58 protein-coding genes are annotated in these 81,801 nt (G+C 33.0%); 19 read left to right on the forward strand and 39 right to left on the reverse strand.

Going from position 1 to position 81,801, the window contains the following annotated elements; all coding sequences use genetic code 11:
* Positions 1-1,352: 1,352 nt before the first annotated feature.
* From NH26_RS09880 to ahpC (NH26_RS09900), 5 genes are all read right to left on the reverse strand, one after another.
* Positions 1,353-2,924 (reverse strand): 7TM diverse intracellular signaling domain-containing protein, encoded by a 1,572-nt coding sequence (locus NH26_RS09880; RefSeq protein WP_044227897.1) that lies wholly within the window; start codon positions 2,922-2,924, stop codon positions 1,353-1,355.
* A 138-nt stretch (positions 2,925-3,062) separates the two neighbouring features.
* On the reverse strand, positions 3,063-4,703 hold the full coding sequence (locus NH26_RS09885) for a hypothetical protein (protein ID WP_044227900.1): 1,641 nt from the start codon (positions 4,701-4,703) through the stop codon (positions 3,063-3,065).
* Between the two features lie 304 nt (positions 4,704-5,007).
* Positions 5,008-5,724: a hypothetical protein gene (locus NH26_RS09890; RefSeq protein WP_044227903.1), complete on the reverse strand. Its 717-nt coding sequence runs from the start codon at positions 5,722-5,724 to the stop codon at positions 5,008-5,010.
* 137 nt (positions 5,725-5,861) lie between these two features.
* Positions 5,862-7,436 carry an alkyl hydroperoxide reductase subunit F gene (gene ahpF, locus NH26_RS09895; protein ID WP_044228012.1) on the reverse strand — a complete coding sequence of 525 codons (1,575 nt, stop codon included), beginning with the start codon at positions 7,434-7,436 and terminating at the stop codon, positions 5,862-5,864.
* Positions 7,437-7,647: 211 nt separating this feature from the next.
* The gene (ahpC, locus tag NH26_RS09900; RefSeq protein WP_044228015.1) at positions 7,648-8,211 is read right to left on the reverse strand and encodes an alkyl hydroperoxide reductase subunit C; all 564 of its coding nucleotides are present in this window, start codon (positions 8,209-8,211) and stop codon (positions 7,648-7,650) included.
* A 300-nt stretch (positions 8,212-8,511) separates the two neighbouring features.
* Between ahpC (NH26_RS09900) and NH26_RS09905 the strand changes: the two genes are divergently transcribed.
* Positions 8,512-12,063 carry a glycoside hydrolase family 38 N-terminal domain-containing protein gene (locus NH26_RS09905; RefSeq protein ID WP_052432258.1) on the forward strand — a complete coding sequence of 1,184 codons (3,552 nt, stop codon included), beginning with the start codon at positions 8,512-8,514 and terminating at the stop codon, positions 12,061-12,063.
* A 108-nt stretch (positions 12,064-12,171) separates the two neighbouring features.
* On the opposite strand, the gene NH26_RS09910 is transcribed toward NH26_RS09905, so the two are convergent.
* The 10 genes from NH26_RS09910 to NH26_RS09950 all read right to left on the reverse strand — a co-directional run bounded on the left by NH26_RS09910 (position 12,172) and on the right by NH26_RS09950 (position 22,375).
* Positions 12,172-13,575, reverse strand: coding sequence for a CotH kinase family protein (locus NH26_RS09910; RefSeq protein ID WP_044227906.1), 1,404 nt, complete (start codon positions 13,573-13,575; stop codon positions 12,172-12,174).
* A 220-nt stretch (positions 13,576-13,795) separates the two neighbouring features.
* Positions 13,796-14,359 (reverse strand): alkyl hydroperoxide reductase subunit C, encoded by a 564-nt coding sequence (gene ahpC / locus NH26_RS09915; protein ID WP_044227909.1) that lies wholly within the window; start codon positions 14,357-14,359, stop codon positions 13,796-13,798.
* 148 nt (positions 14,360-14,507) lie between these two features.
* Complete coding sequence (locus NH26_RS25790) at positions 14,508-14,633, reverse strand: hypothetical protein (protein ID WP_262494269.1); 126 nt, start codon at positions 14,631-14,633, stop codon at positions 14,508-14,510.
* Between the two features lie 82 nt (positions 14,634-14,715).
* Positions 14,716-15,543 (reverse strand): helix-turn-helix domain-containing protein, encoded by an 828-nt coding sequence (locus NH26_RS09920; RefSeq protein ID WP_199880235.1) that lies wholly within the window; start codon positions 15,541-15,543, stop codon positions 14,716-14,718.
* Positions 15,544-15,565: 22 nt separating this feature from the next.
* Positions 15,566-16,225 (reverse strand): haloacid dehalogenase type II, encoded by a 660-nt coding sequence (locus tag NH26_RS09925; protein WP_044228021.1) that lies wholly within the window; start codon positions 16,223-16,225, stop codon positions 15,566-15,568.
* 58 nt (positions 16,226-16,283) lie between these two features.
* Positions 16,284-16,832: a carboxymuconolactone decarboxylase family protein gene (locus tag NH26_RS09930; RefSeq protein ID WP_044227914.1), complete on the reverse strand. Its 549-nt coding sequence runs from the start codon at positions 16,830-16,832 to the stop codon at positions 16,284-16,286.
* 87 nt (positions 16,833-16,919) lie between these two features.
* Complete coding sequence (locus tag NH26_RS09935; RefSeq protein ID WP_139262972.1) at positions 16,920-17,342, reverse strand: hypothetical protein; 423 nt, start codon at positions 17,340-17,342, stop codon at positions 16,920-16,922.
* Between the two features lie 179 nt (positions 17,343-17,521).
* Positions 17,522-18,298, reverse strand: a complete 777-nt coding sequence (locus NH26_RS09940; protein ID WP_044227920.1) for a hypothetical protein — start codon at positions 18,296-18,298, stop codon at positions 17,522-17,524.
* Positions 18,276-19,889, reverse strand: a complete 1,614-nt coding sequence (locus tag NH26_RS09945) for a glutamate synthase-related protein (protein WP_044227922.1) — start codon at positions 19,887-19,889, stop codon at positions 18,276-18,278. The genes NH26_RS09940 and NH26_RS09945 overlap by 23 nt, the downstream gene beginning before the upstream one ends.
* Positions 19,890-20,179: 290 nt before the next feature.
* The gene (locus tag NH26_RS09950; RefSeq protein WP_139262974.1) at positions 20,180-22,375 is read right to left on the reverse strand and encodes a T9SS type A sorting domain-containing protein; all 2,196 of its coding nucleotides are present in this window, start codon (positions 22,373-22,375) and stop codon (positions 20,180-20,182) included.
* A 304-nt stretch (positions 22,376-22,679) separates the two neighbouring features.
* Between NH26_RS09950 and NH26_RS09955 the strand changes: the two genes are divergently transcribed.
* Positions 22,680-24,389, forward strand: a complete 1,710-nt coding sequence (locus tag NH26_RS09955; protein ID WP_044228024.1) for a PNGase F N-terminal domain-containing protein — start codon at positions 22,680-22,682, stop codon at positions 24,387-24,389.
* 111 nt (positions 24,390-24,500) lie between these two features.
* Here NH26_RS09955 and NH26_RS09960 read toward each other — a convergent pair whose 3' ends face one another.
* The 8 genes from NH26_RS09960 to NH26_RS09995 all read right to left on the reverse strand — a co-directional run bounded on the left by NH26_RS09960 (position 24,501) and on the right by NH26_RS09995 (position 34,612).
* Positions 24,501-24,782, reverse strand: coding sequence for a hypothetical protein (locus NH26_RS09960; protein ID WP_044227928.1), 282 nt, complete (start codon positions 24,780-24,782; stop codon positions 24,501-24,503).
* Positions 24,783-24,805: 23 nt separating this feature from the next.
* A complete protein-coding gene (locus NH26_RS09965) occupies positions 24,806-25,063 on the reverse strand; it encodes a hypothetical protein (protein ID WP_044227931.1) in 258 nt (85 codons plus the stop codon).
* Between the two features lie 331 nt (positions 25,064-25,394).
* On the reverse strand, positions 25,395-25,733 hold the full coding sequence (locus NH26_RS09970) for a DUF2149 domain-containing protein (RefSeq protein ID WP_044227935.1): 339 nt from the start codon (positions 25,731-25,733) through the stop codon (positions 25,395-25,397).
* Complete coding sequence (locus tag NH26_RS09975) at positions 25,702-26,307, reverse strand: MotA/TolQ/ExbB proton channel family protein (protein WP_044227937.1); 606 nt, start codon at positions 26,305-26,307, stop codon at positions 25,702-25,704. The genes NH26_RS09970 and NH26_RS09975 overlap by 32 nt, the downstream gene beginning before the upstream one ends.
* A complete protein-coding gene (locus NH26_RS09980; RefSeq protein ID WP_139262976.1) occupies positions 26,291-26,926 on the reverse strand; it encodes a hypothetical protein in 636 nt (211 codons plus the stop codon). The genes NH26_RS09975 and NH26_RS09980 overlap by 17 nt, the downstream gene beginning before the upstream one ends.
* Before the next feature lie 32 nt (positions 26,927-26,958).
* Entirely contained in the window at positions 26,959-31,167 is a 4,209-nt protein-coding gene (locus NH26_RS09985; RefSeq protein WP_044227943.1) for a cobaltochelatase subunit CobN, read from the reverse strand.
* A gap of 83 nt (positions 31,168-31,250) precedes the next feature.
* Positions 31,251-32,333, reverse strand: coding sequence for an HmuY family protein (locus NH26_RS09990; RefSeq protein ID WP_044227946.1), 1,083 nt, complete (start codon positions 32,331-32,333; stop codon positions 31,251-31,253).
* 11 nt (positions 32,334-32,344) lie between these two features.
* The gene (locus tag NH26_RS09995) at positions 32,345-34,612 is read right to left on the reverse strand and encodes a TonB-dependent receptor (RefSeq protein ID WP_052432260.1); all 2,268 of its coding nucleotides are present in this window, start codon (positions 34,610-34,612) and stop codon (positions 32,345-32,347) included.
* Between the two features lie 285 nt (positions 34,613-34,897).
* On the opposite strand from NH26_RS09995, the gene NH26_RS10000 reads away from it, so the two are divergent.
* From NH26_RS10000 to NH26_RS10020, 5 genes are all read left to right on the forward strand, one after another.
* Positions 34,898-35,890 (forward strand): zinc-binding dehydrogenase, encoded by a 993-nt coding sequence (locus NH26_RS10000; RefSeq protein WP_044227948.1) that lies wholly within the window; start codon positions 34,898-34,900, stop codon positions 35,888-35,890.
* Between the two features lie 269 nt (positions 35,891-36,159).
* Entirely contained in the window at positions 36,160-38,502 is a 2,343-nt protein-coding gene (locus NH26_RS10005; protein WP_044228030.1) for a TonB-dependent receptor, read from the forward strand.
* Between the two features lie 204 nt (positions 38,503-38,706).
* The gene (locus NH26_RS10010) at positions 38,707-40,011 is read left to right on the forward strand and encodes an ATP-binding protein (RefSeq protein ID WP_044227951.1); all 1,305 of its coding nucleotides are present in this window, start codon (positions 38,707-38,709) and stop codon (positions 40,009-40,011) included.
* A complete protein-coding gene (locus NH26_RS10015) occupies positions 40,011-41,261 on the forward strand; it encodes a tetratricopeptide repeat protein (RefSeq protein WP_044227953.1) in 1,251 nt (416 codons plus the stop codon). The genes NH26_RS10010 and NH26_RS10015 overlap by 1 nt, the downstream gene beginning before the upstream one ends.
* Before the next feature lie 181 nt (positions 41,262-41,442).
* Entirely contained in the window at positions 41,443-41,748 is a 306-nt protein-coding gene (locus NH26_RS10020; protein WP_044227958.1) for a hypothetical protein, read from the forward strand.
* Positions 41,749-41,787: 39 nt separating this feature from the next.
* On the opposite strand, the gene NH26_RS10025 is transcribed toward NH26_RS10020, so the two are convergent.
* Positions 41,788-43,182, reverse strand: coding sequence for a hypothetical protein (locus NH26_RS10025; RefSeq protein WP_044227961.1), 1,395 nt, complete (start codon positions 43,180-43,182; stop codon positions 41,788-41,790).
* Positions 43,183-43,301: 119 nt separating this feature from the next.
* Between NH26_RS10025 and NH26_RS10030 the strand changes: the two genes are divergently transcribed.
* Entirely contained in the window at positions 43,302-43,724 is a 423-nt protein-coding gene (locus NH26_RS10030) for a hypothetical protein (RefSeq protein WP_044227964.1), read from the forward strand.
* 606 nt (positions 43,725-44,330) lie between these two features.
* Positions 44,331-45,035 (forward strand): FadR/GntR family transcriptional regulator, encoded by a 705-nt coding sequence (locus NH26_RS10035; protein ID WP_158021919.1) that lies wholly within the window; start codon positions 44,331-44,333, stop codon positions 45,033-45,035.
* A 230-nt stretch (positions 45,036-45,265) separates the two neighbouring features.
* On the opposite strand, the gene NH26_RS25830 is transcribed toward NH26_RS10035, so the two are convergent.
* The 11 genes from NH26_RS25830 to NH26_RS10090 all read right to left on the reverse strand — a co-directional run bounded on the left by NH26_RS25830 (position 45,266) and on the right by NH26_RS10090 (position 63,903).
* Positions 45,266-49,114, reverse strand: a complete 3,849-nt coding sequence (locus NH26_RS25830; protein ID WP_139262978.1) for a fibronectin type III domain-containing protein — start codon at positions 49,112-49,114, stop codon at positions 45,266-45,268.
* A gap of 20 nt (positions 49,115-49,134) precedes the next feature.
* Positions 49,135-50,406, reverse strand: coding sequence for a polysaccharide lyase family 7 protein (locus tag NH26_RS10045; protein ID WP_044227973.1), 1,272 nt, complete (start codon positions 50,404-50,406; stop codon positions 49,135-49,137).
* 120 nt (positions 50,407-50,526) lie between these two features.
* A complete protein-coding gene (locus NH26_RS10050; protein WP_044227977.1) occupies positions 50,527-51,894 on the reverse strand; it encodes a RagB/SusD family nutrient uptake outer membrane protein in 1,368 nt (455 codons plus the stop codon).
* 14 nt (positions 51,895-51,908) lie between these two features.
* Positions 51,909-55,052 carry a SusC/RagA family TonB-linked outer membrane protein gene (locus NH26_RS10055; protein WP_044228035.1) on the reverse strand — a complete coding sequence of 1,048 codons (3,144 nt, stop codon included), beginning with the start codon at positions 55,050-55,052 and terminating at the stop codon, positions 51,909-51,911.
* A gap of 427 nt (positions 55,053-55,479) precedes the next feature.
* The gene (locus NH26_RS10060) at positions 55,480-56,151 is read right to left on the reverse strand and encodes a bifunctional 4-hydroxy-2-oxoglutarate aldolase/2-dehydro-3-deoxy-phosphogluconate aldolase (protein ID WP_044227979.1); all 672 of its coding nucleotides are present in this window, start codon (positions 56,149-56,151) and stop codon (positions 55,480-55,482) included.
* A 63-nt stretch (positions 56,152-56,214) separates the two neighbouring features.
* A complete protein-coding gene (locus tag NH26_RS10065; RefSeq protein WP_044227981.1) occupies positions 56,215-57,213 on the reverse strand; it encodes a sugar kinase in 999 nt (332 codons plus the stop codon).
* A complete protein-coding gene (locus NH26_RS10070) occupies positions 57,214-58,815 on the reverse strand; it encodes a polysaccharide lyase family 7 protein (protein ID WP_158021920.1) in 1,602 nt (533 codons plus the stop codon).
* A gap of 84 nt (positions 58,816-58,899) precedes the next feature.
* On the reverse strand, positions 58,900-59,664 hold the full coding sequence (locus NH26_RS10075) for an SDR family NAD(P)-dependent oxidoreductase (protein WP_044227986.1): 765 nt from the start codon (positions 59,662-59,664) through the stop codon (positions 58,900-58,902).
* A 120-nt stretch (positions 59,665-59,784) separates the two neighbouring features.
* A complete protein-coding gene (locus tag NH26_RS10080) occupies positions 59,785-61,110 on the reverse strand; it encodes an MFS transporter (protein ID WP_044227988.1) in 1,326 nt (441 codons plus the stop codon).
* Positions 61,111-61,136: 26 nt separating this feature from the next.
* Complete coding sequence (locus tag NH26_RS10085) at positions 61,137-61,517, reverse strand: cupin domain-containing protein (protein WP_044227990.1); 381 nt, start codon at positions 61,515-61,517, stop codon at positions 61,137-61,139.
* A 103-nt stretch (positions 61,518-61,620) separates the two neighbouring features.
* The gene (locus tag NH26_RS10090) at positions 61,621-63,903 is read right to left on the reverse strand and encodes a polysaccharide lyase 6 family protein (RefSeq protein WP_044227992.1); all 2,283 of its coding nucleotides are present in this window, start codon (positions 63,901-63,903) and stop codon (positions 61,621-61,623) included.
* 778 nt (positions 63,904-64,681) lie between these two features.
* Here NH26_RS10090 and NH26_RS10095 point away from each other — a divergent pair.
* The 5 genes from NH26_RS10095 to NH26_RS10115 all read left to right on the forward strand — a co-directional run bounded on the left by NH26_RS10095 (position 64,682) and on the right by NH26_RS10115 (position 69,961).
* Positions 64,682-66,916 (forward strand): heparinase II/III domain-containing protein, encoded by a 2,235-nt coding sequence (locus NH26_RS10095; protein WP_044228038.1) that lies wholly within the window; start codon positions 64,682-64,684, stop codon positions 66,914-66,916.
* Positions 66,917-67,066: 150 nt separating this feature from the next.
* Positions 67,067-67,639 (forward strand): Crp/Fnr family transcriptional regulator, encoded by a 573-nt coding sequence (locus NH26_RS10100; RefSeq protein WP_044227993.1) that lies wholly within the window; start codon positions 67,067-67,069, stop codon positions 67,637-67,639.
* Positions 67,640-67,743: 104 nt separating this feature from the next.
* The gene (locus tag NH26_RS10105; protein ID WP_044227996.1) at positions 67,744-68,844 is read left to right on the forward strand and encodes an alkene reductase; all 1,101 of its coding nucleotides are present in this window, start codon (positions 67,744-67,746) and stop codon (positions 68,842-68,844) included.
* A 222-nt stretch (positions 68,845-69,066) separates the two neighbouring features.
* A complete protein-coding gene (locus NH26_RS10110) occupies positions 69,067-69,528 on the forward strand; it encodes a MarR family winged helix-turn-helix transcriptional regulator (RefSeq protein ID WP_044227998.1) in 462 nt (153 codons plus the stop codon).
* Between the two features lie 67 nt (positions 69,529-69,595).
* The gene (locus NH26_RS10115) at positions 69,596-69,961 is read left to right on the forward strand and encodes a DoxX family protein (RefSeq protein WP_044228001.1); all 366 of its coding nucleotides are present in this window, start codon (positions 69,596-69,598) and stop codon (positions 69,959-69,961) included.
* A gap of 72 nt (positions 69,962-70,033) precedes the next feature.
* Here the strand turns inward: NH26_RS10115 and NH26_RS10120 are convergent, their stop codons facing one another.
* From NH26_RS10120 to NH26_RS25405, 3 genes are all read right to left on the reverse strand, one after another.
* Positions 70,034-70,486 (reverse strand): cold-shock protein, encoded by a 453-nt coding sequence (locus NH26_RS10120; protein ID WP_044228004.1) that lies wholly within the window; start codon positions 70,484-70,486, stop codon positions 70,034-70,036.
* A gap of 397 nt (positions 70,487-70,883) precedes the next feature.
* Entirely contained in the window at positions 70,884-73,079 is a 2,196-nt protein-coding gene (locus NH26_RS10125) for a T9SS type A sorting domain-containing protein (protein WP_084812131.1), read from the reverse strand.
* A 749-nt stretch (positions 73,080-73,828) separates the two neighbouring features.
* Positions 73,829-73,999: a hypothetical protein gene (locus NH26_RS25405; protein ID WP_158021921.1), complete on the reverse strand. Its 171-nt coding sequence runs from the start codon at positions 73,997-73,999 to the stop codon at positions 73,829-73,831.
* Between the two features lie 88 nt (positions 74,000-74,087).
* Between NH26_RS25405 and NH26_RS10130 the strand changes: the two genes are divergently transcribed.
* From NH26_RS10130 to NH26_RS10140, 3 genes are all read left to right on the forward strand, one after another.
* Positions 74,088-76,592 carry a CHAT domain-containing protein gene (locus tag NH26_RS10130; RefSeq protein ID WP_044228010.1) on the forward strand — a complete coding sequence of 835 codons (2,505 nt, stop codon included), beginning with the start codon at positions 74,088-74,090 and terminating at the stop codon, positions 76,590-76,592.
* 16 nt (positions 76,593-76,608) lie between these two features.
* On the forward strand, positions 76,609-77,253 hold the full coding sequence (locus NH26_RS10135) for an RNA polymerase sigma factor (RefSeq protein WP_071397139.1): 645 nt from the start codon (positions 76,609-76,611) through the stop codon (positions 77,251-77,253).
* Positions 77,254-77,317: 64 nt separating this feature from the next.
* Entirely contained in the window at positions 77,318-77,809 is a 492-nt protein-coding gene (locus NH26_RS10140) for a hypothetical protein (RefSeq protein WP_044228051.1), read from the forward strand.
* Positions 77,810-78,276: 467 nt separating this feature from the next.
* Here the strand turns inward: NH26_RS10140 and NH26_RS10145 are convergent, their stop codons facing one another.
* Positions 78,277-79,248 carry a helix-turn-helix transcriptional regulator gene (locus NH26_RS10145; RefSeq protein WP_044228054.1) on the reverse strand — a complete coding sequence of 324 codons (972 nt, stop codon included), beginning with the start codon at positions 79,246-79,248 and terminating at the stop codon, positions 78,277-78,279.
* A gap of 186 nt (positions 79,249-79,434) precedes the next feature.
* Between NH26_RS10145 and NH26_RS10150 the strand changes: the two genes are divergently transcribed.
* Together NH26_RS10150 and NH26_RS10155 are read left to right on the forward strand one after the other, a co-directional pair.
* Positions 79,435-79,869: a cupin domain-containing protein gene (locus NH26_RS10150; protein ID WP_044228057.1), complete on the forward strand. Its 435-nt coding sequence runs from the start codon at positions 79,435-79,437 to the stop codon at positions 79,867-79,869.
* A gap of 277 nt (positions 79,870-80,146) precedes the next feature.
* Positions 80,147-81,385: a C45 family autoproteolytic acyltransferase/hydolase gene (locus NH26_RS10155; RefSeq protein WP_071397140.1), complete on the forward strand. Its 1,239-nt coding sequence runs from the start codon at positions 80,147-80,149 to the stop codon at positions 81,383-81,385.
* Positions 81,386-81,801 lie beyond the last annotated feature (416 nt).

Genomic DNA, 81,801 nt, shown 5'->3' on the forward strand with positions numbered 1-81,801 from the left:
CACCAACTAGCTAATGGGACGCATATCCATCTCGTACCGATAAATCTTTAATCATTAAACAATGCTGTCTTATGATACCATGGAGCATTAATCCGAATTTCTTCGGGCTATTCTCCAGTACGAGGCAAGTTATATACGCGTTACGCACCCGTGCGCCGGTCGTCATCAATTTGCAAGCAAATCATGTTACCCCTCGACTTGCATGTATTAGGCCTGCCGCTAGCGTTCATCCTGAGCCAGGATCAAACTCTCCGTTGTAAAAATCTTTAGATCTACAATCAGATCAATGTTGTTAAATACCTGTCTCTACGAATAAAAGAAATTTTCTTTTTTGGGATCCGCTTTCGCTGATCTTGTAATTACTTTTCAATACATCAAAAGAACGTCTGAGATTTTACTCTCAATGAACTATGTTTCAAGTTTTTAAAACTCCCATTCAGAGTTTTTGTGTACCTCTGTTTTCCAGAAGCGAGTGCAAAGGTAAGAACTTTTAGTTTAAACTTCCAAATGTTTTTGAGAAAAAAATTTGAAGTTTTTTTGAAGCGTTTTAAAATCAATTAGTTAACTCTAAAACTGTATTTTTAAGCATCTTTTGACCACTTTAAAATAACATCTATCTCCTTTATTCAGCACTTTTCAAAAGCCCTTCCGTTGAAAGGCGAGTGCAAAAGTAAGAACACTTTTTAATAATACAATATATTCTTACAATAATTACATTAAATAAAAGTCAACACTATGATAATCAATACTCTTTAATATTATTTTTTATACTAACCATTCTATTGTCTAATAGAGACAATAATAATTACTCCTCATTGAAGCATTAAGTCTAAGACCAAAATGGAACATCATCATAAATTAAAGCTTATATTCCACTCTAGATAAAGTTGAATTTAAATAATTAGCTATCGCTAATGATACTTCCATAATATAAGAACACGAATAGACTCTCTCTATATATAGTACAGAAAGGAGTGTTCTTCTTTTTGTATATACAATTACTAAAAAGTGAACATGAAAAAAGGGAGACAAAGTCCCCCTCCTTTTTTTTCAAATAAAAGTCATTTACTGACTTCCATTTCACGACATATTATTTTTGATTATTTAAAAACTACAAAATAGAATTAAATAGTATATTACTTTCTGTGTATTGTATTATAATTTTTAAATTGTGTGGTAAAGAAAACAACAATTATATTTTTAAATATTCTCCTTACAAGAGAATATGTTTGTAACTTTTATATCAACTAGAAGGTTCCCCCTAATTATTGATGATACAAACCTAATTATTGCTTTAAAAAAGATCTAAAATTAAGGGTTACAATAGGTTACAATCCCTTTTCATGAAGTTACTACACTGACATAACATACTCATTTAGAGACACTTCTGATCCTATCTTCTTCTTAATCCTAGATTTATTTGTTTTTACAGCTCCTTCAGATGTTTGTCTATAAGAAGCGATCTCCTTAGTACTATAATTTAACTTCAGTAGAGAACACACTTCCAATTCTGTTGATGTCAACTGTGGATGCATATGTTTTAAGCGTTTTAAAAACTGTACATCTACTTCTTCTATATTCTCTTGAAAATGTAATTGCTTATCATCAGAAATTTTTTGATGTGATAATTCTAGAATCAAAGACTTTATTCCCTTCTCTATCTCTCCAGATTTATTAATCACTTTTAGTTGATCAATAATCTTCTCTTGCACATTTTGTCTTCTTCGATTATCCAAAAGAACTACATCTAAGTTTTCTTGTTTGTTCGCGATCTTATCTTTTAATGTTCGTTGATTCTTCTGGATTTTTTTATAGCGATCTGCTAAAGCAAAAGACATTAATAACACCTCTGAAATAATTGCAATTATGTAAAAATTCTTATTTAAATAAGTGGGTGATATCACTCCATATAAAACAAAAGCCTGACTGATGATCCCTATGAAGTATACCGTCCACCCCATTAGATAGAATTTAGCTACTTCGTTTCCTCGTCGGTATGAAATCAAACCAGTCAACATTGCAAATACACAATAAATGGTCGTTACCGTTGTCAGAGCATAATAGGTAATTTGATAGCCTAACTTTTGCATGATGAATAATCCAACAAATGACGCTAGGTCGAGTACCATCATTGATATCATGATAACATGAAAAGCAGGGTTTGTTTTTCGGAGGTTTAAAAACTTGATACAGAACCAACAGGATATCACACTAGCTAAACAAACGTTTATTGTGATAATAAAGTAGATGTAATCACTAGAGATATTTAAGTATTTCTGGCTAAAAAAGCCTTCTAAAGAGAGAAGTGATAACATAATAATTAACCCATGTAATGCATAGTAGGCATAAATAGAGTCTTTCAAGTTCACTCCCAAAAATAGATTATAAAGTACAATGACTATAAATAGTCCTAATAACAATCCATGTTTTAAGTTTTGTCTGTAGTCAAATTTTTCTATTAATTGACGATCGACTAAAGAAAGCTCGTAGAGATGACTAAAGTTGCTGACTACCCGGATGTAAAAAGTGTTATGTCCTTTATTAAGTTGTACAGGTAAATAATATCCAGAAGGATATGTATTCGAATTCTCTACTTTGATTCCGACCAATTGTTCTTTCCAAAACCCAGCTTCTTGGGAATAAAAAGTAAGACTATCGGTTAGCGTCTTATCGATCCGAAAAAAGAATTCATTAGTTGATTTAGATACATCTACCTCTGCTTTTATCCAAATAGCATCCGTATGATAACCTAAATTGAGATATTCTTGATGAATCTCCTGAAATGGGATTTCTGTCCTTTTATCAAATTGATATTCATGATTAATATCGATAGCATAAGATATACCTATTTTATGTATATCATCAGCTTGTAAGTTAAAAGTTAGAAATGTAGTAACAATAATAAATAATAAGCAAATTTTCATAGAAGTTATACCCTTTGACTTAAATACAGCTTTTTTAGTTTTTTGAAAAGTAGATGAGTGCTGTATTTAAATACATATGTCGATTTGTAAGTAAGTAAGCAACTGCATAACAATTTCTTTACCAACCAAATCGAAATCTTAGTATAATACAATATGTTGACGAAAATTTGATAATTTACTTTTAATGATAATAATATACTGCCCACTTGGGATATCACTTGGAAACAAGATTTTTTCTAATTTATTCTTTTGTTGATTCCAGTTAGTTTGATAGATCATTTTACCATCAGTAGTTAATAGAAAAAGATAATTATGACCAATTGACCGTACTTTTAATGTATTTGCTTTAGAAAGCATCGTTGGAAAAATATTTACTGCAGTGTCTTTTGATTTTATAAATATGGATGGGAAAATTTCAAATGAACCATCATAATCATATTGTATTAACCTGTAATAAGTTGTGGCATCTTCTCTTTTTACGTGATGTTGATAATCCAGACGATGATTTGAATTACCGTTGGAAGAGTGAATCTTTATGACTTCTTCCCATTTTAATTGATCTTGTGATTTCTCTATCAAGAAATATGCATTATTGAATTCAGAGGCTGTTGCCCATTTTAATAGTACTTTATTACCTTGAATGTATCCATCAAAAAATAACAAGGACACAGGCAAATCTCCAAGATCACTATCTATATTTATATCTTCTATGGTATTTACCCCCATCAATCTACTACTAGATGATGAGTAGGTAGTTGTTGTATCCGTTATTTTATCAACAAAAGATAATTTAACTACTCTATTTTTTTGTAGATAACCTTTCATGTCTTCTCTTTCAGAAGTATTAATATGATCCGTCTTTCCATCTTTATTATGATGATAAGTGACCAATTTCTGATTGACAGTATTATCCAATACACGCCACTTAATGCGTCGGATGAGAGTTTGAAGTTCTGAAATACTTGAAATAGGGTTTCCTGTTTGATCGGGAACAACCACTTCATTTTGAGAAAAATCTGTGCAAGATACTTTCAAGTATTTATTCCCCCATCCGTCGGCAGTGTTGATCACAAGATTAACTAGTGGAGTACTTGATATTTGATCATTGTCTAAATCAGAAGTATCAACGGCAACATTTTCCCACAAGTCAATCACAATATCAGAAGATGCAAAATCAATTGCTGCCGTACCAAAAGGAAACTCATTCGTATTTACCATACTAAAATCCCCTGCAGCTCCAGTAACTGACATGTTTCCACCAATAAAAATATTTTGAGGATAAGTACCTCCATCATAATTGGAATAATCAAAACTTGCATTTCCACCTATGGCAAACATACCATCTTCTCCCACGTTTAAATCAAGATCTCCTGCATCTCCTGCTCCTCTACCGTCATTCGTCCAATTGCCAGTAACTATAAAAGTTCCATTGATTACTAAATCAGTATCTTCTCCTACATCCACATTTCCGATAATTTTTAAAGTGGAACCAACATCAACTCTAATTTCTACCGCATTTAGATTAGCGGTATTTTCCTCTGTTCCTCTTAAGTTTAAAGTATATCCTCCAATATCCAATATGACTGTTGCCCCATTGGAAACTCTTAATGTTTGAGAGGTTGCAGCGGTATAAGTAATATCACTTACCGCAGTAGATGAGGTATAATCTAATGTGATATTATCAGCTGTAAAGTCGTTAATATTTTGATGGTAAGTATGTATTTGACCTCTAACTTGTAAAGTCAAAACTATTGATAGTATGAATAAAAAAGGCTTCATCAGTAGGTATGGTAAAGGTGTTTACTGATATACGAAAGGTTTAATTTATGGATATAAGGATAGTAGAATTAAAAGTACTATTGTTTTTTGAATCCATCATTTTTGGTTAATCATCAAAAAATAAAAGAGAACATTACATCTCATTTTATTAGTTTTTGACTATAAAAGGCAACAATTGCCTGTTATTCATTCTCTAATATCAAAATACTTACATATCAAATAAATTGAATGAAGTAACATTTGTGCATAAAAAAACGGGAGGTAAAATCAACCTCCCGTTTTCTTAGTAAGAAATAAATCTTCTTTAAAATATATCTTCTGAAGCTAGGTATTGACCAAAACGCTCCATCTTTTTTATCATATTATTTACCCAATACACCGACTTCACCTCTTCTAATGATGTTCCTACATCAAAGTAGCCTGTAAGTAAGACCATTGCATAAGTAAATTCATCAGTGCTTATTTTTTGTTTTACCCATAAAACAACAAGAGCAACAGATGTCATTTCAAAATGTTCTAATAACATATCCACAGCCATGGTTTCTTTAAGGTTAAAACCATTTAAGAGGTCTTGAGTTTTTTTGATGATATGTTCAGGAAGTTTATCTTCTTCCTTCATTTCTTCTACACTTTCTGCAGAATTTAGAGGTAAGACAACATAATCTTCTCCAAAAAATTCTCTCAAACTCTTGATAGCTTCGTATTCTTCACCTCCATCAGCTTGAAGTCTAAAAGCTCTATCCCATTGCATTACCTCGGTAACATCTAATTCATAAGCCTCTTCATCTTCTAACTTAAGTGCTGTAAGTGAACTTAAATTACAATAAATATAACTGCGTTGAGGAATAAAATTTTCATCCTCATCAAACATATCTCCTCTCTTGAAATCATTAAGTAACATCTTGGCTACTTCTTCTGGAACGGGTAAGATGGGGTCTCCAGAATGATTCAGTAATGGTACATTTTCGTCTGTTGAAACCAAAATAGCATGGTCTCCATCAATTCTTTGCAGTTTATACATAATTATATATGATTCTATTTTTCACAAAGAAACGTAATTATTATTGGGATGATGAAAAAAGAAAGTAAAAAAAACTAAAGCCAACAGTAAAACTGCTGGCTTTATATCTTGAATTAAACCTTCTGTTAAAATAATATCTATGCTAAAGACGCCTCAGTTGACATCAATTTATTTTTAATCTTATCTTCAAAAGCTGATAATGCTGCTTTTGAGCCTTCACCCATAGCAATTACAATTTGCTTGTAAGGTACAATAGAAACATCACCGGCTGCGTAAATACCTGGCTGAGATGTTCTGTTATGAGCATCAATTTCGATTTCACCCATTCTATTGGTTTCTACTAAATCTTTGAAAGCATCACTATTTGCTTTTAATCCTATTTGAACAAAAACTCCATCTGTTGTGATAGACTTAATTTCTTCTGTTTCTCTATTTTGGTATTGTAAAGCAGTTACTTGTTTACCATCACCGATTACTTCTTTAGTAGCAGCGTTAGTAATCACGCTTACATTTGGTAATTCGTTGATTTTGTCTTGAAGTACTTGATCTCCTTTTAAAGTATCCATAAATTCAAGAACCGTAACTTCTGAAGCGATTCCCGATAAATCTATTGCTGCTTCTAAACCAGAGTTACCTCCACCGACTACAACAACTTTTTTACCTTTAAAGTATGGAGCATCACAGTGTGTACAAAAAGCAACACCAGAACCGATGTATTCTGTTTCTCCTGCTACTCCCAATTTTCTCCAACTTGCTCCAGTCGCTACCACTAAAGCAGGGGCTGAAATTACTTCATTCATAGAAGTCTTGACTTTCTTATATCCATCAACCACTTCTACATTTTCTACCCATCTGTTTTCTAAGATATCAATTGGGTAGTCTTTTAAGTGACTATATAAATTAGCTGTCAACTCTGCACCAGTAGTTTTTGTAATCGAAATCATATTTTCAATACCTACTGTTTCTTTCACCTGACCACCAATTGTACCTGCAACAACGGCTACTTTAAAACCTTTTCTTGCAGAATATACTGCTGATGCTACACCTGCAGGTCCGCCACCAACAACAACAACATCATATTCTTTCTCTATTGATTCGATGTTTTCTGAAGATGTTTCTACCAACTCCTCTAACTTACCCAATAATTCACCTAATGATGATCTACCTACGTGAAATTGCTCTCCATTGACTAAAACAGTGGGTACAGCTTGAATACCTAATTGTTCTACTTCCTCTTGATTAATACCACCATCTATAATTTGATGTTTAATTTTCGGGTTATTCATCGACATTACATTCAATGCTTGAACTACTTCTGGGCAATTTGTACAAGACAAAGAAATGTAACTTCTAATTTCTACTTCCTCATTAATACTTTTGATTTTATTAATGATAGCTTGATCTGGTAAATTTTTACCGATACCTTCCATGTTAAGCACAGCCAACAATAATGTTGTAAACTCATGTCCTGTAGGAACTGCTCTAAAAGTAATATTTGATGGCACTCCGTCTTTCACAATATTCATTGATAATCCTTCTCCCTCTTGTACATTAAGAGAAACTTTATCTGAACAGCTTACTACATCTTCCATCAAAGCAATCATATCTTTTTTGCTTGGGTGATTTTCTGATACAGTTACTTCGAATGTATATTGACTTTTAAGGTGACCAAAAAAGGTTGTTACTTGAGTTTTTAATGCTTGTTCTAACATGATGATATGGTATTTATATTTTGATAAGGGGTTAATTCCTTTTTTAATTTCTTGATGATACAAACTTACAACGTTTATATATATAAGTCAAAGTGATATTATTTATATAGTTATAAGGTTTGACTATACATGAATAAGAAAGTAAAATGATATATAAAAAAAGCACTTCTAATTAGAAGTGCTTTGTATAAAGTATGGGTGTGGTGTTTGTTTAGATCAAACCAACCAAATCAATGCTTGGTTTTAAAGTTTCGTTACCTTCTTTCCATTTTGCAGGACAAACTTCTGCAGGGTTAGCGGCAACAAATTGTAATGCTTTTAATTTTCTTAGTAACTCTTCTGCGTTTCTACCAACGTTTCCAGCTACTACTTCGTAAGATACGATTTCACCTTCTGGGTTAACGATAAATGTACCTCTTTCTGCCATACCGTCTTCTTCGATCATTACTTCAAAACCTCTTGAGATTACTCCTGTTGGATCGGCCAACATTGGGTAATTAATTTTCTTGATTGTATCTGAAGTATCGTGCCATGCTTTATGAACAAAGTGCGTATCTGTAGATACTGAGAAGATTTCAGTACCAGTTGCTTTAAACTCTTCGTATAGGTTTGCTAAATCTTCCAATTCTGTTGGACAAACAAAAGTAAAATCAGCAGGGTAGAAGAAAAAGATTGACCATTTGCCTAATACGTCCTCTTTAGTTACTGTTTGAAATTCGTTGTTGTTGTAAGATTGTACTTTGAAGTCAACGATTTGTTTTCCGATTTGTGACATAGTTATATTTCTTTTATGATTGATAATTTTTAATTCCTTTTTGAATTTTTGATGATACAAACTTACGGTGATAATCGATATAAGTCAAAGTGATAATATTTATATCATTATAAGAAATAACTATAACAAATAAATCATGCACCACTTTTCCTTTTCAATAACAATGCATTTGAGATTTAAGGATTAGTTATGATAACAATTGTCAAATGATAATATCAGTCATACAGAATAGTAACAGTGTCCACTACATTTATGTACAAATAACACTTAACTACATACTAAATAAATTAACCTTAATTTATGAAAACTACATTATTAACGATTTTCATCTATTTATGGAGCATCAACTTGTATGCTCAAGTAGAGAAACCAACTGTTACATTTGATAAATTAGCCATTGAAACCGGTCAGATGAACAACGGCTATTCAAAGGCCCTTTCAGGAAATGATTTCACTTATCACTCATTAATTGGAGTAAATACCAATTGTTTGATCGCTCGTGCCAACGATAAAATGGAATGGGTGGCAAAATCTGACCAAAAAAACGGAGATTTTTACGAGTTCATTTGGTTAGCAGGTCTAGATGTGAATCATAAAGCACCTTCTTTTACATTAAGTATAAATGATGCTCCCTTATTTACTTTTAAACAAGCAAATGGTGAAAGTTGGAGTATTACTAATAAAGACGGGTCTCAGATTTCGTTCTATGTAAAGAAACTTGATATGCATGAAGATGCTCATGGGTATATGTATTTAAAAGTACCTGTACAAATGATCACTTCTGATGAAACGAAATTTACTGTTGAAGGCGATCATTCTGGAAGTCATAGTTGGTTCATGACATTTAAGGAAACGGATATCAATAAAAATATTTATGATAAGGCTAAAAACGAGATGTCTGGTCGATGGGAATTAAGTACTGTAGATAATCAAAAAGTGGAAGCATCACTTTCATTATCAAAAAGTTACACCTCTACTCAAGCTCAGTTAGTAATTGATAATCAAAAGTTTTCAATTCGCTCTGATAAAACTCCTTTCTTGGGAAAAGTTTCACTTCCTTATTCATTACAAAAACTATCGGGGAAAAGCTATCAATTATTTTCTACTGATGGGCATTTAATTGCTGAAGGAAAAATAGAAAACAATGCCTTCCTAACTGTCCGCCCCGAGGACAATACTTTTGTTTCTTACAAGAACACTTTAAATAAGGATACTTATCATTCTGAGTTTATCATCAAGCATGAGCCAAAAATGGTACAAAACGTAGTACTATTATCTAAAGAAAATATGGTTGATGGTAAAGTTGCTTTGATGAATAGTTCTCATCAGGATATTGCTTGGATGGATACTCCTGAAAAATGTATTGTTGAACGTGACACTATGTTGATCACTCCTATTTTAAGAGATGCGAAAGTAACTGATGATTATAGCTTTGATATTGAAGATGCTTTAATGATTAAAGAATACATTGAAAGACACCCAGAAAGTAAAGAGGAATTTGTTCAACTTTTGAATGAAGAAAAAATTTCTGTAGGTGCTTCATTTACCCAACCATATGAGGAAATGTATTCTGGAGAATCTTTATCAAGACAGTTTTATCATGGTAAAAAATGGTTAGCCGAAATACTAGACGGATACGATGCGGATACATATTGGAATATGGATGTGCCTGGTAGAACACTACAAATGCCTCAAATTATGGCTAAATCAGGTGTCAATAAATTAGTTATCAGCCGTCAGGCAAAAGGTATTTTTAATTGGGAGGCACCGAATGGCGATCAGATTATTACCTTCTCTTTAGATCATTATTCTTTAGATTTTCTTGGGTTAAACCAAACGCTAGAAATAGGAGTGAATCATATTGCTGAAAAAAGCTTAGAGTGGACGAAAGAATACAATACTAAAGATAAATCAAAGGCTATTATTCCTATTCTATCGGATTGGGATATGAGCCCTGCAAAAGATTATTCTGATTTGATTGCTCTTTGGAATTCTATCAAATATATAGAATCGAGCAATGGTGATGTGGCAGAATGTGTGCTTCCTAAAATTGATTTAATGACGACAGATCGTTTTATTGATTTGATTTATCAGAATTCAGAAAACCTAAATACAATCAAAGGAGAACGTCCTAACCTTTGGGTATATATTCATGGTCCTTCGCATCAAAAAGCTTTATTATTAAGTAGAAAAGCCGATAGAAAGTTAGTGAGTGCTGAGAAATTATCTTCTTTCCAACAGTTGATAGCTCCAAATGCGAGTCTATATCCACAAGAAGAATTGTACGAGGCTTGGGAAAAGAAAATCTATCCTGATCATGGTTGGGGTGGTAAAAATGGAGATATTACTGATGCTGAATTTAAGGAAAAGTACAATGATGCTTTACATGTAGCCAATGCAATTAATGACAAGCAAGCTGAAGCGATTGCTGGTAATATCAAATTTAAAAAATCGGGTATTCCTCTAGTTGTATTTAATCATTTAAACTGGGCGAACGAAGATATTATCGAAAAAGAACTTCAGTTTAATGATGGAGAAATAAAGCACATCGGTTTAATTGATGACCAAGGAAAAGAAGTGGTTTCTCAAGTTACCTCTTCAGAAACGTATAAAAGTGGTTATGTAAAATCTGCAACACTTTATTTTAAAGGTAATGTCCCTGCTCTTGGGTATTCAACTTATTATGTTGTTGAAGGAAAAAATACCCTAATGGCTAATACGACTAAAGAAAATGTAAAAGAAGTAGAGACAAAATTCTTTAAAATCAAATTAGGGAATGGTGGTATTGAAAGTTTAATTGATAAAGGTGCTAATAAAGAATTAATTGATACCTCTAATTTCCTAGGTGGAGAGGTGTTTTACATGACTTCTAGAGGAAATGGAGCTGGTGAATTTGTGAAAGTTCAACATCCTACGTTCGAAGATTTTGAACAATTGAAAGATCAAAATATTGAGTGGTCGATCAATAATAAAGGACCTCTATTTACCGATTACTCTTATAGAAGCCCTCTTGGGGATGCTGTAGTTGAAGGTACAATTCGTATCTACACTTCTTTAGAAAAGATTGATTTCCTTGTTGATATTAAAAACTGGGAAGGCACCATGTATAGAGAATATCGAATGGCTTTCCCTGTAAACAAGGAAATGAAAACAGTAGAATATCAAGTACCTTACGGTGTTGTAGAAGTTGGGACTGATGAAGTTGAAGGAGCTGCAGGTGGTAGCGCGCAAGGTAGTTATACCACTCCAAACAAAGATATTCATCCGAGAGGTATTGAAAATTGGATTAGTGCAAAATCAGAAAACACTTCTTTAGTAGTAACATCTTCTGTGGCTGCTGCAGATTATTATGATGTGAAAGATAAAAGTAAAATAATGTTACAACCTATTTTGTTTGCATCAAGACACAGCTGTCATTGGGAAGGCAATCCATATCCTCAGACAGGTAATCATCAATTTGAATTCACTTTATCAAAAGGTAATGCCAATAGAATTATTGATAATCAAAAAGGTATTCAAAATGCAGAACAAATGGAAGTGGTATTTAGACCACAAAGGTTATACAAGCCTAGTTTGAAAACTACAGCAACATTTGTTACTTCTGACAACGAGAATATTGTTATTACAGCTATCAAAAAAGCGGAAGATAGTGATGATTTAGTGATCCGTTTTTATAATGTAAACAGTACAGAAGAAAAAGTGAACTTCAGTTTTAATCAAACTATTAAAGAGGCTGCTTTGACTTCTATCATCGAAGAAGAAATTTCTTCATTACCCGTACAAGGTAATACAGTAAGTGTTACGACTGAAGGGTACGGAATCACCACAATAAAAGTAAGTGTAATCAAATAATTTACGCACTACCTTTTTTAGGTTTTTATACAAAAATACAAAAGGAGATGACTTCAGTGTTATCTCCTTTTGTTATTTAAAAAAATGCCTCTAATAGAATACTACTAATTATTTTAGATAATTTTCTGCAGCCGTATTTCTACTTTCCACATGGCTTTTCAATTCTTCAATCCCATTTAAGAAATCTGAGCTTGAGTTTAAAAATGTATAACCTGGGTTTTCTACAGTAGCATAAGGAGTTAATAAAGTAGCATAATTATTATAAATAACATGCATTGTATTGGCATTAAACACACCATCATTCACTTCCTTTAAATACATATCATATTGTTCTTTGTAGGTATCATCAGCATATAAATATCCAATAAGAGGCCATTCACTGGTATTTAAATCAGAAAAATCTAATGCTAATGCTCCACTTTGCTTTCCATCCTGTAATGCTTCATTATTATCCCAAGGAATCCATGTGAGTTTATCATTTTCAGGATTATTATAAATAAGATAATTATGTGTCATTCTACCATATGTATCCCAATTTTGAATAAGCGTGTTCACCGCTAAATATTTTAGAAAAACAGGCACATCAAATATTTCTTCCAAGTCCGATCTCCATGCTTCAGCATCACTTATACGTCTATCATCATGAAGAATAGTATATAAATTCTGTACATCATTCCAATCAAGATCATCTTCATTTGTTTTCTTTATTAACTCCGTTTCATCATAAGAACCTAAAGCAAAACTTGCTGCATCTCCATCTGGTTTGTATAAATTACCTCCATCATCAGAAAATTGAGTATCAATAACTGTATCGTCTACTTCTTCCACTAAAGTATAAAGACCAAAATACACCGGACCATCACCATAATCTACATAAAGTGTATAAAATGCAGTATGTGACCCTGCCAATCCTGCTTTTCTAAAGAGATCTCCAGCCACCTTTTCTCTCACAAATGATTGATCGTCATAATTATTTTTAAGGCTTAATTTTTTAAAACCATAAAACCGTTGATTATCGATTTGAGGATAATCATCTTCGTACTCATCAAAATCTAATTTAAAAGAGAGTTTTAGATTTCCATTTTGCCAAGTAGTCATTAAACTAGAATTCCCCTTAAACCTTATGCCTACTTTATACCATTCTTTATCCTCAAAAAAGACTTCAGCAGGCACAAAAATTGGGTCTTCATCAGAAAAACCACCTCCAGGACGTTGGTTACCTACACCAAATGTCCCATATAATTCTGTCATGTTATCTAACATACTTTGCCACCTAGAAGGGGTTACTACAAAATCTAACCTTTTTACAGTGTTCTCCTCGAAAACTACATCGAAGTTAGGGTCTGCTGATTTACTATGGGTAGCATCTGTCCAATCAGTTGGAATAAAAGTCGAGTCTTCCTCTACCAAATTACTATCATTCACTATTGAGTCCACATCAGTTGAAGTACAACCAAATACAAGAAATAAGCTTAGTACTAAAGATAGAGAAGTTTGAATTTTTAGATTCATAGAAGGTTTTTAATAAAATTAGAAATATCAATATTCGTTTTAATACAGTAAGTATTTATTCAGTAAATGGTGTATTCAATGTTTTGTACTTAGTATTATCAGAAAAAGTGAATAAATTTTATTACTACTATAGTTTTGCTTCCTCAAAAAATTAAATAAAAAAAAGCACTCCTGTTATAGGAGTGCTTTGTATCCAAGACTTTTGGGTGTAAATTTTGATTTAGATCAAACCAACTAAATCGATGCTTGGTTTTAAAGTCTCGTTACCTTCTTTCCACTTTGCAGGGCATACTTCTGCAGGGTTAGCGGCAACAAATTGTAATGCTTTTAATTTTCTTAGTAACTCTTCTGCATTTCTACCTACGTTTCCAGCTACTACTTCGTATGATACGATTTCACCTTCTGGGTTAACGATAAATGTACCTCTTTCAGCCATACCGTCTTCCTCGATCATTACGTCGAAACCTCTTGAAAGAACTCCTGTTGGATCTGCCAACATTGGGTAGTTGATTTTCTTGATTGTTTCTGAAGTATCATGCCACGCTTTGTGAACAAAATGAGTATCTGTAGATACTGAGAAAATTTCTGTGCCAGTCGCTTTGAACTCCTCGTAAAGGTTCGCCAAATCTTCTAACTCTGTAGGACAAACGAAAGTAAAGTCAGCTGGGTAGAAGAAGAAAATAGACCATTTGCCTAATACGTCTTCTTTTGATACTGCTTGAAATTCGTTGTTGTTAAATGATTGAACTTTAAAGTCTACGATTTGTTTTCCGATTTGTGACATAGTTATATATTCGATTATGATTGATATGTTTTTCTATTTTGATGTCACAAACTTACGGCGACTCTAATTATAAATCAAATTGATAATTTTTATACCCTAATAGTAAAAATTTATATATCGACAATCATTTGATGTAAACTTCTATATATCAATCCATTTCAAGATCTATTTCAATTTCTAAATCATCATCGTCTTCCTTTTTGTCTTCTCCAGGAGCAAACTTAGGTTTAAAATCGTCCTGCCAAGCGGATGCTTTTTCATCAAAATCTACCATCGAAAGAAGTTTTTAATTTGTAACATATTAGTTTTTGATTCGAATTGTCAGTTTTTATTTCTTTCAAGGATATAAAAATAATTTAAACTCTAAACTGTGATGGAGAAACCCCTTCCTTCTTTTTAAATATCCTCGTAAAATATAAAGGATCATTGTACCCTATTTCATAGGCAATTTCATTAATAGGCAAATCGGTTTTGCTCAACATTTCTTTTGCTTTTAGAATTCTCTGTGTTGTAAAATATTTTGATGGTGTTTCATCAAATACTTTTTGGAACTCTCTTTTAAATGAGGATAAGCTTAAATGACAAAGTTTGGCTAACTCCTCCAATGTAAGATTAGAAAATGTATGCAATTCAATCACATTTTTTAATTGAACAGTTCGAGGAGAGTATAAATCATGAATCAATTCTAAAACGGAGGTAACATTATTCGTTTGTATCAATAATAAAATCAATTCCTTGATTTTTAATTCTAATAAATCCTCATTCACAAGTGATGGATTGGTAAAGTAAAAATCTAATGAATCGATAAACCTTGAAATAATAGTTTCATCTTCTATCAACTTTGTTGGAGGATTAGAAACTGTTTTTTCTATAATTTTGGGTAATTCATTTATATATAACTTTTTGAGTAATTCTGGATATAAATGAACAGCAATCACTTCTACTGTTCCTTGATTTTGTTCCCCTAAAAACTCTAAGAAATAAGTATCACACTTTAATAGTACAGCTTCTTTTTTCTTCACCTCCAAATTGTCTTGAGGAGAATGTAATTTAATAGAAGCATCTTTCATATATATGAAACAACCTTCGTTTTGAAACACTCTTTCTTTAGTAAAAGGAACTTTGATGATCGCTTTCTCAATCAAAGTTCTTCCATTGTATTCAAACTTTATTGTACCGTCCATTTTCATAAAGGGAATATACCCATCATTTTGTAAAAGTTAAACCTGATAAGGTTGAAATAATCCTATTCGGTTGATATTCCCACGGATCTAGAATACTTTCTTTAGAACGTTGTACCCAAATAGATTGCAAACCAAAAGCTTTTGCTCCCAATACATCAAATGGATTACTCGATATCAAATAGGTGGTTTCTTTTATAGAAGAAGTTACATCTAACACATGTTGATAAACAATGGGTGATGGTTTAAAGACTTGTTGTTCTTCCACACTTATCATTCCATCAAAATGATCTACTAATCCGGCGTTTATCAATAACCCCTTAATCGCTTCTTTACTTCCATTAGAAAACGCATAGAGCTGATGTCCTTCAGATCTTAATCTTTCCAAATTCTTTTTTACATCATCAAAAGCAGGTAAAACTTTATACTCTTCCATCAAAGAAGCTTTTTGATGTTCTTCCAAATCTACTTTATAAAATAAGCAAGCATACTCTAAAGCTTGTTTTGTACATACTGAGAAATCAACATAATCGTTCATTGCTGCTCTTCGGAAAGAGTATTCCAACTGTTTCGTTCTCCAAAGCTGATTAAACCCCTCAACCTTTTCACCTATCAGTTTTTTAATAGAATCAAAAACTCCGGATGTGTTAATTAAAGTACCGTAAATGTCGAATGCCAATGTCATAATTAATGGATTAAAAAAGGGATGATAAATAAATACCATCCCAATAAAACAAAAACAATTATTTCTCCCACTTAAATGGTTCGAAAACTTTGTCTAATGGTGTTTTAGCCACATGATTTGTATAGTTACTAATTGTTTTTTGTGCCATTCCTAAGATTACATCTAATACACTTCTCTGTGTGTAACCCGCATTATAAAAAGCCTCTAAAGTAGCATCACTTACAAATCCTCTTTCTCTAGTCATTGCTACAGTAAATGCGCGTAATGCTTCTAATTTATCAGTTGGTAGAGGCGTTTGATTTCTTAATGCTTCAGTAATTGCTGGATCCACTTTCATTGAATGTGCTATTGCTGTATGGGCAGGTACACAATAATGACAATCATTTTCAACATTAAGCGTTTGCCAAACCACCGTTAATTCATCCTTATCGAATGATGATTGTGTAAATAAATTGTGTAACTCATTATAAGCATGTAACAATTGAGGTGACTCGGCTAAAGTAGCTGTTAAATTAGGTAAGTAGCCATATGCTTTTTTCTTTGCTTCTAATTCTGATTTACTTTTTTGAGGAGCTGTTTCGATGGTGTGAATTGTGAAATTTTTCATGATCTTTTTTTATTTTGAATGTATGATTTAGGGTCTCCAAAATTTTCAAAATGGAGTCCGGTTAATTTATTACTAATTGATATTGATTTATGCTTTTACTTCATTTCTGTTATGCACCTTAAGATTGATAGATGCAGATAATATTAGTAACAGTGCTAATATTGGAGGTCTAAATTCAAAAGGTAAAACTTCTGTTGGCACTTCTGGTACTGCATGAACATATAAGGCCACTAACATAATTGGAAAGACCATAATATTGACGAAGTAAAATAATCTTTGTCGAATTTCAGGCTTCAATTTATTGTAAAAGAATAATAATATGATGGCTAGAAATCCTACCACTAACTCACTCGTTTGTCCTACCACAAATGATAACTTAGGGAACGGCAATTGAGCCATCTTAATTTGAGTAGCAAAATTATAAGAGAATTTATCTGTGAATTTTTCTAACCCTGGAAGGAATAAAAATAATGCTATAAATGCTGTTGTAATTTTTTCTATCGTTTTCATCATCAAATTATTTTTGTTTTATTTTGATGATACAAATATGGAGGTTGAAAAAAGAAAGTAAATGGACAAAAAGTTCAAGGATATGGACTTTTGATCATTCATCAAAAAATGATCTTTTTTTACCCTTAAAAACAAAAAAAGGCATCCTTTCGAATGCCTTTTAATAAAATGATGTTATACTAAATATACTGTTCCGTCACCTCCTTTATAAACTGATGCAACGTATTCCTCGTCGTATGATCAATACCAATCACTGCCCCTTTCCAATGTTCTTGAATTATCCACTCGCCCATACTCAATGATGATAACTGGGTGTAATCAATGCTATGCCCATTCAATCCATAGGCAGAATAATAGAAATAAGATGCTTCGAGAATACTGTCTTTCATGGCTAGGCCAAAACCTAAACCTACATTGGGTGTTGCTTCAACATAAATTCCGGTATCAAAATGATGCGGCCAAATGCGTACCTCTCCTTCTACCTGTACATGGTTCAATACATCAAAACATATTTCTGAGGCCAAAGCACGATAGGTCATCCATAAATACATATCATTCTGATTGAACTTTGTATAAGGAGTTGATAGAAAATCGTACACTGGTATTTCATAATGCAATGGAGCAATAAATTCTGAAAAACTGAGATTCCATTCTTTCAATGTGGCTTCCCAAGCATTTTCGATCTCTTCTTGTGTCTTACCAATCGTTTCTAACGAAAATAAAGAGCTCCAATTCTCAGAATACAAATGGAACGTCTGAGAAGGAACATGGAAACCCATGATTACTTTTCTCTTTTCTGTTGTTACCCAGCGACCAACGACTCGTTCCCCAACAATATCAAATTGAAGGTTGGTATGGCTATCGTCTGCCTTTTTGGGGACAAAAGCTCGATTAAACTTTGCGATAACCTGACAAAGTTGATGGATGTGTTGATCAAGAATGTTGTATGCCTGCATATCTGATTCCGGTTAATTGGTACATGTCGTATGATATAGTCGATAAATCTGAAAAATTGAATTCCTGAAAAGAAGCATGTCCGCAACTTCTAGCAACTACCTTCATCAAGTCGGTACTTGCTTGGAAGAATGTTGCCAATTGTTTGGCTGATTTATCAATTAATAATCTACTTCTGAGATTTTCTTTTTGAGTGGCAATTCCAACAGGACAATTATTTGTACCACAGGCTCTCATTCCTAAACATCCGATAGCTTGTAAAGCTGAGTTCGAAACTGCAATAGCATCTGCTCCTAGCATCATCGCTTTTGCAAAATCTTCGGGTACTCTTAATCCTCCTGTTATGATCAATGTAACATCTGTTCTCCCTACTTTTTCCAAAAATCGCTTTGCTCTGACCAATGCGGGAATGGTCGGCACATTAATGTTATCTCTCAAAATAGATGGAGCTGAACCTGTTCCTCCGCCTCTACCATCCAAAATGATATAATCTACTCCAACCTTTAAAGCAAATTCAATATCTTCTTCAATACGACTCGCTGCAATCTTAAAACCGATAGGTATTCCACCTGTTTTTTCTCTAACCTCATCAGCAAACTTTTTAAAGTCTTCCGCTGAAACTAAATCTGGAAATGCCGCTGGAGAAATAGCAGTTTCTCCCTCATTCAATCCGCGAACTTCTGCAATTTCTTTTGTGACTTTATTCCCTGGAAGGTGTCCCCCTGTTCCTGTTTTTGCACCTTGTCCCCCTTTAAAATGAAACGCTTGTGCTTTCTTCACTTTCTCCCAAGAGAAGCCGAATTTCCCTGAGGCCAACTCATAAAAATATTTCGAATTGTTTGCTTGCTCATCAGGTAACATTCCTCCCTCACCAGAACAGATACCCGTCCCTGCCATTTCTGCACCTTTGGATAAGGCTACTTTAGCTTCATAAGAAAGTGCACCGAAACTCATATCAGAAACAAACATTGGGCGATCCAACTTTAATGGCTTTTTCGCATTTTTTCCGATGATAACTTCAGTCGATACTTCTTCGTGATCTAATAATGGACGCTTGGATAACTGTGCCGGAAGAAATTGAATATCCTCCCATTTAGGAAGCTTATTTCTATCCACCCCCATACTCGTTGATGGACCATGGTGACCATAATTTTTCAATCCATTTTTTGATAACTCCTTGATGTAAGAAGTATATGGCTCGGTTTCTTCAGGATGTGTATCCATATACAAACCTTGGTAATCTTCTCGATTAAACGGTTGAGGATGTTCTTTTAAATAGGCACTCACCTCATCTTCCTCTACACAGACAAATCCATCTATTATTTCCGATGTAAACTTCTGTAATGCTTCTTCATTATTGTATTCAGACACTCCTGTATCAATACGATAATCCCAATTATGTACCCCACAAATCAAGTTATTACCTTGAACAAATCCATCAGACATTAATGCACCTCTGTGTAAGCATCTCCCATAAAAAACCGAAATATCATCGTCGTATTTTACTACAACTAAGTCTAATCCGTTCAAAATCGCATAATGAGGTTCTCGATCAGACAATTGATCGTAAGGTATGAGTTGTTTTTGGGCCATACTTAGGTTATAATTAATAGTAATGATTATGTAATTAAGATAATCAAAAAATGATTAAGTACATCACTATCAATCATATGACCTTTAAAAACAAAAAGTTTTCATTTTATAATTCAAGGTAATTGATTCTATTTATACTCATATTTGATAGTTACGAGATTTAAAATATTTTCAACTACAACGAAATACAAATCAAGGTTTGATAAAAAATAATCCCAAGTAGAAATTCAAATGAAAGAACTTCTACTTGGGATTCATTGTAGTGAGAAAATTATGAGTCTATTTGAAATTTATTTTTTCACAAAACGACTTGTATAGACTCCTTTTACAGAAGTTACTCTCAGTAAATACGTTCCCGATGATAAATCATTTACTTTAATATCGGATAGTGTTTTTCCATCTTGAATAGAAATCAATTTTAATGTTTGTCCATTAATATTTAACACCTCAAGCTTTTGTATATCATTGATTTCTTCTTCAAATACTATTTTTAAAGTTCCCTCAACAGGGTTAGGGTATACTTTTAGTACTTTATTCTTTTTTTTGATATCATCTAAACCTGTAATATCCTCAGTCACGGTAATATTGCTAATTTCATCCGTCAGCTTATCAAAACTTCCATTTTCCGGCGTAAACTCAATAGCAATTTTATAGTCATCAGACGGAGAAATATCAGTATCTGCATTTATCTTTATTGATCTCGTTAATGTTCTTTCACCAAGACGTTCAGTACGAACTTCATCGGCTATTACATTATTCTCCTTATCTAATAATTGAATTTTTAAGGTACCATTCTCATATGTTCCATAAGAAAACTCAATTTCAATCTCTTTAGCATCCCCAGCTATTACTGTTGGTACATTCAATAATTTTATAGCCGGTTCAATAGGATCTTCAACATTAAAATAAATTACTGGTTCAATGGCTACCGCTTCTGGATCTTTCCAATCGTACCCTTGTCGGTGCATATACACTTTATAGAAGTAGTTTGATCCTGCTGGTGTTGCAGAAGGCATAGAAATATTAATAGAAGCCACTCCATTTCCAGCATCTACATTTTTATTTCCACTACCAAACCAACTACCATCCGGCTTTCTGATTTCTATATTGATCTTACAAGGTACATCCGCCTCATATTTTACATTTACAGAATAATTTGTTTTTCCTGGTTCCAAAGATGTTGGAATGCCTTCGTCCCATAGCTTCTTCTCTAATGGCTTCTCTACAACATCAAAAGTAGTAGAAGTTGTTTTAAGAATAGAATCTCCATTTTTAATTTCATATACTACCTTATAGCCAGAATCAATTGCTAACTCTGCATCTAAATCAAATTCTGTAAACAAAGATTTAACGCCTTGAGTTACATCATATGTTTTTTCTCCTAAAACTTTATTAGAAGGATCGTATAAAGTAACCGTTACTGTTCTTGCAGCAGAAGCAGAATAAATTAAAGTGGTAGAAAACTGATAAGAAGGGTATGCTGTTATATTGTCTTCGTACCCTTTAATGTTATCTTTATTTTCATTGAAATCATTTTGATCAATATCTACTAATTTCCATACTCTCACCCAATCGTACATTACAGCTCGTTGTGTTTTTGTACGGAAATCATCTTCAAACATCCACTCTTCTGGTTTAGGGTTAGTGGCATTCATTTCATCATTATCGCCCCAATTATACGTCTCCATTACGATAATTACTGGCATTGGCATGAAGTAATCTCTAGTGGGAGTAATTGTACCAAAATATTTATCATCGTTGTAGAACATTGCTGTATTCGCATCTTTCCACCACATACCAACAGTATTCCAACCTAGTGGAGCTGCTAAATTAGGTGCTTTTACATCACTGTCTGTTGTTTCGTAAGGTAAACGTTGACAAGATCCATTGGCATCACTAAAAGGTTTTGAATGTGAATTAACATGTTGGATATTATTGAATGAACCATCTCCATGTTCGTTGAAAGGCCCTGTATAACCCATGTTTTCGATGATATCTAATTCAGTGGCATACTTCGTATTACAATCATCAGTTGTTGTGCCTCTAGAATTCATAAACACACCTGAACCCATTGGGAAATCAGATGGCTTTACACGTACTTCGAAATAACCATAGGTTTGTAATACTTTTGTATCCATACCTCCTCCTGCAAAATGATAATCTTTACCATTACCACGTGGAAAACGTTCGTCTTCGTAATACCACATCGGGTTCATACTCATGTAATAATTATCTGAATCAGGGTCTTTAACTGGCTCTAATATTCTTTTATCAAATGATGCCGTTCTTCCCCAAGAATCTGCTTTATCAAATAATCTCCATTTATCAGTATTGGGACTTTGAGCGTCGAATTCATCACTCATTTCATGATTTAAAACCCAAACTTTTCCTGCTGGAGCATCCGGAGGGTCAGCCATCAACAGTGTCGTATTAAAACCCATTAATAGAAGGAGTAATGTTATTTTTTTAAAAGTAGTTGTTTGCATTGTTTCAAGTATTTGATTTGCATTATTTGTAATATTAACCAACTTTATTAACCTTCTAGAAAAATTTTGACTGAAGCATCCAAGATTAAAATTTTATTCCCCTTTATCGTTCATTTTTTTTCCTTGATTACTCTTGACTAGAATAAACAATCCATTATTCCTTTTCATTTTTAATGGTATTCAATCACATTTCGTTCTTAATTAATATTGTTATCAAACTTTATTTTCGGTTAACGGAATTGATGAATAAATTAAAGTTCTAAATAACGATCATATAAATAAACAGTAAATCTATTCAATGAAAATGAGATCAATTTTTACATTATTCTTTTTATCTATTCTTACTATAGGATATGCTCAAAAAAAGAAGAAAGAGGTAAGTGCCGTTGTGGAATATCATTCTTTATACAACGGAAAACCTAATACGGAAAGAGGGAGTACCGTAGTTACCTATCATGATAATTTAGCCAAAGTAGAACAAGTATATCCTTATGAGTTATCAGAAATGATGAAAAGGGTCACTCAGTATTCTGTTATGGACTTTACACAATTAAAAACGTATTCAATTGCAGATATTCAAGGGAAGCGTTATCATTCTGTATCTGATTATAAACCTAATGATGAGGTAGAATTAACGGAAAATGATACGACTATTCTAGGTTTTAAATGCGATAAAATAAAATTCATTAGCTTCTCTAATACTATTGAAGTATGGTATACTAAAGAGGCTGGTATTAAAGGTTCTCCTAGTTATTTTATTAAAGATGCTTTGGTTTTAAAAACCGTTCGAAATGGGTCTTCTGTACAACAAGCCACTTCTTTTAGAAAACTAAAATCGAAAGAAACCAAAGATATGGATTTAATGCCTAAAGAATTGGGAGAGGAATTAGATCCGACCAACTTAAGGTATAAGGCACAACAAGGTGTTGTAACTACTATTGATCTTTTTAAAGATGAAAAAATCTCTTGGGGGAATGATATTAAAAATCCTGAGGGAGAACAAGAACAAGTTACTTACCTCTATGGAGGAGGTACTGTGATCTTGAAAAAAGTTACTTTACCTAAACATGATGTGCCTTGTGATGTATTCTTGGAATTAGAACAAATGTCAAATGGCGATGCTTACGATAGAACAGGATCTGTTTTCATGATCAGAAATACAGATAAACCTTCGATGTTGGACGCTATGAAAAATGGTATCAAAACCGTTCCTGCTTTTACTGATAAAGATGGAAAAGAGTACCATGGTATGACTACTCAAGGTGACTTCGAACCTGCCATCGAATTAATGAGATTCTTTACTCCTTTTGGTGTGAATAAATTCAACGATAAAAGAGTGTTAGATGGCTTAACTTGGGCCAATAATACGTATTATAAGCAAAGTATTTCTTACTTGGAACCTATCTTAGAAGGTGAGGTTTGGATTGGTGTTTTTATTGGTAACTACGATAAAGGTGGCCATAAAGTAAGTCTAAAAATGAAATACTATCCGAAGGAAAATAAACCTTCTACTGATAGAAAAAATTATTGGGTAAAACCCATCTTCAATACTTGTAATATTCTAGAAATGGCAAGCCAAAATTACCCAACTATGTTTGGAGCTGGTGGCCTAAAAGTAGATGTTACTATTCCTGAAAATGTTTCTGATATTCATATGCACTATATCACTACAGGCCATGGTGGCTGGGGTGGTGGTGATGAATTCAACCCTAAAGAAAATAAAATTTCAGTAGATGGTAAATTAGTGTATTCTTACACTCCTTGGAGATGTGATTGTGGTACTTACCGTGAGTTGAACCCTGCCTCTGGTAACTTCTGGAACGGAGAGTCTTCTTCTGATCTTGATCGTTCAGGATGGTGCCCTGGGACTGTGACTAACCCTGTGCAAACTCCATTAAATATTTCTACGGGTAAACATCAGTTTGAAGTACAAATTCCACAAGGAGAACCTGCAGGTGGTTATAGTATTAGCTCTTGGTGTGTATCTGGGGTGTTGATTGGGGAAGTGAAGTAGGGATATAACCAATCCCTCATATAATCTTAATAAGAAGTCTCTTAGCTTACGCTTTAAGTTGTAGCTAAGAGACTTTTTTATATACAGTTTTTTTATTGGTATACTTCGTTTTTATATGAGATCAAGAAACTCAATCCCTCCTATTCTCCCATCTTTAAGTATATCTAAAACGATTGTTCCTTGTTCATTATCCTCCAAAACAATATTTTCATCAAATTGCCATTCTGAACCAGGTTCATTTGCTTTATCATCAGACACTATTTGAATATACGGTTGAAGTTCCCACTTTCTAGTTGTCAATTTTTCAAGATGAAAAACTAAGTCTAACCTTTGGGGTTCTTGCTCTTTGAGGAGTTTTACTAAAATATCTTTATGAAATTCGGGAGTGTCCATTGAGATTGATGAGTGAATTTATATTACAATTTAATAAACTCTTTTTCCTCATTCAAAATATCGACATCAGTTGCTACACCATAATGTATTTTTGTTGTGCTACCGTCTGAATATATTCGTCCAACAATTTCGTCATCGACTTGTAAACGATCATATGTAATTGTGGTACTATCATACAATTCAATACAGTAGTACCTATGGGCTGATAGGTCAAGCTTATATCCTAAATTTGATAGGGTATCGTAAGATTCATTTGCATAATAATTGAAATCATCAATCACCTCAATTATTCCCGAATTCTCGTCTTTATCTAATGAATCAAATTCTTGTTGATTAATAGAGAAATTAAGTTTGCTTGCTTTAATCTTGAATATGAAGATATATCAAAAAACAGCCTAAATTATATTTTACTTTAATTTAGGCTGTTTTTTGATATATACCCATGTCATAAACTGGCCAAATATCTACTTTAGTTTAATTTCATCACTTTTTATTAAAATGATAAAAACGTTGAAAAATAGAAAAGAAGGTCCACAAATGTTCGTAGATAAAACGACAAGAATAAAGAAAGCTTTATCGATTAATTTGTACCTACTTACTACCTGTTTTAAATCAATCTTCAATATAAATTACTTCTCCGCTTTCCAACTGATACGCCGTACCAATTTTCTTTCCTTTATCTCCCGACTCCGTTTTATCTTGACTCTCCGAGGGTTTGTATTTAGTGATTTCCTTTCCTTTTTTAGTAATAATTTCCATCTGTTCCTTTCCCGGATTTTTCACAATAGTAAAGTCTTCCTCTGTAAAGAATTCTTGCATATTGAAACGGGTCACTAAAGCGATCATAAGTGCCACCGCAAAGACCATGGCTACATCAAAAAGGTTGGCCACTGATGCTACCGAATCGATATCATCGTCGTTAGTTAAGAACGGGTTGTTTCTTCTTCTCATTTTCTTCTTGCATTAAATCAACAATAAAAACTAAAGTGGCGTAGTCTTCTGCAAACCATCTTTGCTGAAAGTTTTGGAGAATAAATCCTATTCCTCCAATAATTAACCCTACTACTGTTGTAGCAAAAGCCATTTGCATATTATTCGCCATAGAAGCGATATCACCAGAAGATAAACCAACTAACGCTGGCCCCATAGGAATTAAAGTTCCCATTAGCCCCACCACAGGACCCATCTTAGCTAAGTTTTTTAAGATGCTTAACGATTTTCGTCCTTTTGCTTCAAACTCTGCTATCACTCTTTCCCTTCTCACTAGAGAATCTTGAAAAGTAAATAACTCCATTATACTAGACATTAACAGAGAAGATGATTCAAATTCGGGCTGAACTAAAGTTTGTTTTAATTGATCGATATAAGGTTTAATTACTTTCTTTTGTTTCACTCTTTGAATGAATGCCTGATAGTTCTCTCCTAATTTTACTAAGGAAATGATAAACATAACGATCAAGGCCACGACCGTTGGAAACATCAAACCTGATGAAATCCAAAACAATATTTTATTTACGTAATCCATAATTTTTTCTCAGTGATATGAAAAACCCAACCAAAGCAAATCCTAAAAAAGTCAATAGGACAAACAAAGAGGATTGAGGGTCAAATGATGTGTTTTCGTTATTCTCTAATTTTTGAGGTTGAAATAAAGTAGAGATCAATAACAACTGTAATAGACTGAAAACCGTCACGACTACCGATTTCAGCTTGTTCAATGATTCGTTATTTCTGAATATAAAATAAGTACCTACACCTAATATTATTATACTGATTGCATAAGCGATACTTACCCATTTAAAGCTCCATCCATGTACCTGATCAAAAACTAAAATTTCTATTAGTAAGATGGAAAAAATAGAAGTTGGTCTTGGAACAAAGGCCAGTATTTGATTGATTTTTTGAAGATTATTATTGGCAGAAAATACAGAAAAAAGAATCCCTAATAGTAATTCTACTACTAGAAAAATGAAGTACAAAAGCACCCATTGTTCGCTCATCATTTCTTGAAACCAATAACTTTTACTCTGACTAATAATTGTATTAAATGATAGTAATGCAATACTACTAATCATAAAATATCTAATGACCAATGGCAGCGGTCGAAACTGCCATCGGTCGATAATCATTAGAACTAAACTCATGGAAAGTATTAAAAAGAAAACGCCTTCCATAATTATTTTTGTTTGTAGTAAATACCAATTAAGAGAAGTATTACGAGAAGAACTCCAAGTGTAACTCCTATTTCTGTGGTAGTTAAACCTTCTTCCATTTTTAAAGAATTATCCACATTTTCTTCTTGAATCACTTCTTTTTCGAGTTGGATACTCTTCTTTTCTTTCACATTAGTAGGTTGAGGTGTTGATAACTCCCTAACTTTTGCTATTTGCTGTTGATAACTTTCTTTTAACTGTTGATTCGTTGAGTTATTAACAATAAAATCTTTCAATTTCATGTTATCACACACAAACTCGCTACAACCGGCATTGTGTTTCTCAATCATTTCTTGATGCACCTCGACCAACTTCTCTATTTGTTCTTTGCTTGCTTTCCAATAGCCTTTACGAATCGTTTCCAACATCACAGCTGTCACTTCTTCTAAAGCATATGGATTTTCTCTTTCAAAGAACTCCTGTGTATTTAAGTTGTATTTATCTTCAACCAATACATCCATCAAATCATCCCAAAGGTGATTATCAATTTCTTTGGGTTTCATCACGTTCCAACCATAGGTATTGCGTATGGTTTCTGCTACATTTTCTGCACTTGTTGCTCCTTCTTTCATCATCCCTTTTAGGTATTTTGGATTCAATAAAGTGGAACGAGCTTCAACCATCAAGGCTTCTTTTACCCCTTGAATTTTTACGTTATTGGCATTTCTATAATCATTAAAATAGGCATCAGGATCTTTACCGGTTGTATGACGAACAGCCATGCTTAATCCACCCATAAACTCATATACGTGATCTAAACTTAAACCACCCCAAGTATTACTTTGTCTTGGTTGCACTACAACATCTGTATTTTGAAGAGCTGCTTCAAAAATACCTTCGGCAAATTCTCCCCAATCTTCTTCTCCATAAACTGCCCCCATGTTATTGATATAGGTAGTCGCTATCTGATCTTCCGATTCCCAACGATCTCCCTTTTCTACCAATCCCATAATATTTGTTCCGTAGTTACCATTAACTCCACCAAAGACTCTGTCTGCCGCAAATCGCTGTGCTTTCTGTGGCGACATTCCCTTTTCCTTTAAGTATCGTTCTGCATCGGCAACTCCGGTTTTTACAAAGTTTTCTACAAGCTCATCTGCATTGGCTGCTAATTTCACTGCCTTATTAATCAAGAACATTCTCGAAGCTGCTAAATCTCTAAACTGACCTGCAGTTTGAACGACAACATCTACTCTTGGACGGTTCAATTCTTCAGATGGAATCAACTGTACATCCATCACTTTTCCATAAGGACCTCGAACGGGTTCAACACCTAATAGGTAAAGAATTTCGGCAAAAGTAGCTCCTTCTGTTTCTATAAAACTACTTGCCCATAAGGTAAAGCTGACTTTCTTTGGATAAACTCCATTTTTAGCAAAATGCTGCTCTAATAACTTTTTACCTAAAGATTTCCCTAACTCCCAAGACTCTTTAGATGGAGTTGCTTCTGCATCTATAGAATATAAATTTCTACCTGTTGGAACAGCGAATGCATTAGCAATAGGATCTCCTCCTGAGGTGGGTAATATATGTCCTCCTCTTAGTCCGTTCACCAAAGATAATTGCTCTTGTCGAGTACTAATCTTTAGATTTCCTTTCGATTTCATCAGGTTTTCTAACCCAGTAAAAACGTTCTGGACATTCTGAGTATATAACATTTTGGTTCTTGCTTTTGCACTTTTCTTTTGTGCTGCAGCCCTTTGTTTTAATAACTCCTCTTTAGGTATATCTAATTTCTTTTTTATTTGTGATGCCCCACTTTTACCATCTACTTTTTTCTTTTGATGCTTTTTCGCATGTGCCTTAGCTATCGATTCTTGTTCTTTCCAAGCCTCAATTTTATCTAATCTCTCCTTTTTGATCATTTGATGTTGTGCCTGCTGTAAAGTGACTTTATTCGAGAGTAACTTTTTCAATAGCTCTTTTGAGGGTTGACGATAATATTTATCGAAGTATCGTGCATCTTCTGCTTGTTTTTTATCAATAATACCATCAGCTACATCTAATTGAGCTAAACTGTAGGCTATTGGATCTAAAGACATCAGTAAGGCCGTTTCATTCAATTGTTTTTCAGAATATAGTCTACCTAAACTATACAAGCCATTGGCTACTTTAGAATTGCCAATTTCCTCCACATATTGCGATATAACAAATAAAGAAGAGTCGCTTACCTCTCCAGAAAAATCCAGTTGTAAGTCTTCATCAATATTCATTTGCTTTGCCAATTCGACTACCGATTTTTTATATTTCGATTTCAAGTTAGGGTTCTCTACACTGTAGAATTTGTCTAACTTTTCTTCTAATATTTTTAATTCATTATGCACATCACCTTCAGTAAAAGGAGCAGTTAAATGTGTTACCGTTGTGGCATAACTTCTACGTTTTGCAATTATTCCTTCTCCAATATTACTGATGGTATACACATAAAAATGGGGTATATTGCCGATTAATGCATCACTCCAATCATTGGACGATAAACCTACTTGTTTTCCCGGTGTAAACTCTAAACTACCATGAGTACCAAAATGGATAATTGCATCTGCTTTGAACGCATTTTTTGTCCATAAATAAGAAGCTATGTACGGATGAGGAGGAGCCGCTTTTGCTCCGTGTACTAACTTGAAACTATCATCCCCTAAACCGGGCATAGGTTGAGGCAACAAGACTACATTTCCAAAATCCAACCTTGAAACAGCAATGTATGCATTGTCCTTTTCTTTTACAGAAAGATAATCTCCCGGAGCATCACCAAATTTCTTGACTACCTCACCATAAGCACTTTTTGTCAAATCTTTAGACGTCCATTGATTATAACTCATGGTATCGACTAAAACAGGATCTGCTGTTTTCACAAAATCATCAAATTTCCCTTTTGCATAAGGCCCTAATACCAATCCATTTTTCTGAATTAGCTGATGGAAAGCCTTCTGATCTTTAGGCATATTGTCTACTTTAAAACCTTGGGCTTTCAACATTTTTAAAGTGTTGTAAAGCGATTGTTCCACTTCTAAATTCGAAGCAACCATAGCATTCATCCCTGGTCCTTTAAAATAGTAAATAGCTATTTTTTGTTCTGCTTTCGGTTTCTTTTTAATAGTGATATAGTTTTTACATCTATCGGCTAATCGATTGATTCTTTCTGGCATACCTTTAAATTTCAGGAAGCCAGATTCATCTTTCATTTCTACAGCAAAAGCATAAGGTGCAACTGCTCCATCCAATTCTGGCAGTACAACATTCATACTTAACATACCGCCAGACATTCCTTTCTGAGAGTTTTCCCAATCTTCTTTCTTCTGAAAAATACTCAAAGGAGACAAAACAGGAATATTACTTTCTTCTAACCATTTACCCACATCTTCTCTAGAGTGCCCTGCCAAACGACCGTGTGGCAAATACACAATAAGATCCGGTGAAGTTTCTTTCATCATCTTCACTCTATTTCTATGAGAGGTAATTGTAATTACATTTAAACCTCTTTCGAATAGTGCTTTTTGAAGATCAAATATATGATCTGGATTGGCATTAAAAGGTCCCGGAACACTCGTTAAAAGTGCCACTGTGGGTTGTCCTTCTACATAGGTTTTATTCTTTTTCTGATCAGCAATTACTTTATTCAATTCTGTAAATGCTTTTGTGGTACCCATACTTAAATAGGCATCTTCAGGAATAATTTCCGGTGATTTTACTTGTGGAAGAAACCACGTTTTTTTATCAACATTTACTCTTGAAAAATTTAATAATTGATGATAATTTTCTTCCCCACCATTATCCATATAGGTTTCAATGGCTATTTCAGATACAGAATCGATATTACTTAGTCTATTGTAATCATCATTATTTGATGCATACACATACACTTTCGTACCACGATGACCTGCTTTCATCAAAGATCGTTGTTCATCTGCTGAAAGTGATAACCCTCGACCAAATAGGTAAATCACGTCATAGCTAGATGCTTGATCTATATCTTTTTTTGAAAGGGAATTGATTTCTATCCAATCGTTATCGTTTACTTTGTTGATTTTTGATAACTGGAATTCAGAGAAATCAATAAAGGCAATTTGTGTTACGCTTACTTGAGTTGCATAATACAAATACACCAAAAGTGTCGCTAAAAATACGCCACCAAATGATAGTATTTTCTTTTTATTCTCTTTGATGAATTTCATTCTAATGAGTTTGTTTGACGCTTAGTAATCAAAGAACGACGAAAGAATATCCCCGCCGTTCTTATTTCTCTTTCTATTACATTCTAATTGTTTTGAATCAATTGATATTCAAATGTTGGATAGCCATTTTGACCATCTTTTGAATAAGTAAGGAATCTTAATTTATAGTTGTTTCCTTCCTCATCGTTTACGACAAAAGTGATATGACTATATACTTTATAAACACCGTCTCTGTGTGGAGTTTGAATGTGAAACCATTCTTTACCGATTATATTTCCTTGGGTAGTTTTCTCAATGTCATTTACATTTGATGCAGTGATTTCATCAAAATTACTATCCTCAATAGTCAGTTTGTTGATTTCATGTTCAGGGTCATCATTCGCTTCCAAATCTGGGAAGTTTGATGATTTAGCTCCTTTAACTAAACCATTTTGATTGATAATTACTGAAGCATTCAATCTCATGATATCACAGTTGATACCTGGCATTGCTCCTGGACCTAAAGCTGAACATGGTGCACCAGTTCTTACGGTTACAGGCTTCAAAACGATATCCCATTTTGATGGCTCTACCTCGTTTACCTTATTTTCTACTGCAGAGAAATATACAAAACCAGCACTTTTTTCGATAGTTGTCGTTGCTTCATTCTCTCCATTCAGATCCGCAAATTTAATTACAACTTGAGAAGAAGAATTCTCTGAAATGATAAACTTTTTGAATCCTATCACTTTACCTAAACCGTTAATACCTAGGTCTAAAATGTAAGGAGTGTTTAGCTCAAAATTATTTTTATTCCATGCCGTTAAGGTTAAATCGGCCGTTTCATCATCATAAAATAATTGTAAGCCTTGCACACTTTCTTCGTTGATTTCATCAAAATCCGTTTCAAGAGGCATAGCTAAAGCTACTTTCTTACCTGAATTTGAAATGATCGTCCCGTTTTGATCAAAAGCAATCTCCCAAGTATTTACTTCTACTGTAGATGTTTCACCTGTGTTTAAATCAACATAAACTTGATTTGACAATTGACCTGTTAACTCTGCGGTGATAATTTTACTATCGACGTTATCATCAGGAGGAATTGTATTAGAATCATCTGCCTCATTACAAGAGAATAAAGACAAAAGTAAAAGGCTGCTGAAAATTGTTGTATTAAATAACTTCATTATGGATAATATTAAAATTGATAACCTAATTTTATAAATAGTTGCGTCCCGTAATCGATAGGTCTTTCACCAGTACCGATACGCGATAAAATTCCTTTTGAACCGTCTCCATAGATATTCACCTTCGTGACATTCAATAAGTTTTTAGCTCCAGCTGTAACCAAGAGTTTTCTATTAAAAAATGGTTTGGTAGCCGTTAAATCCAATAAACTATAAGAGTCTAAAGTTTGTGTACCCACAGTGCCATCAGCTTCTTTTGCAAATTCTGCATACGGACTGTTGAACTTGTAGAATAGATTAATTTTAGTATCAAGTTTTTTAAGCAGATAGCTTGTTCTTAATGTAATTTCATAGCTATTAAAGAATTGTTCTGAAGCTTCTGAACCCGATCGGGCTAAAAAACTAAAACCTGGATCTATGGTTAATCTTGATTTATATTCTGTTGCTAAATTGATGGAGAAACCTGTCGATACAAACTCTTCGATATTATCATATGTTCTTACTACGGGTGTATTTTCAGGAACATCAGGAGGTAATAACGAACGGTCCATTTCCATCATTTCAATCTTATTTTTGATGTTGTTATAGAAAAGAGAAGTATTGATTGAATACCTCCAATCTCCCTTATTTATAGCGTAAGTTGTTTGAAAATTAAAGTTGTCACCTACCTCTGGCGTCAGATTAGGATTACCTACGATATAGTGATTTTGATCTTGCATATGGTAGAACATTTCTCTCATCGATGGTACCCTATAACCTTTACCATAACTTAGTCTGTATTGCCAATTTTCTGATGGCTTGTACAAAAGATTAAATGAGGGAACCAAAGGTAAATCTGCTCCTAAAAATTGTACTGCTCCATTATGAAAATAAGTATTGTAGGTATATCTAAATGCCGATTGAAAAGCCACTTTAGGAGAAATTTGCCACTTGTAAGCAGTATAAGCAGAGTATTCATCATATCCATCGGCCGAACCAGATTCCACTCGTCCGCCCGCAGCTCTATTGACGTTGGCTTCATAACCAACTACCCAAGTAGAATTATTAGCACCAATTTCTGACAAGATATAACTCCCTCTAAATGTGGCTGTCAAAAAAGAAGTGGTATCATGATCTGATGCTGTATTGCTTAACCACTCCATGTTATAATCTAAATCTCTTACAAACTTCTGAGTTTGTTGCTCATAATAAGAGATTCCGTTCATAAATTGAAGTTGACTTCTATGGTTCAGTTTCGCATCAATATTTATCCCCCCATTAATTCTATGCGTTGTAAACTCGTTATCTCTAGCCATTTGACTCACCTTATTTATTTGAGAGTTCAAACCCAACTGCGATTCTCCTAAACCTTGTGCCTGTTCATAGAATTGTTGATAGAAACCAGAAATAGCTACATTTTTGATTTGCTGTTTTACTCTCATATTACCATAATATTGAGTATTAGGTCGCCAAAACTTTCCTCTTTTATTGGGGTCTAAATCATACCCTAAAAACTGGTTGCGTCCACCACTTAATGATAAAGAAGTATTTTTCCATCCTTTCCTTAAACTTGCATCAACATTAAACTTACCAACAGTTTCTGCATAAGTATTCACTCCACCTCTCCATGGATCGTCTAAAGAGGGCTTTTTAGTAATCAAATTGACTGTTCCGGCAAGAGCATTACTACCATATTGTACGGATAAAGGTCCTTCAACAACTTCAATTCTTTCAATATCATTTAGGTTCAATTGATTCAAATCAACATCATCTCCACTACCACTTACTAATGGCAAACCATCCATCAGCATTTTTACATTCACACCTGATAACCCATTAAGGATAATTCTACTCCCTAAAACATTATCATGGATTACTTTAATGTTTTGTTGTTGCTCTAAGAGGTCGCTCATATTTACAGCTCCTCTTGCTTCTACTTCATCCACCCCAATTCTTTTGACTTTGTATAGAGATGCATTGGCTTTTGTGGGAACAAAACCACCCGTCACTACAACTTCGTCTAATTCATCAATTTTTTCATGCAAATGAAAAGAATAGTCTTTATTGGGTTTAATAGTAACAATAAGGTCTTCATAACCTAAAGCATGAAGCATTACTACGGCTTCATTTTGAAAAGTATTAATCAACTCACCTTTTTTTGATGTAGTTCCTAATAATACATTGTCCTTCACCGAAAAAACAGATACAGATTGTAAAGGTTGATTTCCTTCATCTGTAACTATTATTAGTCTTTCTGATTGTGCATAACCATTAAAATTAAACACAAGAATTACCAGCATTGTAATGTAAAGGATATTACAATTAATAGATATATATCTAGCAAGCATTAAATAAATGATTTAACAACGCGACAGTGTCGCATTTAAAATGTAAAATTTTTTAATTCGTTTGTGTAGTTTTTATATCATGCTTTTAAGAAAGTGTTTGTTGAAATGAATAACTAATAGAATAATATTTCTCAAAGATAGTAAAGTATAAATCATTTTTGCAACATTGTCGCAAATAAATGATGTTTATGAATTTTAATGAATTTACTATCTTAGTAATAAACAAATAACCCTGAAATGAAAGCTATAACCTATCAATTCGAAACAGATCAATTTCAAATAGAAGAGATCGCTATTCCTGATATCGGAAAAAATGAAATCCTTGTAAAAGTAAAAGCTTGTGGAATTAATCCTGTAGATGCTAAAATTAAATTTTGGAAAGAAGCTCTCCCTACCCCTATTTCAACTCCATTTGTTGTGGGTTTAGATGTTGTAGGCGAAGTGGTAAAAATGGGCAAAAAGGTAAAAGGGTTCGCTAAAGGTGATGAAGTATTTTACCATGGTAATATGTTTCAACCTAATGGTGGTTTAGCTGAATACGCTGTGCATGATTTCAGAACTGTTTTTCATAAACCATTTAATATAAAAAATAAAGAGGCGGAGGCAGCACCTTGTGCAGGATGGACAGCATGGAGAGCTTTGGTAGAGAAATTAAAGGTAAATGAAAATGATAAAGTACTTATTATTGGTGGTGCAGGAGGTGTAGGTTCTTATGCCGTACAAATTGCTAAACATGTATGTAAAGCTAAAAAAGTAATTGCAGTGGCTTCTTCACAAAAACATGATTATGTAAAGAGCTTGGGAGCTGATGAGGTCATCGACTATAAAAATACAGATGTGGTTAGTAGAGTAAAAGAACTGACTAAAAATAGAGGTGTTACAAAATCGTTTGATACTGTTGGAGATGATAATGATATTATTGCAGCCAATACTCTTGCCTTTAATGGTGAAATGTTGGAGCTCGTTGGTGTAGTTCGGCCAGAAAAATATGAGAACGTATTCTCGAAAAACATTACTTTTCATCAATTGGCTTTAGGTGCTGCACATGGTTTTGATAAACATAGTTTACAAACCATTATTGATGCTGCCAACGGTTTAACCAATGCCATGTTGAAAGGTAAAGTCAAAACTCCTCAATTAATAACCGTAGATTTTGATGGAGCTATAGCTACTTTAAATTCTATTCTTGATCGTAAAATTACGGGTAAAGTGGTCTTAAAAGTGAGATAATCTTATTTCTTTAAAAAAACAGCCAAAATTACACTTTACTTTAATTTTGGCTGTTTTTTTATATACACCCATCTACTAAAACACCCAAATATCTACTTTAGTTTAATTTATAGGTAAATACTCCTTTCTAATTATCAATCCATTTTTCTCTTCATTTCGTCACTAATCAGAATTAAAATAAAAATTATTTCAAAAAAGAATAGGGGTCTTCTTTAACTTCCGTGTCATCATCATGAAAACAAAAATTACTCTCTCAAAATTAAAACATGATGAAAAAAACTATTCTCTCATTTCTATTGAGTCTACTCACTATCTATGCTTTTGGACAAGATCTTACTCAAGTAGTCCGTGGACAAGTTATCGATGCTACTTCAAAAACTCCTCTTCCTTTTGCTACAATCATGGTCACATCTACAGAAACTCCCATTGGGGTAGTTTCAAACGAGAATGGAATATTTAGAATAGAAGGCGTTCCTGTTGGACGACACCATCTAAAAATTTCGTTGATAGGATTTGAAACTTCAGTAGAAAACAACTTAATGGTGACTTCTGCTAAAGAATTGGTGTTAACCATTCCACTAAAAGAAAGTGTAACCGAAATGGAAGAAGTCGTTATAAAAGCGACCAATGGAAACGGAAAACCATTAAACGATATGGTAAGTGTTAGTGGGCATTCTTTTACTGTAGAACAAACCGAACGATTAGCTGTATTTGACGACCCTGCCCGTTTAGTTGCTTCTTATGCTGGAGTAACAACAGGTAGTTTAGACGAGAATGGAGTTGTTATTCGTGGTAATGCTCCCAAAGGAGTTTTGTGGCGACTTGAAGGTGTAGAAATTCCCAATCCCAATCATTTTGGAGGTCTAAGTTCTTTTGGCGGAGGTGCTATTTCAGCACTCAGTGGTTTAATGTTGGGTGATTCTGATTTTCTCACAGGAGCATTCTCTGCTGAATATGGTAATGCTATGTCCGGTGTATTTGATATGCAATTTAGAAATGGTAATAATGAGACGCACGAACATGCCGTTCAGCTTGGTGTAATGGGATTGGATATTTCTTCTGAAGGTCCTTTTTCGAAAAAGAACAATGCTTCTTATTTATTCAATTACCGCTATTCTACACTAGCATTACTCAAACCCATTTTACCTGTAGATAATAGTGTTCCTACTTATCAGGATTTGAGTTTTAAAATTAATGTTCCTACCAAAAAAGCAGGAGTTTTCTCTCTTTGGGGATTAGGACTTGTGGATAATATCGACGCACAAGCCTTTCAGGATACAACAAAATGGGAATCAAAATATGATCGTTTTTCTGAACTTGGTACTTTCCGAACAGGTGTAATTGGTTTAACTCATAACTACTCTTTTAGTCATAAGACTTTTTTGAAAACATCAGTAGTAGCCTCTCAAGAATATAAAAGATATGAAGCAGAAGAATATGATTTTAATATGCATCCGCACCCCTCTTCAGATATGTATCTAGAGAACAATAAATGGACGGTTTCTTCCGTTCTTCAACATAAATTTAATGCCTCTCATTTTAATAGAACGGGTGTTATTTTTAATCAATTGGATTATCATTCTAATCTTCGTTTTGCTCCTGAATTTAAAGAACCACTTTTTGATTATGTCAATGAGTCGAGTGAAATTAATACTGTTCAATTTTTCACTCAATCACAATTCAATATCACATCACAACTTAAACTGACGGTAGGTATTCATTCCCAATATGTCAATTTTAATGAGGAGCTCACATTTGAACCAAGAGGTAGTCTTACTTATCAACTAAATCCTATTCATTCTTTGGGAGTAGCTTATGGCAAACATTCTAAGGTCGAGCCGCTACCTTTGTATTTTAGTCAAGTAGAAGAAAATGGAGTAATTACCCAGCCTAATACCACGCTTCCTTTATCAAAAGCACATCATTTTGTATTTTCTTACGGATGGCAATTGAATGATAAAATCCGATTGGATATAGAACCTTATGCCCAATTACTATATGACATTCCTGTTACTCCAGATAGTTCCTATTCGGCCATCAATATTGATGCACAATGGCTATATGAAGACCGTTTAGAAGGTACAGGCACAGGAAAAAATGTTGGAGTAGACATCACGCTTTCTAGATCATTAGCTGAAGGTTTTTATTATATGTTTACCGGTTCATTATTCGATTCAAAATATAAAGGTGGAGATGGAATAGAAAGAAATACACGGTACAATAGAGGATTCGTTTTCAATGCTATTTATGGTAAAGAATGGGTAGTGGGAAAAAACAATAATAAGATTATTGGATTAAGCGGTCGATTCAATTTCATTGGAGGAAAATACACTACCCCTGTAAAGGTTGAAGAGAGTTTAGAAGACAAAGAAGTGGTCTATGATGATTCAAATATCTATTCGGTAAAAGAAGATCCTAACTATAGAGTGGATGTTTCATTTTATTGGAAAATCAATAAGAAAAAATATTCAGGAACATGGAAGTTTCAACTATTAAATGCTTTAGGAAGTAAAGATCAGTATGGATATTTATATAATTATCAAACACAACAAATTGAGAAAGATCAGGCACAAGTGATTATTCCTTCTATTGCTTATAAGATTGAATTTTAGACCTCAAATTACATTTTTATCATTTTCATAAAAAAACAGCCAAAATTATACTTTACTTTAATTTTGGCTGTTTTTTAGTATATACCCATCCACCAAAATAAGCGAATATCTACTTTAGTTTAATTTTATATTATTCTTAAGGGAATACTTTTTTATCTTTTTCATTTTTATGATTAACTTTCAAAAGAGAATAAAACTAAGTTTATGAGCAACGATATTATTAAGGGATTAGAAGATGCCTTAGCCAACAGCCCGTCTAACATTCAACTAAGAAAATTATTAGCAGACACCTTGGTGGATCATCAGAAATATGAAGAAGCAAGCGTTCACTATCAAATGATGGTTCCCTATGCCGATCAATTTCCTGATTTGTTATACAAATTTTCTCTCGCTTACTTTCATATCAATAAATTAGATATGGCAGTAGTTATGCTAGAAGAACATATCGATAAAAACAAAGAAGATATTTCTGCTTTAGTATTACTTACAAAGTGTTACATCAAAGAAGATTCTTTGTCCCAAGCCATCGATTTGTATTCTAAAGTACAAGCTATTGATCCTAACTTTAGTGATGAAGAATTGGATCAACAATTAAAAGTAAGCGACAATGCATTAGATGAAATCAATTCTATATTAGAAGAAAATATACCTACTTCTTCCGTTACTTTTAGTGATGTTGGAGGAATGCAAAAAGTAAAAAAAGAGATCGATCTTAAAATCATCAAACCTTTACAAAATGCAGACCTTTACAAAGCCTATGGTAAGAAAGTTGGTGGAGGTATTCTGTTATATGGACCTCCCGGTTGCGGTAAAACTTTTATTGCTAAAGCTACCGCTGGAGAGGTAAATGCAAAATTCATTCATGTAAGTCTTAATGATATTTTAGACATGTGGATGGGCAATAGCGAAAAGAACCTTCATCAAGTTTTTGAAAATGCTAGACAGAATACACCTTGTGTTCTATTTTTTGATGAAATCGATGCTTTAGGAGCTAATCGATCAAACTTTAAAAATACTTCCGGTAGAAACATTATTAATCAGTTTTTACAAGAATTAGATGGAGCAGAGAATAACAATGATGGGTTACTTATTTTAGGAGCAACCAATACACCTTGGCATCTAGATCCTGCTTTTAGACGACCAGGTAGGTTTGATAGAATTCTGTTTATTCCACCACCAGATCTAGAAGCGAGAGAAGAAATATTGAAACTAAAATTAGACGGTAAACCTATCAGTAATATCGATTATTCTAAAGTGGCTAAGAAAACTGAGGAATATTCTGGTGCTGATATGGAAGCAATTATTGATATCGCTATTGAGAAAAAATTAGAAGCTTCTTTTGAAGATGGTATTCCAAAACCAATTGAAACGAAAGATTTGCTTCAAAGTACAAAATCACATGCTCCTACCACTAAAGAGTGGTTTACATCAGCAAGAAACTATGCTCTTTTTTCTAATGCCGCAGGTATATATGATGATGTTTTGGACTACTTAAAAATCAAAAAATAATGGAACAAGAACTAACTTACCAAAGGGCAAAAACGCTATTTGATCATGGGAAATATACAGAAGCAGAAAAGGAGCTTCAAATACAATTAGGACAACAACCCAATGATCTCTACCTCATTTTTCTATATGCAGAGACGCTTATACATTTGGATAAATTCGAGAATGCTGAACAGATTTTACATCATGGGTTAAGCATAGCAAGTGATGAAGATGTCTTGTTATTTAGTCTCTCTAAATGCCACCTTATTCAAGGTAAAACTAAAGAAGCACTAAAAGAGATTAAGTCTGCAATTGAATATAACCCTGTTGATGCAGACTACTTTGCTGTTTTAGCAAAGATTCATTTGGTCGATAAAGATTATCAAGAAAGCTATGATAACGCTCACAAAGCGTTATCGCTGGATGCAGAAAATGCTTTGGCATTGAACGTTAAATCTACCGCTTCGATAAAATTGGGATTAAAAGAAGAAATGACGCAAACTATAGCAGATAATCTTCACCAAAATCCTAATGATAGTTATACTCATGTTGTTACGGCAATGAATTTATTAGAAGCAAAAGAGTATAAAAAAGCATTGCATCATGCCGAAGAAGCTATGATGCTTGAACCAGACAATACCTTGGCCCATGCTGTGGTATTAGAAGCTTTAAGATGTAAATATGCTGTCTATAAACTATTTTTTAGTTTCCAAACATGGATGAGTAATCTAAAAGGAGCACAGCAATGGATGTTTATTATAGGTTTCTACATGGGTGCTAAATTTCTTGGAAGGTTTAATGATACTCACCCAGAATACTCTACTTTCCTTACTCCTGTAATATATCTTTTAGCTTTATTTGCTTTTTCTACATGGATTATTGGGCCTTTAATCAACGTGTTATTATTGGTCAATCGTTATGGTAAATTTCTACTATCCGATGAAGAAAAGAAAACGGCAAAAGTCAGTTTATTTCTAATTAGTACAGGTTTAATCAGTTTAGGTATCAGCTTATTTGTTGATGCACAAATTTGGCTAAGTATTGGTATATTTTCATTAGTAATGATGATTCCTACTAGTACGTTTTACAGTGTAATCAAAGGAAAATGGTATATGTATTTAGGACTTGCTGTTATTATTGGGCTCGGTGGAATGAGTCTATTAGTCGCAGCCGTAGCTAATGTAGGTTTCTCAAAATATACTGTTTATCTTATTTATTCTATTGTTGGATTTCAGTTTTTATCCAACTTTTTCTCTACGAAAAAAGACTAAAAAATTGGAGTTCTCTTAAAACCTCCATACCATATATAACTGTAAGAAGGTTGTCTCAATTAATCATGAGGCAACCTTTTTTTATATCTCATTACTCCTCGTAACAGTAAGTTACTTATATCTGACCCTTCCAAACTTCATCTTTGTATCGTTATCAATTTAAAAAACAAAATAAACGAATATGAAAAACTTTAAATATTTCTCTCACAATTTATCCATCATTGTACTTTTACTAATGAACTTAAGTATGTCTTGTAATAATGATCATGATGAGTATGATTTACCTCCACGCCCGACAGCTCAATTGCCTAATGGTTGCTATTGGAAATGGGATCGAGACGATCATGAATGGGAAAGGGAATGTGATGACAGAGGATATAGAGGTGGTTACAATAATAGAAATAATCCACCCACAGAAAAATTACCAATAGGTTGTCATTGGGAATGGGAAGACGACGAACAACGCTGGGAAAGAGATTGTGATTAGTATTTAGAATTGCATCACCTTTTGTTGCTTTACAGCAAATTAAAAGGTGGTGCTTTTATATTTTTCTAATAGAATTTGACAGCTATCCTCATTGACCCAATTTAAAATCACTTTTTGTAATTTATCAAGATCACCATCTATTAAATCGAGTAATACTTCGTTCGATTTTTTTCTTTTCATATCATTATTACTTCCTATAGAAAGTAAGAAAATAGACACGCTAAATGGTTGTTCATCTAATGCTTTTTCTTCCTCCTCAGAAAGACTTTTCCCTTCTACAATACTTAAAGCTGCTTTTGATAAAAATAAAGAATTAGGAATAGGATATTCTAGTTGGTTCATTTTATCAAATGCTTCATTAAAACGTGTTTTTTCACCAAAATAAGCATGAAAAAACAGTTCCTGACAATACGCTTCATAATGTTTAGGCAATGCCATAAAGTCTAAATATAATTGATAAGCAGACGTTTCTTTTCTTTGATAAATTTCACTCCATATCCTTTCAGATAGCATATTTGGTGTACTTTCTTTGGTTAGATATTGATTGGCTTTTGCTATCGGATGATCATAAATATTTAGTCCGTAATGAAAATCTAAGTGATATAACTTTATCAATAAACCAATAAGAAAAGGATGCGCTTTTTCTTGTATGGATTCTTCTAATTTTTGAATGCCTGCAGATAGAATTTCGTAACGATGATTTTCTAAAATTTCTTTATCAAATTGAAAAATATACTCCAATTTTGATGCTTTAAACCCTTTCCAATTTTGTTGCATAAAGAAAGGACTATAATACCCATCAATATATAATTGAATAGTTGTTGCCACTTCTTCTTCATGAGTACAGGTACATTCAAATACTTTGACTAGGGTTTGATTTTTATCAAATAGAAATAATTGAAGAATATCGTTTTCCCATAATGTTTTTAATTGGAAGTCCGCTTTTTGTCGATCTAAGGTGACTTTAAAAAATTGATTGATGTAAAAACGATGGTATAATTTAAGTGATATACTTTTCAATAGTTGTTCTCCACTAGCCGTTCCTTTTATTGTTGGATAAAAATAAATTGACGGAAATTCTAAAGTAGAAACATTAGATTTTGAAGGTTGTTCTATCGTGTTTACTCTTGGTTGATACTTCCCTTTCGGAATCTCTATAATCACATCACTCGGGACACTATCATTTAGATAATACTTTGATAATAAAGCTCTTAAACGACCCATTTGTACACGAACGATCGGATCAATAGATGGATCAAAATCTTCCTCTCTATCAAAAACCTCTAAAGCAATAACGTAAGAAGAAAAGTCTTCTTCTTTCCCCTCTTCCATATGTTCTAATAAATATTTCAAAAGCTTTTTTGCTCTAAAAGAAGTAATGAATGTAGGGCTGTTTATAATTCTATTTTGAGTCTGCTTTAAAGATTGTTCCATTGTTTAGGGATGTAAAACGTTACGTTACTATTAGTTACCTAGAGTTACTTATCTGAGAAAGATTAACCAAAGATATTTGTGATATAATAATAATTAAAGTAATCAAAATAATTATCACAATGAAAAAGTTAGTCCTTATTATAAGCCTTATTTCAATACTTTTTGCTTCATGTAATAATGAAAGATCAAAAGATGAAGAACCTCAACCTAAAACCCCTCAACCAGAATTACCAAAGTTTGAGTTTAATCCAGAAGTGAATGCATGGTATAAAACATCTGATGATATTATTTATCAGGTACTTTCTATAGATGGAGAAACTTTAGAAATTAGAATTTATGATAGTATTAAAGAACAACCCATATGTATTGCAACAAGAAGTAGTTCTAAAAATCTGATCTATGATTTAGAGGCATTTGGCTCGGTATATAAATGTGAAGTTGCTCCTGCTTCTTCTCCTGTTTTTCAATTAGAATTACTAGGAGAAAAAATTGATTTTGAAGAACCTTGTGATATTACCAATGAGGTAGCAAAACTGAAATAATGAGACAACAGCAGTAAGTTATTAAATGACTTACTGCTTTTCATAAAAAATAAACCTAGTGAGATATCCAAAAATTAAACTCTACTTTAAAAAAGTAAAGTCAATTAGTTAAAAAGAATAATAATAGCATGAAACATATATTTTAATTTAATTTTAGTATCAGACTTCAACTAAACCCCTTAAACAAAATAGAACTCTTAATTGGTCTACCACGATGAAATTTATTCATAAAAAATTCTTTAAAATAAATCATAAAATGTAGCATTAACATTTAATTTAAATTTTAGAATTAAATTATTATAATTCACTAGTTTATACTTCATCTATTGATATTATTTTGTATTTTTGTAATAACATAAATCAATTTATAGATTATACTATTGTATTGCTATTTTGGTCTGATCTTTTAAGATCCCTAAAAACAGTAAATCAATATTATACACCTTTCACAAAACAACTTCTAGTTATAGTTTAAGAAGCTACAAACTACAATCTCTTTATTCTTATAACTGTTTGTGTAAAAAAATAAAGTGAAAGTATTACAAAAAAATCTCTTATCGTTTACTACCATAAACGGCGATAAAAAGCAATAATATGGATTTAGAAATGGAAAAAATACTTGTTGAAAAACCTTCAAGTATAATCATAAGAAAACTAAAAGAAATGATTGAGGTTGGTATCTTAAAACCAAATGATACTCTACCTCCTGAAAGAAAACTTAGCGAACAATTTGGAGTGGGTCGTAGTCATGTACGCGAAGCATTAAAGAAAATGGAATTCTTTGGTTTGTTAAAAACACAACCTCAGAGTGGTACTGTTGTAGTAGGTTTAGGTCAGAAAGCATTAGAAGGACTCATTACCAATATTTTAGAAATTGATAATAATGATTTCTTTTCTTTAATTGAAACACGTATTCTATTAGAGGTTAAAATTGCTGGTTTAGCTGCTCAAAGAAGAACAGACAAAGATCTTCAATTTGCTGAAAATGCAATGGAAGAATACGAAAGAGCTGTTTTGAATAACACAGAAGATATTTCTGAAAAGGATTTCATGTTTCACCTTTCATTAAGTAACTGTTCTAAAAATTCTACTTTAAAGAGTTTATTAATGACCATTACTCCGGAAATCTTAAATCACTTTGAAAGAGAAAGAGTATGTTCTAAAGAAAGTAGATTTGAGGCAGTAAATGAACATCGAGCATTATTTAATGCGATTAAAGACGGCAATGAAAACAAGGCTCAAAAAATAATGGAAGCACATTTGAATCCTATTCTTGAGTCTGCCAAAAAGAAATATAATTCTATATTCTAGAAAATATCCTTACTCATTATAATAAATTAGTAAGCAATAAAGAGGATCTGATAATATATCAGACCCTCTTTTTTTATGGTTTATGCTATTGTTCAGTATTTCAAAAAAATGTCAGATTGAATAATTAAAGCTGAGCTTAATTATTCTTTTAAAAAGTAAAACCTGTCAAAAATTAAATATTCGGAACAGGTTTTACTTTTGTCGGTCTGTCTTATTTATCTCTATTTAAATTAGAAGCAAAGTAACTTTGCTGATTCTCTATTGCCATTTCTATCAATCGCAACAAGAATATAAGTCCCTTTCGGTAAATCTACTTTTACTTTTTGAGCAGTTCCAGAAACTAAGGTCTGACCTGTTAAATTGTAAATTAGATAAGATACTTCAGAAGTAAATTCAATATTAATATCACTTACCGAAGGGTTAGGATAAACTTTCTCAATCAATGAAACTTTTAAGTTATCGTTGGCTGATAATGGTTCATCATTTGTTTTTTGAGTATGAATTTCTGATTCTTCAGATAAGTGTCCCTCACCGTCTTCTGCTCTTACCATCATTTCATATGTAACACCCATATCCAATCCTTCAATACCGAAAGAAAATGTTTCTCCATTCAAATGAGCAATCATTCTGAATTCTTCATTCGACCCTTGTTCTCTAAGGAATACGTAGTAAGCCGTAATTCCATTTAAAGAGTTAGAAGGTCTCCATGATAATGTAAATGATTCATGTGTCACCAATGTCGTTGCTAAATCTTCTACTTCACTTGGACGATCCGTTAATTCATCATCTTTATCTCTAGTGGTTAAAGTTAAAGCATCTGATTTAGCAGATACATTACCAGCGGCATCATAAGCATCTACTTCAAAAGTATATTCTGTAGAAGTACTCAAACCATTTACTTTAAACGATGTAGCTGTAGTTGTTTGAATCTTGATACCATCTTGATAAATGTTATATCCTAATACACCTACATTATCGGTAGACGCTGTCCAGCTTAATGCTACGTTTGTTCCTTGTACATCTACAGCGGTTAGATCTGTTGGTTGAGAAGGTGCATCAAAATCTGGTTGACTATCTTCTGTAACACCAGCAAGTCTTGTTGGTAAAGAGTAAGAAAGTTGAGATTTTGTACTACCTGTTCTAAATAGATGTCCTATTTGTACTGTTACCGTTTTTCCACCATTCAATTGGCTATAAGGAATCTTGATAAAATTGTCTTTAATCTCAACTTCAGATTGTCCTTCTACTCTTACTTTGTACGTATAATCAGGAGTGTTATACCCTTCTCCGAAAAGATTTAATTCGTGATCATAAAGTAAATATTGAAGTTTTGGTGCATCCCAAGATACCGTTACATTTGCCCCATCATTTTCTTGAATAAAGACTCTCGCATTATTGATAATTGGTACATACTCTTGAGTTCTTGTGAACATCAATTTAGCGATTTTAATATCTGGGTATCCTTTAAATATCTCAACGGTATTTAACTGACCATCTTTAGCAATTGACTGTACATTGTATCCCACCTGTATCCATTGCCACTTTCCTTCAGCTTCTTCAGATACTCGAGATCCAAAATCGATTCCGTATTCTCCTTCTTTTCTTGCTGCAGCACAAATACCATTTAAGTCCGCATATAAAGTACCTGAGTTCTTCTGACCTTGATTTACCAATGCCCAGATGTATCTACTTGATGACGCATCAACACCTGCTAAATTATATATCAAGCTAGGAGAATCAGCTCTATTTGCTGTTTCTTTATTTGCATTTGTAGTGGTATCCGTATTAGAAAGGTACATAAATCTACCTACTTCAGGATCTGAGCCTACCAACCATTGTTCTCCTTCAAATGCTCCAGAACCTGCTTTGTTCAATTCAAAATCTGTGGCATCCCAAGTATAAATTTTATCTTCATCTGCTTGAATAATAATACCTGTACCTGGAGTTTCACCAGCTTCAGAAGTAGTTATTGTTTCAGTATCTGAAGCTTCAGATTCATTTCCTGCAGCATCGTATGCACGTACTGTAAAAGTATATTCTGTAGAAGCAGCTAAACCTGTTACATTCATTTCATTTGTTGATGATGTAGTAGATAAATCAGTACCATTTTGAGTTACTTTATATCCAACTACTGCCACATTATCTGTCGAAGCCGTCCACGTTAATTTCACAGATGAAGACGTCACCTCAGATGATGCTAAGTTGGTAGGCTTTGTTGGAGCCTCTGTATCTTCATCTCCTCCTGGCTGAGAATTCTTATCCACTGTAATTTCAGCTTCTAATGAATAAGTCATGTGTGTTGAAGAAGAGTTTTTCTTAAATTCATGCCCTACTTCTACAGTAACCAATTGTGGAGTTTCTAAATCAGTTACAGGAATATTAATATTTCTTGCAGTGATGTTATCACCAATTACAGCATCTCCTAATTTCACTCTATATACATATGATTTTGTAGCGTAAATATTATCACTATTATCATATAAATCTCCTGTTAAAGTAGGCTCATCCCATCCGATAGTTACATTTGTTCCATCATTGGCAGTTACTCTTGCTTCAGGTGTATCAATAATTAAGTTGATATCTTGTTGAGGTGTAAATGCTATTTTAGCTATTTTGATGTTAGGTCTAGCTTTGAAAAATTCGATGATATTATCATCAGCCTTTACAACATCACTATTGGCTTGGTTATTAATTAAAATCCATTGCCATTCTCCTGCCATATCAGCTGATATTCTAGAACGAGCTGCAGAACCATATTCACCTGGCTTTCTTTTATCTAAATCAAGATCATTCATGTTCGCCCAAAGACGACCACCATCTTTAGATCCTTCATTTATTAATGCCCAAACAAAACCAGTTTGTGCTTCAGGCATATTGATTTTATAAACCAAAGATGGAGAAATAGCTCTTTCTGCAGAAGTTTCATTTCTATTATCTGATGATGTATTTTCTAAGTACATGTAGTTGCCATGAACAGCGTCATTACCTACCATCCAAGTTTCTCCATCAAATGCACCAGTTCCTGCTTTGCTCTCTAAATATTGAGTAGCTTGGAACATATATACACCATTTTTGTCTGCTGTATGTGCTTCATCTTGTTGCTCATCTCCAGGAGTTTCTCCTCCTCCATTGTCTCCATCCGGTGGAGTGGATTCATCAAAAGTAAATTCTACAATGGATGATTTACCTAAAATATCACTACTACTAGATCTTCTAGTAAATTGAGCCAATTGTATCGATAAGGTATTATTCCCTGCTTGTAATTCACTCTTATTAATGGTAATAAAGTGATCAGTATGTTTTGTAGGTGCATCTTCAGTTGGCTCTTCAGTAATTAAAGATCCGTTTAAAGAAACTAAATAAGAGGGTAGAAAAGTTCTTTCAGTATTGTTATCTTGTTCCATAACAAAGCCTGTTTTAGAAGGCTCAGACCAAGTTATAGTAATAGTAGAAGCATCGTTACTAGAAACAGCTACATTAGTTGCCTGATCCAATACAGGGAACACAGATTCTGATGGTGCTAGTAAAATACGAGCAATTTCTAACTCTTTTCTATAATGATAAATCCTGAATTCATTAGTACCGTCTACCAAAAGGTCTTTTACATTATTACCAACACGCACCCATTGCCAATTGTCAAAATCAATTCTTGATCTTAGTTCTGCAAATTCTGTATCCGTTCTTTTATCAATACATTTACCATTAATAGAAGCAAAGAAACGTCCTGTCGATGTTGTTGGTGTTTTTAATAAAACCCACACATAATGACTTTTACCTGCTTCTGCTGTAAAATCATAAGAAACAGAAGAACCGTAATTTGCAGAAGAGGGATTATCAGCACTCGAAGATAAGTTTTCGTTTGTTGTTGCTAGAACATTCCCAAATGGTGATGTTGCCTCTGCTTTTATATCCCATGGAGTATTATCTGCATAGGTACCTGCACCTGCATGTGCAGTATAATCTTTAGAAATATCAATGAAAATATTTCCATCACTATCAGGTGCATTTTGAGCAAATAGATGACCAACTGATAAAACAGTTAGCATAAATGCTCCATACAAATAGTTTAAAGTTTTCATATTCATTTACTTTATACTTTTTAATAAGTTTCTTTTAATTCTATTGATTGGACGGCTACTTCTGCATAAGCATCATTGGGCTCGTCTTTATCATATTCGGGTTTTACCTGAGAGAGGAACTTGGTAGATTGCGTATAACAACCCACTTTAAAGTACCCTGTTTGATCTTCTGATAGAAATTGTTTAGAATATCTTTGACCGTTTTCTAAGTTTAAAATATTACAAGTAATGTAGCCTTGATCTACTATCACTTCTACCTCCAAACGATCTCCTAAATCGTAATCAATTTGTGTTCTTTCTTTGTAGTTTTCGTTGTAGACAATATGCAAGCCCCAAGGATTGGAAGATCTTGTACTTGCAGAATATTGTACTCTCAGGGGTTCGTCCTGAGGCCCATGGATTTGCACCATAGAAACCTCAGGCTTCACCACTGGTAAGTGTGTTACTCTAAGTACTGTTTTTAAATATTGGTATTTTTGAACAGACCAATAGTTATCTCCTCCACCTACACGTTGTCTAAGTTCTGAACGTGGGTAGTAAGATCCTCTTGTGGTTGTTCCTGCACAATGTCCTCTAAAAAATACTTCATTATTTTCTGCATGGAAATAAGGGGACCATTCATAATCCACTAAATCTCCATCTTTTATTTCTAATGGCGATCTATTTCTGTCATCTACATGAGTTACATTACTATTATCGTTTCCATCTTTATCCACTGGAAGTGTTACTTTCCATTGTATTAATGATGGTATCACATCCGTAGGCATTTGTTCTACATCAGGTTCTTCCGTTTCGTTATATTCATTGATTGCGAAATCATCAAAACGACCTTCTTGTGCATGATATCTTGCGCCAATTGTAATATAAGCAGAGTCAGAAGTAAATGTTAATGAGGTTTTTGCAAAATCTTGATGAATTACTGAAATCACCTCTTCTTTCTCTTCACCTAACTGTACAAATAATGTCACTCCTCCTTTGGCATAAACAGATAGTTTGTATTCAACGCCTGTATTTACACGAATTATCTGTGATAATTGGTCACCTTCTTTTGTCACTTTAGCAGATCTATTTCCGCTGTTCACGTTGCTTTCCCCTGTAGAATTATTCACGGTGCCTTCTGCTTTCCAATCTGGAAAATTTTGAAGTTCTAAACCAGGATCAATAATTTTCAAAAGCTCGAGTTCATCCTCTTCCTCCGGAGTATCTTCATCTTGATCTGCATCAGGATTTGAAGGTTCATCTACTTCTGGTTTGATAGGATTTTCTTCGACCTTTTGAGAGGTACAATTCATGAAACTGAACATCAAGAAAAGAAATGATATTATGTGAAGAGTTTTGTTCATGTATAGTGAAATAAAAATACCTTTAAGTGTGGGATAGGCTAAAAACCCATCCCCGAGAAAAAAATTATTTTAGTAACCAGGGTTTTGAGTCAACATACCTTTACTGGTATCCAACTCTCTTTGTGGAATTGGAAGTAATAAATGACGCTTGTCAAAATTTAATCCTTGGTCTTTCATGAAGTTTGTAATAGTTGCCTCCAAATCTCCAGTTCTTTCTAGATCGAACCAACGATGGTTTTCATAAAGGAATTCTTTACGACGCTCATTGGCTAATGTAGGCTTGGTTACATTTTGTAAAGGAGCTAAACCTGCTCTTGATCTCACTTGATTAAAATAATCCAATGCCACTGCATCATTTGTTTGGAAGCTATCACCAATAACGGCTTCAACGTAGAGTAGTAAAACATCAGAATATCTAATTAAGATATAATCATTACCCGCAAGACGGATATTATTGGCTGTCGTAATAAATTTACCACAACCTTTACGTACACCTCTTTGATCGATGATATTGGTAGTATATCTCGTATCCTCTCCGTTAACACCAGGTTGAGACTCATACAAAGTGATCATATTATCTGTAGCATAGTTATGTGAACCTTGCTCGAATAAGAAATAATAAGAGAACTCTTGAGAATTTTCGGTGTTATCATCAATAAACTGGATTGGAAAAATAATCTCACTACCTAATTCTTGATAGAAGATATCGTTATAATTCTGAGTTAAAGAGAAGCTTCCTCCTGCAATAATATCAGATAATAAAGTTTTCGCTTCATCGTATTGCTTAAATTGTAAGTAATACTTTGCTAGCATTGTTTGTGCAGATTCTTTATTTGCTCTTCCTAAATCAATATCTGATTTACTCGGTAAATTATTCACTGCATATTCAAGATCAGAATTTACTAAAGCATACACCTCGTCGGCAGGAGCTTGTTTATAACCTTCTGTGTCTCCTTCATTCACAATACGGTCTGCTAATGGAACACTTCCAAATAAACGAACGGCATTAAAATGAAGGTAACCTCTAACAAATTTAGCTTCTGCTTCAAATTGTTGCTTTTTATTGGGATCGACAACATTGTCAATACTAGCTAAAACAAGATTACAACGGTGAATAGTTGTGTATAACTGTTTCCAATAATTAGCAACTACAGAATTAGTAGTTAATAGCGTAAAAGACTCAAATTGTGCCCAATCACCCACACCACTACGTGTACCTGCGTTATCAGATCTCATTTCCAAGATTGCATATTCTTGTTGTACAACTTCTTGTAAACCAGAGTAAATACCAATGACAGCTGTTTCTACCTCATCATCATTTTTTAAGTAGTCGTCTACAGCTACTTCTGAATGAGGATATTCTGTCAGGAAGCTATCACAAGCAGTAAAACTCATTAATAGCAAGACGGTGAATATATATTTAATTGATGTTTTCATTTCTAAAGTGAGGATTAAAATTCAGCGTTTATACCTAAAATAAATGAACGAGGAATTGGAGCAGCACCTCTTTGGTAACCATAGTTGATTGGTCCTTCATCACGAATACCCTCTGGGTTGAATGAAGTATAACCATCTGCCATTAAATAAAGTAAATTTGATCCTGCTGCATAAATACGTGCTTTATTCAAACCAACTTTACCGACCCAATTATTAGGAATAGAATACCCCACGTTGATGTTTCTTAATGCAATAAATGATGCATCCTGAACCATATCGTCGGTTAAGATTCTCTCTCTTACATTAGACATTTCTCCAAAGAATTGAGTATTTGGACGCTGACCTTGCATTGTTTGATACTCGTAGTACTGAGGATCAATATTTAATACCTGTCCACCCATAGAACCCTGGAACATGAAACTCACATCAAAACGTCCAATATTGAAATTATTGGTGATTGACCAGATAAAGTTAGGATAAGGAGAACCGATAATAGTACGGTCATTCTCATCAATTACACCATCACCATTAAGATCTTGTACATATCCCATTTGAGAAGTACCACCGATTGGCCAGAAGCCTTCGTTTAAGTATTCGAAAGGAACATTACCATTATCACCTTTTGATCTATCAATTTTATAACCGTAGAATGACGATATAGGATGACCTGTTGCTGCTATCCAGTTAGCAGGACGTTTATCATCAACAATAGTGATTAAACTATCAACACCACCAAAATCAATTAATTTATTTTCGTTGGTTGAAGCATTTGCTGTTAACGTCCACTTGAATTTATCTGAAACGATAGGTTTGATATTGAATTCAAATTCAAAACCTTGGTTTTGTACCTTACCTAAATTGACAGTTCTTTGATCGAAACCTGTCACAGAAGGAATTTGTTGTGTCAATAATAAGTCGTTTGATGTACGACGATACCATTCAATTGAACCAAAGATTCTGTTACCCCAGAAACCATAATCGAAACCTGGGTTAAGTTCTACTTGTTGCTCCCAACGTAAATCTGGCTGAGCGATGTTAGCAGGAACATATCCAGAAGAAATACCACCGTTTACAACAGAAGAAGAAGGACTCATTCTACCTAAAGCATCGTACATTCCAATACCTTGGTTGTTACCTGTAATACCGTAAGAGATTCTTGGTTTCAATACAGATACCCAATCTACACCTCTCATAAAGTTTTCTTCTGTCATTCTCCAACCAAATGATGCTGCTGGGAATAAACCGTATTTATAGTTTTGTCCAAATCTTGAACTACCATCCGTACGTACTGAAACTGAGAACAAGTATCTATCGTTGTATGCATAATTTACACGACCAAAAACAGAATGTAATGTTTCAACACCAATAAACTCATCTCCGTAAGCAATAGTCGAAGCTGCATTCATTGTCTTTACAGCATCGTTAGTAAAACCTGTACCTATTGTTTCTGTAAAGTGTGTTTGACGTCTCTCAAATGACATACCCAACGTTGCATTGATATCATGCATTCCGTTGATATTTTTATTGTATGTAAAGTAGTTATCATTGATCCAGTTAAAGTCTCTGTATGTTCTGTTACGTAAACGAGCATCTGCAGCTCCGTTACGAGTAGCTTTTGTACCATCGTAATAGTTACGAACACGATCTCTATAAGTAGCAGTAAATGATGTACGGAAGTTTAAACCTTTCATCACTTTATATTTTAAATACATACCTGTGTAGATACGATGCGTTAACTCTTTATGATCTCTCTCTACAATATTTGCATAAGGATTGGAGTTGTTGGTTACCGATACGTTTGGTAACACTTTTGTCGGATCATTAGGATCTGGATAGTTGTTAAAGTGAGATTCTTGTGCATAATCTCCAATGGCTATGTTAGGAAAGTTAGCTCTATCTACAAATTGTATTGAATGAGCATCGTGTGTAATTGGTAACCAAGAAGATTGACGAAGAGACTCATGTAATGACGTAGGAAACACTTGTTTTTGCTCTCTAACTGGGTTCAAGTTTAACCCTAATTCTAAACGTTTCGTTAGTTTACTCTTTAATTTGAAACGTACGTTCATTTTAGAGTATTTATCAGCTAAAAGCACCCCATCATCTTGTAAATAAGAACCTGAAACATTGAATGTTGTATTGTCTGATCCACCAGATGCAGATAAAGAGTATGATTGAATATTACCGTCTTCGAAAATAATATCTTGCCAATCTTTTTCAGGATTCTCTCCTAAAATATCCTGCATGTAATTCATTCTTGTTAAAGTCGTGTTTGCTTTACCAAGTACATAAGCTCTTTGATCTTCTGGAAGATCAGAAGGCCAGTTTTCATCGATATTAGCAATATAGTTCTCGATGTTGGCTTTATTTTCAGCTACAGTAGGACGAAAATTTTCTCTTTGATAAGACCATTTACGACCATAATAAGAATTGAAGTTAAATTTTGTTTCTCCAGATACACCCGATTTTGTAGTAATCATGATAACACCATTACCACCTCTTGAACCAAAGATAGCTGCAGAAGATGCATCTTTTAAAACTTCCACTGAAGATACATCATTCATATCTAACGATGCTAAGTAGTCGCTTTCAACTAACACTCCATCTACTACCACTGCTGGACCAGAACCCGCTGCAATAGATCCTACACCACGAACTTGAATCGTCGGTGCTTCACCTGCTTCAGGATTGGTTTGTTGAATGTTTACACCTGAAACTTGGCCAATTAAAGCATCATCGACACGAGACACTGGAATTTGATCTAATTTTTCATTTTTTACTTTTGAGATCGCCCCTGTAAGGTGAGATTTCTTTTGTGTACCATAACCTACTACTACAACTTCTTGAAGTTGTTCCGTAGATTCAGCTAAAGCCACACTAATTTTTGTTTGTGTACCTACTGTAATCTCTTGTTCTTCCATTCCAATGTAACGGAAAACTAAAACATCTTCAGGTGAGGCTAATAATGAGTAGTTACCGTCGAAATCAGAGATTGTACCAGCTGTAGTTCCTTTAATAAAAATAGATACACCTGGAATAGGTAGTTTGTCCGCTTGCGAAGTTATTGTTCCCGATACTTGAGTTTGTGCGAAAACTGAAGAACTTGCTAGCACCATCACCAAAATAATCTGGGACAGGTGCCATTTTTGAAGTATCATTCTTAACATTTAATTGCTGTTTAACGAAGTTCATTTGAATTTTACACTCACTGGATGTTGGTTAACCAAAATTAAAAAAAATATTTAAGTGAACTAATGACACTTATCAATATTTTTAATATAATTTAAAATAAGTCTAAAATTTAACATTTGGAGAGCCTTTTTAAGATTTGATTCGTTTTAAATTGTTTATCATTTCATTATAGCATTAAAAAGGAGCTCTAAAATATTAAATTATCTAAATTTAAACTGATAATTTATTTCTTATTTTTTTGAAGAGATAGTCAGAACAGATCGGTTTCTATCAATTGGTTATCCAATGATCTTAAAATTCAATAAAATAAATAATTCATTCACTATTTTTAAGTTAATTAATAACTACATAAAACCTTATCATAAGGATTTATGCAGCTATTATAATCAGATATTATCCTCTTACTTCAGAAATAATATCTAACGATGTTCTAGTTAGGTTTTTTATCCCTTCTAGATCAAAGTTTCCTTTGGTATCTTTCACCATTAATTGAGACCCCATCCCTACACAGTGTACTCCTGATTTGATCCACTCTGTAATGTTTTCTCTTTCTGGTTTAACACCTCCTGTTGGCATAATAGAAGACCAAGGGAAAGGCCCTTTAACGGCTTTCACAAAATCAGGTCCACCTACCTGCTGACCAGGGAATATTTTTACTACTTCACATCCTAATTCTTCTGCTTGTTGTATCTCTGTTAAAGATCCACATCCAGGTGACCAAGCTACCTTACGACGATTACAAACTTTAGCCATTTCAGGATTCATGATTGGAGAAACAATAAAGTTAGCTCCTAATTGTAAGTATAAAGCTGTAGTAGGAGCGTCAATCACAGAACCGATACCTAAGATCATTTCTGGAATTTCTTTTTCTGCCCACTTTACTAGTTCTGCAAAGATCTCGTGTGCAAAATCACCACGATTTGTAAATTCAAATACACGAGCTCCACCTTCATAAGTCGCTTTTAATACTGACTTACAAACATCAATGTCTTTGTGATAGAATACAGGAATCATCCCTGTATCGTACATTTTTTGTGTAACTTCTATTCTTGTAAAACGTGCCATTTTAGTTCGTTTTTTTATATTATTCCTCTGAAGAAGAATAGATTTTTTTTATTTAATGAGAGATTATCTATTAATTAATCCATTTTTAGGACCATTCATTAATGCTTCTACCTCCTCCACAGAAACCATATTTTGGTCGCCTGCAATTAAATGTTTTAAAGTAGATGCTGCAGCTGCAAATTCAACTGCTTCTTGTTTGGTTGGATAATTACGTAATCCATAAATCAATGCAGCCATAAAAGAATCACCACCTCCCACTCTATCTACAATATGTGTTATATCATAATTAGCTGAGCGATACACTTTCTCTCCATCATATATTACTCCTTGCCAAGTATTATGAGAAGCAGAAATACTACCACGAGCAGTGAAAACAACTACTTTGCAGTTAGGATATTTTTTCATCATATCTTCTCCTGCAGATGCGTATAGTTCATCAGAAACGGCTTCTTCCACAATGTTTACATCAGGATGAATACCAGACATTACATCACAAAAAGCTAAAAGTTCAGGCATCACTTCAGTATGATCTTTTCCCCATTGCCACAAGTTTTTTCTGAAGTTGTAATCGCCAGAAATAGTTAAACCCATTTCTCTAGCAGCAATTAAAGCTTCTTTTGTGACTGCAGCAGCTGAAGCTGATAAAGCTGGAGTAATACCTGTCCAGTGAAACCAATCAGCACCATCGAAAGCTTGTTTCCAATCAATCGAACCTTCTTGGATGGTCGCTATTGAAGACCCTGCTCTATCATAAATGACTTTACTACTTTTGTATACAGCACCATTTTCAAAGAAAATAATACCAATACGATCTCCACCATAAACTACTTTGGATGTATCAACACCTAAGCCTCTTAACGTATTGATCACCTTTTCTGCAAGATCATTTTTAGGTACTCTAGTAATGTAAGTTACATTTTCACCAAATTGAGCTAAAGATGCCGCAACGTTTGATTCTGCACCAGCAAACCTAAGGTCTAAACTATTAGATTGTTTTAAACGCAAATCTCCTTGAGCTGCCAAGTTTAATAGCACCTCACCAAATGTTACTATCTTTTTCATCTATTTTTTTGGTGTATAAGTGGTTTTTAAAATGATTGATTTTACAGCAACCTCGCCATATGAACTATTAGGTTCATCACGAGCACCTTTCTTAATCTGACTTTGGAATTTTGAAGCCTGTGTATAACAACCTACTTTGAAGTAACCTGTAGCATCCATAGATTTCCAAGTCTTTTTATATTCTTTATTTTGATCAAGGTTAACGATTGTACAAGTGATATATCCCTTATCAACTGCCACTGTGATCTTTAAACGCTCTCCCATCTTGTAAGGAAGTGCATTATCGTAATCTTTATTATGTTCGTTCCAAACTATATATACCCCTTTTCTTGTATGGTATTGTACTCTTAATGGCTCATCATCTGGACCATGAATTTGAGTCATACATACTTCTGGTTTTTCTGTAGGAACGTGAGTTACTCTTAATTCTGTTTCTAAGTATTGTGCCTCATTCATAGACCAATACAAATTACCGTTTCCTGAACGTTGTCTTAGTTCTGTACGAGGATATTTCGAACCCTTTGTTGTTGCTCCTGCTGCATGTGCTCTAAAGAAAACCTCACCATCTTTTGCATAAAAGTATGGACGATATTCGAAACCAATCATACCATTATCAGAAATCTCTAACGGATTCTTTACACGTTGATCAACATCGTAAACCTTTTTGTTATCTCTACCTTGTGCATCAATAGGTAAAGTCACTTTCCAATCTGTTAACGATGGAATAATATCAGAAGGGAATTGATGGTTCTCGTCAATTTCTTGATTTAAGATTGTAATTTTAAAATCATCAAAACGTACTTGTTTTCCAGCATATCTACCACCAATAGTCACAAATTTACCTTTAGCAGGTGCTTCAAATTCTAAACTTACCACTTGAAACTCTTTAGTATCAAAATCTTGAACTACTTCATTTCCTTTTACTCTTGCAAAGATTTGTCCTTTACCCTTTACCGCAACATCAAGTTGATATTCTTGACTTGGATAAATTCTTACCATTTGTCTTAATTCAGCTTTATTGTCCATTTTAGCAGATTTCACTCCACTATTACAAACATCTGATGAAGACACTTTACCTGTCATTTCCCAGTTGTTTAGTTTACTTTCAAAACCACCGTTGACAACTAAAATAGGGTTTAATGTTTCTTTTTCTGCCGAAGCAGCTTTTACTTGCTTTAATACTACATCATCAATTCTTGATTGTCCTTCTTTGTATTTGACACCAATGATAATGTTTTTTGCTTTACCGCTATTAAAAGCGATTTCATAAGTAGAGTATTTCTTATTATCTGTATTTATCTCTTGTTTTTTTCCTTTTACAGAGACAAATGCAGTAGCCTTTCCTTTTACAGCTAACGTTAATATATAATCCGTTTTAGGCTGTACTCTGATAAATTGAGATACTTCCGCCCCTTTTTCTGCTAGTTTTGCCGAACCGTTACCAGTATTGGCTTCCTGAGACTTTTGAACTTTCCCTCTAACTTCCCAGTTTTTTAAACCGTCTTCAAATCCGTTATTAACGATAACAACCGGTTGTTGAGCATAAGCAAAATTAAATTGCCAAATAAGTAGTAGTAATAATAACTTGAATATATTTTTCATTTCGTTGTTGTTCATTAGGCCTATTTAATGGGAAAATACTCCGCTACCTAAACAGTAGCGGAATATAATAAATCTCTATATCCATTAAGAGAACGCTAATCCTCCGTTGATATCAATGTTGTTTCCAGAAAGGAATGAAGAACTATCCGAAGCTAAGTAAACTACTAAGTCAGCTACTTCTTCTGCACGACCTTCACGTTTTAATGCTGTTGCATTTGCTACGTTAACACGTGCTTGATCAGGTGTGTGATCGTCATGGAATTTAGTAGCAATCATACCTGGGCAAAGTGCGTTAACACGAACACCAATTGGACCCAATTCTTTTGCCATACCACGAGTAAAGCCCATTACAGCCGCTTTAGAAGCACCATAAAGAGTTGCACCAGGACCAGCACCGTCACGACCTGCTTGAGAGGCAAAGTTAATGATTGAACCACCTTCACCTAAATGAGGACGAACCGCTTTAGTCATAGACCAAACAGTTTTAAAGTTCAAGTCCATTAATAAATTATACCAGTTCTCGTCTTGCTCTTCGATTTTCTTACGACCTACAATACCACCAGCAACGTTTACTAAGATATCGATACGCTCACCGAATACTTCTACTGCTTTTGCGATAACGTTTTCAACGTCTTCAGTTTTCATCAAATCGCCAGGAACAGTGATCACCTCTGCACCAAATTCAGCTGCTAAACGAACTGTTTCTGCTGCATTCTCTTCTGCATTTTCTTCTGCTGCATAATAGTTAGCAACTACTTTTGCACCTGCTTTAGCCATAGCTAGAGTAATCTCACGTCCGATGTCACGTACACCACCAGTAATGATGGCAACTTTTCCTGATAAATTCATAATTAAACTAATTTTATTTAGATGTATTTTTTTTAAAATGATAGCACTTATTTAAAGTGTATTTATATAGAGTTGGCATATCAAATTATGAGGACACTTGATATGCCATCTTTTTTATTTTTATTCGTCTTCTTCAACAGGCTTGATTTCTCTAGCCAAGAAGAATATTGCGATAACGCTCAATGGAACAAACACTGCAATCATACCAAATACAAGATTGTAGTTAGTAATTTGCGATACGACGAAATTCATTAATACTACTGATAAAACACCAACAGTACCACCAAACCCTGCCAACGTACCTACATTTTTACCAGAGAAGAAATCTGATGGTAAAGTTTGTACGTTACCAATAGAGAATTGGAAACCGAACAACACTACAGCTACGATATATACAAACCAATCTGGGTTTTGCGATAAATCGATACTTAATACTGAAATCAAACCTGATAACATCAATACAGAACCAATAACGATTGTTTGTTTACGTGCTCTGTCTGTAGTATGACCTTTTTTGATTAACAATCCTGAGTAGTAACCTCCTGTTACAGAACCTAATGCTGCACCTACATATGGAATCCAAGCAAATGCACCAATTTCTTTTACGTCAAACCCGTAAACATCTGCTAAGTAGATAGGCATCCAACCTACAAATAACCACCAGATGGGTTCTAAAAAGAAACGAGATACTAATACTGACCAAGCCTGTCTATACGATAAGATTTTCTTTAATGGTAATGCTACTGCATTTTCATCGTTATCAGCTTTAGATTGACCCGATTTAATATAGTGACATTCTTCTTCAGTCATCCAAGGATGCTTTGTTGGCTCTCCTTTGTTAATAATTAACCAAGGAATAATCCAGAATAACCCTAAAGAACCAATGATCATAAATGTTGTTTGCCATCCGAAAGCCACAAATAATGTTGCAATAAACGGAGGTGCGACTACCGATCCTAATGAAGCTCCTGCATTAAATAAACCTTGAGCGAAAGCTCTTTCTTTAATCGGGAACCACTCTGCATTACTTTTTGCTGCTCCAGGCCAGTTACCTGCCTCACCAAATCCTAATGTTGATCGGAAAAATCCAAGAGAAAAAATACCTCTTGCAAATGTGTGACAGAAAGAAGAGATAGACCAGATACCAATCGATATTACATATCCAAAACGAGTACCTACTTTATCAAAAATTCTTCCTGAAAAAGACTGTCCCAATGCATAAAATATCATGAAGATATTTAGGATTAAACCATAATCGGTCTTATCTAAACCTAAAGTCTCTCCGATACCACCTTTACCAGGGAACATCATGGATAACGCCGATCTATCAATGTAATTGATGATAGTTGCAATAGCGATAAGTCCAATGATAGCCCAACGCAGGTTCTTACCGAATGGCTTAATGCCTCCTTTAGACGTCTTTTTTGATTCTACTGTTGTAGCCATTGTTTAAATTATTTGATAAGTAAAAACTAATCTTTTTTACCCGTAAGGTAAGCCGGTTTAGAACCGTCTAAGAAGTCCATACGAGCAGGACCGAAAGTATCGATCAACATACCGTCTTCTAAACATTCTGCTTCATGCTCCACATCAGGCTCACAATAGAAAGCATCACCTTTATTGATGGTTTTCCATTCTTCACCAATTCTCATTCTAAAAGAACCTTCTACAACATAAGTTACTTGAGAATGGAAGTGTGAGTGAGGAGTACCTACTGCACCTTTATCAAATTTTACTTTTACTGCCATCAATTGATTGTCATAACCAATAATTTGGCGAGAAATACCGTTTCCTAATTCTTCCCATTCATTTTCTGAAGATACGAAGAATGGCTTAGATTGAATCTTTTCCATTTTATACTAAAAATTTAAAAATTTGTTAATCTTATTGATTTCTGGCTAAGGTCAGAGAAACATTCAGCACATCCAGAAAGCTGAATGTTCTCCAACTTAATATCTATTTAGAGGGCTGAAAACCTTTATTCATTTCACGTTTCATGTTGTAAGCCTTAGTTTCGTCTAAGTGTTCTTCAACCGTTGTGATATGATCTCCTACTCTAGGGTAGTAAGATTCAATTCTACCAGAACCAATACTTAGGATATTATCAATTGTAGATACTGCCCAGTTCGGATCTTCGAAACGAATGGTTCTACCAGATGTACCTGCATTGTAGAAAAATAAATTATCTACTTCTAAGCTTTGTACACCCCATAGCAATACTACGCTACCTAATTCTTTATTTCCTGATTCAACAAAATCACAGTCTTTAATAACCACGTGAGGACCTGTTGTCGACTCGTCGTTTCCTAAACGTGTAATTTCCATTGCTCCAGTCATTACTTGTTTGAATTTACAATTCTCAATAATCACTTCTTCTGCACTGTATCTACCCAACTGCTCTGTTTGACCATTAATGTTTAATGCTACACCTGAGATATTGTAGAATTCAGAATTTTTGATTTCAATCTTATCAGCAAAAGTACTTGTATATGCACGGAATGCTGAATAGTCTGCCGCATCAAAATGATGGAAAGCACAATCATCAATTGTTAAAGAATAGTGTTGAATCATCGGTGATTTTGAAGTAGAAATACCTGCTTTAGAAATACCTACTTTTGATCTACCCTTAAAATCAATTCCCTTTAAATTTAAACTCCCACCATTTTCAATAGTAAAGAAAGAAACTTGTTTTTGATTCTTTTCAAAAGAAAACTTCGTTCTCTCTTTACCGTTACACACAATTGAAATATTTTTTGTTAGATGAATACCTTTAGTGAAATTGATAGTTTCAGAAATGATCTCGATGGTTGCACCATTTTCTGCTTTTTCAATTCCTTTTACTAATTCATCAAAGCTCGATACTTTAATTTTTTGATCAGAAGCAGCTAAAGTTGTCGCTATTGGTGTATACCATTCAGGTCCACACTCACTTTCTATCACTGGCTTTTTAGGTTGAAATGATTTGCTTTCATATAAACCTTCTGCATTTAAAGTATATTCTTCTTTTAATGGTTTCATACCCGCTTTATATTTTAAAGCAGAACCATCATTTTTATATTTATTCCCCTTGATTGTAAATCCTGAAATATCATCCAATACAGTAAATATCTCAGAAGATTTAGGGTTATAGAAAACATTGTTTTTAATCGAAATATGATCAGGAATTTGTGTACGTTCTCTATCAGATCCTACACATAGTTCTAAATGTGGAGTGTTAAAGAAGTGATTCCCTTCAACAGTTACATCATGCGCTCTAATGTAACGGTTAGGCAATGAATTAGGTACACCATTCATAATTGGTAAAGGACCAAAGAAACGTTTACCACCTAAATCTTGGAAATAGTTGTTTCTCACTATGTGCCCTCCATTAATTACTCTCACACCACCTGCATTAGCTAAGTTATGGCCAAAGAAATAATTATTCTCCACCACGTTTCTATCACCATGTCTTAAGGCTAAAACTCCTTCAGAAGCCTCAAAAATATTTCCTCTAATTGTGTTGTCTGAAGATTTAATAGATACAATTTCTACTTCACCAGAAACATGATCAAAATAATTATTCTCTATTAAAGTTTCTGAGGATTCTTCACAGTAGGTAGAAACACCTACACGAACTGTTTCACCACCATTTGAGCCTAATTTAGGTCTTCTTCCAAAGTGATTATGGTGAATATGATGGTGGTTATGACGTGATTCTAAGTTATTTAACTTCACTGCCATTAACACACCTGCATTTAATTTACCTCCAAAGTAACAATGGTCAATTTCATTATTCTGTCCGTATAATTCTACCCATGATGTTTTTTCAAAACGATCGGCAGGATTATAATGATCCATTACTACATTAGTTAAACGAGAATTTTTAGCAACTAAATCGCCGATTTTAAAACGAACAGCCACTCTACCTTTTGCATAACCGTCTTTAAAAATGAAACCATCTACTACTAAATGATTACCTCCAATTTCTAAAGATGAGTTACCTGTAAGAAAAGTCTCTCCTCTTTTTTCTGCTTTGAGTACAATTGGCTTTGCCTCTGTACCTTCTCCTTTAAATTTAATCTTAACATCTTTCCATGTTTGTGCAGCCATTACGATTGTATCGCCTGGTTGTGCATTAGAAATACGTTCTTCTAACTCTTTAACTGTTGTCACTTTGTCTACATTAAAAGACTTAAAGGACATGATCAAGACAGTTGTTAGTAAAGCTACAGTAAACAGATGAATAGTAAAATTCTTCATTTCAATTTATCTTTTTTCAATTTATCTTAAATGATCCCCTAGAGAATCATCTTTATTTATTTGCTCGTTACCTTATTGGTGATTGGTTGACCAAATATCAGAAATGAAATTTACATTTCCTAAATCGTTCCGGATTTTTACGAAAATTGGTGGAATAAATTGTGATTTGTTGACAATAAAATTCAGTTTACTCTAGTGTAAGCCTGTTTTTGAAAAATATGTTAAAAAAATTAACTTTAATTAGATTTATGGAAATTAACCCATCTGAAAACAAGATAATTAGAACACTAAATACTTCTATTTATTATTTATAAATAGTATTTCCAGATGTTATAATTAAAAATTAATAAGATTAAAAAACAGTCTAAAAACAATTAAAAAAGGTGATTATAAGGTAATTACCAATAGATTAGAGCTACTAATTACCAGATTATTGATTTCTTCTATTTATTGTTATAAACCCGCACATCATTGTTAAACAAGCTGAAATTTTTACATTTTATTAGATATTAAATCAAACTATATAATAGTACTATTCATATAATATATATAACTTAAAAAAGTATATTGATTTTATATTCATAATAATAATGTGAAAATTATTTCCTTTTTCTAAATTGGTCTACCAAAATACCAATAATAGAGAAGATAAATCAAAAGGCGTCTTTTAGCAATACAATTAACGTTTATTTTCGAACACCTACATATAGGTCTTCAATCTTTATACAGTAATATATCTCTGTATTTCGCTAACAAATAATTTTAAAGAGAAATGAAAATGAAGAATGGTTTATACACAGTAGTATTACTAATACTCTTAAGTGTATCATCAATATTCGGTCAAAATGGAAACCTTATTACAAGTGAAGCACAACTTCAGGAAATGAAGACAGCTTTAAAAAGTGATAATTTATTTCATGCTACCGTTAATGATGCCATAGAGAAAGTAGCTCCTTATTTAACATCTGGATTAGATGTACCTGTTCCTAAAGATTTGGCTGGAGGTTACACTCATTCTCAGCATAAATTAAACTATAGTATTATGCAAAAGGCAGGAATGCTTTATCAATTAACTGGAAATGATACCTACGCTCACCTTATCAAAAATACTTTAATTAAATATGCTCAATTATTTCCTACATTTGATCGTCACCCTGCAACAAGGTCTTATTCTCCTGGTAAATTTTTCTGGCAATGTTTAAATGATGCCAATTGGCTGGTTTATACAAGTCAGGCCTATAGTTCAATTTATGAATGGTTAGATCAAGACACTAGAGACCTACTAAACCAAAAGTTATTTAAACCATATGCAGATTTTTTATCTGTACAGACACCACAGTTCTTTAATCGTTTACACAACCATAGTACGTGGGCCAATGCTGCTGTAGGTATGATTGGCTTAGTGATGCATGATGAAGACTTAATCGAGAAATCTTTATTTGGATTACCCTTTAAAAACGAAAATACAATAGATAATGATGGCGGGTCCATTATTAAAGAAGGTCAAAAGAAAGCTGGATTTTTAGCCAACATCGATTATGCTTTCTCTCCTGATGGTTATTATTTCGAAGGTCCGTATTACCAACGCTATGCAATGTATCCTTATTTAATGTATGCATTGGCTTTAGACAGAAATAAAAAAGAGCTAGATATTTTTAACTATGATCATCAGATACTATTAAAAGGAATTGAGACTTTGGTACAATTATCAAATGAAAAAGGTGAATTCTTTCCTTTAAACGATGCTCAGAAAGGAATGTCCTATTTCTCTAGAGAATTGAAATTAGCCATTTCCATTGCTTATGAATATGGTGATGCTAACAAAAATGGTTTATTATCAATTGTAGAAGAATTACAGTCTGTGCCTTTAAATTATGGTGGTTTTTTAGAATCAAATGCGATTGCACAAGGGAAAGTGACTCCTTACAATAAAAGAAGTTTATTAGTGACAGATGGAAATAAGGGAGATAAAGGTGCGATTGGAATATTAAGAGGAAATCGTCAGGAATACATCATGAAGTTTACTCAACATGGTATGGGGCATGGTCATTTTGATCGTCTTTCTTACTTGATGTACAATAAAGGGGATGAAATTTTACAAGATTATGGTGCTGCCCGATACGTCAACGTGAATCAGAAAGATGGCGGCGGATATTTAAAAGAAAATAAAACGTGGGCTAAACAAACTGTAGCACATAATACCTTAGTTATTGGGGACCGAACTCAATGCCATGCAAAAGTAGATAAAGCAGAAAAAGCAACACCTTCACTTTACTACTTTGATATAAACAATGCTAACATTCAAATAATGAGTGCAAAAGATAGTATTGCTTATGATGGTGTTCAGCAACAAAGAACTTTGGTTTTAATTAAAGATGATGCTTTTGAAAACCCTATTCTTCTGGATTTATTTAGAGCCAACTTATCCTCTGATCAAAAACTAAGAATGCCTTATAATTATAAAGGACAAATGATGTATTCTACTTTTGAAAATAAATCGTTGAATACATTACCTCTATTAGGTCAAAAAGATGGCTTCCAATTTTTATGGAAAGTGGGTGAAGCACCATCTCAAGGGAAATTCAATCAAGTCAATTGGTTCAATAATAAAGTATTCTATACCTTAAATATGGCTACTACAAAAGAAGACAGCATCAATTATGTACTTCTAGGCGCCAATGATCCCAAGATGAATTTACGAAATGACAAAGCTTTTCATTGGCTAAAAAAGGGGCATAAAGGAGAAAACTTATTTGCATCGGTATTAGAAACACATGGTAGTTATTCTTACACCACAGAATTAGCTCCCAATACCTATAGTAGTATTAAAAATGTAAATGTACTATTTCATTCTACTGATTATACTGCCGTCTCATTTGAAAATAAATCTGGAGAAAAATGGGTATTTGTACTATGTAACAGCGATGCTTCAACTTCATCGAAACACAAATTAAAATTGGACAATGAAACACTAAAGTGGAAGGGTGTTTACCAACTAAAGAAACTAATATAAAACGAAATATTATATATCGGATATCAATCAAAATCGATAGCCACTTTGCAATTGCGAAGTGGCTATTTTTTGTATTAATCATAATTAAACCTTTTATGGTTTGATCGATATACACTAAATTGAATAACGGAACATAAAATTAACTATGGAATGGAAGAAGCACTTCTAAAATTAAAACATCATTTTCTCGAAACTGTAGATATAACAGACGAAGAATGGAAATATATTAGTTCACATTTTACTTTTAAACGACTAAAAAAACATCAGTTTTTAATACAAGAAGGAATGAATGTACCTCATGAATTTTGGATTGTAAAAGGGTTAGTCAAATCTTATTTTCTTGAGGAAAGTGGAAAAGAGTATATACTTCAGTTTGCATTAGAAAACTATTGGGTAAGTGATTTCCATGCGTATCAAAATCATGGAATATCCACTCTCAACATAGACTGTTTAGAAGATGCTGAATTTCTTGTAATGTCTTTTGACGATAGAGAAAAAATGTGTGTTGAAGTTCCTGCATTAGCTAATTTTTTCCGCATAAAGTCAACCAAAGGTTATATTTCATTACAACAACGTGTGATGGGGTTAATGAAAGATAGTGCAGAAAAAAGATTCAATGATTTAGTAGAAAAATTACCCAACTTAGTTCAAAGAGTACCCAAAAAGTATATCGCTTCCTATTTGGGTGTAAGCAGAGAGACTTTAAGTAGATTTTCGAAATAGTGTGATCTACATCACATCAAAATTGTGCGTTACTTCCTCTTATTTTTTATTCAAAAAACTGACATTTGTATCATCAAAAAAATAGATATACAAATACAAACATTATGAAAAAGGACATCATATTTTCGCCCATTACTTTAAAAAATATAGACTTAAAAAATAGAATAGCAATGGCACCAATGACTCGTTCTCGTTCTATTGGAGACGATGTTATTACACCACTTGCAAAAGATTATTATGGACAAAGAGCTTCTGCAGGATTAATTATCACTGAAGGATCTCCCATATCAAAAGTAGGTAGAGGTTATAGTTTTACTCCTGGTATTTATACACAAGAACAAATTGATGGATGGAAAACTGTTACAGATGAAGTTCATAAAAAAGGAGGTAAAATATTTATTCAGTTATGGCATGTAGGCAGACGTTCGCATTCTAATATATCGGGTACTCAACCTGTGGCGCCATCTGCAATAAAAGAGGCAGATAAAGTTTGGGGACCTTTAGGTGATGGTACTTATGGAATGATAGAAACTGAAGCGCCAAAAGAAATGAGTATTGAAGAAATAAAGCAAACACAACAAGATTTTGTTCAAGCGGCAAAAAATGCCATTGAAGCAGGTTTTGATGGTGTTGAACTTCATGGTGCTCACGGTTACTTATTAGATTCCTTTATGCGTTCTCACTCCAATAAAAGAACAGATGAATACGGTGGATCTGTACAAAATAGAATGAGGATGACTCTTGAAACTGTTGAAGCAGTTGCGAATGCTATTGGTGCTGAAAAAACGGCTATTAGAATTTCTCCATTTGTTGCGGAAGGTAGTGCAAATCACGATTCCGAAATGATTGATTTAAGTTTAGAATTAATACAAGCATTAGATCAATTTGGTTTAGGTTATATCCACTTTTCTGAAAATATTTCTAACTATAAAGAAGTAGATTTAGATTACAGAAAAAAAGTAAGAAGCATATATCATCACCCAATTATGGTGGCTGGTAAACTTACACAGGAAATTGCGGAAGATCTTTTAGCAAAAGAACTAGTTGATTTAGTTGCCTTTGGTCAGCCGTTTATTACTAACCCAGATTTAGTAGAAAGAATGCAAAATAATTGGCCATTAACTCCAGTAGACTATGCCAATCACAATACTTTTTATGGTGGTGGTGCAGAAGGTTATACGGATTATGCTACATATCAAAAATAATTTTTTATTTGTAGGGATTTAAAGTATTGTTAGATCCCTACAAATACTCTCCTATACATCTGTTTGATAAATTCATTTACACTTTTCGTTACTATTGACTTGGTAATTAAACAATCTTCTAGTCACAATCATGTAAAAAAATTATATAAACTCTATCAATATATTTTACATGTAAAATATATGTGTTATATTTAAAATATATCTCATTCAAATATTTTATTTATGGCAAAAATAGATGACGAAATCAAAACTAAGTTTGAAAACGATAAGCATCGTTTTATCACTAATCTGATTTACACTTCGAATTGGGTAAATTCTATTGCGAATGAGTTATTCAAGTCGTTTGGTCTTTCACAGGAACAGTTTAATATTCTAAGAATATTAAGAGGAGCAAAAGATTGGAAAACAATGAATGACATTAAATCATTAATGATTCATAAAACACCAAATACTACTCGTCTTTCTGATAAATTACTTCATAAAGAGCTTGTTGAAAGAAGAAGAAGTGAATCTGATAGAAGAATTGTTTATTTAAAAATTTCAGAAAAAGGAAGTCAACTTTTGAAAGAAATTGATGAATATGAAGAAAATAAAAAAACTTTTCAATTCTTAGAAAATATCACCGATGAAGAAGCTGCTCAATTTAGTGAGTTACTTGATCGATTAAGAGAAAAATATCCTTAATACATTTTTTAACTATTTATTTTACACGTAAAATATTTACACTCTATTATATCTCAATTAAATCGTTATGAAAAACAAAACACTAATTATCTACCGTGTGGTCACAGTCCTATTTTCTTTAATGATCTTTATGGGTGCCACTATGTATCTTGTCGATCACGAAAATGTTGTTGGAAAATTTGAAACATTAGGCTTTCCTCCTAATCTAATTTATTTCATGGCTGTTGCTAAATATTCCGGACTTGTTGCTATATGGCAAAGAAAGTCGAGTACACTAACAGAATGGGCGTATGCAGGTTTTACCATCAATTTACTTCTAGCCATTTTTGCACACGTAAACATAAGTGATGGAGAAGCGCCAGGAGCCATTGTTGCTTTAGTTCTTATGGCGGTATCTTATGTTTTTTATAAAAAAAATCAGGCAAAAAAATAAAGCTATTATTAGTATAGCTTTATATATAAAAAAACACCTTTGATATTTTAGTATCAAAGGTGTTTTATTTATCTATGCTTTTGTTACGTTCGCACAAGCTTTACCTCTTGGTGTATCTTGAATATCGAATTCAACAAAATCGTTGTCTTTAATATCGAAACCTTTTTCCACGTCATTGATATGGAAGAATAGCTTTTGTCTTCTTTCCTTCTCGATAATAAAACCAAAACCTTTATCAGGGTTAAAGAATTCCACTTTACCTTTTTTCTTAGATGGAACCTCATTGTTACGAGAAATAGAAATTTGGATATCTTCTAACTTGATTTCCTCTTTCTCTTCTGTTGGATCTGGAGGAGTATCAACAATATTTCCATACTCATCCACGTAAGCCATCATGCTTTCAAGATCAGCTCCTTTGGTTTTATTCTTTTTGTTTTCTTCTTTTTTAGCAAGTTTATCTTGCTTTTTTTTCGCTTTTTTCTTCTGCTTTTCTAACTTATTAAATGCTTGTTGCGATTTTGCCATTATTATGTTTTAAGATGTTTTGCCAAGTATAACTAAATAAGTATCTGAACATTTAATTTAAAAATCTGCGACACATCGAGATGCAAATGAAAAATATTTATAAAGTCATGTGTAAACGGATTCGTTTACCTTATGCACTATAAAGGTAGTGAGAATAAAAATGGTTTCATAAAAATTCTAGTATCTTCATAGATTACTATCAAATAGTTAGGATAAGTTTGATATTGAAAGGCATTTTTTTAACAATCTTCTATAATTTATTTCAAAATTTAGTCTCCTGCTTCTACGATCAAATTTTAATAAACTAATAGACAATAAGATTGATGGGATTAAAAATTTTATAAAAAAATAAAGGGTTAAAAAATTCAACCCTTTATCGTCACATTAATTATTACTATTATTTTCTAACTATTTTTCTTGATACAATCCCTTGAGGAGTTTCAATTTTCAATATGTATACTCCCGTATTAAGCTTTGAAATATCAATTACATTTTGATTAGAAGTCATTAAAATCTGCCCTGAAAGCGATATTATTTGACTCTTTAAAACACCTTTAATTCCTGATAATTGAATAACACTATCACTTGGAACTGGATATACTTTTAATTCTTTTAATTGATCTTCTAATCCTAAGGGGTTATCAACATTACCTGTATTAAATGTAGATCTTTCTAGTGGAACAGATAATTCGTATGTTTTTAAGATCATAGTGGTAACATGACCTCCTTGATCATTAAATGATAGAGATATTGTATTATCCTCTTGAAGTAATTTATAATCGATAGGAACTTCCAACACCCCAAAGAAACGATCTCTATTCTCTTGTTCGTTACCTCTCCAATCGTTAGGTAATTCTACATTTGTTCCGTTCACTTTTAAAGTTGGACGTAGAGATTTATCAAATTCTCTGCCTAAACCTATTCTCAATATCGCCTCACCAAATTCTGTTGTATTGATATTATTAATACTAAATGACACCTCTTGATTCGCTACAATGGGCTGCAAATATTTATCTGCATAATACAGTTTTTCCGTTTTGGTCTCAGACAAAAGAATATCAGATGCTAAAGTATATTCTAAAATCATGGTAGCTTCAGATCCCAATGTTACCTCATCAATATGTTCTTGATGATAAGTCGTATCCAGTTGTGTTAAAAGATTAGTTTCATAAGCATGCTTTATCATAATTTCACTAATTGGATAATCAGAGATATTACTAAAGTTCAACTTTACTTTTCTTTCTTTTTGATCTAAATTACTTAAAATCAAAAAGAATTTATTTCCATTAATGTAGGCATCAGAAAGTAAATCAAAGTCTGTAGATTTTGTATCGATACGTGTTCCTTTCACATTAGTCCACAGTTCAAAGAATTTTAATATATCTGTATATACATAACCTGAATGGGGATCTTCTCCTTCTACTTCTCCAATTTCTCTCATTAATCTTGGTCCATAAGAATTGTACTCATCTTCAGCTTTATCATGCGCCCATGTTGCTTTTGTTAAGACGAATGGAATTGCGTTGATAATTTGATCTTGACGTTCCATTAATTGTAACATCATTGAAGAAAAAGAACGTACATTATACCAATCTCTTTCAGCATAATAAGGACCATCACAACTTGGGCAAAACCATCCATATTCAGAAATCGACCAAGGCTTTACCTCTCCTAATTTAATCATACTGTAATGATTAATCATATCCATGATCGCTTCTATATTGCTGCCTTTTCTTTGCTTTTCAGCCATTGTGTCTACATCCCCTACATAATCATATAAATGGAATGAAAAGAAATCCATTTCTTCACCTGCTTCATCTATAAATAATTTCCAGTTTCTTTCCCAATGTCCAAAATCATGGTCTTCGAAAGCAGGATGTGCTGCTGTATAACCACCAACCATAACATCCGGATGGTCTTGCTTAATACGTTTAGCAACCACATTATGCATTTGAGCTATCTCTATATTTGATGTATTGTATTGATATGCTTTTACAAAAGGTTCATTCAATACTTCTATCATTTTAGGTTTTTGTTTTCCAGATGTTCCTCCTTGACCGAAATAATAAGTAAGGTAATTAGTGAAAAATTCTGCTACTGCTTCAGTTCCCTCATAAGACCATGGAGAGGCATCACTGCAACATGAACTAGGGCTAGTTAACTGACCATTTGGATACATCGGCCACATTTGTCCTCCTTCCATCATGTTGATTTCACGATTTTCTAAAAGGTGAGCGTTTGTTTTAGTTGCATAGTTTTTAATGGTCTGTTGTCCTTTTTCTTGCATATGAGAAACATCAGGCCAACCTGCCTTATTAGGATCTTGTCGTATTTGATTAAATTCCCAAACTATAGATCCATTATTTCGTCCTAAATAGACATCATAATCATTTAAAAAAGACGCTTGTTGCTCGTTACTGTCCCATTCGTTACCAACAATACTTTCATGAAAGACCATAAATTTCTTACGATCAAACTCCGAACTGTTACCAACAATATGTTTTACATTTAAATTAATGTCCAAAGTATCTTGGCCAAAAGACATAAAACAATAAAGGAAGAGAGTAATAAAAAGTAGAGGCTTGTTATTCATTGTCAAATTAAGTGTAAGTAAAAAAATTCATTTCATTCTTACAGCCAAAAGTACGACCACCCATTTCCTATTAGTGAAATAAATATTTGAAATTTAGGGGAGAAAGTAATTGTTCAGTTATTGATGAGTTTAAAAATTTCATACTGTAGAGGTGGGATTTTTTTATTTTAGAATGATTTTCAAACAACATTCACAGATTGTATTTTATCCTTTAAATAGGTCTATTTATTAAATGATCAAAAACCTTAGATCATTTGAAGTGATTGATATTAACCGTCTATTATCCATACTGATTCTTAAATGGATAATGCTTTTGCACTACAAAAGGAGATTGATTGAATTAAAGGTGAAGAATCTTTGTGTGGTAAAAAACTATCTTGAAAAAACATTGTAAATGATAAAAGGAGGAAAAATTCCTCCTTTTATCTACCTTTTGTATTTAACTTTCTATTGTTACATATTCTTCTATTTTTATCTTATTTGAGCGTAATGCTAGAACAGTTCGAAAACTGTTCTAGCTACTCATTGTTCTGTTTTTAGCGTAAGTTCCTCTTAATTGAGATAAACTTATTTTGAGATAATAGTTAATTTTCTTTTTAAATGTCTTTGTAGTAACCGGTATTTGGTGTCGTATTCCTTTTCTATATTCAATTTTATTTCTCTAATTAACTGAGGTATTATTGATATAGATATCAGTTACTATTTCTATGAAGAATATTTATATATTTTTTTTGAAATACAAAATTATATTAGTTTTCTTTATTAATTTTTTCTTCATCATTATTATTTCCCCCATCTAAACCTGTTGCATTTATAGTTTTCTCATACTTTATTGGCTCTACTTCTTGATTGATACCACTATCGCAAGATGTAAATAGAACACAAGTAAGAAGAAAACCGAAAAATGAAAAATACTTCATAGTTTTGAAAAAATTGTTGAAACTTCGTTAATTGTCATCTATTAGATCCAACACACTCATTTTTGTAATCAGCTTAACTTAAAAAAAGATGTTTTTTTTATTATCTTTTTTCTATATAACACTTAATACATTGAATCCCAGTGAATTAAAAGAGAAGGGAGTCAATGAATTTTTTAATAAAGATTTTGATACATCTATCAAAACATTTCAACAATTAGAAAAAATCACAAATAATAATGATTATGAATCTTATGCACTTTATGCTTTAGGTCATATTTACGGTAAAGAAAAATTAGACACAAAATTAGGAATAACATATTTAGAAAAAACACTACCTTATATTAGAAGCAAAAAAAACAACTTTGATTCTCATCATCTAACAATATATTACTTACTCGGAGAATATTATTATGCGTTGGGCAATATTGACTCTTCTGAATGTTATTTAAAAGAAGGATTTAATTTATACCTTAATAATCAAAAAGATTTCAATTTACCTGCCTCTTTTATTCAACATTTAAGTAACATCTATTATCGAAAGCATGAGTATCATATGAGTCAGGTAATTTTAGATTATGGTTTACAAAATCTAACACACACAAAATCAAGTCTATTAATTAATCAATTAAGTACAAATGTACTATTAAATGATTCGATTGCAGTTGAAAAATCATTTAAAAAAATTAGTCAGAATAGTCATACACCTTCTTCTACAGGTAATCAATTTTATCATATGGGAATTTATGCTTTCAATAAAACGAATTATGAAGAATCTATTAATTATTTGACATTATTTTTAAATACCTACAAACAATATCTTCTTAAAAACACTAATGACTTCTTTTATAGTACAGATGAAATATTATTTAGAAATTATTATATCTCAAGAACCTATTTAAAACTAGCAGAGTGTTATGAAAAAATTGGAGAACCCAAACAACAATTAGAGGCATTGTCAACTTCTTTAGAATATTATAAAAAAGTAGAAGGGCTTACTCACATTGATGTCACAAGTATTGGTTTGCAAATCTTTAGATCATTAAAAGATTATAATGAAACCCATGATGTTTCCTCAAGTATCAATTACTTAGATTCTGCTCAAAAAATTATAGATGATAATTTTTTAGTAAGAAATGATACCAATGAAATTATGAGGTATGAACTGATGCTTCAACAATATTATCAAGGAAAATATGCTGCTACTTTAATTGACAAAAGAAATCATTATTGGAAAAGCTATCAATACTTTCATGATTTTATCTGGCAACAACAAAAAGATGATGACCAGTTGTATCATTTTCAAGAATTGAATGATATTCAAGATGAATGGATTGATTTCTTCAGTAAATCTCATCAAGAAACAAAAGATTTTGGTGATCTAGCCAAAGCTTTGGAAATTATTGAGAATGCGAAATCGAATATACTTAAAAAGCGTTCCTCTGGGTTAATTGACCCCGATTTTATGACGTATATAAAAAGTGATTTCCTTATTAGTGACAAGTCCAATCAAAAAAGTGTATCCCCTAGATTTTCTTCAGAAAACTTAAAAGAATACTTCGAAGAAAATTATGACGACAAATCATTTATCTCTTATTACTATACTAATCAAAACTTTTATAGAATAGGATATAATGAAGGAAACTTCTACCTCGATATTTTTGACTTTGAAGACAATGCACTAAATAAACTTGTCAAAGTTTTTCATGAAAGTAATTATTTTATTGAAAGAGCATTTATTCAAGACCTAAATAATTTTGGGCAATATATTTTACCCAATTGGGTCAATTCAACGGATAATCAAAGGTTAGTGATCTCCTCTTATGGTAAATTAAATAGTATTCCTTTTGAAGTGCTCATATTTAACGAAAAATATTTGCTTGAAAGTTTTGCTGTAACCTACTCCTACTCTCTACATTACGATAAAAAATATTTATCGGCTAATACGTTACATGAAGAAGTGGTCACTTTTGCAATTGCACCTTTTGCCAATAGAGATTTGAAGTATACAGAAAATGAGGTTAAAAATATTGTCACAGATTCTGACTTACTTATCAATAAAGAAGCTACATACAATTCTCTTCAAAAAGCATTATCTAATAAAAAATATAATGTATTACATTTTGCTACACATTCAATATTTAAAAGTATTCCCCAAGATTCATATATATCCTTATTTCCAGATTCATCTTCTAAAACTAAGATCACATTTGACGAAATTTCTCATATCAATTTACAACACATTAACCTTGTTGTTTTAAGTTCTTGTCAGTCGGGTGTTGGTACATTTTCTAAGGGAGAAGGTGATTTAAGTTTACAAAGAGCATTTGCATATGCAGATATTCCTTCAGTAATTGCAGGTAAATGGAAAGTAAATGACAAAGCTTCTGCAATAATTATTCATCATTTTTATAAATATTTGTCAGAAGGTTGGGAAAAAGATATAGCACTTCAGAAAGCTAAAAAACTATATATAGAAGACCACGAACATATGTATTATAACCCAATGTTTTGGGGTGGTTTAGTTTTAAATGGTAATAATGATGCAATAGTCCCACCTTCAATTGAAACACGATTAAGGAAACTTTTATATTAAGTTAGCGACTAAAAAAATGAAAACATTTTTCCTAAGGACCAACTACACTTCAGAAAAAATAATACACAACATTAAATCAAGAACCAACTATGAAAAAACAATTGAACATATCTACGACAAGTACTTCATAAGTGTAAAAAAGATCGTCAATCAGTTTGGCGGCTCTTCAGAAGATGCTGAAGATATTTTTCAGGATGCATTAGCTAAAGTAATTTGGAGTATTGATGAGGATAAATTTTTAGGAAAATCACACATTTCTACATATCTCATTACTATTTCCAAAAACATGTGGTTAAAAACCATTCAGAAAAAAAATAAATATCAATCTACCTCTTTAGAAGAACAACACATCAATCAGTTAAAGGGAGATGATGATCTCTTGGATGAAATTCCTTTGGGAAATGAAGACGATCTTTACACCAAAAAACTGTTCGAAGAGTTATTAGAAAAAATTGGAGAAGACTGTAAAAACATTCTTAAAAAGTATTATTTTGATAAATTATCTTATACTCAAATTCTCGATGAAAAGAAAAATAAATACTCTTCTGAACAAGCTCTTAGAAATAAAAAAAGCCGTTGTTTAAAATATTTAAAAGAAGGATTACAGGAAAAAGTTAAAGACAAAAACAGTCTATTAAATATAATTTCTTCCTGTCTTTGATTACAAAATTATAAAAATGTACTCTAATTAATAAGCAAAACAAAACCTTCATTTTAATTTATTTATGGACAATTCGACAGTACAAAAAAGAATTCAAATCTCTTACAGAAGCCAAGAAATTAAAGGCATAAGAGAGAAGATGAAGAAAAACCAAGGTAGCTCTCCGTACATTAAAATTTCTTCTGCTGCTGCAATCATTACCCTTTTCTTGGGTGTAGCTCTTTATGTTAATAGTTTGAATGTTGATGATTTTATTAGATCAACTTCGTACAGCTATACTACAAGAGATGCCTCTCCTGAAGTAAAAAACAATTTAATGATTGCCTCTGAGGAATTATTAAATCAAAGGTATCAGTATGTGATTGATTTACTCCAAAATGAAAAAGATTCTGATCACAAAGATTGGTTATTATTAAATGCTAATCTTGGCTTGAGAAATTTTGAGTATGCAGAAATGCTTATGGATGAAATTCAAGGCGATTCAAAACACCTCTATCACAATCGTATCACGATTAAGTTTAAGTTAGATATTTTCATGATGCGAATGTTCCTCTAACAAATCATCTACTTGAGCTTTGAATTCAAAAAACCAACTACCATCTATTTTTCAAATACGGTCTTATTAAAAAAGAGAAAGCAAAATTAATCTTATTGCGCTTATTTAAACTATTTCTATTTCATTCATTTTTGAAGGAATATGCTTACGATTCTCTAGATTATTTTGATAATGTATTATTAAATTAGGTGGTAGTTTTTTTTACACCTATAATTCTCTGATAGAGAAATACTTAAAACTATTATTTTTTTTCGTAAATTACTGATATGAAACATATTAAACGAAAACTATATAGATCAAAATTAGAAAAAAAGCTTTCATTTGCTTTACAGCTAATTACAGTTATTACTCTTATAGGAGGAATATTTATTAAATAAATCATTTCATTTCCTCCTTATATAACTACATAATAATGGTGTGAGAGCAAGGTGCTTGATGGAATAAAATCACTATTAAAGGTGAGCTTCTTATTTTTTATCTCTTAAAACTGAAGGGGCATATCCATAGTTATTTTTGAATACTTTACTCATATGTGCCACATGACTAAAATTCAAATCAATAGAAATCTCTGTTAAACTCTTTCGTGTTTGTGATACCTGACGAAAAACCTCTTCTATTTTCTGCTGATTATAAAACTGTAATATAGGTTGCTCAAAAATTGATTTAAATACCCTATTCAGTTTCGAAATACTCATTCCATATTTTAAACTCAAATCTGTCAGATTAGGCTGTTCAGTAAAATCTGATAAATATTCATCCTTTATCTGCATCATTATTTTTAAGTCCTCTGGATGAATATTTTTCTTAAAAGGAGATCCTGCATTTTCCATTTTCTCTTTCAAAACACCTATGATATCAAGTGCTTTTGTAAAAAATGAAATGTGTCGTCTTTTGTCTTTATCTACATTTGTGATAATTGTTTTTACTAAACCTTCTATCTCTGCGTCTAAAGAATAGTAATTAAACCAAGGGGTTTTGTCTTCAAATAATGCCTTTAGCTTATAGGATGAATTTACGTGTGTAAACTTATAAAAAAGAGAGAGTGAAAAACGAATTGAAATCCATTGACATTCTGTTTCGTAAGGATACTCTATTTCAAAAGGTTGGCTAGAATTGTAGATAAAAACACCTAAATTATTAAATTTATTAGTATTCTCTTTCCCATGAAATGAACCCGTAAAACCTATTCTGATGACAATATAATGTTCCTGTTCCTCAGGCTGATTGATGACAACAATAGGTTTCTTAGCATTCATACTAAATACACCTACATGCATTTCTTCTAGAAAACAAAAAGAGTGTGCATCTAAATCACACCAACTATTTTTAATACTCATGTGTTCACCATCCCATGTTCCCTTAAGGTCTTTTGCCATTAATTCATACCCTTGGTGAGGTTGATTTTCACTTGAGCTAATTTTGTAAATATCTTCTTTCATATATATATAATACTTATGATATATGAGACAATATACAAATTATAGATTGAGATATTAAATAGTAGAAAGATCTACATTTCATTATATAAATAAGATTTTGTACTGTATCATTAATCCAAAGTTATACTGTTCTTAATCGATTTAATATAATGTAGTTTGTAGTGTTGTTACCTAAACCCTATAACTATGAAAGAAAAAGAAGTCATTCGTAATGGAGAGGGAGATAATTATAATTATTCTCAAGACCACTGTTTTGTGAAGTTATCTTCACATCATACCAAAGGTGAATTAAGCTTTGTAGAAGACACTTTAAAACCTGGATTCTATTTAGGAAGACACCATCATAAAATCATGACAGAAGTGTTTTACATACTTGAAGGTGAAGTGGAATTAATTTTTGATGATGAAACAATTATTGCTAAAGCTGGAGATACTATAACTGTTCCTCCAGATACTTGGCATGCTGCTAAATGTGAAGCCGGCGGAAAAATGCTAAGTATATTTAAGAATGGTCAATTTGATTTGTACTTAGAAAAGCTATCAAAGCTCTCTGATGCAGATTTTGAAGATGCCAAAAAAATGAAAACTATCAATGCTGAGTTTGATATCTACGAAGCATAGATAATACAAGGACTCTAACTTTAACAGTTAGAGTTTTTTTTATAACTATAAACGCTCTTTTAATTGAATAACCACCGAAAAACATCTACTCATTAAAGAAATAATTCATTCTAACGATTTCATACAACCGCTTGCTCATAACGTACAAAAGATTCCTTTTCCTAACCATGATATTTGTAATGTAATCAATCGGGAATAGCAACAAAATACAGTTATTCAGATCATTACAAAAATTCAAACACCTCTTCGGAGATCAATTTTAAAATAAAAAAATATCATGAAAAAAGTTACAAATTTCGTTTTCGCTCTTATCGCTTCTTTAGCTGTTTCTACTACTTTATTTGCTCAGGAAAATCAGAAAAAAAATGATTTGAAATTAATTAAAGAAAGTGGTGAAGGAAAACTTTATGAGGCCAACGGATTCTTAATTCCGGTTATCTCTGGTTCTACTTTTGAAATGGGACAACAATATGGTGCTTTGATGGTCGATGAGATGGAAAAAGTTTATAACCTATTAATTAAAAGTTCGATTGATAAAGGGGAATTAGACCAAGAAACTATTTCGTTTTGGGTCAATAGAGCTTACGGGACTGGTTCTCTTAGAACAAAAAGATTTTACGATGGGGTAGCCGAAGGTACGGGTTGGTCATTAGATAAAGTTGTCTTCCTTGATCAAGTAATGGAGTTCGGTATCTATGAAGAAAAACTACATTCATTTGCAGGTTGTACTTCTATTGCTTCTTGGGATGAGCAGTCGAAAGATGGAAATATGTACATTGGTAGAAATATGGACTGGAGTCCTGCCTTTAATAAATTCCCTACAGTACTTACTGTTAGAAAACCTAACGATGGTTCTTACAAAATGGCCACTACTGGATGGGCAGGTATGTATTGTGCATTTACTGCTATGAATGAAAAAGGAGTGTATATCGATTTACACGATGGTACTAGTATGGGTGGTTCTTTAGTATTTAAAGAAAGACCGTCTATCCTTAATACGCTTACAGATATGTTGAGTGAGTCAGATAATTTAGATGCTTTAAAAGCTAGATTCAATGGTATAAACAACAGTACTTCTGCTATTTTTACTATTGCTGATAAGAACAGTGCTGCATCTATGGAATGTTCTTCTTTAAATGGTAACAGATTACGTTTACCTGAAGGAAACTCTATTACTGTTGTGAACTCGTTCTTAGGAGAATCTTGGGGACTTGGTAAAAGAGAAACAGTAAGTAACTCTCTAAGACGTTATGCAAATATGACAGACCGTCTAGCTGAAAATAAAGGCCAAATGGACGCTCAAAAAACAAAAGATTTAATGGATATCAGATTGTTCAATGATGACAATTCTTTCAAAGATAATGGTGGATGTACTAAACCTGCTTTACAGGATGCTGACATCACCAACTACCAAACAGTTTTTGATATTAATGCTCAAAAAGTATACTTAAAAATACCAGTGCCTGAGTATTTCGCTGATTGGACTGAGATTGATTTAAATACATTATTCAACTAATCTTTAGTTAGAGTAATCCTTTATAAATAACACGAGCCTCCTTAAAGGTTCGTGTTTTTTTTATACAAGAAACTTTACAGATTCCTACATAAAAAAATGTATACTGCTTCTCCCCCACTTACTATAAACTCTCAAAAACTAATCAATTAAAACTCATATAAAAGACAAGGAAAAAAGATTTTTCACACACAATTCACATTCTAACGATTTCATACAACCGCTTGCTCATAACGTACAAAAGATTCCTTTTCCTAACCATGATATTTGTAATGTAATCAATCGGGAATAGCAACAAAATACAGTTATTCAGATCATTACAAAAATTTAAACACCTCTTCGGAGATCAATTTTAAAATAAAAAAATATCATGAAAAAAGTTACAAATTTCGTTTTCGCTCTTATCGCTTCTTTAGCTA

The organism is Flammeovirga pacifica, assembly GCF_000807855.2.
In the GTDB taxonomy this organism is placed as follows: Bacteria; Bacteroidota; Bacteroidia; order Cytophagales; family Flammeovirgaceae; genus Flammeovirga; species Flammeovirga pacifica.

What these genes read in the sequence shown, in the direction of transcription:
- NH26_RS10055 (WP_044228035.1), bottom strand. Translation starts at nt 55,052, where the DNA reads ATGATACTTCAAAAATGGCACCTGTCCCAGATTATTTTGGTGATGGTG.
- NH26_RS10075 (WP_044227986.1), bottom strand. Translation starts at nt 59,664, where the DNA reads ATGAATTTATCAGGAAAAGTTGCCATCATTACTGGTGGTGTACGTGAC.
- NH26_RS10155 (WP_071397140.1), top strand. Translation starts at nt 80,147, where the DNA reads ATGAAAAAAGTTACAAATTTCGTTTTCGCTCTTATCGCTTCTTTAGCT.
- NH26_RS25405 (WP_158021921.1), bottom strand. Translation starts at nt 73,999, where the DNA reads ATGAAGTATTTTTCATTTTTCGGTTTTCTTCTTACTTGTGTTCTATTT.
- NH26_RS10085 (WP_044227990.1), bottom strand. Translation starts at nt 61,517, where the DNA reads ATGGAAAAGATTCAATCTAAGCCATTCTTCGTATCTTCAGAAAATGAA.
- NH26_RS09995 (WP_052432260.1), bottom strand. Translation starts at nt 34,612, where the DNA reads ATGCTGGTAATTCTTGTGTTTAATTTTAATGGTTATGCACAATCAGAA.
- NH26_RS25790 (WP_262494269.1), bottom strand. Translation starts at nt 14,633, where the DNA reads ATGGTAGATTTTGATGAAAAAGCATCCGCTTGGCAGGACGATTTTAAA.
- ahpF (WP_044228012.1), bottom strand. Translation starts at nt 7,436, where the DNA reads ATGTTAGAACAAGCATTAAAAACTCAAGTAACAACCTTTTTTGGTCAC.
- NH26_RS10025 (WP_044227961.1), bottom strand. Translation starts at nt 43,182, where the DNA reads ATGGAACAATCTTTAAAGCAGACTCAAAATAGAATTATAAACAGCCCT.
- NH26_RS09975 (WP_044227937.1), bottom strand. Translation starts at nt 26,307, where the DNA reads ATGGATTACGTAAATAAAATATTGTTTTGGATTTCATCAGGTTTGATG.
- NH26_RS10110 (WP_044227998.1), top strand. Translation starts at nt 69,067, where the DNA reads ATGGCAAAAATAGATGACGAAATCAAAACTAAGTTTGAAAACGATAAG.
- NH26_RS10150 (WP_044228057.1), top strand. Translation starts at nt 79,435, where the DNA reads ATGAAAGAAAAAGAAGTCATTCGTAATGGAGAGGGAGATAATTATAAT.
- NH26_RS09925 (WP_044228021.1), bottom strand. Translation starts at nt 16,225, where the DNA reads ATGACATTGGCATTCGACATTTACGGTACTTTAATTAACACATCCGGA.
- NH26_RS10015 (WP_044227953.1), top strand. Translation starts at nt 40,011, where the DNA reads ATGGAACAAGAACTAACTTACCAAAGGGCAAAAACGCTATTTGATCAT.
- NH26_RS09930 (WP_044227914.1), bottom strand. Translation starts at nt 16,832, where the DNA reads ATGAAAAATTTCACAATTCACACCATCGAAACAGCTCCTCAAAAAAGT.
- NH26_RS09950 (WP_139262974.1), bottom strand. Translation starts at nt 22,375, where the DNA reads ATGCAAACAACTACTTTTAAAAAAATAACATTACTCCTTCTATTAATG.
- NH26_RS09970 (WP_044227935.1), bottom strand. Translation starts at nt 25,733, where the DNA reads ATGAGAAGAAGAAACAACCCGTTCTTAACTAACGACGATGATATCGAT.
- NH26_RS10035 (WP_158021919.1), top strand. Translation starts at nt 44,331, where the DNA reads ATGGAAAAAATACTTGTTGAAAAACCTTCAAGTATAATCATAAGAAAA.
- NH26_RS10030 (WP_044227964.1), top strand. Translation starts at nt 43,302, where the DNA reads ATGAAAAAGTTAGTCCTTATTATAAGCCTTATTTCAATACTTTTTGCT.
- NH26_RS09980 (WP_139262976.1), bottom strand. Translation starts at nt 26,926, where the DNA reads ATGAGTTTAGTTCTAATGATTATCGACCGATGGCAGTTTCGACCGCTG.
- ahpC (WP_044227909.1), bottom strand. Translation starts at nt 14,359, where the DNA reads ATGTCACAAATCGGAAAACAAATCGTAGACTTTAAAGTTCAATCATTT.
- NH26_RS10070 (WP_158021920.1), bottom strand. Translation starts at nt 58,815, where the DNA reads ATGAAAAATATATTCAAGTTATTATTACTACTACTTATTTGGCAATTT.
- NH26_RS10010 (WP_044227951.1), top strand. Translation starts at nt 38,707, where the DNA reads ATGAGCAACGATATTATTAAGGGATTAGAAGATGCCTTAGCCAACAGC.
- NH26_RS10115 (WP_044228001.1), top strand. Translation starts at nt 69,596, where the DNA reads ATGAAAAACAAAACACTAATTATCTACCGTGTGGTCACAGTCCTATTT.
- NH26_RS09985 (WP_044227943.1), bottom strand. Translation starts at nt 31,167, where the DNA reads ATGAAATTCATCAAAGAGAATAAAAAGAAAATACTATCATTTGGTGGC.
- NH26_RS10140 (WP_044228051.1), top strand. Translation starts at nt 77,318, where the DNA reads ATGGACAATTCGACAGTACAAAAAAGAATTCAAATCTCTTACAGAAGC.
- NH26_RS09935 (WP_139262972.1), bottom strand. Translation starts at nt 17,342, where the DNA reads ATGAAAACGATAGAAAAAATTACAACAGCATTTATAGCATTATTTTTA.
- NH26_RS10135 (WP_071397139.1), top strand. Translation starts at nt 76,609, where the DNA reads ATGAAAACATTTTTCCTAAGGACCAACTACACTTCAGAAAAAATAATA.
- NH26_RS09960 (WP_044227928.1), bottom strand. Translation starts at nt 24,782, where the DNA reads ATGGACACTCCCGAATTTCATAAAGATATTTTAGTAAAACTCCTCAAA.
- NH26_RS09945 (WP_044227922.1), bottom strand. Translation starts at nt 19,889, where the DNA reads ATGGCCCAAAAACAACTCATACCTTACGATCAATTGTCTGATCGAGAA.
- NH26_RS10120 (WP_044228004.1), bottom strand. Translation starts at nt 70,486, where the DNA reads ATGGCAAAATCGCAACAAGCATTTAATAAGTTAGAAAAGCAGAAGAAA.
- NH26_RS10090 (WP_044227992.1), bottom strand. Translation starts at nt 63,903, where the DNA reads ATGAAGAATTTTACTATTCATCTGTTTACTGTAGCTTTACTAACAACT.
- NH26_RS10050 (WP_044227977.1), bottom strand. Translation starts at nt 51,894, where the DNA reads ATGAAAACATCAATTAAATATATATTCACCGTCTTGCTATTAATGAGT.
- NH26_RS09905 (WP_052432258.1), top strand. Translation starts at nt 8,512, where the DNA reads ATGAAAACTACATTATTAACGATTTTCATCTATTTATGGAGCATCAAC.
- NH26_RS25830 (WP_139262978.1), bottom strand. Translation starts at nt 49,114, where the DNA reads ATGAAAACTTTAAACTATTTGTATGGAGCATTTATGCTAACTGTTTTA.
- NH26_RS10130 (WP_044228010.1), top strand. Translation starts at nt 74,088, where the DNA reads ATGTTTTTTTTATTATCTTTTTTCTATATAACACTTAATACATTGAAT.
- NH26_RS09885 (WP_044227900.1), bottom strand. Translation starts at nt 4,703, where the DNA reads ATGAAGCCTTTTTTATTCATACTATCAATAGTTTTGACTTTACAAGTT.
- NH26_RS10095 (WP_044228038.1), top strand. Translation starts at nt 64,682, where the DNA reads ATGAAGAATGGTTTATACACAGTAGTATTACTAATACTCTTAAGTGTA.
- NH26_RS10125 (WP_084812131.1), bottom strand. Translation starts at nt 73,079, where the DNA reads ATGAATAACAAGCCTCTACTTTTTATTACTCTCTTCCTTTATTGTTTT.
- NH26_RS10105 (WP_044227996.1), top strand. Translation starts at nt 67,744, where the DNA reads ATGAAAAAGGACATCATATTTTCGCCCATTACTTTAAAAAATATAGAC.
- NH26_RS10080 (WP_044227988.1), bottom strand. Translation starts at nt 61,110, where the DNA reads ATGGCTACAACAGTAGAATCAAAAAAGACGTCTAAAGGAGGCATTAAG.
- NH26_RS10065 (WP_044227981.1), bottom strand. Translation starts at nt 57,213, where the DNA reads ATGAAAAAGATAGTAACATTTGGTGAGGTGCTATTAAACTTGGCAGCT.
- NH26_RS10045 (WP_044227973.1), bottom strand. Translation starts at nt 50,406, where the DNA reads ATGAATTGTACCTCTCAAAAGGTCGAAGAAAATCCTATCAAACCAGAA.
- NH26_RS09890 (WP_044227903.1), bottom strand. Translation starts at nt 5,724, where the DNA reads ATGTATAAACTGCAAAGAATTGATGGAGACCATGCTATTTTGGTTTCA.
- NH26_RS10060 (WP_044227979.1), bottom strand. Translation starts at nt 56,151, where the DNA reads ATGGCACGTTTTACAAGAATAGAAGTTACACAAAAAATGTACGATACA.
- NH26_RS09920 (WP_199880235.1), bottom strand. Translation starts at nt 15,543, where the DNA reads ATGGACGGTACAATAAAGTTTGAATACAATGGAAGAACTTTGATTGAG.
- NH26_RS10100 (WP_044227993.1), top strand. Translation starts at nt 67,067, where the DNA reads ATGGAAGAAGCACTTCTAAAATTAAAACATCATTTTCTCGAAACTGTA.
- ahpC (WP_044228015.1), bottom strand. Translation starts at nt 8,211, where the DNA reads ATGTCACAAATCGGAAAACAAATCGTTGACTTCAAAGTACAATCTTAC.
- NH26_RS10005 (WP_044228030.1), top strand. Translation starts at nt 36,160, where the DNA reads ATGAAAAAAACTATTCTCTCATTTCTATTGAGTCTACTCACTATCTAT.
- NH26_RS09955 (WP_044228024.1), top strand. Translation starts at nt 22,680, where the DNA reads ATGAGATCAATTTTTACATTATTCTTTTTATCTATTCTTACTATAGGA.
- NH26_RS09990 (WP_044227946.1), bottom strand. Translation starts at nt 32,333, where the DNA reads ATGAAGTTATTTAATACAACAATTTTCAGCAGCCTTTTACTTTTGTCT.
- NH26_RS09910 (WP_044227906.1), bottom strand. Translation starts at nt 13,575, where the DNA reads ATGAATCTAAAAATTCAAACTTCTCTATCTTTAGTACTAAGCTTATTT.
- NH26_RS09940 (WP_044227920.1), bottom strand. Translation starts at nt 18,298, where the DNA reads ATGCAGGCATACAACATTCTTGATCAACACATCCATCAACTTTGTCAG.
- NH26_RS10000 (WP_044227948.1), top strand. Translation starts at nt 34,898, where the DNA reads ATGAAAGCTATAACCTATCAATTCGAAACAGATCAATTTCAAATAGAA.
- NH26_RS10145 (WP_044228054.1), bottom strand. Translation starts at nt 79,248, where the DNA reads ATGAAAGAAGATATTTACAAAATTAGCTCAAGTGAAAATCAACCTCAC.
- NH26_RS10020 (WP_044227958.1), top strand. Translation starts at nt 41,443, where the DNA reads ATGAAAAACTTTAAATATTTCTCTCACAATTTATCCATCATTGTACTT.
- NH26_RS09880 (WP_044227897.1), bottom strand. Translation starts at nt 2,924, where the DNA reads ATGAAAATTTGCTTATTATTTATTATTGTTACTACATTTCTAACTTTT.